Source organism: Paenibacillus sp. LBL (genome assembly GCF_029893715.1).
GTDB lineage: Bacteria > Bacillota > Bacilli > Paenibacillales > Paenibacillaceae > Paenibacillus_AQ > Paenibacillus_AQ glucanolyticus.
Genome location: NZ_JARXYU010000003.1, coordinates 288,357 through 403,699, shown reverse-complemented (window position 1 = coordinate 403,699; position 115,343 = coordinate 288,357). Strand labels below are relative to the sequence as shown.

General features: G+C 51.1%; 95 protein-coding genes, 2 pseudogenes and 2 riboswitches. Of the genes and pseudogenes, 46 read left to right on the top strand and 51 right to left on the bottom strand.

All coding sequences use genetic code 11. The features are described from left to right. Nucleotides 1-437 precede the first annotated feature (437 nt). Both M2277_RS10140 and M2277_RS10135 read right to left on the bottom strand, forming a co-directional pair. Nucleotides 438-1,427 carry a hypothetical protein gene (locus tag M2277_RS10140; protein WP_280754697.1) on the bottom strand — a complete coding sequence of 330 codons (990 nt, stop codon included), beginning with the start codon at nt 1,425-1,427 and terminating at the stop codon, nt 438-440. Nucleotides 1,428-1,738: 311 nt separating this feature from the next. Beyond that, nucleotides 1,739-2,605 (bottom strand): helix-turn-helix domain-containing protein, encoded by an 867-nt coding sequence (locus M2277_RS10135; protein WP_280754696.1) that lies wholly within the window; start codon nt 2,603-2,605, stop codon nt 1,739-1,741. Nucleotides 2,606-2,731: 126 nt separating this feature from the next. Between M2277_RS10135 and M2277_RS10130 the strand changes: the two genes are divergently transcribed. From M2277_RS10130 to M2277_RS10095, 8 genes are all read left to right on the top strand, one after another. Next, nucleotides 2,732-4,021, top strand: a complete 1,290-nt coding sequence (locus tag M2277_RS10130; protein WP_006207834.1) for a Gfo/Idh/MocA family oxidoreductase — start codon at nt 2,732-2,734, stop codon at nt 4,019-4,021. Between the two features lie 115 nt (nt 4,022-4,136). After that, complete coding sequence (locus M2277_RS10125) at nt 4,137-5,951, top strand: cache domain-containing sensor histidine kinase (RefSeq protein ID WP_348537775.1); 1,815 nt, start codon at nt 4,137-4,139, stop codon at nt 5,949-5,951. Next, the gene (locus tag M2277_RS10120; protein ID WP_063478420.1) at nt 5,929-7,527 is read left to right on the top strand and encodes a response regulator; all 1,599 of its coding nucleotides are present in this window, start codon (nt 5,929-5,931) and stop codon (nt 7,525-7,527) included. Before M2277_RS10125 ends, M2277_RS10120 begins: the two co-directional genes overlap by 23 nt. Before the next feature lie 122 nt (nt 7,528-7,649). After that, nucleotides 7,650-8,564, top strand: a complete 915-nt coding sequence (locus M2277_RS10115) for a carbohydrate ABC transporter permease (RefSeq protein ID WP_152824923.1) — start codon at nt 7,650-7,652, stop codon at nt 8,562-8,564. Between the two features lie 5 nt (nt 8,565-8,569). After that, nucleotides 8,570-9,409, top strand: a complete 840-nt coding sequence (locus M2277_RS10110; RefSeq protein ID WP_280754694.1) for a carbohydrate ABC transporter permease — start codon at nt 8,570-8,572, stop codon at nt 9,407-9,409. A 71-nt stretch (nt 9,410-9,480) separates the two neighbouring features. Continuing rightward, nucleotides 9,481-10,797, top strand: coding sequence for an ABC transporter substrate-binding protein (locus M2277_RS10105; RefSeq protein WP_076151227.1), 1,317 nt, complete (start codon nt 9,481-9,483; stop codon nt 10,795-10,797). Between the two features lie 24 nt (nt 10,798-10,821). Then, complete coding sequence (locus M2277_RS10100) at nt 10,822-12,468, top strand: MGH1-like glycoside hydrolase domain-containing protein (RefSeq protein WP_280754693.1); 1,647 nt, start codon at nt 10,822-10,824, stop codon at nt 12,466-12,468. A gap of 25 nt (nt 12,469-12,493) precedes the next feature. Then, nucleotides 12,494-13,396, top strand: coding sequence for a glycoside hydrolase family 43 protein (locus M2277_RS10095; protein ID WP_152824925.1), 903 nt, complete (start codon nt 12,494-12,496; stop codon nt 13,394-13,396). 144 nt (nt 13,397-13,540) lie between these two features. On the opposite strand, the gene M2277_RS10090 is transcribed toward M2277_RS10095, so the two are convergent. Both M2277_RS10090 and M2277_RS10085 read right to left on the bottom strand, forming a co-directional pair. Continuing rightward, a complete protein-coding gene (locus M2277_RS10090; protein ID WP_152824927.1) occupies nt 13,541-14,560 on the bottom strand; it encodes a Gfo/Idh/MocA family protein in 1,020 nt (339 codons plus the stop codon). Nucleotides 14,561-14,585: 25 nt separating this feature from the next. Then, complete coding sequence (locus M2277_RS10085; RefSeq protein WP_006207825.1) at nt 14,586-15,359, bottom strand: sugar phosphate isomerase/epimerase family protein; 774 nt, start codon at nt 15,357-15,359, stop codon at nt 14,586-14,588. Nucleotides 15,360-15,498: 139 nt separating this feature from the next. Here M2277_RS10085 and M2277_RS10080 point away from each other — a divergent pair, with 139 nt between their 5' ends. Further along, on the top strand, nt 15,499-16,326 hold the full coding sequence (locus tag M2277_RS10080) for a helix-turn-helix domain-containing protein (RefSeq protein WP_036644140.1): 828 nt from the start codon (nt 15,499-15,501) through the stop codon (nt 16,324-16,326). A 220-nt stretch (nt 16,327-16,546) separates the two neighbouring features. Here M2277_RS10080 and M2277_RS10075 read toward each other — a convergent pair whose 3' ends face one another. From M2277_RS10075 to M2277_RS10025, 11 genes are all read right to left on the bottom strand, one after another. After that, a complete protein-coding gene (locus M2277_RS10075) occupies nt 16,547-17,392 on the bottom strand; it encodes an arylamine N-acetyltransferase (RefSeq protein WP_076151230.1) in 846 nt (281 codons plus the stop codon). A gap of 143 nt (nt 17,393-17,535) precedes the next feature. After that, the gene (locus tag M2277_RS10070; RefSeq protein ID WP_006207822.1) at nt 17,536-18,603 is read right to left on the bottom strand and encodes a bifunctional transcriptional activator/DNA repair enzyme AdaA; all 1,068 of its coding nucleotides are present in this window, start codon (nt 18,601-18,603) and stop codon (nt 17,536-17,538) included. Between the two features lie 301 nt (nt 18,604-18,904). Beyond that, nucleotides 18,905-19,774, bottom strand: a complete 870-nt coding sequence (locus M2277_RS10065) for a carbohydrate ABC transporter permease (protein ID WP_063478415.1) — start codon at nt 19,772-19,774, stop codon at nt 18,905-18,907. Nucleotides 19,775-19,792: 18 nt separating this feature from the next. After that, a complete protein-coding gene (locus tag M2277_RS10060; RefSeq protein ID WP_006207820.1) occupies nt 19,793-20,668 on the bottom strand; it encodes a carbohydrate ABC transporter permease in 876 nt (291 codons plus the stop codon). A 45-nt stretch (nt 20,669-20,713) separates the two neighbouring features. Then, a complete protein-coding gene (locus M2277_RS10055) occupies nt 20,714-22,039 on the bottom strand; it encodes an extracellular solute-binding protein (RefSeq protein WP_006207819.1) in 1,326 nt (441 codons plus the stop codon). Between the two features lie 98 nt (nt 22,040-22,137). Then, complete coding sequence (locus M2277_RS10050) at nt 22,138-23,718, bottom strand: response regulator transcription factor (RefSeq protein ID WP_280754690.1); 1,581 nt, start codon at nt 23,716-23,718, stop codon at nt 22,138-22,140. After that, entirely contained in the window at nt 23,690-25,510 is a 1,821-nt protein-coding gene (locus M2277_RS10045) for a cache domain-containing sensor histidine kinase (protein WP_063478414.1), read from the bottom strand. Before M2277_RS10045 ends, M2277_RS10050 begins: the two co-directional genes overlap by 29 nt. Before the next feature lie 400 nt (nt 25,511-25,910). Next, nucleotides 25,911-26,993, bottom strand: coding sequence for a copper amine oxidase N-terminal domain-containing protein (locus tag M2277_RS10040; protein WP_063478413.1), 1,083 nt, complete (start codon nt 26,991-26,993; stop codon nt 25,911-25,913). 183 nt (nt 26,994-27,176) lie between these two features. Further along, a complete protein-coding gene (locus M2277_RS10035) occupies nt 27,177-29,471 on the bottom strand; it encodes a glycoside hydrolase family 3 protein (protein WP_280754689.1) in 2,295 nt (764 codons plus the stop codon). 62 nt (nt 29,472-29,533) lie between these two features. Continuing rightward, the gene (locus M2277_RS10030) at nt 29,534-30,865 is read right to left on the bottom strand and encodes an MFS transporter (protein WP_063478411.1); all 1,332 of its coding nucleotides are present in this window, start codon (nt 30,863-30,865) and stop codon (nt 29,534-29,536) included. Between the two features lie 164 nt (nt 30,866-31,029). Further along, complete coding sequence (locus tag M2277_RS10025; protein ID WP_280754688.1) at nt 31,030-33,567, bottom strand: GH39 family glycosyl hydrolase; 2,538 nt, start codon at nt 33,565-33,567, stop codon at nt 31,030-31,032. 198 nt (nt 33,568-33,765) lie between these two features. Between M2277_RS10025 and M2277_RS10020 the strand changes: the two genes are divergently transcribed. From M2277_RS10020 to M2277_RS10000, 5 genes are all read left to right on the top strand, one after another. Continuing rightward, complete coding sequence (locus tag M2277_RS10020) at nt 33,766-34,653, top strand: hypothetical protein (protein ID WP_280754687.1); 888 nt, start codon at nt 33,766-33,768, stop codon at nt 34,651-34,653. 26 nt (nt 34,654-34,679) lie between these two features. Further along, complete coding sequence (locus M2277_RS10015) at nt 34,680-34,853, top strand: hypothetical protein (RefSeq protein WP_164481469.1); 174 nt, start codon at nt 34,680-34,682, stop codon at nt 34,851-34,853. Between the two features lie 254 nt (nt 34,854-35,107). Beyond that, nucleotides 35,108-35,284, top strand: a complete 177-nt coding sequence (locus M2277_RS10010; protein ID WP_280754686.1) for a hypothetical protein — start codon at nt 35,108-35,110, stop codon at nt 35,282-35,284. A gap of 146 nt (nt 35,285-35,430) precedes the next feature. Continuing rightward, nucleotides 35,431-37,080, top strand: a complete 1,650-nt coding sequence (locus M2277_RS10005; RefSeq protein ID WP_481857769.1) for an SWIM zinc finger family protein — start codon at nt 35,431-35,433, stop codon at nt 37,078-37,080. Further along, nucleotides 37,077-40,037, top strand: coding sequence for a DEAD/DEAH box helicase (locus tag M2277_RS10000; RefSeq protein WP_280754683.1), 2,961 nt, complete (start codon nt 37,077-37,079; stop codon nt 40,035-40,037). The genes M2277_RS10005 and M2277_RS10000 overlap by 4 nt, the downstream gene beginning before the upstream one ends. A gap of 1,213 nt (nt 40,038-41,250) precedes the next feature. On the opposite strand, the gene M2277_RS09995 is transcribed toward M2277_RS10000, so the two are convergent. After that, complete coding sequence (locus tag M2277_RS09995; protein ID WP_006207808.1) at nt 41,251-42,090, bottom strand: helix-turn-helix transcriptional regulator; 840 nt, start codon at nt 42,088-42,090, stop codon at nt 41,251-41,253. A gap of 154 nt (nt 42,091-42,244) precedes the next feature. On the opposite strand from M2277_RS09995, the gene fabF reads away from it, so the two are divergent. The 4 genes from fabF to M2277_RS09975 all read left to right on the top strand — a co-directional run bounded on the left by fabF (nt 42,245) and on the right by M2277_RS09975 (nt 46,324). Then, a complete protein-coding gene (fabF, locus tag M2277_RS09990; RefSeq protein ID WP_280754682.1) occupies nt 42,245-43,486 on the top strand; it encodes a beta-ketoacyl-ACP synthase II in 1,242 nt (413 codons plus the stop codon). Nucleotides 43,487-43,760: 274 nt separating this feature from the next. Beyond that, complete coding sequence (locus tag M2277_RS09985) at nt 43,761-44,273, top strand: sigma-70 family RNA polymerase sigma factor (RefSeq protein ID WP_148248369.1); 513 nt, start codon at nt 43,761-43,763, stop codon at nt 44,271-44,273. Beyond that, entirely contained in the window at nt 44,273-45,154 is an 882-nt protein-coding gene (rsiV, locus tag M2277_RS09980) for an anti-sigma-V factor RsiV (RefSeq protein ID WP_148248370.1), read from the top strand. The genes M2277_RS09985 and rsiV overlap by 1 nt, the downstream gene beginning before the upstream one ends. A gap of 45 nt (nt 45,155-45,199) precedes the next feature. Next, nucleotides 45,200-46,324, top strand: coding sequence for a stalk domain-containing protein (locus M2277_RS09975; RefSeq protein ID WP_280754681.1), 1,125 nt, complete (start codon nt 45,200-45,202; stop codon nt 46,322-46,324). A gap of 4 nt (nt 46,325-46,328) precedes the next feature. Here M2277_RS09975 and M2277_RS09970 read toward each other — a convergent pair whose 3' ends face one another. Further along, on the bottom strand, nt 46,329-46,562 hold the full coding sequence (locus tag M2277_RS09970; protein ID WP_280754680.1) for a hypothetical protein: 234 nt from the start codon (nt 46,560-46,562) through the stop codon (nt 46,329-46,331). 103 nt (nt 46,563-46,665) lie between these two features. Here M2277_RS09970 and M2277_RS09965 point away from each other — a divergent pair, with 103 nt between their 5' ends. Next, complete coding sequence (locus tag M2277_RS09965) at nt 46,666-47,661, top strand: aldo/keto reductase (protein ID WP_280754679.1); 996 nt, start codon at nt 46,666-46,668, stop codon at nt 47,659-47,661. Between the two features lie 93 nt (nt 47,662-47,754). Here the strand turns inward: M2277_RS09965 and M2277_RS09960 are convergent, their stop codons facing one another. After that, nucleotides 47,755-48,390, bottom strand: coding sequence for a carbohydrate-binding family 9-like protein (locus tag M2277_RS09960; protein ID WP_280754678.1), 636 nt, complete (start codon nt 48,388-48,390; stop codon nt 47,755-47,757). Nucleotides 48,391-48,585: 195 nt separating this feature from the next. Here M2277_RS09960 and udk point away from each other — a divergent pair, with 195 nt between their 5' ends. Next, on the top strand, nt 48,586-49,221 hold the full coding sequence (gene udk / locus M2277_RS09955) for a uridine kinase (protein ID WP_006207800.1): 636 nt from the start codon (nt 48,586-48,588) through the stop codon (nt 49,219-49,221). A gap of 112 nt (nt 49,222-49,333) precedes the next feature. On the opposite strand, the gene M2277_RS09950 is transcribed toward udk, so the two are convergent. The 6 genes from M2277_RS09950 to M2277_RS09930 form a co-directional block, all read right to left on the bottom strand. Then, on the bottom strand, nt 49,334-51,679 hold the full coding sequence (locus M2277_RS09950) for a histidine kinase (protein ID WP_280754677.1): 2,346 nt from the start codon (nt 51,677-51,679) through the stop codon (nt 49,334-49,336). Between the two features lie 2 nt (nt 51,680-51,681). Beyond that, nucleotides 51,682-52,311: a potassium-transporting ATPase subunit KdpC gene (gene kdpC, locus M2277_RS09945; protein ID WP_006207799.1), complete on the bottom strand. Its 630-nt coding sequence runs from the start codon at nt 52,309-52,311 to the stop codon at nt 51,682-51,684. An 82-nt stretch (nt 52,312-52,393) separates the two neighbouring features. Further along, nucleotides 52,394-54,427 carry a potassium-transporting ATPase subunit KdpB gene (gene kdpB, locus M2277_RS09940; protein WP_036644050.1) on the bottom strand — a complete coding sequence of 678 codons (2,034 nt, stop codon included), beginning with the start codon at nt 54,425-54,427 and terminating at the stop codon, nt 52,394-52,396. A 22-nt stretch (nt 54,428-54,449) separates the two neighbouring features. Beyond that, entirely contained in the window at nt 54,450-56,129 is a 1,680-nt protein-coding gene (gene kdpA, locus M2277_RS09935) for a potassium-transporting ATPase subunit KdpA (RefSeq protein ID WP_006207797.1), read from the bottom strand. A 30-nt stretch (nt 56,130-56,159) separates the two neighbouring features. Beyond that, nucleotides 56,160-56,237, bottom strand: a complete 78-nt coding sequence (locus M2277_RS31730) for a potassium-transporting ATPase subunit F (RefSeq protein ID WP_076151255.1) — start codon at nt 56,235-56,237, stop codon at nt 56,160-56,162. Nucleotides 56,238-56,386: 149 nt separating this feature from the next. Continuing rightward, nucleotides 56,387-56,797 carry a hypothetical protein gene (locus M2277_RS09930; RefSeq protein WP_280754676.1) on the bottom strand — a complete coding sequence of 137 codons (411 nt, stop codon included), beginning with the start codon at nt 56,795-56,797 and terminating at the stop codon, nt 56,387-56,389. A 128-nt stretch (nt 56,798-56,925) separates the two neighbouring features. Beyond that, nucleotides 56,926-57,094, bottom strand: a riboswitch (cyclic di-AMP (ydaO/yuaA leader). Nucleotides 57,095-57,645: 551 nt separating this feature from the next. Further along, a riboswitch (cyclic di-AMP (ydaO/yuaA leader) is annotated at nt 57,646-57,817 on the top strand. Between the two features lie 125 nt (nt 57,818-57,942). Here M2277_RS09930 and M2277_RS09925 point away from each other — a divergent pair. After that, the gene (locus M2277_RS09925; RefSeq protein WP_006207794.1) at nt 57,943-58,407 is read left to right on the top strand and encodes a hypothetical protein; all 465 of its coding nucleotides are present in this window, start codon (nt 57,943-57,945) and stop codon (nt 58,405-58,407) included. A gap of 23 nt (nt 58,408-58,430) precedes the next feature. Here the strand turns inward: M2277_RS09925 and M2277_RS09920 are convergent, their stop codons facing one another. Continuing rightward, nucleotides 58,431-59,351: a proline dehydrogenase family protein gene (locus M2277_RS09920; RefSeq protein ID WP_076151248.1), complete on the bottom strand. Its 921-nt coding sequence runs from the start codon at nt 59,349-59,351 to the stop codon at nt 58,431-58,433. 444 nt (nt 59,352-59,795) lie between these two features. On the opposite strand from M2277_RS09920, the gene M2277_RS09915 reads away from it, so the two are divergent. Together M2277_RS09915 and M2277_RS09910 are read left to right on the top strand one after the other, a co-directional pair. Next, nucleotides 59,796-60,554, top strand: a complete 759-nt coding sequence (locus M2277_RS09915; protein WP_280754675.1) for a YpjP family protein — start codon at nt 59,796-59,798, stop codon at nt 60,552-60,554. 221 nt (nt 60,555-60,775) lie between these two features. Further along, nucleotides 60,776-61,105 carry a hypothetical protein gene (locus M2277_RS09910; RefSeq protein ID WP_228029893.1) on the top strand — a complete coding sequence of 110 codons (330 nt, stop codon included), beginning with the start codon at nt 60,776-60,778 and terminating at the stop codon, nt 61,103-61,105. 190 nt (nt 61,106-61,295) lie between these two features. On the opposite strand, the gene M2277_RS09905 is transcribed toward M2277_RS09910, so the two are convergent. The 8 genes and pseudogenes from M2277_RS09905 to M2277_RS09870 all read right to left on the bottom strand — a co-directional run bounded on the left by M2277_RS09905 (nt 61,296) and on the right by M2277_RS09870 (nt 69,944). Next, nucleotides 61,296-62,726: a serine hydrolase domain-containing protein gene (locus tag M2277_RS09905; RefSeq protein WP_280754674.1), complete on the bottom strand. Its 1,431-nt coding sequence runs from the start codon at nt 62,724-62,726 to the stop codon at nt 61,296-61,298. Between the two features lie 53 nt (nt 62,727-62,779). Next, nucleotides 62,780-63,541, bottom strand: coding sequence for a polysaccharide deacetylase family protein (locus M2277_RS09900; protein WP_063478394.1), 762 nt, complete (start codon nt 63,539-63,541; stop codon nt 62,780-62,782). Next, nucleotides 63,538-64,374 (bottom strand): carbohydrate ABC transporter permease, encoded by an 837-nt coding sequence (locus tag M2277_RS09895; protein ID WP_006207789.1) that lies wholly within the window; start codon nt 64,372-64,374, stop codon nt 63,538-63,540. Before M2277_RS09895 ends, M2277_RS09900 begins: the two co-directional genes overlap by 4 nt. Beyond that, nucleotides 64,374-65,249, bottom strand: coding sequence for a carbohydrate ABC transporter permease (locus tag M2277_RS09890; RefSeq protein WP_006207788.1), 876 nt, complete (start codon nt 65,247-65,249; stop codon nt 64,374-64,376). The genes M2277_RS09895 and M2277_RS09890 overlap by 1 nt, the downstream gene beginning before the upstream one ends. 171 nt (nt 65,250-65,420) lie before the next feature. After that, entirely contained in the window at nt 65,421-66,674 is a 1,254-nt protein-coding gene (locus M2277_RS09885; RefSeq protein WP_280754673.1) for an ABC transporter substrate-binding protein, read from the bottom strand. 164 nt (nt 66,675-66,838) lie between these two features. Further along, on the bottom strand, nt 66,839-67,798 hold the full coding sequence (locus M2277_RS09880; protein WP_006207786.1) for a LacI family DNA-binding transcriptional regulator: 960 nt from the start codon (nt 67,796-67,798) through the stop codon (nt 66,839-66,841). A 191-nt stretch (nt 67,799-67,989) separates the two neighbouring features. Further along, nucleotides 67,990-68,118, bottom strand: a pseudogene (locus M2277_RS09875) (ArsR family transcriptional regulator); the annotation flags it as partial. A 176-nt stretch (nt 68,119-68,294) separates the two neighbouring features. Beyond that, nucleotides 68,295-69,944 carry a glutathione ABC transporter substrate-binding protein gene (locus M2277_RS09870; protein WP_036644067.1) on the bottom strand — a complete coding sequence of 550 codons (1,650 nt, stop codon included), beginning with the start codon at nt 69,942-69,944 and terminating at the stop codon, nt 68,295-68,297. A 160-nt stretch (nt 69,945-70,104) separates the two neighbouring features. On the opposite strand from M2277_RS09870, the gene nikC reads away from it, so the two are divergent. The 4 genes from nikC to M2277_RS09850 all read left to right on the top strand — a co-directional run bounded on the left by nikC (nt 70,105) and on the right by M2277_RS09850 (nt 75,028). After that, entirely contained in the window at nt 70,105-71,001 is an 897-nt protein-coding gene (nikC, locus tag M2277_RS09865) for a nickel transporter permease (RefSeq protein ID WP_036644070.1), read from the top strand. Between the two features lie 19 nt (nt 71,002-71,020). Next, nucleotides 71,021-71,944 carry an ABC transporter permease gene (locus M2277_RS09860; protein ID WP_076151253.1) on the top strand — a complete coding sequence of 308 codons (924 nt, stop codon included), beginning with the start codon at nt 71,021-71,023 and terminating at the stop codon, nt 71,942-71,944. A 1,039-nt stretch (nt 71,945-72,983) separates the two neighbouring features. Then, nucleotides 72,984-73,997: an ABC transporter ATP-binding protein gene (locus M2277_RS09855; RefSeq protein ID WP_036644147.1), complete on the top strand. Its 1,014-nt coding sequence runs from the start codon at nt 72,984-72,986 to the stop codon at nt 73,995-73,997. Next, nucleotides 73,994-75,028, top strand: coding sequence for an ABC transporter ATP-binding protein (locus M2277_RS09850; protein ID WP_148248383.1), 1,035 nt, complete (start codon nt 73,994-73,996; stop codon nt 75,026-75,028). Before M2277_RS09855 ends, M2277_RS09850 begins: the two co-directional genes overlap by 4 nt. Nucleotides 75,029-75,145: 117 nt before the next feature. On the opposite strand, the gene M2277_RS09845 is transcribed toward M2277_RS09850, so the two are convergent. The 9 genes and pseudogenes from M2277_RS09845 to M2277_RS09805 all read right to left on the bottom strand — a co-directional run bounded on the left by M2277_RS09845 (nt 75,146) and on the right by M2277_RS09805 (nt 85,120). After that, the gene (locus M2277_RS09845) at nt 75,146-76,069 is read right to left on the bottom strand and encodes a metallophosphoesterase (protein WP_234972769.1); all 924 of its coding nucleotides are present in this window, start codon (nt 76,067-76,069) and stop codon (nt 75,146-75,148) included. A gap of 234 nt (nt 76,070-76,303) precedes the next feature. Next, nucleotides 76,304-77,725, bottom strand: coding sequence for a sensor histidine kinase (locus M2277_RS09840; RefSeq protein ID WP_280754672.1), 1,422 nt, complete (start codon nt 77,723-77,725; stop codon nt 76,304-76,306). Continuing rightward, a pseudogene (locus tag M2277_RS09835) lies at nt 77,722-78,195 on the bottom strand (response regulator transcription factor); the annotation flags it as partial. The pseudogene M2277_RS09835 and the gene M2277_RS09840, both read right to left, overlap by 4 nt. A gap of 155 nt (nt 78,196-78,350) precedes the next feature. Beyond that, nucleotides 78,351-78,707 carry a hypothetical protein gene (locus tag M2277_RS09830; protein WP_280754671.1) on the bottom strand — a complete coding sequence of 119 codons (357 nt, stop codon included), beginning with the start codon at nt 78,705-78,707 and terminating at the stop codon, nt 78,351-78,353. A 17-nt stretch (nt 78,708-78,724) separates the two neighbouring features. Beyond that, nucleotides 78,725-82,021: an RHS repeat-associated core domain-containing protein gene (locus M2277_RS09825; RefSeq protein WP_280754670.1), complete on the bottom strand. Its 3,297-nt coding sequence runs from the start codon at nt 82,019-82,021 to the stop codon at nt 78,725-78,727. Nucleotides 82,022-82,046: 25 nt separating this feature from the next. Continuing rightward, nucleotides 82,047-82,220 (bottom strand): permease prefix domain 1-containing protein, encoded by a 174-nt coding sequence (locus tag M2277_RS09820; protein ID WP_280754669.1) that lies wholly within the window; start codon nt 82,218-82,220, stop codon nt 82,047-82,049. A 253-nt stretch (nt 82,221-82,473) separates the two neighbouring features. Then, nucleotides 82,474-83,796 (bottom strand): FtsW/RodA/SpoVE family cell cycle protein, encoded by a 1,323-nt coding sequence (locus tag M2277_RS09815; protein ID WP_006207778.1) that lies wholly within the window; start codon nt 83,794-83,796, stop codon nt 82,474-82,476. 1 nt (nt 83,797) lies between these two features. Beyond that, nucleotides 83,798-84,127: a PadR family transcriptional regulator gene (locus M2277_RS09810; RefSeq protein WP_006207777.1), complete on the bottom strand. Its 330-nt coding sequence runs from the start codon at nt 84,125-84,127 to the stop codon at nt 83,798-83,800. 456 nt (nt 84,128-84,583) lie between these two features. Then, nucleotides 84,584-85,120, bottom strand: coding sequence for an NAD(P)H-dependent oxidoreductase (locus tag M2277_RS09805; RefSeq protein ID WP_006207776.1), 537 nt, complete (start codon nt 85,118-85,120; stop codon nt 84,584-84,586). A gap of 168 nt (nt 85,121-85,288) precedes the next feature. Between M2277_RS09805 and M2277_RS09800 the strand changes: the two genes are divergently transcribed. The 8 genes from M2277_RS09800 (at nt 85,289) to M2277_RS09765 (ending at nt 94,026) form a co-directional block, all read left to right on the top strand. Then, the gene (locus tag M2277_RS09800) at nt 85,289-85,990 is read left to right on the top strand and encodes a dihydroorotate dehydrogenase electron transfer subunit (RefSeq protein WP_006207775.1); all 702 of its coding nucleotides are present in this window, start codon (nt 85,289-85,291) and stop codon (nt 85,988-85,990) included. Next, nucleotides 85,971-86,903 carry a dihydroorotate dehydrogenase gene (locus M2277_RS09795; RefSeq protein WP_006207774.1) on the top strand — a complete coding sequence of 311 codons (933 nt, stop codon included), beginning with the start codon at nt 85,971-85,973 and terminating at the stop codon, nt 86,901-86,903. The genes M2277_RS09800 and M2277_RS09795 overlap by 20 nt, the downstream gene beginning before the upstream one ends. A gap of 158 nt (nt 86,904-87,061) precedes the next feature. Then, a complete protein-coding gene (locus M2277_RS09790; protein WP_006207773.1) occupies nt 87,062-87,970 on the top strand; it encodes an FMN-binding protein in 909 nt (302 codons plus the stop codon). A 53-nt stretch (nt 87,971-88,023) separates the two neighbouring features. Beyond that, nucleotides 88,024-89,898 (top strand): FAD-dependent oxidoreductase, encoded by a 1,875-nt coding sequence (locus M2277_RS09785; RefSeq protein ID WP_280754668.1) that lies wholly within the window; start codon nt 88,024-88,026, stop codon nt 89,896-89,898. A gap of 252 nt (nt 89,899-90,150) precedes the next feature. Then, nucleotides 90,151-90,591, top strand: a complete 441-nt coding sequence (locus tag M2277_RS09780; protein ID WP_006207770.1) for a hypothetical protein — start codon at nt 90,151-90,153, stop codon at nt 90,589-90,591. A 34-nt stretch (nt 90,592-90,625) separates the two neighbouring features. Continuing rightward, nucleotides 90,626-91,630: a polyprenyl synthetase family protein gene (locus M2277_RS09775; protein WP_006207769.1), complete on the top strand. Its 1,005-nt coding sequence runs from the start codon at nt 90,626-90,628 to the stop codon at nt 91,628-91,630. Nucleotides 91,631-91,715: 85 nt separating this feature from the next. After that, a complete protein-coding gene (locus M2277_RS09770; protein ID WP_006207767.1) occupies nt 91,716-92,900 on the top strand; it encodes a PCYCGC motif-containing (lipo)protein in 1,185 nt (394 codons plus the stop codon). Nucleotides 92,901-93,093: 193 nt separating this feature from the next. Further along, on the top strand, nt 93,094-94,026 hold the full coding sequence (locus M2277_RS09765; RefSeq protein ID WP_006207766.1) for an MORN repeat-containing protein: 933 nt from the start codon (nt 93,094-93,096) through the stop codon (nt 94,024-94,026). 50 nt (nt 94,027-94,076) lie between these two features. On the opposite strand, the gene M2277_RS09760 is transcribed toward M2277_RS09765, so the two are convergent. The 5 genes from M2277_RS09760 to M2277_RS09740 are packed head-to-tail and all read right to left on the bottom strand — an operon-like array spanning nt 94,077 to nt 97,504. Beyond that, complete coding sequence (locus M2277_RS09760; protein WP_280754667.1) at nt 94,077-94,868, bottom strand: energy-coupling factor transporter transmembrane component T family protein; 792 nt, start codon at nt 94,866-94,868, stop codon at nt 94,077-94,079. Nucleotides 94,869-94,893: 25 nt separating this feature from the next. Then, on the bottom strand, nt 94,894-95,757 hold the full coding sequence (locus M2277_RS09755) for an ATP-binding cassette domain-containing protein (RefSeq protein WP_006207764.1): 864 nt from the start codon (nt 95,755-95,757) through the stop codon (nt 94,894-94,896). Continuing rightward, entirely contained in the window at nt 95,706-96,578 is an 873-nt protein-coding gene (locus M2277_RS09750) for an ATP-binding cassette domain-containing protein (RefSeq protein WP_006207763.1), read from the bottom strand. Before M2277_RS09750 ends, M2277_RS09755 begins: the two co-directional genes overlap by 52 nt. A gap of 16 nt (nt 96,579-96,594) precedes the next feature. Continuing rightward, on the bottom strand, nt 96,595-97,140 hold the full coding sequence (locus M2277_RS09745; protein ID WP_006207762.1) for a Gx transporter family protein: 546 nt from the start codon (nt 97,138-97,140) through the stop codon (nt 96,595-96,597). Beyond that, entirely contained in the window at nt 97,124-97,504 is a 381-nt protein-coding gene (locus tag M2277_RS09740; protein ID WP_006207761.1) for a NusG domain II-containing protein, read from the bottom strand. Before M2277_RS09740 ends, M2277_RS09745 begins: the two co-directional genes overlap by 17 nt. A 137-nt stretch (nt 97,505-97,641) precedes the next feature. On the opposite strand from M2277_RS09740, the gene M2277_RS09735 reads away from it, so the two are divergent. The 8 genes from M2277_RS09735 to M2277_RS09700 all read left to right on the top strand — a co-directional run bounded on the left by M2277_RS09735 (nt 97,642) and on the right by M2277_RS09700 (nt 107,769). Then, the gene (locus tag M2277_RS09735) at nt 97,642-98,709 is read left to right on the top strand and encodes an FAD:protein FMN transferase (protein ID WP_006207760.1); all 1,068 of its coding nucleotides are present in this window, start codon (nt 97,642-97,644) and stop codon (nt 98,707-98,709) included. Nucleotides 98,710-98,731: 22 nt separating this feature from the next. Beyond that, nucleotides 98,732-99,481 carry a Crp/Fnr family transcriptional regulator gene (locus M2277_RS09730; protein WP_006207759.1) on the top strand — a complete coding sequence of 250 codons (750 nt, stop codon included), beginning with the start codon at nt 98,732-98,734 and terminating at the stop codon, nt 99,479-99,481. Between the two features lie 1,978 nt (nt 99,482-101,459). Continuing rightward, nucleotides 101,460-103,352: a hypothetical protein gene (locus M2277_RS09725; protein WP_348537774.1), complete on the top strand. Its 1,893-nt coding sequence runs from the start codon at nt 101,460-101,462 to the stop codon at nt 103,350-103,352. A 36-nt stretch (nt 103,353-103,388) separates the two neighbouring features. Then, a complete protein-coding gene (locus M2277_RS09720) occupies nt 103,389-104,201 on the top strand; it encodes a glycoside hydrolase family 3 C-terminal domain-containing protein (RefSeq protein ID WP_234972767.1) in 813 nt (270 codons plus the stop codon). Further along, a complete protein-coding gene (locus M2277_RS09715) occupies nt 104,155-104,682 on the top strand; it encodes a carbohydrate-binding protein (protein ID WP_231887979.1) in 528 nt (175 codons plus the stop codon). The genes M2277_RS09720 and M2277_RS09715 overlap by 47 nt, the downstream gene beginning before the upstream one ends. A gap of 237 nt (nt 104,683-104,919) precedes the next feature. Continuing rightward, nucleotides 104,920-105,453 (top strand): RNA polymerase sigma factor, encoded by a 534-nt coding sequence (locus M2277_RS09710; RefSeq protein WP_006207756.1) that lies wholly within the window; start codon nt 104,920-104,922, stop codon nt 105,451-105,453. Next, on the top strand, nt 105,440-107,089 hold the full coding sequence (locus tag M2277_RS09705) for a DUF4179 domain-containing protein (RefSeq protein WP_006207755.1): 1,650 nt from the start codon (nt 105,440-105,442) through the stop codon (nt 107,087-107,089). The genes M2277_RS09710 and M2277_RS09705 overlap by 14 nt, the downstream gene beginning before the upstream one ends. 233 nt (nt 107,090-107,322) lie before the next feature. Further along, the gene (locus tag M2277_RS09700; RefSeq protein ID WP_006207754.1) at nt 107,323-107,769 is read left to right on the top strand and encodes a carboxymuconolactone decarboxylase family protein; all 447 of its coding nucleotides are present in this window, start codon (nt 107,323-107,325) and stop codon (nt 107,767-107,769) included. Here M2277_RS09700 and M2277_RS09695 read toward each other — a convergent pair. Continuing rightward, on the bottom strand, nt 107,738-108,637 hold the full coding sequence (locus M2277_RS09695) for a sigma-70 family RNA polymerase sigma factor (protein ID WP_006207753.1): 900 nt from the start codon (nt 108,635-108,637) through the stop codon (nt 107,738-107,740). The two genes, M2277_RS09700 and M2277_RS09695, sit on opposite strands and share 32 nt — an antisense overlap. A gap of 452 nt (nt 108,638-109,089) precedes the next feature. Between M2277_RS09695 and M2277_RS09690 the strand changes: the two genes are divergently transcribed. Beyond that, nucleotides 109,090-109,965, top strand: coding sequence for a GGDEF domain-containing protein (locus M2277_RS09690; protein WP_006207752.1), 876 nt, complete (start codon nt 109,090-109,092; stop codon nt 109,963-109,965). A gap of 174 nt (nt 109,966-110,139) precedes the next feature. After that, the gene (locus M2277_RS09685) at nt 110,140-111,435 is read left to right on the top strand and encodes a glycosyltransferase family 2 protein (protein ID WP_006207750.1); all 1,296 of its coding nucleotides are present in this window, start codon (nt 110,140-110,142) and stop codon (nt 111,433-111,435) included. Nucleotides 111,436-111,533: 98 nt separating this feature from the next. Here M2277_RS09685 and M2277_RS09680 read toward each other — a convergent pair whose 3' ends face one another. From M2277_RS09680 to M2277_RS09670, 3 genes are all read right to left on the bottom strand, one after another. Then, a complete protein-coding gene (locus M2277_RS09680; protein ID WP_006207749.1) occupies nt 111,534-112,616 on the bottom strand; it encodes a DUF4179 domain-containing protein in 1,083 nt (360 codons plus the stop codon). Then, nucleotides 112,613-113,146: a sigma-70 family RNA polymerase sigma factor gene (locus tag M2277_RS09675; protein ID WP_006207748.1), complete on the bottom strand. Its 534-nt coding sequence runs from the start codon at nt 113,144-113,146 to the stop codon at nt 112,613-112,615. The genes M2277_RS09680 and M2277_RS09675 overlap by 4 nt, the downstream gene beginning before the upstream one ends. 267 nt (nt 113,147-113,413) lie before the next feature. Next, nucleotides 113,414-113,641, bottom strand: coding sequence for a DUF896 domain-containing protein (locus M2277_RS09670; protein WP_006207747.1), 228 nt, complete (start codon nt 113,639-113,641; stop codon nt 113,414-113,416). Between the two features lie 325 nt (nt 113,642-113,966). Between M2277_RS09670 and M2277_RS09665 the strand changes: the two genes are divergently transcribed. Further along, nucleotides 113,967-115,319 (top strand): sodium-dependent transporter, encoded by a 1,353-nt coding sequence (locus M2277_RS09665; protein ID WP_006207746.1) that lies wholly within the window; start codon nt 113,967-113,969, stop codon nt 115,317-115,319. Nucleotides 115,320-115,343 lie beyond the last annotated feature (24 nt).

Sequence of the window (115,343 nt, the reverse complement as noted above, 5' to 3'; positions counted from 1 at the left end):
TACGCGAGTCGGAAAGACGAACAGCAGGGCAACTTGCTCTCCATCGCCTCCTAACCAAAAAGCCCTTTTCAAAAATGACGGCATGCTCGGTTTGTTTGCCGTCCCCATTTTTGAAAGAGGATTTCAAATCCCGTTTTCCCAGCGGTCTATAGCGCACTTTGTGCTCCATTTGGTTCAAACTTCCGCTCTTACTTTGAGAGGCTATTTAAAGATTTTATTCTATTACTTTACCAGACTAGTCAGCGATTTCAATCCCAAGATGTACCATTACCTAAAAACAAAATCAACTATAGGTTATTTATTTCTTAATCAGAAATGAACATCACAAAAAAATCTAATCGAATTAGTGTGCATAACGTTAGTAATCCATACACATTTGGATCAAAAAAGAACTTCTCCCAATTCATTGGGAGAAGCTCTTTCATACAGCTCACCGATTACATATCAGAAGGAACACTCGTAATAGTAAAGGTATTTTCCCAAAACCATTCATCCCCAACATAACCACTGTAAGATATTGAGGCAGGACCTATAGCTATACTTGGTTGAACAACAGTCCATGGATGAGCATATCTAGCAATGAATTTTCCAGTAGTCCCCTTATAAGAGATGGGAATTCTAACTTCATTTGCGATATAGCCGGACATTGTTTCAAACAATTTGTTAGAAAGTGATATTTTAGTTGATGAACCATAAATACTTTCGGGATTAATAGTTAAATTATTATAGTAGTTACTTCCGTTAATAACTGATGTTAACCTACCTTCACTACTTACACTCGTAGAATGAGATTGCCAAGCATGTGCAAAAGTATCCGTATATGTAATTTTAGGATATCCGGACCAATCAAATGTATCAGTATATCTAAATTGAAACTCTGTTGCATTTGGGGATTTCCCTTGGTAAGATACGTGTCCTCTACCACTAAAAATACCATCCCTAGTACTTCCCATATTCGACAAAGGGGCTACTTCTATCTTTTTATTTAGTTCTTTACTAAGTCTTTCTGCTTCTTGTTGTCTTAAAGCTTCTATCTCTTCTCTGTTTTCATCTGTTACCAAATATCTTTTACCATCTGAAGAATTAAAATATTGAACAATATTAGTCTCAACTTCAACTTTTCGACCACCTGAAATAGCCATGTCCTGTTTCACAGAAGGATTCATTGTTTCGATCTCATCTAGAGTGTATCCCATTTCCTTGAGAATAACCTCTTGTTCTACCGATGTAAGTGCAGAATCCTTTGAACTGATAACAGGGTATACTCTTCCGTCTGCCTTTTTCTCTATAGATAGGTTTGAGTTAATATTAAGTACTTTAAGCGTTCTATCACTGTCGTCAGTAGTACTTTCCTCTGCGTTTACAACGGGAACCATAAGAAAGATAGTTGCAGTTAATATGCATAGAGTACTAGCAATTTTCTTCATGATCACATCTCCTCTATTTTTTATTTCACTCTAAGGAGTAATCTTGAGATTAATATTCCAGTAAATATTATATCTACCAAATATAGAGTGTATTAACATTATATAACAATATTTTATGTAAGGCAAGTATATTAATAAATTGATACTGGTGAAGTCTAATAAAAGTCTCAAGCTCGCTCGCTCTATTATAATTAACACCCGAAACCAACTAAAGTTATGGATATCCCCAAAATATTTATTCGGAGCTATCTCCCCTACCCAATCATATATTTTCTTTAATATTGTTTCAGAAACCTAAAAACAGCGCGCCATTAACTTCGCATTCGATACTGTTGACGATACTGCCTCGGTGAAGCATTCACCGTCCGCTTGAACACCTTCCCAAAATGGGAGAAGTTGCTAAATCCTGCACGCATGGCGATATCCGTAATGGAATCATCGCTTTCGCGCAGCAAGCGCTGCGCCTCCTTAACCCGAAGCAGATTCAGATAATCGCTGAAGGTAAAGCCCGTCGTTTGCTTAAACAGCCGGCTGAGATAGTGCGGGCTGATTCGGAACGCCTCCGCTACCTCGGGCAACGTAAAACCTTTCTGATAGTTGTCGTTCAGATAACGGACCACCGCTTGGGTCTTGGGATGAAGAATGGGCTCGGTATCGGCGGAACGCACCGTGCCCAGCTGCTGATTACGGTACGCGTACAGCAGCAATTCAACCGATCGGTGCCGCAGCAGCAAGCAGCTTCCGGCTTGGGGATGAACCATCTCGTCCACCATTTCGCTGACCATTCGCGCCATGGCTTCGCTTGCCGGTGAAGGAAGCCTCAGAATCGGAATATCCCAACCGAACGGCTCCTTCAATCCTTCGGCCAATTCAGGCGAAATGGCCAGCTCCGTGAACAGCTCCGGCCTGATATAGAGGACAACCCGATCATGATCCGGCCTGCCGCTGTCCAGCGTCTTGTGAACGGCATTCCGGTCAACGAATACGAGATCCCCGGCTCTGACCCGATAGGAGCGGTCCTTAATGAAGTATATGCGCTCGCCCGACAACAGGTAGTACAGCTCGTAATGATCATGAAGATGGTCAACCGTCATGGAGAAGTACCCGATGCGGCGGTCATATTCGATATCCAGATATCCGGCAGGATCATGGTAATCCGCTCGAAATGGCTTCGTCACATGGCTGTCCCCCTTTCCTTGGATTATAGCAAAATATGCGGCATTTGAAAGCGATTACGCATAAAATGCGGCGAAAGAAGTGTTCCCTTGTTATAGGCTAGAGCTATATTCAAGGAGGCGATAGAGATGAGTGACAAGAAACGCTATGTATTGGTCGGAACCGGCGGCCGCGCCGAGTTCTTTTACGGAGCCCTGGCCCAGAACTTCCGCGACAAATCCGAGCTTGCTGCCTTTTGCGATATAAACCAGACCCGCATGAATTACGCGAATCAGCTGCTGAGAGACAAATATGGATATGCCGAGGTTCCTACCTATCCTGCGGATCAGTTCGATCAGATGATTGAGAACGAGAAGCCGGACTTCGTCATTGTGACCAGCATCGACCGCACCCATCACAAGTACATCATTCGCGCGATGGAGCTTGGCTGCGACGTCGTGACCGAGAAGCCGATGACCGTCGATGAGGAGAAATGTCAAGCGATCCTGGATGCCGCCAAGCGGACCGGACAAAATATACGGGTAACCTTCAACTACCGTTATGCTCCGCACCATACCAAGGTTCGGGAGCTGATTATGAATGACGCCATCGGACAGGTGACTTCCGTCCACTTCGAATGGCTGCTGAACACCCGTCACGGCGCGGATTACTTCCGCCGCTGGCACCGGGACAAGCGAAACAGCGGGGGACTGCTCGTTCATAAATCGACCCATCACTTTGATTTAGTCAATTTCTGGATCGGCTCCCATCCTGAAACCGTTTTCGCATTCGGGGATCTCATGTATTATGGTAGAGAGAACGCGGAAGAACGGGGCGTAACCCAATTTTACAATCGGGCAACCGGCAATCCGATCGCCAAGGAAGACCCTTTTGCGCTCCATCTGGATTCCGATGACCACCTCAAAGCCATGTATTTGGATGCCGAGCCGGAGGATGGCTATCAGCGGGATCAAAGCGTATTCGGGGACGGCATCAACATCGAGGATACGATGGGCGTTCTTGTACGGTACCAGAACAAGGCCATTTTGACCTATTCCCTTGTCGCCTACCAGCCATGGGAAGGTTATCGCATCGCCATCAACGGCACCAAAGGCCGGATCGAGATGACTATTGTGGAGCAATCCTACGTGAACTCGCTGGGTGACAAGAATCTGGAAGGCGCGTTAATCGGTAAAACGCTGCGGGTGCTCCCGACGTTTGATGCCCCGTACGAGGTTCATGTAGAAGAGCAAGAAGGCGGGCATGGGGGAGGCGACCCGGTTCTCCTGAACGATCTGTTCGGGGAGCCCGTGGAGGATCCATACGCCCGCGCTGCGAACCATATTGATGGAGCAAGATCCATACTAACAGGAATTGCAGCCAACCGCGCCATCGCTACCGGCATGCCTGTACGAATCAGCAACCTGGTTCGTTTCTAAGCAGTACAAGGCTGCTTCAAGCAAATTCTCTTAAGCAAAGGCTGCGTCATTCACGCAGTCTTTTTTTCTATTTCCAAGGGCAGCCTTGAAGTCCATTCGGTAAGGAGGGAAAATGATGTTCTTCTCATTAAAAAGCCGTCTGATCGCCTTTATCGTTGTCCTGTTCGTCCTCTCTTTCGGCACGCTCTCCTTCCTGCTCTTTAGAGAATCGCGAACCGTAATCCGCTCCTACATTGAATCCTCGGCCCTGGAGAAGATGGAGGAATACGGCTCGTACGTGGACATGGTCCAAATGCAGATTTACGATGTCGCCTCCCTGGTCTTCAACAGCGACATGGCCAAGAACTGGGATAACGCCATACGCGACCCGAGCCTTCCCGAAGGGGAGAAAATGCTTGCTAATCTCGCGATGAGCCGATTCCTGACCCAGGCCACCAACAGCTATACCAGCATCTCCGACGTTTCCGTCTACCGGCGGAACGGGCTTCGCATCGGCAGCGAGAACCAAGTCGCGAATGACCCCGCCTTTATGCAAGAATCGTGGTACAGAAACTTCTTCACGTCCGGGGACCACTGGCTGGCTGCCCATACGGATCAGCATGAACGCGTAAGGGATCACGGCAATCCGGTTGTCAGCCTGCTGATGCCTCTCGGTACCTTCCATCATGCGACGGCACAGAACGTGATGAAGGTGAACGTCAGCGAATCCTATTTTCTGGAGCCGCTCAGCCGCATCCATTTGGCCAAGAATAGCACGATTTTTCTGCTTAATGAACAGGGAAGCCCTATTCTCTCCCAGCAGGCGCATGAGCTTGGTGCTCGGGCTATAGCGGAAATCGACCGTATTCGAAACGGCCCGATCAAATCAGGAGTTGTCTATCTGACCAACGATGAGGGGCAGCGAGACATTCTGGTACACAAAAAGCTGGGGCGTACCGGCTGGATGCTGGCAGGTCTGGCACCGGAAAAGGAGTTATATTCCTCTCTTCACAAACTTCAGAGCACGATCTTGGTAGTTACGGTTGTCCTGATTCTGGTCTCCCTGTTTGCCGCAGCATGGCTCTCCTATGGCGTCACCAAGCCTTTAACGCGACTGGTTCTGGCCATGAGGCAGGTGCAGCGGGGCGCTTTCGATCAGGCGGATTCCCTTCTGCCTCCCGACAAAAACGTAAAAAGCGAGGTCAGTTACGTCATCTCGACCTTCCGCTACATGGTCAGCCGCCTGCGGCAGCATATCCAGAATGAATTCGAGCTGAAGCTGCTCCGCCAGCAAGCGGAATACAAAGCCCTGCTCATGCAGATTAATCCCCACTTCATGTTCAATACCTTGGAGCTGGTAAGCAGTCTGGCCATGCAGCGCCGGACGGAGGATACCGTCCAGGTCATCGAGGACCTTGGCAAAATGATGCGATTCTCCATGAATACGAGCGACGATCGGGTCCCGCTTGAGGAAGAGCTGGCTTATGTCCGGCACTATATCTCCATTCTGCAAACCCGCTTCGGTCATAAACTCGGCATCTCCATCACGGAGGAGGGCAAGCTGGATTCACTGGTCATGATCAAGTTCATTCTTCAACCGCTGATCGAGAATGCCGTCAAATACAGCTTCCAGCATCAGACCACGGCACAGGTGGATATCCGGATCAGCAGAGTGGATAACCGCCTGCATTTCAGCATTGCGGACAATGGCCCCGGCATGCCGTCCGAGATCATCCGCAAGCTGCAGGACCCCATGGCAGCTTCTCAGCTAGAGCCGATCCTGCGGAGCGAGAGCTGGCACATCGGACTCGGCAACGTGATTGCACGCTGCCGCCTGCATTACGGTGCCTTGTTTGCCGTCCATATCCGGAATGGAGTTCAAGCGGGCACATGCATCGAACTGATTCTACCGGTACAGGAGGAATATCATGTACAACGTATTGATCGCTGACGATGAGATCGAAGTCCGGGAAGGGCTGAAGCTGAAGGTGGATTGGGAGGGCATGGGCTTTGCCATTTCGGGGGAGGCCGCAAACGGCGTAGAAGCCGAAGCGCTCTTGCGAGCAGAACGCTTTGACCTGCTCATAACCGACATGAATATGCCCGTTATGGACGGAGTCCGTCTGCTGGATACTTGCCGAAGCCACAATCCTTCCATCCAGATCATCATCATAACCGGATACGAGGATTTCCAATACGCCAGAGCCGGCGTCCGCAGCCAAGCCATGGATTATTTGCTGAAGCCCGTAACCCGGGAGGATCTGAGAACAGCACTGACCAAAATCAAAGCGGAATTGGATAAGAACCGCAAGGTACGGGACGATTCGGAAATGATGCAGTGGCGTCTCTCCCAGTATTACAAGGAAATGAAGGAACGCTTCCTGCTGGATCTCGTGCGAGGCAACCGGCTTCCGGCTTCCTCGCTGCCGGAACGGATTCGGCTGTTCCACCTGGAATCATGGCAGGATCACAGGGTCTGCTTCGTAGCCGCAGGCATGAGGGAGTCCAGCATACAGCATACTCCCAAAGGGCGCGCGCCAGAGCAGCTTCACCTGCCGTTCGAGATGGTCTGCCATGAAATCGCCCAGTCTTATCCCGGCAGCATCCAGGTATTTCATGACGCAGCCCATCCCGGAATCATGTTCTTCATTACGCTTGACGGCGTTCAGCACGAATTCACACGCAAGCTCGCGGAAGATGCGGCTTCCTATTTAACCATGGATGTGCAGGTCGGGCTGGGACTTCCCGTATCGGGACTTGAACGCTGGAAAGAAGGGTATATTCATTCGCTCTTGGCGTGGAATCTGGCAGAGCGTCAAAAGGAACAGGACCGCACGCCCGTAACAGACCACAGTCCATTACTCCCGGAGGAAACCAATCGAACACTGCACCGCTGTCTGATTCGGGGCGAGCTGGATTCCTTTCGCAGCGTCATCCGGAAGGAGCTTGCCGAGGCATACCAGCTCTCTCCTTCCCGCTTGGTCCGGAGCCTTTTTCAAATTTCGCTGCTGATGGAGTCCGCCGCCGCTGACTTCATGGGGTATTCTCAGGGAAGGGAGCCTCACTGGATTTCGCCGGAATGGGTGCTGTGGATGGAGACTCCCGAGCAGGCAGAGCGTTTGCTGATGCAGTGGGCGCAAGATTTTGTGGATCAGCAGCAGGTCTCTGAGGGCGGGGAAGCTACTCTGATCGAGTCAGCCAAACGGTATATCGAGGAGAATTATATGCAGGAATTAACGCTGACCTCGTTAGCTGAACAATACAACTACCACCCTACCTACTTCTCGGAAATGTTCAAGGAAGGTGCAGGCATATCCTTTATTCACTATGTTACGGAAGTCCGTATGAAACACGCCGTACGCCTGTTGAAGGAAACCACCTTAACCGTATGGGATATTGCAGAGCTCGCCGGCTTCTCATCTCCCGGCTATTTCAGCTCCAAGTTCAAAAAAATGTTCAACATAAGCCCATCCGAGTTCCGATTATCGCAATCCGAAAAAATCGAACATGATGATCCGAAGAAATGAGATTCCGGCCCCTCCCCTTCCCCGGTATGATGAGTTTACCAGAAGTAACGCCGCCTCAATTGTAAGCGGCTTCACATCTCAGGGTAACCGCCCATTCTCATCCATCTGAAGGGAGGCATAACATGAGAAAGCTGTCCAAGCCCTTATACGGCCAGCAGAATAAGACAGCCTACTTGTTTCTTCTGCCTTGGCTCATCGGCTTCTTCTGTCTGACGCTGGGGCCGATGATTGCATCACTGTACTTATCCATGACGAAATTCAACCTGTTGTCATCGCCGACTTGGACGGGACTCAGCAACTATGTCCAGATCTTTACCGAAGACGATACCTTCCTAAGATCCTTGTGGCTAACGTTCTACTATGTGTTCTTGTCCGTGCCGCTGAGGCTTGCATTCGCGCTGCTGGTGGCGATGGCGCTGAACAAGGGCATTCGCGGACTCGGCATTTACCGAACCGTGTATTACATCCCTTCCCTATTGGGGGGAAGCGTGGCCATTGCCATTGTCTGGCGTCAAATCTTCGATGGCAGCGGACTGGTCAATCAGTTCCTGAGCTGCTTCGGCATCACGGGGCCATCCTGGATTGCCCATCCCGACTATGTAGTCTATACGATCATCACCCTGTCCGTCTGGCAGTTCGGGTCGGCCATGGTCATCTTCCTTGCCGGTCTGAAACAGATTCCTGCCGATTTATACGAAGCCTCGGGCGTAGATGGTGCAGGAAAGCTCCGTCAGTTCTTCGGCATCACACTCCCGATGCTGTCACCGGTCATCTTTTTCAACCTGATCATGAGCATGATCAATTCCTTCCAAGCCTTCACGCCAGCTTATGTTATCGGGGACGGCCGGGGAGGACCGCTCGACGCCACGATGTTCTACACCTTGTATCTGTATCTGAAGGGCTTCTCGTTCTTTGATATGGGATACGCCTCAGCCTTGGCATGGATCATGCTGGTCATCATCGGGGTGTTCACCGCAATTGTCTTTCTCACATCGAAGTTCTGGGTGTTCTACGGGGACAACCAGGAAGGGAGGTAATGGATATGCCACTCAAGAGACAACTGGTTCAAGCCGGCAGGCATGCTGCCATTATCCCCCTCGGACTGGCGATGCTCTATCCGGTGTTATGGCTAATTCTGAGCTCGTTCAAACCAAATCAACTCATCTTTACCGACAGCAGCCTTATCCCGACAGCCTTTACGCTGGATCATTATGTGAACGGCTGGAAAGGGCTGCAGGGCATCTCCTTCGGCAGGTTCTTCAGCAACTCCCTGCTGATCTCGGCACTGAGCGTCATCGGAAATGTCATCTCCTGCTCACTCGCGGCCTACGCGTTCTCCAGGCTGAAATTCAAGTTTAAGAGCCTGTGGTTCAGCATCATGCTGGTGACGATTATGCTACCTTACCATGTGACACTGGTGCCCCAGTACATTCTGTATAACGAGCTGCAGTGGATTAATACGTATTTCCCGCTCATTCTGCCCAAGTGGCTGGCGCAGGACTCCTTCTTCATTCTGCTGATGGTTCAGTTTATCCGGGGAATTCCGCGGGAATTGGACGAGAGTGCCACCATCGACGGCTGCGGACAGCCGCAGATCTTTTTTAGAATCGTAGTGCCGCTGCTTGTTCCCGCGCTCATTACAACAGCCATCTTCACGTTTATCTGGAGCTGGGATGATTTCTTCAGCCAGATGATTTATCTGAGCAAAATTGATCTGTTCACCGTACAGCTGGGAATTCGGTCCCTGTTCGATCCATCGGGACAATCGGATTGGGGGGCGCTGCTCGCCATGTCCACGCTGTCGCTGCTGCCTGTGACCATCATCTTTCTTGTGTTTCAGCGGTATTTTCTCGAGGGCATTGCCACAACGGGCCTGAAGTAGTCACGCGCTGTCTGTTCTGTTCGTGAGCATGAAGCACATTTCAAATTATATTTAAACCGGGGGGATTAACTATGTTAAAACGATTTATGGTGGGTATGCTGGCAGGACTCATGTTGTTCGTAACAGCCTGTTCCGGAACGGATCATACCGGTGCTGGCGGAGATACGGATAACGGAGCCGCGGAGAGCGGCCAGGTTGAACTGCGCATGATGTGGTGGGGCGACCAGAAACGGGCAGATATTACGAACGAAGCGCTTAAGGTGTTTCAGGAGAAACATCCGAATATTAAAATTATGGGTGAATTCTCACCCTCCTCAGGATATTTTGACAAGCTGAATACGCAGCTGGCATCCGGCACGGCACCGGATATCTTCTTCTTAGGCGGGAATGTGGTCGACTATGCCAAAAAGAATGTCCTTCTGGATCTGGATCCGTATGTTGGCAGTGAATTGAATCTGGACGGAATGGATCCCACCATGGTTGAGTATGGCCGTCTCGACGGGAAGCTGCAGCATATTTCAGCCGGTGCGAATGCCCGGGGCATTGTCATCAATCAGGCACTGTTCGAGAAGGCCGGAATCCCTTTGCCGGAGCCGAATTGGAACTGGGAGGATTACGCAGCTGTCAGCAAGGAGCTGTCTGACAAGCTGGGTGATGGCATTTTTGGAACGTACAACTTCACCGTCGATGGCATGGACATCTATCTGAAGCAGCGCGGCAAACAGCTGTATAATATGGAAAATGGAACTCTGGGCTTTGCCAAAGAAGACATCCAGGAATGGTTCCAATATTGGGAGGAGACGTCTTCAGCAGGTGGTGTGGTCACACCTGAAATGCAGGTATCCAATCCGCATGACGACACTAGTAAATCGCTGCTGATTACAGGCAAGGCCGCCATGAGCCTCCTTCCTTCCAACCAGCTGGCTGCTTTCCAGAGCCTGACGGAGGACCCGCTGATCCTCCATCCGGTACCGCGGGGTCCCAAGGGTACGGGTGTTGTATTCGAATCCAGCCAGGGATTGTCCGGTTATGCGAATACCAAGCATCCCAAGGAAGTCGCTATCCTGATGGATTTCTGGATCAATGATCCACAAGCCGCCAAAATTCTCGGCAGCGACCGGGGCGTTCCAGTAACGGAAGCCAACCGCAATCTACTGCAGGAGGAAGCCGGTCCGGTGGAGGAAATTGTATACCAATACACAAGTCTCGTATCTGAGGCTACAAAATCAGAACCTTTTGACGTGAGTTACAATCCTCCGGGATTTGCTGAATTCTCCAAGCTGGCGCAAACGACAAGCCAGGAAATCGGCTTCGGCCGGAAGAGCGTCGAGCAAGCCGTTGCGGACTTCTACAATGGCACCGTTCGAATCTTTGAATCGAATCAATAAACAAGGCTCTACAAGGAGGCGGACATGACCGAAGTTATGCTGGACCGTCTGCGCGGGATCTCGATACAGGATCAGGTGCAGACGGTTAAACCGGAAGATCAGAATTTGTTGCGAGAATGGCAGGAGTCAGGCGTACGATTTGCCGCATCGGGCGGACGGCTGGAGGCTTCATATTATACGGCGCTGGAGAAGCTGCTTCCCTGCATCGTGCCGATGGCTGGCAGCGAGCCTATTCTGCAGGAAGGCGGGATTTATCTTGGCTGCTGGCTGGAGAGCACCGGCACCATCAATGCGGAGCTGCTCTCGCGCTTGATTCCTTCTGTCTCGAAATCGACCTATCTCGCCTTTGCGGCTCACCAAAGAGAGGACGGTTTGCTGCCTTACAAATTAACGGAGAACGGTCCCTCCTTCCGGCAGATTCAGCTGGTTACACCGCTGGCACGCAGTGTATGGAACCATTACCAGCTCCACGGCAAGGACCGCGACTTTCTGAAGACCATGTACAAAGCCATGGCGCATTATGACGAATGGATTGCAAGCTTCCGCAATACCCGGGAGACCGGCTGCGTAGAGGCCTTCAGCACCTTCGACACCGGACATGATTTATCACCCAGGTTCTGGCTTGTTCCGGATACACCCTATATGAATGATGCCGCAGCCTATCACCCGGATTCTCCGGTCCTGCCTTTCCTGGCACCGGATTTGACCGCCAACATCTACTGCCAGCGCATATATTTGGCCCGCATGGCCGAAGAGCTTGGTGGATCCGGAGCTGATTGGAGAGCGAAAGCCGAGTCCAGCCTCGAGAGTCTCTTCCGTTACTGTTACGACGAAGAAGATATGTTCTTCTACGACCGGGACCGGAATGACGAGCTGGTCAGAGTCCAGTCCGATGTGCTGCTGCGCGTGATGGCCTGCGAGGTTGGGGACCGTGAATGGTTCGACAAGCTGCTGCGCCGGTATTTGCTGAATACGAGCAAATTTTTCGCCAAATATCCGTTTACATCTATGGCGATGGACGATCCCAGATTCGATCCGTTCTCCTCCTACAACAGCTGGGGCGGGTCGTCCAACTTCCTGAGCCTGATTCGCGCTCCGCATGCGTTTGAATATCACCACCGCTATGTCGAATTGACGTGGGTACTGCATCCGATCCTGTCTGCGCTGTCCAAGGCAAAGCGCTTTGCACAAGCGTTAAGTCCCTGGACCGGAGAGGAAGGTTTTACCGAGACGTATTCCCCTTCCATCCTGTGTCTGCTTGATTATGTGGAACGGTTGTGCGGGATTATGCCGGTCGGGTCGGACCAATTATGGTTTACCGGTCTTCTCCCCGTCGACATGGATCATGGCGAGGAAGTTGCAGGCAACACGGCCTACAGCCGCACGGTGAATGGGCTGCATTACGAATTGGTAAATACAGCAGATCGTATAACGATATACCGGGAAGGCAGCGTTCATATTGAAGGACCGGCCGGAATTCGGCTGGTTACCGATCGAAGCGGACACCTGGAAGGCGTCATTGGAATGAGTGTGCGCACCATCGAGGGCGAGCTCATCTATCAAGGCAATTCCCTTCCGATCCGGATCAAAGGAAATGAAATGCAGCGATATCGAGGCGGAGGCTTGAAAACAGAGAGGGATATCGGCATTATCTGTCCCTCCTATCGTTAATGATTTCAGGAGGTGCCTGAACAGCATGAACACTCAGGATATTCAGCTGCGGGATCCTTATATCCTGCCTGATTCCAAGCACAAGAAATACTACATGTACGGCAGTACCGACAAAAATATATGGAGGGAAGGAAACGGCTTCGATGCCTATATAAGCGAAGATCTTCGGCATTGGGAAGGCCCTTGTACGCTCTTCCACAAGCCCGATAATTTCTTCGCGGAGGTGAACTTCTGGGCACCCGAGGTGTACGAATATCATGGCCGTTATATCATGTTTGCCACCTTTCGCAGGAAGGATAATGATCTGCTGGGCACTGCGGTGCTGTCAGCGGAGCAGCCGACAGGGCCCTTTGCTCTCCATAGCAGCGGTCCTGTGACACCGGCGGATTGGAGTTCTTTGGACGGCACGCTGTATATCGATGAGGAGAACCAGCCGTGGATGGTGTTCTGCCATGAATGGCAGCAGGTTGGCGACGGCGAGGTCTGTGCCATGCGCCTAAGCCCGGATTTATCCGAATCCGTATCGGAACCGGTGATCTTATTCCGTGCCTCTGAGGCGGCGTGGACCACACCGTTTCATTCGCAGCGCTTTCCCGGGACCGGAAACTATGTGACGGACGGTCCCTTTCTATTCCGGACAGCACCCGGCAGCCTGCTGATGCTGTGGGCCAGCTTTGTCGACGGCCGCTACGCGCTCGGCATTGCCAAATCCCCATCCGGCAGCTTGACGGGTCCCTGGCTTCAAGAGCCGGAACCCTTATATTCCAGCGACGGCGGGCACGGGATGGTGTTTCGCACGTGGGAGGGGCAGCTGATGCTGGCGGTACATACCCCGAATCGGACGCCGGAGGAACGTCCGATCTTTATCCCTGTAGTTGAAGACGGAGACAGCCTTAAGGTAAGTCCGATGGATCGGCAAACCGGTTAAAGCACTGGAGTGAATAAAAAAACAAGAGCCGCTCTTATTTTTATGAAAAAGTTGTTGCTGCCCTGCTTATCATGATCATCGCTTTACTATCGGATATGACAAAAAGAGAAGCCGCACTTCCACGGCTTCCCTCTGTTCATCCTATTACAGCTTCACAATCTTACCCGTCTCTTGCGATTCGAATGCGCCCAGGATGACGTTCAAGGAACGCAGCCCTTCCTCACCGGAAATGCTAGGAGGCGTGTTTGTTAGAATGGATTCCACGAACGCGTCGATGACGCCGCTCGGCACCTGCTTCTCATTCGTTGCCATGGCACCAACCTTGTAAGTCTCGATCGTACCATCTGTCAGCTCGACGTTAACCTCGTCACCATGAACGGCACCGATCTTCATCACGCCTTTCTCGCACCAGAGGACCGTTCCGTTATCACCGGATCTGTAATGCGTCCAGCTTGCCATCAGCGTGCCGACTGCGCCACTCTTCATGCGAACGATGCAGGTTGCATTGTCGTCCACGTCCGTTCCCTCTTTGTGGACTGTTCCAATAAAGCCGGCAACTTCTGCGATTTCATCGTTCAGCAAGTAACGGATAAAGTCGGATTTGTGAACGCCAAGGTCACCCATAGCACCCATAACGGCTTCTTCCTTACGGAAGAACCAGCTGTCGCGACCGTCCAGGCTCCAGCTCTCTGGACCCCCATGGCCAAAGGAAGTACGGAACGTAAGCACCTTACCGAGCTTGCCGGAATCCAGGATTTCCTTAGCTTTTACGTGTGGAGGCATTAAACGTTGATTGTGGCCTACCATCAGGTAAACCCCATTCTTGCGTGCTGCCTCGATCATTTGCTCTCCTTCTTCCGTTGTTGTAGCCATCGGCTTCTCAACCAGTACATGAAGGCCAGCATTCGCTGCTGCAATACTCATTGGAGCATGCAGATAGTTCGGCGTACATACGCTAACGGCATCAAGCTTCTCATTCTTAAGCAGTTCTTGGTAGTCGGTATAAGCTTTGCCGCCATACTGGGCAGCCATCTCTTCGGCACGTTCCTTTACCGGATCGGCAAAAGCAACCAGCTCCACATTAGCATTGTTCGCGTATTCAGGAATATGTCTGCGCTGGGCGATGGCGCCGCAGCCAAACACAGCCACTTTAATTTTGCTCATTGAAAGTCTCCTTTTTGCACATAGATTAAAATTGGTTCAGGTAGTTCTGCTTCAACCAGTTCATACTGTTCTCCACGCTTTGCAGCGGTGGATTCTGACACACGTCCTGCTCCACGATCAGCCATTCCGTGCCTGCATCCGATGCAGCTTGAATGACACCCGGCAGGTTCACAGAGCCTTGGCTCAGCTCCAGCGTCTTCATGTTGCCCTCAGCGTCTTTGCTGAAATCCTTCAGGTGAAGCAGTGGCAGGCGTCCCGCATATTTCGGAATGTAAGCCAGCGGATCTTGTCCGGCAAACTGTACCCAGCATACGTCCATCTCCACTTGTACGGCTTCCGGTGTTGTCGCGGAATACATCGCATCAAATACGAATTCGCCGTCAACCTCCGCTTCGAATTCAAACGCATGGTTATGGTAACCAAAGATCAGTCCTTGCTTGCGTGCTTCAGCTCCTACTTCTTCCAGGAAGGAGAAGAGGTTCTTCCAATCCTCAGCATCTTTACGATCTTCTTCAGCTACATAAGGGCACATCATATATTTAGCGCCAATGGTTTTCAGGTAATCTATTTCCTTCTGCAGGTCTGCACGAAGAAGATGCAGGCCCACGTGGCTCCCAATCGCCTTAAGGCCGAGCTCTTGAAGAAGCGTTTTCATTTCCTCGGCCGGAATGTCTCCGTAACCTGCGAACTCCACGCCTTCATAACCCAATTCAGCCACTTTGCGAAGCGTACCGCGGAAATCCTGAGCCGTTTCATCGCGCAGCGTATACAATTGCAAACCAATGTTCATTCTTCTCATTATAGCGCACCTCGATTCCAAAAATGAGTTACTGCTCTATCTGCTACTATCATACATGCAAATAGGCTAAAATGAACATAAACAATATTGCTGCAACATGAACTATCTGCTTGCATTTTTACTGGGGGTTTTAACCATGATGGAGGCAAGACTGCTAATCTGCGACTATTCCTACCACTTCCAGCAGTTCAGCAACAGCCACCGGGGCGGCTTGACGACCTATCTGTTTCGTCTCCAAACCGAGGGGTCCTGTGAAATATACTGCAACGGCATCGAGCACCACGTGCAAGGGGGCGATCTGCTGCTGCTGAAACCCGGCGATGAATACGAGCTGCGGATCAACGATGACGGCGAGGATGGCCGCGTATCCAGCGGAGATTATTATATATTTTGCGATGGGTCATGGATCGATGATTGGTGGAACCGGATCCATCGGCCAGTTGTCAGCCATGTCGGGCTCGACGATCAGCTGCTGGGTCTGTGGAGACAGATGCTGCTGGAGAAGCGGCGCGGACTTGAGGGGGAGACCGGGGAGCTGACGGATTATTTGCTGCGCAGCCTCTGCCTGTGTCTGGACCGTGCCATTACCGAGATCAAGCCAACGGATCGGCTTGCCTTCACCGCTCTTCGGCTGAAGCGATTCGTGGAGGAACATGCCACGATCACCTTCAAGCTGGAGGAAGCCGCTTCTCATGTCGGGCTCAGCTTATCCCGGGCCGTTAAACTGTTCAAGGAGTATTACGGAAAAACAATGATTCAGTACGCCTTGGAGATCAGGCTGAACGCAGCCGTCGAGCGCATGAAATACAGCACCATGACGCTGGAGGAGATCGCGGAAACCTGCGGCTTCGCAAGCTATTCCTATTTTCACAGAGTATTCCGTGCCACATACGGCATGTCCCCGGTCAAATACCGGGAAACGGCAACCGTACCGGCAAGGCCGGGGCAAGAGAAAGCCCCGCGGTAATTTTTTCTCTACATTATAAGAAGCAGCCTGCGCGTACCCGGAAAGGTGGAGCAGGCTGCTCCAGACTACAGATGCTATTAATAACTCGATATACTCTCCAGTACCCCACATTATAAAAGTAGAGATAAGGGATATTATACCATGCTTCGACAGGTTGAATAGGTAATTTGAACTAATTGGTGCTGCCGTTCTACTCGGGGAAATCCGGTATAGCGCTGGCTTAAAAAATATCAACACCGAGACTCTGTAGAACCGTTACGGCATCTTCGACAGGCAGCTTCGGAAGCTTAAACTCATGATCGATCACCTCTCGAAGCTCGCTGAGGTCCGATAAAACGCGCTTTTCAACCCTCCCGTCTTCATGCCGGATACTCAGTATATTATTGATTAGGGACAGCGACCGTTCTTGCTCCAATTGCCAGAGCTGACAGCGTAATATAGAGGTGAAGAGATCGTTAGGCTTAAAGTACTCCCTAATAGCAGGCTGAAAATCATCGAATTGATAGGTTTTTCGGGTATCGAAGGACCATACCAGATCTGTAAGCAGCTGGCCGTCCACATACCTGTAGTACGTGTACGTTCCCGGCTCGTCTCCCGGACGCAATCTCACTTCAATTCCAGCATATTGGGAAACCTGATCAGGATAAGTCTCCAACCGAACGGGTTCGAAAAACGGAGCAGCGTTCCCGCAGTCCACATACACTTCTTCTTGCCCATCAGGGTTCCGAACAAGCAGTCCGACATGCCCCTCGCCCAGCAGCGTATAACGAGTTGGAAATCCGAGCTGGTTCAGCAGCTGATGGAGACTGCTGTTGATCATATAACAAGTGCCTCCCGCATTCAGCTGCATCAGCTGATCGACAAACCTCTTCTCGTCTTGCTCCAGTCTGCCTTGCTGGTGATACTCATGATACCGCAGCAGCGTGCTAATATTCTCGAAAGGAATCCTATTATGATGCGCAGTGCAAATCTCGGTTAAATACGCCAGCGAAGCCTCCTTGAATGGAACCCGAATATACTGCAAATAATTGGCGGCCCATTCAGGTAAGTGTACTTGTTCCGTCACTATCGTTCACTCTCCCTTATCGAATGCTGTTGGTATACTCTTTATTTTAAACGATTCGGCATATGAATACTTCGTACGAACGATAGTGGAACTATGCAAAAATAGTCTTACCCCAAGGTAAGACCATTCTCTATGACCCAGGTCTAATATTCCTCTTTTCTTGCGGCACTCATGGATTTCTCATGATTCAACAGCCATTGCTTGCGCGACAGCCCTCCCCCGTATCCGCCCAATTCACCGCTCGTATTGATGACGCGATGGCATGGAATGACAATCGCAAGCTGGTTGGCCCCATTCGCCTGGGCGACGGCGCGGTAAGCGGTAGGTCTTCCCATCGCCGCTGCGATCTCGCCATAGGAAGAGGTTCGACCGGGTGGAATCCGCAATAATTGGTCCCACACCTCCTGTTGGAATGGTGATCCTAACAGGAACAAGGGGGTTTTAAATTCCGTTAACTTCCCGTCAAAATACGCACCCAACTCTCTCTCAATCGAACGGATGGGAGCTGTGTAACCCGGAATAATCGCTGACTTGGTTCTCAGTCTGAGACGTTCTACCTCCCGCTCCAAGCCCCGGCGATCCACGAATTCGAGCAAATACAGCGCTTCGTCATCTGCAATAGCCATCATCGGTCCCAGACGCGTGTCGAGCCACGATGCTTTTAGAATATGATGATGCCCGGACCTTGTAGGGGCTGCGCCCATAATCCGCGAAAAAGCATCCCGAAATCCGCTGCTGGACTCGTAGCCGGTTGACAGCTGCGCATCGATGACAGCATCTCCTTCCCGGATCTGCTTCAGGGCAAGGCCCATCCGCCTAGCTCGTGCATATTCAACAAAGGTCATCCCGAACCGCTTCTTGAATTGGCGTCTTGCCGTTGAGGCATCCACGGACAGCTTCTGGAAGTCCTGGTTGGTCCATCTCTTCTCCGGGTTATCCTCCACAGCGTCTACAAGCAGCCGCACAAGATCCGAAACTTGATTGGGATGCGAGAGCGGCCGGCATCGTTTACAGGGTCGGAAGGATGCCAGCAGTGCTTCTTCGGCCGTCTCATAAAACTCGCAGTTCTCGATCTTCGGTTTCCTCGCCGGGCATGTTGGGCGACAGAATACACCGGTTGTCTTAACGCCCACGTAAAAGACGCCTTCATATTCCGATTTCTTATCCAGCAGCGCCTGATAATATTCCTGTTGATTTGCGGCCGATATCATGTAACGTTCCTCCCTGTGACTATGTTCATTCTATATGGTACATCTGGTATAAGCTGTGTTTCTCCAGGAAAATCATGTACCCTGTCTTGGTGTACCTATTATATTTCTTTTGCACACATGGCGCAGCCGAAAATCGTGCATGAATGTTTCCCGGTTGGAAACAGAGAATGATCATTACTGGCACGAACCAAAACAGCCCCTTCCGAATGAATCGGAAAGGGCTGTTCATGGTAAATATGTGCGAAGCCTCGGAACAGGCTATCTGCCTCCGTTGTAAACTAAATGGACCTTGCTGGCAGCCTTAACCTTTGATCGAGCCTGCCACCATGCCCTTCATGATCTGCTCCTGCAGAATCAGGTAGGCTACAATGGTAGGAATGACCGCGATTGCCATCGCACCCATGGTCAGGGCGTAGTCCGTGCCGAAGCCGTCCGAGAACAGGGACAGGCTGAGCGGCAGCGTCTTTAGCGCTTGCGTATTGATAAATACGAGTGCGAAGGAGAAGTCATTCCAGAATCGGAGGAATGCCAGAATGGATATCGTTGCAACGATAGGCGTGCAGAGCGGCAGAATCATTCTACTGAATATTCCCCACCAACCGCTGCCGTCAATCATGGCCGCTTCTTCAATTTCCCTTGGAATGGATGACATGTAAGCCATCGCCAGGAAAATCGCAATCGGCAGCTCAAACGCCGTATAAGGCAGAATGAGCGCTCCGTACGTATCGAGCAGGCCGATGTTTTTCATCATGATAAACAGGGGCACCAGCGTACTGTGGATCGGAATGAGCAGCCCGGTCGTAAATAACACAACCACCAGCTTTTTGAACCGAAACTCGAATCTGGACAGCACATATGCCGCAAGTACGCTGAGCAGAATGGTCAATGCAACGGCTGTAATGGTCACAACCGTTGAATTGATCATCGCCCTGCCCATATTTCCAAGCTCCCATGCCCGAAATATATTCTCGGTCATCCACTCCTTCGGCAAGCCGTAGGGGTTCGTGAAGAAATCCTGATTCGATTTAAACGCGCTTGTAAAAAGCCAGTACAAGGGATAGAGCGTAAGAATCGCATACACCATCAGCAGCAATTTTACGAACCCGGATAAACCCTTCATGATGACTCGTTTCCCTGAAGCATTTTCGGTCCCGGTCGTCTGTAAATTCACATCGCTCCCTCCTTCATGTTAACTTGACTTTCTGCGCGTTGCGAAGTAATTAAGCGCGATTAGGATGGCGCTGACAATCATAATCATCGTGGAGACGGCAGAACCGTAACCATAACGATACACACTGAAGGTGCTGTTATACATGTATGTGGCAAGCAGCTCGGTCGATTGCGCCGGTCCGCCGCCCGTCATGACAATGACGTGGTCAAAGGCCTTCAGACTTCCGGAGATACAGAGCACGATAGTCACGACAACCGTACTCCAGATCATCGGCAGCGTGATTTGCATCAGCTTGTTCCAGCCCGTGGATCCATCAATTTTGGCAGCATCATGGATCTCGGGAGAAATATTTTGCAGTGCTGCAATAAAGATAACCAGATACGGACCGACGTTCGCCCAGTTAATCGGAATCGATATCGCGAGCATGTTGACTTTCGGATCAGACAGCCAAGCGCGGGTCCATGAATCCAGACCGAGCATTTCCAGCACATAATTCGCAATCCCGAACTGCGGATGGTAAATGTAACCCCAGATCAGGCCGACTACAACCGTCGACAGCACCATCGGCATAAATACGGCGGAGCGTATGAATCTGGAGAAAAACGAATTTTTGAACAGTACAATGGCCAGAATCAATGCAATCGGAACCTGACCGACAATGGATGAGACAACCAGAATCAGGTTGTTTCGAAGCGCCCGCCAAAAAATCGGATCCTTGAACATCTCTATATAATTATCAAGACCGATAAAGGTGGCATCCCCGAACCCTTTCCAGCTGAAAAACCCGTAGTAAGCTGACCAGAAAACCGGAATAATGACAAATATCAGAAACAACAGAAGCGCTGGAAGAAGAGCTATGGCTATAAATCCTTTGCTTCTCATCGCTGTAGGCATGGCAGCCTCCTCCCTCCTAATCCTTGTGCAGTGGTGAATGGTTTCTTATGGAGTAGCGGATCTGGCTTGCGCATCCTGAAGCTTCTGGGCCACACCTTCAACGGGACCGCCCATCATGATTTCCTGCAGACCGTTGTTGATGACTTCAGCCGCTTCTGCAGACAGATAAGCATCATATACTGGCGTAATTCCAGTGGTTTTCACCAGATTAAAGGCTTTGTAGTACAGGGAAGTAACTTTGGACTCATCAATCTCGGTATCGTACATTACCATGGAGTTGCTCTCGGCAATCGCTTTTTGCGCTTCCGGTCCGCTCACGGCATAGATCAGTTCAAGGGCCAATTCTTTCGCTTTCCCTTCGGTTCTGCTGCTAAGGGCCAGACCGCCGCCAGCTCCGCCGGAGATCGTGCCTGCCTCACCTTTTCCACCAGGAATCGTTGGCAAAGTAGTAACCTCGATATCCTTCATTTGCTCCTCAGAGGAAGAAGCCGCAAGATTCGTAAGGGTCCATGCGCCGCTGATCATCATCGCTGCATTTCCTTGAATGAAATACTGCTCAGCTTGCGTGTTGTCGATGCTGTTCGCCCCTTCTTGGAACGCTTTGTTGTCAACCAGCTCTTTGAAATAGCCGAGCGCTTCGATAAACTCAGGATCGGTAAACTTCGCGCCTTGCTGTGCTGCTGCATTCTTGAACCATTCGGTGCCTGTCACACGGTCGGCAATAGAGCCGATAATGGTGGATTGAGCAACCCACGGAGCTTTGTTTCCGAGGGCGATTGGCGTTATGCCGTTATCGTTGAAGGTCTTAACCGCCGCCATCATTTCTTCCCAAGTCGTTGGGACTTTTACGTTATGTTTGTCAAACAAGGCTTTGTTGTAGTACAGAATCGAGGTTGCCGACATACCCAGTGGAGCAGAGTAGATCTGGCCTTCCTCGAACTCGTATGGATCAAACGCTCCCGGCAGGAATTTATCCTTCCAATCCGAATGCGCATCTAACACTTCCGTAATCGGTTGAAGCAGCTTCGCTTGATGAAGCTCGGAAGACTGACTTCCTGCATAAACGAAGAACACGTCCGGCATCTCATTCGCAGCCGCAACGGTACTCAGACGTTGACGGTAGCCATCCGGTGGAATCGCTTGTGCATCGAGTGTAACTTCAGGATGGTCCTGAGCAAACTGATCGATAAAACTTCGGACTGATTTCGCACGCAGGTCATCACCGGCAAAGTTATGCCAGATGGTCAGCTTGACCTTTTCTTGATCGCCTTCATTCCCTCCGGCCTGCTCTTTGCTTTGCCCGCCGCCGCATGCTGCAAGAACCAGTGTCATCATCAGCAGTACAAGACCTATTTTGCGTTTTGGTCTCATGGTCAATCCCCCTTTAATTTATACGAAAATGATGAAGCATCCTAAGATGATTAGTCCAAGTATAAAAGAGGATGTAACGCTTACATAGGGGATATAATTCAGTCCATAGAGGGACAAAATTCAGGATTTGCCCGATACTCCGACGGCGTCTGTCCCGTCCATTTCTTGAACAGGCGGTTAAAATATTTAATATCCTCATAGCCGATTTCATTTGCGATTTCACTGATTTTGGCCGGCGTTTCCCTCAGCAGAGTCATTGCTTTCCGCAGCTTCGCCTGGGTCACGAATTCAATGTAATTCTGCCCGGTCTCCTTCTTGAACATCTCGCTGAAATAATTGGGATTCATATGAACATGCTTGGCCACTTGCTGAAGCGACAGGCTCTGCCCCAGATGCTCATGAATGAAGGAGATCGCCCTGTGAACAGGACTGGTTGTCGACACCATGTCCCGGTACTGCTTCATGATGAGTCCAAGGGAATCGATCAGCACCTTCTCCGGCTTCTTCGTTAAATCGCGGATATCAAAGTTGTCCTCAATCTTCACCGGACTGGTGTAGCCGATGGACGTTGCAGCGCGTATCAGCCAGCGCTGTCCCGAGACGAGCAGGGAATGCAGATAAGCCTGAACCGAGCCGGGTGTCGCCTGGCTCTGACTTTGGATGCGTTCCAGCACATCCGCAACCCATGCCTCCAAATCGGCGGATTGCCCTGAGCGCAGAAGGGAGGAGAGCTCGGTTTCTTCTTCCATCGAACAGACCGTCTCAATGCCTTTCCGCCCTTCGATGTCCTCATAACGGATATGCCGTTCCGAATGGAGAAGCCACTCGTAGGAGCTGGCCTCCACCGCCGTCTTCAGCGCGCGATCCAGCTCGCGAACACTGGACACCGGTCGGCCGCTGGCTGCCTTAATGCGGCAGGCGTGAGTCGATTCCAGCTTTCGCAGCGCGGAATCCACGCGCCCCCAGCCATCGCCTGGCTCTGTGCGCACCAGCAGAAGCAGGGAACCATTCCACTCCAGCCAGGCACCATGCAGCCCTTCTGCCAGCTCCGTCCCGAGTAAGCTGTGTCGTTCGCCAAGGGTCAAGTGCTCCAACTCATCCTGATGTAATGGATGAACCGACAGCATCCATATCTGCAGAACGGAGCCGGGCGTTGTCAACCTCAATTCAGGATATCTCTCCCATAATTCATTCTCGGCATGCTCATCCAGTGAAACTCCCGATGCAAGCAGCCTCCTCAGGAACCCCCGGTTGACCACCATTTCCTGGGCCTTTCCCTTCGCTTGATGGAGTCTGTGCTGCAGGATTCGCTCTCTCGCTTGAACTGCAGCTTCGATAATTTCCCCGGGTCTGCTCGTCTTCAGCAAGTAGTCACTCACGCCTTCACGCATCGCCTGCTGTGCATACGTAAATTCATCAAAGCCCGATATGACAATGATTTCGATCTCGGGAAACCGCTGCTTAACTTGATGAGCCATGTCCAAACCGCTCAGGCCGGTCATGCGAATATCAGTAAATATAATTTCGGGCATATCGACGGGAATACGCTGAAGGGCTTCCTCTGCCGAAGCCGCGGGCGCCAGCACCGTAAAGCCGTTATCCGCCCAATTGATCACTGTACTCAGCCCATTTCGAATGATTACTTCATCATCAACGATCAGTACCTTCAAGGTCGTCATCCCCTTTGCTGGATATTTCAGTTTGTTGAATATCAGTTAGGTCCGGTATCGTAAACATAACCCGTGTTCCGGCCCCTTCCGTGCTGTCCACACGCAATCCTGCATCCTTGCCGTAATGGAGGAGCAGCCGCTTATGGACATTTCGCAGCCCGTAGCTTCCGCCCGGGGTTTGTCCCTTCTCGTATTGCAATGGATTCTCTACCAGCTGATCCTGAAGCCATTTCAGACGATCGGGCGTCATCCCGATTCCATCATCCTCCACCACGAAGTGAATCCCCTCGCTGCCATGCCGACCTTGTATCGTTATCGTCCCCATTCCGTCACGGCTCAATATGCCGTGCAGCATGGAATTTTCGACGAGCGGCTGCAGCAGCAGCTTCAACATGGTGTGCTGATGAAGTGTCTCCTCGACATGAACCTCAAACGAGAATTTCTCCGGATACCGAATGGTTTGGATGTTCACATAGTGACGGACATGCATAATCTCCTGCTGGATCGTGCAGTATTCCTGGCCATTGTTCAAGCTGAACCGCAGGAAATCACTGAGTGATCCGACCATCTCGGCTATCTTCACATCCTGGTTCATCAGCGCCAGCCAATGAATCGAAGACAGCGTATTGTATAGGAAGTGCGGATTAATCTGCACCTGCAGTGCATGCATATCCGCCTCCTTTTTCAGCGACTCATTGAGTTTCACTTCATCGGTAAGTTTCACGATCCGGGAACTTAACCGGTTGTAACTGATAATAAGCTGTCCAACCTCATCAATTGTCTTCACCGGCAGCGCAGGCAGCGGCTCCTCCGGGCTCGAATTCTTGAGAAACTTCGTTAACACAGACAACGGATTCGTAATCTTCTGAATCAAGAAGAGAACCAGTATAATGGCGAGCAGGATGGCCACGGTTACGGCAACCGCCGTCAATTTGATGAAATACTGGTTCTGGGAACGGTATTCCTCTGAGGGAATGATGCCGACCAGCTTCCAGTTCACACTCGACATTTTCTTATAGAGAATGGTCTTCTTATTGCCGCCCTCTCCATAGTCCATATTCCCGCTAAGCCCCTCGAACTCTTCAATCGAAGGATAATAGTCTGCCAGGGTAAGATTCGTCTCCATATCCGGCGGACCGGCAATAATCCGGTTGTTCTCATCAAGCAGGAGGACAAAGCCGGTTTTCTCCAAGACGGCCTGCCTGAATTGATTGGCAATGACGCCTTGATCCAGGTTGATCTGCAGATTCCCGATCGGCTTGTATTTATCCGTGCTGCGAATCGGCCTGGCCAGCGTGATGACCTTTCTCATGCCTTCAAATGTCCACTGTCGGTGAACAAAAGACCACCATTTGGGATGATGCTCATAATAATCCGGGATCTCCTCGGTAATATTCCGGAACTCGGAACGCACTAATGACTTATGCGAGATCGGATCCTTGCTGCCGAGCGGTTCGACAATGATATTGGCGATATAATCCTTGGAGAAGGCCAGATTCGTCAGGAAGTTAATGACCGTTGTCTGCTGGACATAGTTGCTCTCCTCTGTCTTAAGGTAGGATTGGACCCCGGTGTGCCCGATGAGGAATAGCGAGATATTCTCGACGTCCTTCACCATCGTGTCCAAGTAAGCTTCCAGTTGGCGGAGCGTATTCATCCCCGTAATCTTGGCTTTCTCTTCCGTCAGGCTCTTGGCCATGTTAAAAGAGAAAATACCAAGAAATAACAGCGGCACCAGCGTAGCTATAATAATAAGCAACGATAATTTATGCTTTAGCGATTTCCCAAGCCATTGCTGCATAAATACACCCCGTTCGAGTCCATATGGTATGGGCTTGTTATATTACTTAACATTGAAGGCGTTTACTTCAAAAACATTCTCTTTCCGTTGCAAAAAGGTGTCAGGTTTATTAACTATCTTAGAGGAATCTTAAGACTCAAGTAAATGGTAATAAAGACCTATGAATAGAGATAAAACCATCTTTCATATAGGGTATACTCCCCATGGTCGCCGACCCGCTTCGGTGATGCAAACCGCGTTTACTCTTTATAAGCACAGCAAAAAAAGGGCGCTGCAGCGCCCTTTTAAATAGAAAAGCACATCACCCGATCCAAATTCCAACCTTCCAGTTCATGCTTATATCCTTCTGCTGGTATGCATATATATGTAGTTCTAAAGTTCTGCATCGATAAACGGTAATTTACCTCTGCTCTTCCAAACGATCATATTCCATGCGATCCACCACAAATCGATTCGACTCTTCATCATACCGGTAGGTTATTTGGAGATCACCCGCAAAACCGGCTGGACTTATGCTCCCAGCTGCGAGCGTAACAAGCCGCCCTTCTTCGATGCTGTGTCTGACTACAGCTCCAAAACCCAACTTGTCATTCAGATAGCTTTTATCCTCGGAGTCATCCTCAATTCTCTGAACAGTTTCCTTCCCGTCGATCACAATCTTCACGGCGATGTAATCCGCAAACTTCTCGATGCTGGACTCCACATGACCCGCTACCGCCTGATCCAACGATTCCATAGGAATTTCCTTCAGGGTTTCAGCGTCCACCACATGTGTCTTGCCAATATAAATACCCGTCCCAGTCCCATCCACATAGAACACAACCACTTCCGGCTTGCCATCACCCGTCATATCCCGATATTGAATGATCGGTTTACGCGTACCATCACCACCGTACCAATCCGCAAAAACTTGCCTTCTCCCTTCTACCTCTACCACCATTCCTTCATATCTTCCGTATTTCGTAGCGCTTACCGGGTACAACTTCACATCAGGGTTCTCCTCTGCTGTCGAAACGTCCACCTCCGGCGTATAGACGTAAATCATTCTTTCCTTCGAATCCCAGCCTACCTCTGCATTGTGCAGCTCCGCTATGAATCGAACCGGAACCATAATTCGGCCATCCTTTAAATACGCGGGAACGGACAGCGAATACGCCTTCCCTTGCCCCTTGGCCTCCCGGCTTCCCATCTTCAGCGTGACTTGATCTGTGCTTGTGCTGACGGTTACCGTCTTGGTCTTGTTGTTCCATTGAAGCTGCGTGGGCTTCAAGTATTCCTTAATCACGCGCAAGGGAACCAGCGCCGTCTGATTCACGATAACAGGATTGACATCGAGCGTAACCATCCAATGATTAATGTTCAATTCCATTTCCTTCTGCGGTGCGGCTTTGGCCTGTACCTGTGCCTGTACCATCGTACTCATCAGCATCGTGGACGCCATAGCGCCGATCACCGCCATTTTCGCCCATTTCCGGGTTGTCATGTTCTCTAATCTCCTTGGCTAATAATATATGAAATAATTCGTATATAACTAAGACGCAAGTTGACCGGTATTGGTTGTCCATGTCACGCAAAAAATAAGCCGCTCAAGCATACCATCACTTGAGCGGCTCACCCGGATTGGTCGGAGGAAATCTATGCGATCATGATCGAATAACTGTCAGGCCTACGGACGCGGCTTCCGATATTTCTCCGTGCGTTCATCCTCGATGACACCCTTCCAGTTTAAACCGAAGGCAAAATCATAGGTGTGATTCTCGGAGTCGGTATGGCATTCCATATCAAACGCCACATCCTCAAGCTGTTCCTCCACGGTCTTCATATTGGCCGGCATCTGCATGGGCAGCAGGCCTGACGGCTCCACTTCACCCGCAAGCACCTCCATGATGGCTTGATCCAGAACGCCGAAATTCACAAGAATCGCATCCACTTCGGCTTCAAACTCCTCAACCACAGTCGGATTGGACAACAGCATGGATACGATGACCGGTTTGCCGTTCAGCGCTTTCTTCGTTTCCAGTACCATGTCGAGATCGGCCGCATTCTGAGGCGTAACGGATTTGCCCCGATAGGAACGGTTCAGCACATCCGTTGTCCGTGTATCACCGGCCAGACTCACTTCACGGGCATGCTCTGCCGTATACGTCTTGTACTGCAGGCTCATCGGCACGTAGCCGTTGCCTCCCTGATCCTCATCTTCTTGGCTATACCCGGTTCCGGATTTCGGCGTACTGATAAAGACAAGCCCGAAATCCGCCTCGTCCGGATGCTCCGCGAGTTCGAAGTATTTGGTCACGATGTCCAGATTAACCGGATACTCCAGGCTTTCCGGCGTGGGGTTGCCAAACCAATCCTGTCCTGCAGCCATAAAGCGCTTCGGAATGTAGACCTTGCTCTTCCGCTCGACGGGAAGCACGCCATTTTTATTTTTCAGCATGACGATCGATTTTAGCTGGGCTTCATAACCTTCACGCATAAACTCCGGATTTCCGACCATACGGGAGCTCTCCAACGGATCAACATAAGGGTTCTCAAACAGCCCCAGTCGAAACATATTGCTCAGCAGGCGCACGGCCGATTGTTCGAAGCGTTCACGCATATACGTCTCGCCATGCTCCCGGACACCCATGTGATAGGCAGCCAGCACCGGTTCCATCTCATTGTTGCCGCCAAATTGGTCAACGCCTGCCATCAACAGCTTGTAATGCCGCTCTGCTACCGTCAATCCTTCGACACCCCACGGCTTCCCGCTTAGGAAAGAGTCACGGGGACCGGACTCATCGGCCGTAATCGCCCAGTCCGTGCAGACAACACCGTCGTAGCCGTATTTTTCCCGGAGCAGGTCCTTGATCAGATAGGAGTTATATGAATTGCCAACGTTCTCCCCGTTGACGGTATCCTGGTTCATCGAAATGGTGTAATACGGCATCACAGCGGAAGCCATTCCCGTCTTGCCCTCCAGCTTAAAAGCCCCGTCTACAAACGGAATGAAGTGCTCGTGAAAATTATTACCCGGATAAACCGCATATTTCCCGCTGCTGTAATGCGCGTCCCTGCCTGCCTCGCCGGAACCGCCGCCCGGCCAGTGCTTCACCATGGCGTTGACACTGTCGTACCCCCAGCCTTCGGATATCTCCCGGTCCCCCTCCGATGTCTGAAAGCAATCCACGTAGGCGCGGGCCATATCGGTTGTCAAACGTGAATCCTCGCCGAAGGTGCCGTTAAAGCGGAACCAGCGCGGCTCTGTTGCGATATCGATCTGTGGGGAGAGCGCCGTTGCAAGGCCCATGGCACGATATTCTTTGGAAGCCATCTCGCCAAATTTCTTCGTGATGTCCGGATCAAACGTAGCGGCCAGGCCCAGCGTCTCCGGCCACATGGAGATCCGTCCTCCCGAGCCGGCGTTAAACTCCGAGCTGGCATCCGTGCTGTGCCTTGGGTCCGAGCTGTTATTGGCAGGAATGCCAAGTCCCGTGCCTTCCGCGTATGCCTGCACCTTATTGTTCCAGCGTGCCGCCACTTCCGGACTCTCGACCGTGGTCACCAGCACATGACGCACATGGTCCTGGGCCAGAAAGGCCAGCTGCTCATCCGTCAGCTCCCATGGCTTTACGCCGCTCTCCTCGTAGGATTTACCGCCATAGGTAGCCGAGAACCAGCCCCCGCTGGCAGCCGGAATCGACTGATGCCTGCTGTACAGCATCAGGCCGGCGATTTGCTCTATGGTCATTTTGGAAGCCAAGTCCTTGGCACGCTCCTTAGGCGTCAACCGCCAATCCTCATATCGGTCCAGCCTACCGTCACGGCTCAAATCCTTGAAATACAGTCCATCCATCTCGATAATTGCCACACCTGATTCGGACGAGTATCCCAGCTTAGGACCTCCCGAATTGTCGATATAGCGAATGTTGTCTCCATTTCCCGGGATCGTTTGGGTTGTCTGATTGATCTGATGGTTCATTGTGATTCCCTCCACTCCAAGTTTGTCTGCTCTTTCGCTCTGCGCCAGCTATGGACTTTCCGTTATACGTTCTGTACGCTCGGTGCCGTGAGGTCCGGGGAAGGATTCATATCTCCTTCCGTTGCAACCGGCTCCCCGATTTCAGGCAGCGGCTTAATGGATATCATCCCGATCATCATGAATACGGAGAGGGCGATATAGAAGAAGGTCCAGTCCCCGATACCCATCATGGTGCCTGCACCCAGCAGGAACGGCGCGATCGCAGGCACGATGGATTGCGGCAGCGCATTCGCCACGTTCATGATGCCAAAGTCTTTTGCAGAATCCTCCTTGCGGGGCAGAATCCGCGCAACCAGCGCCATATCCACAGCTGAGAAGCATCCATAACCGAGACCCAGAACTGCGGAAGCGATAACATAGGCAAGATAATTCGGAACAAAAGCAAAGACCAGCGTGGCCAAAATCATAATGAAAGCCGACATGTACAGAAATGGTTTTTGCTTACGGAACTTATCCGACAGCATCCCACCAAATATGCTGGTAACCGCCATTGCCACCATGGAGATGATGTTCACGGTTGCCACACTGGCTGTCGCCTGAGCTTCGGTATAGCCCATCCGGTTGACCAGCATAACGGTAAAATAAAGACTGCTGCAGTAACCCATCATCAGGAGAAACTTCGAAATAACCGCCCAGGTGAAAGCCGGATACCGGCGCGGGCTTGGGTAGACTTTGCTGAGCTTTTCGCCAAACGGGATTTTCTCTTGCTGCTTATGGACGATATCCACTTTGCCTTCCTGGATCAGGAACAGACTGAGGACTGGACCAACCACTCCGATCACCGCGAGCAAAGTCCACTTCGCTGCGGAAGAAACATCCGTCAGGAAGGTCATCATGACCATGCCGACCGCAATCGCTACCGGCAGCACCAATCCCAGAAGCCCGGATACCGTGCCTTGTTTCTCCTGCTTGACCTGATCCGGGATGAGCGCGGTGTACGCCGCCATTCCGAAGTTAAAGAACAATTGCGCAATTGCCCAGCCGATAATAATGAGCCACAACGAGGACGTCATGCCGATCATGAGAAGAGACGCGCAGCCGAACAAGGGACCGATCAGAATCCATGTACGTCGCCGTCCAAACGACAGGTTCGTACGGTCACTGATGGCGCCGCCGAGCGGATTGCCGATAAGAGCGAAGAATGCCCCGATGCCTGCCACCAGACCATAGGAGGATGTATATCCGTTCGGGTCGATTTCAATCATTTTGAAAGTCAGCAACAAGGTTGCAGGTGTCATTAATGCCAGCATCATGCAGCCATAACCTAGCATAATACCGAAAGTCAGTCTGCCAAACGATGTTTGCACCTGCCCTTTCACCTTAGCTTCAGCCATTGATATAACCCCCTAATTATTATGAAAACGATTACAATTCTATTATAAAAGAAACCGCCTTCATCAAGACAGGCGGCTGCTTACAGAGTTCTACGCTTATTTTTAACATCTTTTTGTAAACGTTTTCCTAACTTCAATAGAAGGAGATTAAGAATTGACACAATTCAATCATACGTAGGTATCAGCTCTATGAGCGCGACCCCGTGAGGCTCAAGATTGAAGCAGACGGTTAGTGCTGCCCCAGGCTCTGCATCTACATATGACACGTGCCGGCGGGGACAGGAACTCGCCTTAAGATACTGCACGTCCTCCTTCGTTAGGGATTCCGGGGCTCCCATCGCGACCCAGGCATCATAACTGCTTCCTTGGTTGCGGTCGATCGTATGCTTCACCATTTTGAACCGGCCATCCGGAACGTTCATGAGGGCTATGTCTATTTTTAATGTCCGCTCATGCTTGAAGCCGTTATAACGATGCGTATGATCAATAAAAGAGATATCGCCCATGGCGTACAGGTCGTCGAAGTGGCAGTAATTATACGTGAGAATCTGATACCCGCCGTCTCCGGCACTCACGATATATCCCTCACCCTGAGCCAGTACGGTGTGACCCAGCTTCGATAACAGCTCATAGGCATGCATCGCAGCCTTCGGGATCCCATATTGCGCAATCAGGCCGAGGCCTCCATGGAACAACTCCCGGGACGGAAAGGTCTCCTCAATGTTGTCGCTGAGGACCCAGTACCCGAATCCATGGATAACATCCAGATTATCGAGCAGATTCTTCACGATATAAGCGGCCTTGTACACCGTATCGTTCGTGAGCTCGCGGTGGTATGCCGTCGAATTCCATTCGGTAAGATAAATCTCGCAGCCCGACAATCCGTACGCTGCAAGCAGCTCAAGCTCAGCGTTCAGTCTCTCCTTCAAGAAATCAGGATTTGGCGATATCCCGCCAAATTCCTCAAGCAGCTGGTAATAGGGGTCGGTATCGAGCATTTGTCCGATAAACTCCGCGTTCACCATATCCTCGATGCGCTCGTGCGGATAGAAGTGAAGCGGAATAAAATCCGGCTGGCAGGCGTGATGTCGGCAAAACTCGAAAAAATCCTTAACGATGGAGACGGAATCCACCGTAATGATCCTTCCCGGAGCGCCGATCTGGAGCGACTGTGATATTCTTTTCACCGTCTGATAGGTCCTTAAATACAGCGCCCTGTATTCATCCTGTGAGGCAGGCCAGAATATATGGAACTCGGGCTCATTCCAGAATTCAAACTTCCAGCTCTCCACCTCCGCCGCTCCGTAACGGTTCATGCAGTGCCTAATCAACCGCTCCACAAGCTCACACCATCTATCCACGGATTTGGGAGGACTGGTGTAACTGGCCCGGTAGAATACCGTTTGGTCCGGATCGGAGGCCAGAGCGGAGGGCATGAATCCCAGCTCGATAAAAGGCTTCAGTCCAATGGACAGCAAGAAGTCAAACAGCTGGTCCACATAACGAAAATTATAACGGGGCTGCCCTGCCTCGTCCTCATGATAGACCATCATCCCGTCATCAAAGATGCCGTGGAACCGCAAATACTGAAAAGGACTTCGCCGCTGCACATACTTCAGATGCTGCTGTACATCGGCATGCAGCCCCTCCTTGGCTTTTCCAATGGTAATCAGGCTCTTCCAGGTATGCTTAACGGTTGTTCCAACCCGTGCCGCATCGATTTCATAAGCTCTTGTTTCCAGGGTCTCCACCTTCCGGACCTCTCTGGACTTGCTTCGCTCCAGAAACTGGTGGATGATGCCCAGCGCACTCGAATGATTAAAATTCAGATAATGGGAGGAAATGTCCTCCTTCTTCCGGGGGGCCATCTCCGGACGATACTGCTTTCGGTACTCATGCGGCGTCATATGGTATCGGTTCTTAAAGGCGGTATAGAATGACTTGGCATTCGGAAAACCGTGATTCAAGGCCAGGTCCGCAATCGGAAGCTCCTCGCGTAACAGCAGGTCTTCGACCGCATGCTTCAGACGGATGCTGGTCAGATAGGATTGAAAATTCAATCCGATGTTCTCACTGAAAAATTTGGACAGATATGGCACCGAGAGAAATTCACGCTCCGCTAGGGACTGAAGCGATATGGCGTCTCTGTAGTGCTCATCGATATAAGTGATAATGCGCAGCATGCGCTCCATATACTTCTCGTTCATCGCGCCGCTGGAGCCGCTTGTCCGAAATTGCTTCATGAGGATGGAGAATACGGCCAGCATCCGAATGCCCATGTCCAGTTCGTAAGCTTCCCCCTTCTTATTGCTCAGCTGCACCATCTCGGCCAGCAATTGCAGAATTTGATCAAGCGCGCTGCGCTGCTCAGGTCGTACCGTTCCGGATTCGCATTGGAACGAAATACGCTCAATCCCCTTAATGTTCTCTTTGAGATAAGACAAGGGAATCAGAAACGTAGCGATAATGTTTTGATCGAGACCCATCACTTCATGAACGTGACACGGATTGATCAGGAACACATCGCCCTCTGCCAGCTTGTGCTGCTGACTCCCTACTGTGACCTCAAGATTCCCGCTCAGCACAAAAATAATCTCCACACTGTTATGCCAGTGGCTCGGTACATAATTCACCCTGTGCAGGGACACGTCAAAAGGCAGCTCGTCTCCCGTCTCCACCAATTCATAGATGGATGTCTTCAATTCATTTTCCTCCTTTTCTTTGCTTTAGCGGAAGTTATGTATTTTGGCTTCATATGCTAAATTTCATTACAACGTCCCCTGCATTATGTTAAAGTTAGATCGTATTGTTATATTCTGGAATGCGAAGCATGCTGAAGTTGCCCTCTCTTCTAATCTTATAGGTATGTAGACCTATGATGCAAATACCAGGAGGATCCTATGAAAAAAATGTTTAGCCTTTACCGGAAAGTATTCACGATGAACCGAATGGGTTCCTCCTTAAGGCAGGCCTATGGCTCTTACCCGATACCTCCGGTGATCCATCGTTTGCTTGAGCTTAGCCAAGAATACACCGCAAAGGGCTTTGACATGAGCTGGATCGGCTTCCGGATGACCGGTTCCTATGCGCCGTATTCCATTACTCCTCCTGACTTGATTCCATTCGCAGAAACCGGCGGGGGTGGCATTCATTTCGGCTTCTTGACCGATTTCGGTAAGGTAAAGAATCTTGAGTCTGCCGCCATCGTCTGCGTTACCCCAACCAACGATCCCCCGATTCGTTTGATTGCGCGCAATATGGCGGAATTTCTGGATCTGGTGGTCTCGGTTCCGCATGCAGAACATCTGGAATCGTGGTGGGCGTGTACGGATGAAGAAATGAAGCGTCAGGAAGAAGTACAATTCGAGGCGGAATCTCCCGTTCCAATTACCCAAACCCGGAAGGAGATTTTCGAGCGTCTGAGATCTGAATTCGGGGCCAAACCCAGAGCCGTTCTCCCTTATTTACGGGAGGTCCTTCGGGAAAGAGAATCGAGCTGTTCCCTGTTAACGCTGGATGGATTAGGCGTTATGGGCGAAGATGCGCCATCGGAACGCTTCGACTTCGATGCAAGCAGAGCCGAGACGAAGAGGGAGCTAAGCCGGATGCGCACCTACCTGTCGAATGCATCCAGCACGGCAGCGAAATTGGCGTTCATCCGTGACGCCAACTATTGGTATGTCCTGGACCGCGATCAACCGTCGCCTGTATTCAAGCTGCTTCGGGAGACCATGCTGTCGCTTGATCTTCAGGATGAGGCAGCAAGACTGTTTGATATCGACTTGTAAAAAACACCTTGAGGGGAGGTGAATTTATGGAATTTGGCGGGATGTCCATGTTTGGCATATGGTCGATGTTGATCATTATCGTTTACGGACTTTTTATACTCCTTGGATTATGCGCGTTGTATCTGCTCATCAAGCTGATGATGCGGGCCATAACCGCACTTGAACTCTACATCGATGAGAAAAGAAACCGACGGCTGTAAAGGTGGAGCTTCGGAGTATGCTGTCATAAAGTCCAGGAAACCAGAAATGAAAGGATAAGCCAAAAAGCCAATGCTCTATGCATTCTGTCCCTGCACTAGGTAATACTTCGATATGGGGTGCTTCGGGATAGGGTTTCTGCGGTTTTTTATATGTGGCACGGATGCTTGATTTTTTTTGATTCCTTAGGCCGCCAAATTCTGCTTCTGCCCACACCAGCCTCCTATTCCGATAATCTCGGAGAGGGGGCTTTTTTATGCCGCTTTTTTACATGGATGGATCATCCATGACAGGGCCTAATCCAAGGCAACCTTACCTGCTTCCAGGGAACCGGAACGTACATTTCATCAATAACACAATGGCACAGCCTAGCATTATTGTGGACTACTCCTGCTGCGATGCCATCACGAACGAATCCTTGGAGGAGCAGTAACTTCACAACATCAGTGCCCTTGAGAAGCCCGTACAGCTGTTACCGGGCTTCTCAGCAAGAAGCAATTCCCCGCTGGTTTCTTCATCTATAGGAATGTGATAGATTTAATGGATAACTTAGAATGATTTCTCTTAGGAGACCGCCTTATTATGAACCCAAACCTAACGTTAGATGATATACAGTGGCAGACGCTCATTCAGCAGACAGCCGGTTATTTCAGCGACCTGACCCTCAAACGGGGATTTCAATACTACAAGCAGGGCCGTGTCCATGCAAGCGAGCTGACAGACTCTTCCGGGATTATAGAAGCCGCTGTGGACGGGACGGAAACCTACCGTACCCGGCTTCATATTCATTCCCTGAATGACAGCGAGTGCAGCTGTCCCGTTAAGGAAGGCTGCAAGCATATGGTGGCCGTTCTCCTTGACTATGCCCAGCTTCAGGGGAGGTCTGTTCATGCTCTGGTAAACGCGCATTCCACCTCGTATGCCCCCGCCGCTTCTTATGCTCAGAACGAAGCTCGCTCCGGTCACATACAAGGACGCCCTGCGGCCGGTACCTCGAAATGGCGAGTGCAGGCAGACCATTTGCCCGAGCTGCCGATCTCCGCATGGCATGAGCTGTTTGAATTGTGCACGGCATCCCTGGGAGCTAACACGCAGAATTCGTTTTACGCCAAAAATGCGCTGGCCTCCCTGCACCACATCAAACCGCCGATGCCGCCGGATATGGATCCATTATACGAGCTCCATGCCCATCTCTTTATTCTGGAGAAGCTGGTCAAGCAGCCCGCCAGTGCCTGGAATGCCTCAGGCTCTTACATTGGCTATCATACGCAGATCGCTGCAGATCATATTCAGGCTCGAATGGAACACATCTTCAAGGAAGGTCTTGAGGGCATCGAGCCCAAAGAGGCGTTCGGACAGCGATTGACCGAGACCAATGCCTATGTCCGGCAGAGCATGCTGAGCGAACCGAGAAACCGTAAATTTTATGCCCAGGTCTACATGCAGCTCTGGATTCACTGGATCTATCCGCTTGCGAAACATAATGCCAACTTGATCCAAGCGGAGCTGGAGCAGCTTCAGACAGCCGAAGCGGAATTCGGCAGCACGCTCTCACGGGCCTCATGGTTTACGGCGCAGGGCTTAATGTCCTTCTATCTTAGAGAAGATGAAACGTCCTGGAATCTGCTCCGGGAAGCAGACAAGATCAGCAGCCTTCCCCCGGCTGCAGTCCTCGGCTTCTTTGACATGCTGCACGCCGCCCAGGAATGGGACAGGCTGGCCCAGTGGCTCCCCGAGATCGGCCCCCTGCTCGGCAGTCACCGAAACGAGCACCTCAGCAGTTATCAATATTACTGGGATGCCGTCATTCAGCATCTGCCCGAGGAGGCTGAGCAGATGTGGAACAGTCTCGCGGCTATGCTGCCTTACTCGAAGGACATCTACCAGAATGCCTTAATCACGCATGGCAGATGGCGGGAATGGATCGACTACCAAATAAGCACAGGCCGGGAACCGCTGGAACTTCGGGTCAGCGAGCTTGCCCCGATTGAGAAGAATGCGCCCGAGCTGCTGCTGCCTTTTTACCATCAGGCGGTCGAACGGTACATCCTTCACAAGAACCGCGCCGGCTATAAAGCAGCCGTCAAGCTGCTCAAGCGATTAGCCAAGCTATATAAGAAGCTCAAGCAGCAGGAGCGCTGGGATCTGTTCATTGTCGCCTTGTCGGTGCGTAACAGCAGGCTGCGCGCATTTCAGGAAGAGCTTCGGAGAGGAAAGCTGATATCATGAGCAGACACACGGAAACCATCACAGTCCATATGGCATTAAGCGAATACGGAGATGCCGTGATATACGGCTCTACCGTCATGCGTGGTTACGTGTCCGGGACATATTTGAAGCATCGATTATTCGCATGGCATGAAGTCTCCTTCTATGGTACAGAGCTTACCGTTCAAGCCGTTCAGGATATGGAAGTGGTCATTCTGCCTTCCGAGCAGGTAATCCCCTTCTTCGCGGACGGGCGGCTGCTCGAACATATTGAATGGGTATGGGATGAGGCGTGCCTCCCCTTCGTTGAGCTTGCGCCTTCGCTTGCGAATTGCATCCAAGACAAGAAATACGCGCCAAGCTTGAGCGCCTTCAAGTCAGGCAAGCTGCAATGGGTGTGGGATGCGGAGGCTTTTACACCGGAAGAACTGAACCGTATCTCCCTGCTCCACGAGGACGAGATGTGGGATGAGGGCTTGCGAGCCACGTTCTCTGCCACTGTTCAAGATCAATGTTATGGCAGCGAAGAGGCGGCGGCTGACCTGCGCAGGGAATATCCCCTCCTCTTCTCGCAAAACCGCACAGCAGCCGAAGGCATGGATGACAAGCAATGGCTGATTGCAATCGGTTGGCGACCGGATACCGCTCCATTCCGACCGCTTCTTCAACTGTTGGAGCCGGACGAAGAAGCCCCCGAGTGGCGGCTTAAGCTTGTACTGCAAGATAAGCAGGACGCCGCAGGGCTTGCAGCCGTTCGCCTGGTTGAAGACGGCCAGGCATTCGGCTCCTGGCCGGAGACATGGACGGCGCATATCAAGGAGCGATCCCCCGGCTGGCTCCAAGGTCTGCAAGCAGCACTTCCGGCAAGGGTGCTTCATGCACCGGAAGATGATGTGCTCGGAAAGCCTCTGTCCGACGAAGCCGCCTGGCAGTTCCTGACTGTAGACAGTCAGCGGCTGCTGCAGTCGGGCTGGCTTGTGCTGCTGCCTGCCTGGTGGGAAGCAGCGAGCCGGAAGAAGCCCAAGCTGCGGGCAAAGGTACGCTCCGGCGAAGGCGAGAACGCGGAGCGAAGCAGCGGCGGCTCCCTGTTCGGTCTGGATGCACTAGTGAATTTCGATTGGCGCATCGCCATCGGGGAAGCAACCCTGTCCGAGGACGAATTCGCGGAGCTGGTTGCCCGGAACGAACGACTTGTCCGGTTCCGGGGCCAATGGATTCCGCTGGACCCGGCTCTGGTCGCTCAGATCCGCCAGATGATGGCAGGGGTGGACCGCGAGGATGGTCTGTCCTTTCAGGATATTCTGCATCTCCATCTGCTTGGCAACAGCGATGAGACGGAGCCGCCCCCGCAGAGCGGGGAGGAAGCGCAGGACCCGGAACGGATCAAGCTCGAGGTTGAGCTGAACGAGCATCTCGTGAAGCTCATCGGCCAGCTCGGCCGGCAAAACGAATGGCCGAGCCTGCCCGTCCCGGATGGGCTGAAGGCTGAGCTTCGGACTTACCAGCATGACGGCTTCGCTTGGCTTGCCTTCTTGCGGCGATACGGCCTTGGAGCCTGTCTTGCCGATGACATGGGCCTTGGTAAAACGGTACAGTTTATTGCCTACCTGCTGCATGTAAAAGAGATGACGATGCAGCGGGAAGAGAGACGGCTCCCTTCCCTGCTGATCTGTCCTACCTCGGTGCTCGGCAACTGGCAGAAGGAGCTGGAACGGTTTGCACCTTCACTTCAGGTCATGCTCCACTATGGCGGCAAAAGAAGCACCAGCGAGGATTTCTATAAGGAGGCCTACCAGGCCGACATTATCCTGACTTCATATGCTACAGCGACGCTCGACCAAGAAATGTTACGGGATATGAAATGGGAAACAATCGGCATCGACGAAGCGCAAAACATCAAGAATGCAGACACCAAACAATCCGCCGCCGTGCGAAGCCTCCCGGCAAGACACCGTGTTGCCTTAACCGGCACGCCGATTGAGAACCGGCTGTCGGAGCTGTGGTCCATCTATGACTTCATCAATCCCGGCTATCTTGGAAGCCTGCGCGCGTTCAACGCCCGGTTCATTCAAGCAATCGAGAAGGACAGGAACGAACAACGCACGGCGGATCTTCAGAAGCTGATCAAACCGTTCATGCTTCGCCGCAAGAAAAAAGATCCCGCAATCCAGCTCGATCTGCCGGACAAAAACGAGATGAAGACCTATATCCATCTGACCGCCGAGCAAGGAGCGCTCTACGATCAGACGGTGAACAGCCTTCTGGAGCGCATGCAGAAGCTCGAGGGCATCGAGCGCAAAGGCGCCATCCTGGCTGCCCTGACGCAGTTCAAGCAGCTCTGCGATCATCCCGCTCTGCTTACAAAGGAACCGCTCCCGGAGGTGCCCGGGGGCGGCGGCTTGCTGGATACCGAAGCCGTTGTTGGCCGTTCGGCCAAGCTGGAGCGGCTTCTGTCCATGGTCAAGGAGCTGCGCGACGAAGGGGAGCGCTGCCTGATCTTCACCCAGTATATCGGCATGGGCGAGATGATGCGGCAGGTGCTGCATCAAGAGCTTGGAGAGCCTGTACTGTACTTGAACGGCAGCACGCCCAAGCGGACGCGCGACCGCATGATCGAGCAGTTCCAGTCCCAGACGCTTCCGGCCGATGAGCAGCCTAATGTTATGATTCTCTCGATCAAAGCCGGCGGAGTCGGCCTGAATCTGACCGCCGCGAATCACGTGTTCCACTTCGACCGCTGGTGGAACCCGGCGGTCGAGAATCAGGCAACGGACCGCGCCTATCGGATGGGTCAGACCAAGGATGTCCAGGTGTACAAATTCATCTCCATGGGCACGCTCGAAGAGCGGATCGATGAGATGCTGGAGAGCAAGCAGCATCTCAGCGATCAGGTCATCGCAAGCAGCGAGGGCTGGATCACCGAGCTGTCCACCGATGAGCTGAAAGACCTGTTCACGCTGCGGCGTGACTGGGCGTAATCTCAGCTGTTAAGGCGAACCCATATACAGCAAAGAGATAGCCAAAAAGCCCCGTGTGCTAACACGGGGCTTTTTGTCCTTGCTTGTTTGCTTCATGACTTTGGTGGGTGTGGGCACTTAACTAACGGACTGAGCAGACGTTATTTAGCATGAACTCGGCAATTTTGAAATCTAACGGACATGAAATACGCTAATTACGGTAAAAGACAGTAAACTCATCAGATACTGGCCCCTTAACGTCTCTCCTGTCCGTTACGTTTAAAATAATGCCGTTATTGTCAGAATAACGGCGTTGAGGTCCGTTGCACGGTAGTAATGTGGAGTTGCCAGAATACCGGGAGTTACGGGGTTCTGGGGTTCTGGGGGTCTGGGGTTACTGGGGTTACTGGGGTTACTGAGCTAACGGGTTATTGGAGTTATTGGAGTTACCGTAGCCCAGGATTACTGAGCTAACGGGGCTATCAGAGATACCGGAGCTTTTTTGCCTTACGTGTGACTTTTGGTGGGTGTTGACACTAAACTAACGGACTGAGCAGACGTTATTTTGCATAAACTCGGCAATTTTGAAATCTAACGGACATGAAATACGCTAATTACGGTAAAAGACAGTAAACTCATCAGATACTGGCCCCTTAACGTCTCTCCTGTCCGTTACGTTTAAAATAATGCCGTTATTGTCAGAATAACGGCGTTGAGGTCCGTTGCACGGTAGTTTGTGGAGTTGCCAGAGTACCGGGAGTAGCAGAGTAATAGAGTGCTTAGGTGTTACCGGAGAAACAGAGACCGGGAGTTACGGGGTTACCATGGTTACCATGGTTTCCAGAGTTACTGGAGTTACTGGGTTTCCGGAGTTACTGAGTTACTGAGTTACTGAGTTACCGGAGTTAAATGAGTATTGGGAGCTACCAGAGTTACTGGAGCTGCCGGAGCTTCCAAAGTTACCGATGTTACTGGCGTTACCAAAGTTACTTGGAGTTACTGGAGTTACAGGATTCCCAGGGTACGGGGGTGCGGGGTTACGGAGCTATTCGAGTTGCCCGGGTTTCCAAAGCCACCAGAGTTACCGAGGTTAGGGGGTACCGGAGCTACTGGTGCTACTGGTGCTACCGGAGCCACCAGATCTACCGAAGTTACCGGCGTTACCACAGCAACCTCACACCAACAATGGCCCCGCTGGACAATCACCAGCCAGCCAGACCACCACCCCCTCCGCTCACTTCTCCTCCATCAGCTGCCGCAGCTTCGCTTCCGTGGTCGTATCCGGCGCGGGTGTGTAGATGCTGCATCGCAGATCATCATTGCCGTACACCTTCAGCGACGTGAGTTCGTATACCATCTTCCCGGCTTTGGCATGCCGGAATTCCAGATGCACCTCCGGAGCGTAGCTGACTTGGCTCTGCTCCCACATCCGGTTGAAGTCCGGGTGCCCCTTCTTCATCTCCTCCAGAAAACGGTCATACCACTCATCCTCCACGTACTGCCCGTAATAGGTTCGGAACATGGAGAGGAAGCCGCTGGCGAACTGCTCCCAGTTCACCGCCAGCCGCTGGAACTCCCTGCGGGTGAAGAGCAGCCGGATCATGTTCCGCTCCTCGGGAGGAATGCGGTCAAAATCCAGGAATACATACGCGGCCGCCCGGTTCCAGCCCACGATGTTGCACATGCGATCCGATATCATGACCGGGCAGTACTTCAGCTCGGTGATGATTTTTTGCAGGGACGGGCTGATATGCACGGCCTCCTGCTTGACGGAGTAGGGCTCCGCCCCGCTCTCGAACGCAAGCGAATACAGGTATCTCCGCTCATCAGCATTCAGCAACAGCGCACTGGCAACACAGTCCAGCACAGACGAGGATACCTGAATATCGCGCCCTTGCTCCAGCCAGGTATACCATGTCGTGCTGACACCTGCCAGCTGGGCAACCTCCTCCCGGCGCAGGCCCGGTGTTCTCCTTCGGGTGCCGGAGGGCAATCCAACGGACTCGGGGGAGATTTTGGCACGCTGACCTTTCAGAAAAGCCGACAAGGCTTGAAGCCTGACTTGGGAATTCATAGGGTACGCCTCCTTCATCCAACTCAGGATAGCAGTATTTATACTAGGATAAACGATATCTTGTAATAGGATACTCTACGTGACATTATAACCTTAAGATTGACAAGTTATAAAGGCTTGCCGTTAGTAAAGTCTTAAAGGAGGCTGTTATTCCATGGAAAGAGTCGTTATTACCGGCATGGGTGTCATCTCACCGCTGGGAAATGATGTTGAGACGTTCTGGTCCCGGCTTGTTCGGGGAGAATCCGGTATTACACATATAGATGCATTTGACACATCGAGGCAAAAAGTAAAAATAGCAGGTGTCGTAAAGGAGTTTGATCCAAACTCGCTGTTCGGTGTAAAAGAAGCACGGCGTATGGACCGCTTCTGCCAGTTTGCACTGGCTGCGGCAGATCAGGCCTTGCATAACGCCGGACTTGATCTTGACCAGATCAACCGGGAGCGCATGGGGGTATACGTCGGCTCCGGCATCGGCGGTATCCAAACCTTGATGAATCAGAGCGAAACGCTGGCTTCACGAGGACCTGAGCGAGTCAGTCCTACTCTGGTGCCGATGATGATTCCCAATATGGCGGCTGCCCTCATCAGTATTAAATACGGTGCGCTGGGCTCTACGCTGGCTCCGGTTACAGCATGCTCGATCGGCAATACGGCGATTGGCGAAGCTTTCTTTAATATCCAGGCGGGACGGTCCGATGTCATTATCGCGGGAGGCTCCGAAGCGGCCGTGACCGATATCTCGCTGGCCAGCTTCTCGAATGCAACCGCCCTCTCCACCCGCAATGATGATCCCGGCCGAGCCAGCCGGCCGTTTGATGCGGCCCGGGACGGATTCGTGATGGCGGAAGGGGCCGGTATCCTCGTGCTGGAGTCGCTCTCCCATGCCCTGCGCAGAGGGGCCGGCATTTTGGGTGAAGTAATCGGGTATGGGGCCGGCTCGGATGCCTACCATATGGTGGCAACCCCGGAAGACGGCAACGGTGCAGCCCGGGCGATGAAGCTGGCACTGACGGAAGCGAACCTCTCACCTTCCGATATCGATGTCATCAGTGCCCATGCCACAAGCACAGTGATTGGCGACCGGTCCGAGACGGCTGCAATCAAGTCTGTATTCGGTGAAGCTGCTTACCGTATCCCCGTGACCGCCAACAAATCGATGACCGGACATATGCTGGGCGCATCGGGCGGCGTCGAGGCGATTGCCCTCATGAAATCGTTGCAGGAAGACGTCATACCGCCAACCATCAATCTGGATGCAGCCGATCCCGGATGCGATCTGGATTATGTGCCTAACGAGGCGAGATCAGCTGCGCTTCGGATCGGCATGTCCAACTCCTTCGGCTTCGGTGGACACAACTCGGCGATTGTTATCAGAAAATATGAGCATGAATAACAGCAAAAACCGAAGACCCCCGTATTGGGGATATTCGATCTCATCTTAAACTCCCTGCAGAAAACGGGGAGTTTCGCGAAACTCTGAGGCCCCAGTGAAACTGGGGTCTTTTTCTTGTTGCGACGGCTGAAGGGTTCGCTGAATAATGAGGCAGACGCTGTTTTTAAATTTTTTATGGAAAATCAAACTTTTTGAAGGACTTGCACGTCATGCATCCGTAAGTCAATTGCAATTGATGGTTACCCGCGCGGGCCCAAAGGAGTGTCATATTTACATGAGAGGCGGACGGAAGCTGGAGAAGCTTCTTATACAGTGCATAACCGAAAATCAGGATAGCGCCTATCGACTGGCATACAGCTACGTTAGAAACAAAGAGGATGCCCTCGATATCGTTCAGGACGCCATCCACAAAGCATTTTTATCCATAGAAAAACTGAAGCAAACGGGTTCATTAAAAAGCTGGTTTTTCCGGATTATTGTAACAACCTCCCTGGATCTCATAAGAAAACAGAAAAAAGTCCGCGTCATGGACGACGAGAACCTGGAGTTTGTATTACCCAGCAGCCATGATCATTATCCCAATCTGGATCTGGCCCAGTCCCTGGAGGAACTTCCCGACAAATATCGGGTCGTGATCATTCTCCGGTATTTTGAAGATATGAAAATCGAAGAAATCGCCGAAGTGCTTCATGAGAATGTCAGCACGGTGAAAACACGGTTATACCAAGGACTGCAGAAGCTGCGCGTGAATTTAAGTGAGGAAGATCAAGAGGAGGAAAAACGATAATGCATGACAAGCTGAATAGGATGAAAGAACAGTACGAGAGCACTCCTATTCCTGATGAATTGAGCTCGCTGGTTAACAGGACCATTGCAGCCAGGCGAAAAAAAAATAAAACCCTGCCCTGGCTCGCCAGCGCGGCGGCAGCATGCATTCTGCTGTTTGCCGGTGTGAACACCAGCCCAGTCCTCGCCCAAGCCATGTCGGATGTGCCGGTTCTAGGCAATATCATCAAGGTCATCACCATAAGGGAATATACCGAGCAGGATGACCAGACGAACCTGCATATGGAAACGCCGGGCATAACCAATCTGGGTAATGCGGAGCTGGAGCAAACGTTGAATAACAAATACCTGGAAGAGAACAAAAAGCTGTATGACAACTTCAAAGACGAAGTGGCCCAGCTTCATAAGGAAGGCGGCGCGCATCTGGGACTCGACAGCGGCTATGAGGTTATCACTGACAATGAACAGCTGTTGATCCTTTCGCGCTATGTCGTCGAAACGGCCGGCAGTTCGGCCGAATCCAGACAATACGATACGATCGACAAAATCAATCAGATGGTGATCACGCTGCCAAGCCTGTTCAAGGATGATCGTTATATCCAAACCATCAGCGACAATATCAAGGAACAGATGCGCCAGCAGATGCAGGATAACCCGGATATCGTCTACTGGGTAGAGCAGCCGGGCGTGGAGCCTGAAATACCGGAGGATATTTTCCAGTCCATCGCTAAAGACCAAAACTTCTACATTAATCAGGACGGAAAACTGGTTATCAGCTTCAATGAATACGATGTCGCACCCGGCTATCTGGGCGTTGTGGAATTTACGATTCCAACGGAAGCCATCGCAGCCGAGCTTGTCAGCAACGAGTACATCCGGTAGATCACACATGGTAGATATCCATTCATAAAACTGGAGGTAATAACGATGAAAACAATGAAACATACAACGACCCCGTTGACCAGAACCTTGGCAGCTGCCGGATTAGCAGGCATTCTCATGATATCCGCTTCAGGGCTGCCGTCCAGCCACGTCCATGCCGAAACCCGGACTGCAGCGAGTACGGATCAAGCAGAAACGCCGGCCATAACCCCACCACTCGTGACATCCAAAACGCTGCAATCCAAGGAAAAGTGGCTGGAAACCGACATCAAAATCCCTGTATTCCAGGGTCTGGCCGACACCAAATATCAGGAGCAGCTGAACGACATCATCGAATCCCACGCTTCCAAGGATATGGCCAACTGGGAGAAGGAAGCGGCAGAAACAGCCGCCAGTGCTCAGAAGAACGGCTATACCATGCGCCCTTATCAGCTGACAATCACCTATGAGCTGACTTCGGATGGCACGGATGGCGACTTGATCTCCCTCAAAGTCATTACAGAGGGCATGGGAATGAACAATGGCGACCCCCGCGTGGATACGTACAACTTCCGAAACGAAGCCGAAGCACAGCGCGTGACGCTGGAAGACCTGTTCGGAAGGGATTATAAAGCCATTGTGGATCAAGCGGTCAAAACAGCAATTGTGGCAGATCAAGAGAATTACTTCCAGCATGAGGACGGGTTCCAGGGCATCGATGCCGGGCAAGCCTTCTATGTTTCAGGCGGAACCGCCTATATCGTGTTCCAGAAATACAGCATCGCACCCGGGGCTGCAGGCATGCCGGAATTTGCCGTGAAGCTGCCTGGTCAAGGTCAAGCAACGGAGGAACAAGCAGCTGCAGCTGTGATGAAATCAGGCGTTTATTATAAGGATAACAACGGCAAAATCATGGTTCCGGCAGCTCAAGTGCTGCGCCAGCTGCACTTCGACGTCAAGTGGAACGGCAAGAACAAAACCGCCGAGATTTCCAAGGGAGCCGTCTGGAGTGCGGTGACTCTGAACAAGGATGCTTACTCTGTTGGCAAAATGGCCCCGCGCCCGCTCGGCTCGGCTCCTGAAATGAAAGGCGGCCATGTGTATGTTCCGCTGGCCTTCCTGACGGATATTTTGCATCTACAAGCCAAGCAAGACAAGCACGGCGACATTACGGTGACAGCAGCGCAATAACTTTTTATGCTGATCTTATGTCATTAATTTCCATCCAACTGCACGGCTGCTCCTCAGCCAGAACACCATGCCACAGCACATACAGAGGCCCTCTCAATCCCTTGAGGTGGGCCTCTTTTCGCGCTGTGCGATGGGCGGATGGGCGGGTAGCCCTGCGACCTGCCAGCATGACATCATGGTGATTGTGCAGAAGCTCAACCATGCGTTTTTTTACGAAAGCGTCATAAGCAATAAGCATTCAGAGGTATTCCTTCACCTGTATACCGGCTTGTCATCTCTGCATAAAAGGTCGATAATGGAAGCAGATTTCTATCGTACTATGGGATTGAGGAGGGTATGGGATGGAATATGTCTATTTGGGAAGAACTGGACTTGAGGTATCCCGCTTCTGCCTGGGAACCATGACTTACGGAGACTGGGATTTGGACGAGAAAACCTCGCTTGGCATCATCAACCGTGTGCTGGATTCCGGCATTAATTTTATCGATACTGCGGATACCTATGGCAAAGGTACGAGTGAAGAAATTATAGGCAAAGCCATTCAAGGACGCAGAGACGATGTTATCATCGCGACCAAATTCAAGGTACGGACCGCCGAAGGACCGAACGGAGAAGGCGCAAGCCGCTACCGTATCATGAAACAGGTTGAGGCAAGCCTGAAGCGGCTGAATACGGACTATATTGACCTGTATCAAGTACATCGGCCCGATCCGCATACCCCGCTGGACGAGACGCTGCGTGCGCTCGATGATCTGGTTACCCAAGGGAAGGTAAGATATATCGGCTGCTCGAATTTCGAGGCTTGGCGAATCGTTGAATCCCTATGGACCAGCGAAAAAATGAACCTGGAGCGTTTTGTCACCAATCAGCCTTCGTACAGTATCTTCAACCGCTACATCGAGCAGGAAATCCTGCCGGCTTCACAGCGTCACGGGTTGGCTACACTGGCCTATTCCCCGCTGGATGGCGGCTGGCTCTCCGGTAAATACCGGGCCGGGCAGCCGCTCCCGGACAACTCGCGCGGCGAGCGCATGGACATGGATTCACCTGATAACCGCGCCAAGTTAGAGAAGGTCGAGCTGCTTGCCCAGCGGGCGGAGGAGAAGGGAGTCAAGCTGGGACAGTTTGCACTGGCATGGCTTCTGCAGCGCAACATTGTTCCTGTTGTCGGTATCCGTAACGAGCAGCAGCTTGCAGATAACCTCGGTGCGCTGAAGGTGCAGCTGACCGAAGAGGATTTGAAGCTGGTCGACCAGGTATCACCAAGTCCATACCGTGACTTCTCCCAGGACGGCAGCTTCTGGTTTACCGAGCCTCGGGCCTACCGGTTCAAGTAAGCCTGTCCATCCAACAGTCGGCAAACATATGAAAAGCCGCAATCGCAGATACCATATATCTGCGATTGCGGCTTTTTGAGTTACAGCCTCATGCTATAGATCATCAACAAACTCCAGCTTCCCGAACCGGGCAGGAATATGGTAATTCACCTCTCCAGTTGGACTCCATGCCTGATATTCCCGGATGCCTTGAGGGTCTTCGTCGATCCGGTAAAAATTCACGTTCCAGCTCCGCCCCCTCTGTGGAGGATTACCGAAGTTCACGGCAGGGATTGTAATCTCACAAACCCAATTCCCCTGCTCGTCATGATCGACCGAGGTCACAAGACCGGTTAGATCCCACTTGATATCGCTGGTCGTAATCGACTTCCCGCCGTCGTTGCGGATAAGGGCATCAAATACAACATTGTTCGGGCTAACCTCAAGCTCTATGTATTCCTTTCCACTCCCGGCATCATCCACGAACAATTCCACAACATCCTGTTCATATAGCGGCTCATCCCTGTGAAGATACTCGGATACCATGTAGGAATCCTGACAAACAAATTGCACATGAAAATATTCAGGACTCCAGCAGGCACGGACCTCGGTCGCTTCTTTTACGGCCTGCCCGGTCACCGTATCGCGGAGAACAACCGCTTCATAGCGACTCCAATCGATCTGTTCCCGTTCCTCTCCCTGCCTGGTGAATGAAGCCGGCCTGCATGGATAAACGGCGGCATTGTGCATGATAACCCCTCCACAAAATTCAATTGCAACTCATCTCTCTATGATAATTCATACCCGTTGGGTTCACCATGCCATGCCAGGAATAAAAATTTTCGGAAAATCCCAGCTTTTGCTCTATATCCCCATAGTGAAAAAAAGCGCATGCTGTGCTACAATATTAAAATTGCAAACTCTAGGGAGGGTTATGGATTCGCCATGCTCATAATTGGTATTGCCGGCGGCACCGGATCGGGCAAAACGACGGTTGCCCGCTCTGTCATTGACCGTCTTGGTTCAGATAAAGTGACTTTCATTTCGCAAGATAACTATTACAAGGATCATAAAGAGCTCAGCTTTGCGGAACGCGAAGCGATCAACTATGATCACCCGTTCGCCTTCGACAACGAGCTGCTTATCGAGCATCTCGGCATCTTGAAGGGCGGGGAGCCCGCTTATGCACCGGTCTATGATTTTACTGCACATGCCCGCTTCACGGATCAGACCCTTGAGCTCAAGCCAAACAACATCGTTATCATTGAAGGACTTCATGTGCTGTCCGACGAGAATCTGCGCAAGCTGCTTCACATTAAGGTGTTTGTGGATACCGATCCCGATGTGCGCCTGCTTCGCCGGGTCGTTCGTGATATTGAGGACCGCGGCCGGACCATCCAGTCGATTCACAATCAATATCTGACAACGGTCAAGCCTATGCACGAGGCGTTTATCGAACCCTCGAAGAAATACGCCGACCTGATCATTCCGGAAGGTGGAGAGAATGAGGTTGGCATTCGCCTGCTCTCCATACTGACCGAGAAATATTTGACCGGCGATCACACATTGTCAGGAGAATAGCCCCGGCACGCGCGCCCTATAAATCTCCCCATAGGGAGACGTCAATAACGCCCGCATTCCTGTTGCTTACAGGTCTGTGGGCGTTTTGGCGTTTATCTTTTTCCCTAAGCGATTAATTCCCTGACGGTTTGGGCTCGTTCGTGCACGGATCATAATCGGCAACCACCAGCACATCCATATGCCTTGCATATCTCAGCAGGCTTCGGATCGATTTCCGCTCGGCGTACAGCTTCCATCCCGTGATCTTCGGCTGACCGATGATCAATTGGGTAGCCTTCGCCTCATCAGCCGCCGCGACCCATTGGGATGCAACTTCACGCGCCTTCCCTCTTCTTACAGGCAGCACGCAGAATGTTCCTCCAAGTCGTTCTGTCAGCGTTTGAAGAGCCGTTAAGCGTTTGGAGTCAGCACGGGATGAATGCGCACGCCCCTCCTGAAGGAGCGTCACATACCAGGCCGCCTTCAGCCGATGGGCAATCCGGAAGCCGCGGCGGATGAGCCGCTCCCCCTGAGGTCCGCTGCCAACCATAACATAGATAACCTCCTCGCGCCGCCACGGTCCCCGAAGCGAGCTGCTTCGCTGCCATGACTCCAGCCTCTCATCCACATCATCTGCAATTTCCCTCAGGGCCAGTTCCCTTAGAGCAATCAGATTTCCCGTCTTGAAAAAATGGCTGAGCGCCTGGTGGATCTTCTCCGGCGCATAGATTTTGCCATCCTTCATCCGCTGCTGCAGTGACTCCGGCGTGACATCGATGAGCTGAACCTCGTCCGCCAATTGCAGAATATGGTCCGGAACCGTCTCGCGGACACGCACACCGGTAATTTGCTCCACCGCGTCATTCAAGCTCTCCAGATGCTGCACATTCACGGTCGTAATAACAGAGATGCCAGCCGACAGTATATCCAGCACATCCTCATATCGCTTCCTGTGCTTGCTTCCGGGAACGTTTGTATGCGCCAGTTCATCCACCAAAACCACATCGGGCCTTTGGCGGATGATCTCATCGGTATCCATCTCTTCAAGGCGTGAGCCCCGGTAATCCATCACTCTTCGTGGAAGAACTTCCAGTTCACCGACCTGTAAAAGCGTATCCTTCCGCCCGTGCGTTTCCAGCAGTCCGGTAAGAACCGTCAGTCCCTTTTTCAGCAGATCATTGCCCTCCCGCAGCATCGTATACGTCTTGCCTACACCCGGGGCTGCACCGATATAGACTTTGAACCGCCCCCGCTTGACCTGCTCGATCTTCTGATCCAGCTCCTGTTCATTCAAGCGATGAAACGATTCGGACGAACGCTGCGGTGGATGAATCTGAGCCGGGATGATTCGTTCTCCGTCATGCGCTGCCCGGTCCGCTACGATAAAAATATCAATCCCGCGCGTTTTCTTAAGCAGCTCCTGAATCATCGATCCCTGCCGCAGCTCCTGCCAGGGGGTCTGCTTCGAGTGTCCCAGCACAATACGGGTGACATGATGCTCAAGTGCATATTGAACGAGTTCACCTGGCAGCTCCCTTCGTGAATGAAGGGGCAGTTCTTCCAGCTTGGCGCCAATCCGTTCCGCAAGCTTCAGCATGGAGCGCTTAAAAGCCGCCTGTTCCTTCGTAAGCTCCTGCTTCTGATTCACAAACGTTACCGCCAACAGCTCGCCGTTCAGTCTCTTCGCAATCTGCTGACCGCGGCGCATATAGATGGACCCGTTCCAATGGTACTGGGTGGACACCAGTATCCGCTCATCGGCCCCCGATGGGCCGATGAGTCCCTGTTCCTTGCGGTACCGCGCAAGCGAGTTGTTCACGCCCTCTGCAACAAGACGGAGGGTAAGCTCCCGAAGCACGGCCAGATTGCCCTGCTTCCATATGCCTCCCCCCGCAAGCAGGCCTTCCTGTGCCCGATCCAGCATCGTTTCAGGTGTTACATCAATGAGCACCACCTCATCGGCGGTCTCAAGGGTATCAGCGGGCACCGTATAACTGACCTTGATGCCCGTCAGCTTGGTGGCAATGCCGTGCACATCCTCAAGCTCATACACATTCACCGTCGTGATGACACTGATCCCCCGGCTTAACAGGCACTTTATGTCCTCCAGCCGTGTGGCATGCCTTGCCCCTCTCCGGTTCCGGTGGGCAAGGCCATCCACAAGCACGACCTCCGGATTGCGCTTCAGCAGCAGATCCAGATCGAGATCCTTCTTCTCTACGCCGTTCTGAACCCAATGAATGCTCGGCACCCGTTCCAGATCCTGTGCCTGCTCCACCGTCTCCGGACGCTGCATTGTGGATACGGCACTGATGACAACATCAATGCCTTGCTGTCTCAAGGTCTGCCCCTCGCGAAGCATATGATAGGTTTTTCCCGAGCCGCTCACGGCCCCGATATACACTTTGAGCCGCCCCTGGTGGAGCTTCGAGATGGACCTTAAAATTTCCTCCGGCGATTTTCTCCGAAAGTGATCCATCGTCAGCTAAGAAGCTCTCTGAGAGCCAAGTTCAGCTTCAACACATTCACGCGCGGTTCACCGAATACACCTAAATCCCGTCCTTCCGTATGCTTCTCCACCAGCTGCTGAAGCTCCGCTTCCGGAATTTCGGTCAGCTTGCTGATCCGTGGAATTTGAATATCCGCTGCTTGCGGCGAAATGTGAGGATCCAGTCCAGAGCCGGAATTCGTTACCAGGTCCATCGGGAGCTCGCTTACCGGAACGTCCGGATTATTCTCCTTCCATGCCTCAATCGACGCCTTTGTTCGATCGATCATCTCGGGATTGGAAGGTGCATAGTTATTGCTGCCTGAGCCGGCTGCGTTGTATTCGATGCTGGACACCCTCCCATGGAAAAATTGCGGGTCCGTAAAGTTCTGGCCGATCAGTTCCGAGCCTACCACCTTGCCGCTCTCATCCGTAATCAGGCTGCCGCCGGCTTGCTTCGGCATCAGCAGCTGCGCTGCACCTGTAGTGACCAGAGGATACAGAACTCCGCACAGCACAATGAATACAAGACTTGCTCTAAGCGCAATGCCTACGGAGACGCGAGCGTTGCCCGCCTCAGCATGAGGCGTGGACGTTGACGATGTTTGCACAGGATTATTCATTATTCTTCGACCCTTTCTTTCATATCTACCTTGTATAATCAACCTTTGGTTTATCTCTATATACCCGGTTTAACCAACACGCCTAAATCCATAGGTGGACAATCATGTCAATCAGCTTAATCCCGATGAACGGCACGATCACGCCGCCTAATCCGTAGACAAGTACATTACGCTGCAGCAGCTTCGATGAGCTCATCGGCTTATAGGCGACACCCTTCATCGCAAGCGGAATGAGCAGCGGAATAATGATCGCATTGAAGATCAGCGCGGACAGGATGGCCGACATAGGGGAACCGAGTCCCATGACATTCAATACGTTCATGCTTGGAATAGCAGCTGCAAACATGGCGGGAATGATGGCAAAATATTTGGCGACATCGTTCGCAACGCTGAACGTGGTCAGCGCGCCTCTTGTCATCAGCAATTGCTTCCCGATGGCAACGACCTCGATAATCTTGGATGGATCTGAATCCAGGTCCACCATATTGGCCGCCTCCTTCGCGGCGGTGGTACCGCTGTTCATCGCAAGCCCGACATCGGCCTGTGCAAGGGCCGGCGCATCGTTCGTTCCGTCACCGGTCATGGCCACCAGCTTGCCTTCGGCCTGTTCTTTTCGAATGACGGCGATCTTATCCTCCGGCTTGCTCTCTGCGATGAAATCATCCACTCCCGCTTCGCGGGCAATCGTCGCTGCAGTCAGCGGATTATCGCCTGTACACATAATGGTCTTAATGCCCATCCGGCGCAGCTGTTCAAACCGTTCCTTCATTCCCGGTTTCACAGTGTCCTTCAGGTAGATCAATCCATAGATGCGGTGATCCACAGCCACAGCCAGCGGGGTTCCTCCCTCCGTAGCAATTGCATCACTGTTTGGCGTCAAGTCCGGAGGTATGGAGCCTCCTTGAGACAGCACCCAAGCCTTGACGGCATCCACTGCACCCTTGCGAACTTTTCGGCCATCCTTCAGGTCCATGCCGCTCATTCGGGTCTCTGCCTTAAATTCGATGAATTCGGCTCCCGCCGTCATACTCTCATCCACCTCAAGGCCTTCCTTCTTCAACAGCTCCAGAACGGAGCGGCCTTCCGGCGTTTCGTCCAGCAGCGAGCTGACCGCTGCCCACTGGGCAACCGATGCCAGCGTTTCGCCACGGGCCGGGATTAGTTGACTTGCCATCCGGTTGCCAAACGTAATGGTTCCGGTCTTATCCAGGATCATTGTATTAATATCTCCGGCCGCTTCCACCGCTTTACCCGACATCGCCAACACATTGAACTGGGTCACCCGGTCCATGCCTGCAATCCCGATGGCCGACAGCAGCCCGCCAATCGTGGTCGGGATCAAACATACCAGCAGCGAGATCAATACCGGGACAGACAGCTCGATGCCAAGATACTTGGCAATCGGAGCGAGTGTAACCACAACGATCAGGAAGATCAGGGTCAACACAATCAGCAGTGTGTTCAGCGCTATTTCATTCGGCGTCTTCTGCCGCGAAGCTCCTTCAACCAGTGAGATCATTCGGTCAATAAACGATTCGCCGGGATCGCTGGTAATCCGAATTTTGATTGTATCGCTGACCACCCGGGTTCCCCCGGTGACCGAGCTGAAATCGCCGCCTGCTTCTTTGATCACCGGCGCGGATTCTCCCGTAATGGCAGATTCGTCGACAGATGCCAGACCGGCGATGACCTCTCCGTCACCAGGGATCATCTCGCCCTGCGTAACCACCACGATATCCCCTTTGCGAAGATCGGTAGATGGCACGGACTGAACCCCTCCGCCTTCCATCACTTTATGGGCGGTCATTTCTTTCTTGGATTGCTTAAGAGAATCGGCCTGAGCTTTACCCCTGCCCTCGGCAAGGGCCTCGGCAAAGTTCGCGAACAGCAGCGTAAACAGCAGAATCACAAACACCGTCAGATTGAATCCGGTACTGCCTTCTGTACCGAAATAGGATGGAAACAGTGTCATGAGCAGAACCACCAAGGTTCCGGCCTCCACAACAAACATCACGGGATTTCTCATCATGAAAGCTGGATTCAGCTTGATGAAGCTGTCCTTCAGCGCTTGATTGACCATTTCTTTGGACATCACTTTGGTTCTCGTATTATTCATGGTAATAGGCCACCTTTTCTAATTAACGGATCGTCAGATGCTCAGCAATCGGGCCGAGCACCAGCACAGGCAGGAAAGTCAATGCGCCGATGATCAGAACCACCGCGAGGAGAATGCCGGCAAACAGCTTATTGTCTGTTCGGAACGTCCCGAGTGTCTCCGGTACCCATTGCTTCCGCATCAGTGAACCGCCGACCGCCAGCAGAGCGATCATCGAGATATAACGGCCGAACAGCATGACGAGCCCGGTTGTGATGTTCCAGAACGGCGTGTTATCTGCAAGTCCTTCAAACCCGGAACCGTTATTGGCTGCGGATGACGTGTATTCGTACAACACCTGTGAGATGCCATGGAAGCCGGCATTGGTAATGCCCGCCTGCCCGGCATCCGTCATCAGGGCAAGCGCCGTCGGAGCCAAAATGATAAATGGGTGCACCAGAATGACGATGGCGATCAGCTTCATTTCCCGCGCTTCTATTTTTCTGCCCAGAAATTCAGGCGTTCGCCCAACCATAAGCCCGGCCAGGAACACAGCCAGTATCGCATACATGAGCATATTCATCAGTCCGACGCCTTTTCCGCCAAAAACAGAGTTCAGCATCATCAGGGACAGCGGCGTAATTCCGCCAAGCGGCGTGAGTGTATCATGCATGTTGTTAACTGAACCGGTCGTAGCCGCCGTCGTCACTGTAGTAAACAGCGAGGACTGGGCGATCCCGAACCGGACTTCCTTACCTTCCATGCTGCCTTGAGATGCATCAATCCCCAGTCGGTTCAGTGCCGGATTGCCGTTTGATTCAGCGGCATAGTTCAGAGACAAGAAGCCGATGAACAAGGTCATCATCACAGAGAATATAATCCAGCCCTGCTTGCGGCTCTTGGCAAACAAACCAAATGTATACGGAAGCGCAGCACCGAGGCTCCACATGCACAGGATCTCAATCACATTGGTCAGAGGGGACGGATTCTCAAACGGATGGGACGAATTGACCCCCATATATCCGCCGCCGTTGGTGCCCAGATGCTTGATCGATTCAAGAGCAGCCACCGGACCTACCGCAATTTGCTGCTCGCTTCCTTCCATCGTGGTCACGCTGAGCGCAGGCTTCAGGGTCTGAGGCACCTGCAGGGCGACCAGCACCATTGCAATGATGAAGGCCGCCGGAATGAATACCCGGATATGAGCCTTCACAAAGTCCTCGAAGAAGTTGCCGACGGTTGTCCCCTTACTGGTCACTGCCCGGATAAAAGCGATGGCCACGCACAGCCCGGTCGCCGCCGATGTAAACATCATCATCGTAATGACAGCCATCTGCGCAAAATAGGATAGCCCCGACTCTCCGCTGTAATGCTGCAGATTCGTATTGGTCATAAAGCTGATGATCGTATTGAATGACAAGGTTGATTCCATATTATCGATTCCGTTCGGGTTGAACGGCAGTACCTTTTGCAGCCGCAGAATCAGGTAGCCTGAAGCTACCAGTATGATATTCGTAATGACAAAGCTGAGAGCATACCCTTTCCAGGTCATCCCCTTGCGGTCTTTCAAGCCAATCAGTGCAAATATCGGCTTCTCTGCCCAGGAGAACCATTTATCGGTTCGGTTATCTTCATTGCGAAATACCTGATATAGATAGGTTCCGAGCGGCTTAACCAGCAGCACCAGAACCAGAATAACGATGGCAATTTGTATAATGCCCATGACGAGTGCCTTCCTCCTTCAGCGGTTCCCCTAGAATTTTTCAGGGTGAACCAGCGCATAAATCAAATACAGAAAAATAAAGAGCGTACATACCAATAATATGATCACGGCTGATCAGCCTCCGGTTCTGAAACCACGCGTCCACACCAGGACATAAACAGCATGAACAGTCCGTAGGTCCCTCCTAATATGAGCACCATATAAAAATCCTGCATAATCCAATCCTCCACGAACCGTATTTGGCATTAAATCTGCAACTAGCTGACAATGGACGAAATCAGGAAAGATACCTGATGATGGTTCGTATGAAGCACCACATCGGCGCCCAGTCCCTTATATATCAACCGCGGATTGTTGGAGTGGGTAATGACGTAAATCGACTTTGTTGTCCATGTCCGGCAAATCCGCAAATAGCGGCAGCACAGATTCAAGCTGCTTTCGAACAGAAACACCTTGCTGACGGGAAACTCGGGAATGATCCAGGTTGACTCGTCTCTGGTATCAATCAGAATAATGTCTTTGCAGCCCAGTTCCATCATCCTCTCCTGCTCGGCCCGATTGTTGGCTATAGCTGCAAACGAAATATGTTTGTACATCAGCTGGCGGATAAATTCCTCCCCGGCCTTATTCGGGGCGGATACCAAGATGAAATCCTGCGGTTTCTCCATGTGTTTCTCCTCCTAAGTTTCAGAAAGAGAAGGCAACAAAAAGAAGCCTGCGGGAGGAGAAGAACTCTTCCCGCAGGCTTCTTATTCATCCACGGTGAAATACACCGTGGCTAAAGTCCACGACAATCGTTGCCTCTCTCGATACGCTTACGAGGTTAGCTGACGGATTCGGGCGTGAGAGTCGCCCTACCCATAGACCGTTATCTTGTCTATGGGATTCACCCCTGAGAGATCAAGTTCATCTCCCGACTGGTTCCCCCGTTCCTTTTCCATTCAAGGACTCAGCGAAAATTGAAAACGAGTAGCATGTTATTCAATTAGCTATTGACTTATATTCCAAGCCTGGCAGAACTGTACAGCCGTCAGAGTCAAGCCGTGAGAGTCGCTTGACCCTGAGCCTCTGGAAGACCCATGGTGCCTTCGCCGAGGTTCTCATTCATAAAGGAGCACCGCAGCTCTCACACTGCCTTGTATCCTTATGAATCTTATCGACCGGCTGCCGCTGTGCCCTGCTCTTGGAATCATCCGTCAATTCATAGTTCGTATCATACGTCCGGCCGTGCGGGATGTAAATGAGCTCAGAAACACGTGTGGCTGAATGTGGAACAAGATCTAACCAGTATGTCTTCATTATCTCTCGAATACTGCTTTATACTATGTATTTCTCTTGTTTTCTCGAATTTATCGCAATCCATCGAGATACTGAGATTTTGCCATGATAATAGATGACAATACCAAATGTACACGTTTTCTTTTACGGATTTCATCGATTTTCGGAATGTATGCGTCAAATACGGTCATTTACTTTTGGCTGCCTCCGGCGTATGATTCATCCATCTATTCGAAACACACGTTATACGCTGAGCTCCCGACAGATCGGGAGACGGGGGAACCAATATCACCGATAGGACTTCTGTTGGTGAATGGGGTGAATCCGCGATGCCTGACCAGGCATTGTGGTAGGGCGCTCTCAAGCCCGAATCCGACAGCTAACCTCGTAGGCGTATTGAGAGAGAACACGATCCAGCCAAGCTAAAGCGGCCGCTTCATCGGCTGCTAACCGGAAAAAGGCCTGGAGAGCGGGGTTTCTCTGCTCACCAGGCCTTTTTGTCTTGCATATAACATCTTATAAGGGAGCGTAGATCATGACGAAACTCATCGAATTCGAAGCACAGGCAACAGCCATCCAAACAGCGCCAACAATATGTGAAGAGCCCATCCGCTATATGGAGATGTTCCGTTTCGACTGGGGCTCGGCTGAACGCTTTATCCCCTGGAGTGATCGAAGCTGGAACTGCGGCTTGTTCAAAATCAGCTGCGGAGAAGCAGCCGGTTATGCGGAATATGCCCTGCCGAGCACGAGAGAATTCGCAGATCTGGTCCGCTGGGCATCTGTATTTGCAAGGCTGCGGGGCATGCCCGTGACTGAGGCCATACGCTATGCTCAGCAGCAGCAGCAATGGGGATCCACTCGGATGCTGCTCGCCGTATCGGCGTTAGCCGATCTGGAGAAGAACCTGCACCAGCATGTAACTCGCGAACGCCTAGGCAGCCTCCCGCTGGAGCGGTCCTTCCTGATGGATTGCTCGCAAGCTTATTATTTCTTTTAAGGTAAGGGCGGTGTTCACACCCCTCACTTGAACATATTTTTCAGCACCATCATGAGGTTAGCCGGCTTCTCCGCCAGCCGCCGGGTGAAGTACGGGTACCACATCGTCCCGTAGGGCATATAACAACGGATGCGATAGCCATCCTCTGCAAGCGCAGCCTGATCGTTCATTCGCAGCCCGTACAGCATCTGAAATTCGAAATCCTCTTTCTCTATGCGGCTCTGCTCGGCAAACACCTTGACCCAGTCGATGATATTGTCATCGTGCGTGGCAATCGCAGTGTACGCTCCCTGATCGAAATGCATTTTGATCAATTTTTTATAGTTATCGATCACTTCGCGTTTCTGCTGAAAGGCGATGGTTCCGGGCTCTTTATATGCCCCCTTTACCAGGCGCAGATTGACCCCCGCCTCCATCAGGCTTCGCACGTCTTCCTCCGTGCGGAACAAGTAGGCCTGCATCACGGTGCCCACATTGGGCAGCCCCTCCTTATGGAGCCGCAGCGTCATATCGATTGTCGCCTGGGTATATGGCGAATCCTCCATATCCAGACGCACGAAATTGCGAAACTCTTTCGCCTTTTTCACCACCGACCTGATATTCTCGTAAGCCTTCTCAAGGTCCAGTGCCATGCCCATCTGCGTCGGTTTCAATGACACATTTGACTGCACTCCCCGCTGTGCGATTCCCTCCACAAGCTTCAAATATTCCTCGCGGTATTCGGCCGCTTCGTCCAGCGTCGTAATGCCCTCCCCCAGATGATCCAGCGTGACGAGAATGCCCTTCGCATTGAGCCTCTCGATTTCATCCAAGGCCTCATCCAGCGTATTGCCGGCAATGAATCGGCCTGCCAATTTCCTTCCGTATTTGATCGACAGCCACTTCACGAGTTTATTGCCGGACACCGTCAGGATCACTTTACGGTAAAACTCGGTTCCGTCCATGCATGCGCCCCCTTTGTAAGGTAAACCAAATGCACCCTCTACCTTAACTCATATGCAAAAATCATGACGGCATGCAGGAAGACATACATATCACGCAGGCAATGGCCGTGTCGGAGCGATTCTGGCTTTCCGGCATTGCAAAGAAACCTCTCCATTACGATAGTGGAGAGGTTTCTTTGCAATGCCGAAGATTCTTTTATTGAGCATTTTAAAATCATTATAGTTCCGATTGATTTTTCGATTTGCAGACAATTGAAGTAGAAAAGTTCGCCATATGTAAAAGAGATAACTGTAAATATTATAATATACCATTTTTACTATTATAAATTCATAATCACACTATTTTTTTAGAGAAAACACAACTTTTTTCATTTGTTAAATTTTAGGATTTTAATATATATTATTCATGTTAATTACAAAAAATAACAGTAAGGGGTTGATTTTTTGAGTTTTTGGGGAGTAATTAAAAAAGTAGCCGCTTTTTTGGCTTTGGTAATGTTATTAAATACGGTATTTGCAGCAATTACTGTATCCGCGCTTCCTGCACATAGCGAACTGCAAAAGACTCAAGAGGAATTAAAACTATCAGAAAGCGAGATTCAAGAACTTCTATTATTTATTCAAGAACATTCTACAAGCATAGAGGAAGCAATCCAAACAGACAACAATTTAAAATTAAAAATGGAGGAATACGACGAGTACAGCAAAGAATTTGCCTTGATACTTGCTTTTGCAGATATAGCAAATAGTCAGACCTCAACGATTAGTCACTTGTCAGATCCCAGTATTCAGAGTGAAATTTCACCGGCGATTTGGCCTATTGTTTGGGCGGTTGTTGCTGCTATAATAAAAGCAGCTGTAAAAAAGAAGATGGGAAAGAAAATCCAGCAGCAACTCGGTGATCGTTTCGATAGAGAAGTTTGGCCTCAAATAGAGCCAGGAATTAAAGCGCAATATGAAAGATATGGTTATACTAGAAACAAAGGACCTGAGTTACCTTCCGCACCGAACGGGATTAATCAGGGCGAGCAAATTATTTCTTTATTTGGTCAAGATGGTACAGAATATTTGAGACTAGATGTCTTTACTTCCCAATCAAGAAATCATACTCGGTGGCACTATCATACAAAAGATGATTGGCCTGATCATAAAGGAAATATTGATTTATACCATAATTCACTTCCAAAGTGGGGTTCAGAGTAAAGTTGCATAAGAGACGATTTCTATTAACGTTTGGTCGAAATTTAGACCATAGTAATATCGACTACTTGGTAAAAAGCCGATTATCCAGGTATAAGGGCGGAATCCAGAAAGATTATTTTAATACCGTTCTTAAAAAGGGCGCCGAAGTTATTCTAAACTACCAGATTATCGATACGAATTTTGATCGAATATCGTCCAGGTATTATTTGGACGACTTTCATTTGACGGAAGCTCAAAAGAACGGCTTCCTGCTTTCATTAAGCAAGCTGAAAGGCACCCATGTCTGGTGCGATCCTAGGATTCAAGGTCATGCGTTCTGTGTAGTGGGTGATATTGAGTTCAGTTTTTATGTGTATCGGTCACTTGAAGGCCAGGAATACCGCTTTCCTCAATACTACAATCATGACGGTAACGCTGATATTATTGTACATTCTCAGTTGCCTAAAATGCCCGAAGAAGAACAATATTTGTGCTTTCCGACTGATTGGAGCCTAGAGGTCAAAGATGAAATAACGATCAAATGGATACAGAAGCTGATTAATTGTAGTTAACGATACTCTAAACCCAGCCGACTCGAACCAAGAAGGTATAAGAATATACTGAAAAAGCTGAACTAGCATCATCTAGTTCAGCTTTTTACATAATTTCAGTCTGTAAAAGGCCAGGTTGATTAAACTTTAGCCCATTGGTCTGATGACGACCACATCATATCCGTTTGGAGAAAAGCAAAAATCACATGTTCTACGCCTTGGCCTTGCCGTTAATCTCCCGGACCACTTTGCCCTGAAACGATTGGTTCATCCAGTAAGCGAGATGAATCCCCTCCTCATTGAAGGTACAATCCGTGGTTAAATAGAACGGCGTCTCCGTCAACCGGATCGTCAGTCTCAGCGTCTGGTCGTTCCAGGTCATGGAGGCGGCATAGTCGTTATCCTCGAGCATAATCAACTTCGTGGTTCCTGACTTCCACTCATTGCGGCCAAAGGCAATCGAATTCGTGCCGTCTTCCCCCGCAAGCTCCATTACAGCGCCATCTTCTTCGAACCGAATGGAGATCGAATGCAGCTTATCCTCATTCTCCTCCAGCTCATACACAATTCCGGTAATGTCCTGCTCGATCGGGGAACGCGCTTCTTCCCTTGGGGGATCCAGCTTGAGCTCTTGCAGCACTCCAGCAAGAGAGGACTCGGCCCCCGTGTCAGCCGGCAGCTTATCAGGTCCCATGGCAGGCAGCAGATGCTCCCATACCACGTCCAGCACTTCCTGCATGTCCCCAAGGCCGGAGGTAATGGCGATGACCGCATCCTGCTCCGGCAGCATGACGCAGAACTGGCCGAATGCGCCATCACCTCGATATCCTCCATGACGGCACATCCAGAATTGATAACCGTAGCCTTCGGTCCAATCCGATGTGGAGTCCGCAGGTCCGTTGGATATCTGCTTCGAGGTTGCCTCTTCGATCCAGTCTTCCGGAATCAGGCGGCGGCCTTCCCACACCCCCTTCTGAAGGTAGAGCTGGCCAAACTTGGCGATGTCCTCGGTCTTCACCTTAAGCCCCCATCCACCGGTATTGATTCCCTTCGGACAGCTTTCCCAGGTGGCTCCATGTATGCCAAGCGGTTCGAACAGACGGGGCTGCAGATAATCCAGCAGCGTGATGCCGGTTACCTTCTGCAGAATAGCCGAGAGCATGTAAGTCGCTGCGCTGTTATAGACAAAATGAGTTCCAGGTTCATGCTCGACTTCTTGTTTGAAAAAATCATCTACCCAGATATCGGACTGCATGGCAGGCTCCTGGGCATGCCCCGTTCCCATAATAAGCAAATCGCGTATCGTCATGGCGGACAGATTTGAAGAAGGTTCCTCCGGCGTATTTTCCGGAAAGAATCCGATCACCTGATCCTCCAGCGTGACCCGGCCTTCCTGGGCCAGAAGTCCAATCGCGGTAGAGGTGAAACTTTTGCTTAACGAGAAGAGCATGTGCGGCTTGTCCGCCTGATACGGCTTCCACCAGCCTTCCGCTGCGACATGCCCGTGCCGCACCAGCATGAAGCTGTGCAGCTCAAGCTCCTTCTCCTGAATCGATGCGATAAAACGTTCAATAGACTGTGATGAGATTCCTTGGTTTTCGGGGGTACTTCTTGGCAATAACGGAACCGTATTCATATTCATCTTCCTTTCGCCTCTCCCTGTATTAACAAGATACATTCATCCGTACGCTTCCATTATACACCGGATAATGGAACCGCTTCATCATATCGAATCGCACGAAAGCCCCGTCGTTCGCTAATCTCATTCAAGTCCTCCCGTGCAAGAAAGGAAGCCTCCTCATTACGCCCGCGCGCCAGTTCCTCCCCATCCACTTGAGCATTGCCGCACTGCACCATTTCCTCCGAATACAGTGCCGGATGGGACAGGAAGAAGTACTGGTCTTCCGTCAGACCGCTAAGCACCCTTTCAAACGAATCGGCGCCGTCCGGGACACCACCCGGGAAGAAGTTGTAGTAATCGCGATGGTTGATAAGCCCCTTCGCTTCAATCCAGCGGTCCAGCTCTTCCTGCAGCCCGGGTATAAAGCGTTCCGGCAGCATATGAGAGTCCGCGTAAGAAATCTTGAACCCTGCTGCGGTCAGTTTATCAAGCTGTGCTTCGCATTCCACGATAATCTCCTGCAGTGAAGGCGGATGATCCCGGAACAAGATCGGGTCCTGATAGAAATATCCGGCCCGATCGACAAGCGAAGGAACCTGTTCCTTCGCGGCAACAGGTCCCCAGCGTACGTTATCCCACTCCGCATTCAGCGTCATATGAAACCCGAAGCAGATATCCTTGCGATGTGCCAGCAGCTGCGCGGCCTCGGCTAGATAGGGGCCGGGCGCCATAATGGACACATTTTTAATAAAACCGGCATCCACACTTCGGGCAATCGCAGCATTGGCTGAACGGCTGGAAGCGTAATCGTCCGCTCTCGTGATGATCCGCCTCATTTTACCGCACCTGCCGCAATCCCCTTGATGATGTATTTCTGCGCGAAAATATAGAATATAACCACCGGGATAATGGTCAGTGTCAGACCTGCCATCGCCTGGTTCCACACAATCGTGAATTCCCCGAAGAAGTAGAAGGTGGAGAGCGGAATGGTCCGCAGCCCTTTGTCGGACAATGTCAGCGATGGAAGCAGATAGTCATTCCACAGGGCAATGACATTCAGGATGGCAATCGTCACACTGATGTTCTTCAGCAGCGGAAACACAATTCTCCAGAATACACCCAGTTTGGAGCAGCCATCGAGCGTTGCCGCTTCCTCCAGCGCCACCGGCACGGATTTAATGAAGCCGTGGTAGAGAAAGACCGCCATGCTCGAAGTAAAACCGATATTCATATAAATCAGACCCTCATGGGTATTAAGCATCGGAATGTGAAGATTGCTGCGAATCCAGTCCATGACCTGCATCAGCGGCATCATCAGCGTCTGGAACGGAATCAGCATCGTTGCCACAAATGTGAAGAAAATGACTTTGCTCAGCTTGTTATCCGTACGCACCAGCATCCAGGCCGTCATGGAGGCGAGCACGATGACAATGACAACCGAGATGATGGTGACATAGAGCGAGTTGCCCAAAGCAGTGAAGAAATTCATCTTCTCCATCGCCGATTTATAATACTCGAAGCTGAAGGAGGAAGGCAGCGCAAGCGCATTCTCATACAGCTCTGCACGATCCTTGAACGAGTTAATCAGCATGAGGAAGACCGGGGACAAGAAGACCAGCGCAAAGAGGAACAGCAGAATGTCGAGCAGCCATTTACCTGATTTCTTCATTACATCTGCACCTCTTTTCTCTTCGTGATGATGACTTGCGTCAGCGTGAGTCCAGCAACAATCAGGAAGAAGATGATCGCTTTTGCCTGACCTAAGCCATAATTGCCGTAAGCAAAGATCTCATTGAAGATATTCATCGCAAACATCTCTGTCGCATTGCTCGGTCCGCCCTTGGTCAGGGACAGATTGACATCATAGATTTTGAACGCACCCGACAAGGTCAGGAACAGACAGATCGTGAAGGAAGGCATCAACAGCGGGAACACAATGCTCTTCAGACGCTGCCACAGACTGGCGCCATCCACCTTGGCCGCTTCCATCAGCTCATCCGGAATCCCCTGGATTCCCGCGATATAGATGATCATCGTATAACCTGCCAGCTGCCAGGTGAACACCGCAACGATGGCATACAACGCAAACTGCGGATGCAGCAGCCAGTTAAAGAACACACTGCCGAGCCCTGTTTTCTCTCCCAAGAAACTGAAGGCATCCGTAAAAATAAACTGCCAGATGTAACCCAGGATCAGACCGCCGATCAGGTTCGGCATGAAAAACATCGTCCGCGCCGCGTTTCTTGAGCGGAGTTTTGTCGTAACGAGCAGTGCAAACCCAAGCCCCAAAATATTGACGCAGACCAGCGCAAGCAGCGTGAATTGAACCGTATGCCAAGCCGATGACAGGAATCGGTCGTCCTGGAACAGCTGAACGTAATTGTCAAACCCTACGAATACTTTCGGATTGGCCGGAATACCGTCCCAATTCACAAAAGAGTACACAATACCGATAATGAACGGGATGATGACGACCGTCGTGAAAATAAACAGAAGCGGCACCGTAAACAGGGCAAACCAGGCTTTGTCCTTTCTTTTGCTCATAATCCATACCTTCTTTCCGTTCCGGATGATTCCCGCGCGGGCGGCATCAAACCTTGAATTCGTGTTAGAAAAAAAAACAAAAGCCTAACGCTCTTGGATCATCAGAACGTCGGAGGCTAGGCTTTCGTTTTCATGGAATTGTTATTTCACTTCATCGGCTTTGCCTGCTTCTTACTTGGATGCTTTCGCCCATACCTCATCAAGTTTCTGCAGGAACTGTTCACCTGTCATGCCCGGATTCATGAAGTACTCCTGCGTCGCCGGAGCCAGGTCATTCGTGATGATGCCCGACGGGAAGTAGTTCAGTGCCCAAGTAATCGTCTCGCCTTTCGTTGTTGCCTCATGCACCGCTTGGGACAATGGATCCAGGTCGCCTGCTTCAATATTCGTTAAAGCCGGAATGAATTTGAAATCGTCCACGATGGCTTTCTTGCCTGTGTCGCTGGTAAACAGCCAATTCAGGAAAGCGTTCGCAGCTTTGACTTCATCAGCATCAGCCTGATTGTTGACGACCCAGTAGCTCGCCACGCCAACGGCGATTTTATCGTTGCCCGCAAGCGGGAACGGCATCATGCCGACCTTGGAGCCGAAATCACCGAAGTCCGCAAGCATGGAGTAGCTCCAGTTGCCTTGATGCACCATAGCCGTTTTTTCTGTTGCAAAGTCACCCATCTGGCTGTCGTATTTTACTTCCAGCGGATTCTTGGCATTGGCTTTGATCACATCCATGAATTTGGCCCACTCCTGGAACTCTTTCGTGTCGGCCATCTTCACTTCGCCTTTATTCAGCTGTTCAATATAAGCCAGCGGATCCGCTTGAAGCGCAAATGGTGTATTGAGAATGTGTCCGATCAGGAAGTATGCCTCCTGGGACAAGCTCAAACCGTTCTTGCCATCAGCCTTCAATTGCTCCATCGTCTTGGTGAAGGAGTCCAGGTCTTTCACATTCGCCGGATCTACCAGGTCCTTGTTGTATACAAGTCCGAAGCCCTCTACACCGTATGGAACGCCAACGGTTTTATCGTCGACCTTCAATTCCATGTCAGGCGCAATGTTCTTAACATACTCTTCGCCGCTCAAGTCGGAGAAATAGGATTTCAGCTTCTCGGACTCGGGTCCCTGTGCTACGCTGAATATCGTCGGTCCCTGATTGCTGCCGAGCTTTGCTACCAGCTGCTGCGAATAGGCATCGCCCGCTGCACCCCATACTTCAACCTCGTTGCCGGTTTCTTCTTTATAAGTTTTAACCAAGGCTTCAAGTGGTTCTGTAATTTCAACTTTAGATTGGAAGAGCGTAATTTTCTTTAGCTTATCTCCCCCGGATGCTGCTCCAGACTCTTTGTCAGATGTACCGCCACAGGCCGCAAGTGCCGCAACCAAAGCGGTTGCCGTCAGTATGCTTAATACCTTTTTTACTTTTTTCAAGTGACACGCCTCCCCCTAAGGACTCTATAAAGTAAAACGTTTACAAACCCATCATATGGCGGTTTATCTAGATTGTCAATAAAAATTGTACGCGTTTTCATAAAAATATTAAGTAAAAAAACTAGTAAAATATTAGATATTTTACTAGTTAAATTCCCTGCGTTTTATTTTACTGTTTTCCGCCACTGGATGGTGGCATTCAGTTTAAAGGGTTCCCTGCCCGTGGTGCCCTTGATCATTTCCAACAGTTCCTTCGCCGCTAAATAACCGCTTTCATAACGGGGGATGGCAATCGTGGTCAATCCGGCCATGGCCGCCGCATCCGAATTGTCGAATCCGGTGATCGAGATATCCTCCGGTACCCGCAATCCATTCTCCTCCAGCGCTTTAATCGCGCCCAGAGCCATGTTGTCATTCGCGCAGACCAGCACTTCTGGCAAGACGTTACTCAGTACCAGGATTTTGGCAGCCTGATATCCGCTTTCCTCACTGTAGTCGCCATGAAAGTAATTGCGGCGATCAAAGACGATCCCGTTCTTCGCAAGCGTATCTATAAATCCGGCGTACCGCTCCTTATGGTCCAAAGTAAACTCCAGCCCGCCGATGTATCCAAATGTTTTGAACCCCTTATCCACCAAAGCCTGAACCATCTCACACATCACAGGGTAATTGTCAACGATCACGCTCTTGGTGTTGGCATACTCGTTATCGATAATCCGGTCCATGAGAACAACGGGAAATTGAGGCGTAGCTACAGAGACCAAATATTCGTCCGTCATATTCCGGTCCAGACTTATGGTACCGCTTGCAAATTTGCTGCGCATGAAATTCGTGCTGGATTTATTCGTGCAGATGATGAGGTCATACCCGTTCTCCGTCAGGCAATGGCTGATGCCCTTGATGATTTTTAAATAATAATCGCGATCAAAGTCGCTGAATACGAATATAATCGTGTTGCTTTTATCGGATTTGGTCCCCTTATGTGGAAAATAGCCATGTTCCGAGCATAATCTCAGCACCCGCTCCCTCGTATCCTGGCCCACGTTCTTGCGTCCGTTAAGTACATTGGACACTGTAGACACCGAGACATCCGCGAGCCTTGCAATTTCCTTCAAACCACTCATGCGTCCTATCCCCTCTCCAAAGGCGTTAGTGAATTTAATATAACATGGTTTTATTTTTAATAAAATTTACTTATTTTGTTTGGACGAGTTTTGGCATGGAAAATAATTGATGGGGATCATCGCTTAAGCAGGAAATTCTTTGCTTATACAAGCCAAGAAGCAGGCCATACGATGACATCGCCGTGACCTGCTTATCCGTATGTACCGGGAATCAGAGCTGGCTTAAGGACAATCACCGGCCCTGCCTCACTCAATATCCGCAGATGGCAACGCACTTGCGGCTGGCCATTTCCCAAAATTTCTACGATGTCGCTGACCGATCTCGATTCTTGCTTTTAGAGTTCAACAATGTTAGATCGGTTCGGTTACCCGTTCCCTTTGCTTATGCTGGTTCTCTTAGAGAACCAACAAAGAGGCCGCCCAATGGCGGCCTCTCTCACTATAAACTCCTCTGTAGATCAAATCCGGTCAAAACTATGAAAATTTCATAAAATCACTATGGTTGAATTGACACATTATGCAGCTGCATAATACCGTTTGGATGTCTCCAAAAGCCCTCGACCTTGCTGCTGACTCCGTTTAAATACTCCTGGTGGTGGATATACAACATCGGGGCCAGCTCAACCAGCTTCTCTTGCGCCTGTTTGTAGATTGCCTTGCGCTGTTCAGGATCGTTCTCCTTACGACCTGCATCCAGCAGTTTATCCAGTTCAGGATTCTTCGTAAAGGTGCGGTTACCCGGCTCCCCTACATTTTTGGAATGGAACAGCTCATACATGCCGTAGTCGGCATCAGCCGTTACCGTAGACCAGCCCAAGATGAACATATCATGCTTGCCTTCTGCTGTCTGGGCCAGATAAGCGCCCCACTCCACCACTTCGATTTTGACATCGACATTCAATTCCTTCAACTTGGACTGTACATACTCGGCAACCTTGATGCGCTCCGGATTATCGTTGGTCCAGATGGTTGTGGAGAAACCTCCCTCGTACCCGGCCTCCTTCAGCAGTTCCTTCGCTTTGTCTATGTTATATTCGATCGGCTTTACGGTGGCATCATAGCCGTTTACGTCCGGTGCCAGCGGACCCACGGCAGGAATTCCCGTACCTTCATAAATACCCGAAATGATCTCATCCTTGTTGATGGCCATGGACAAGGCTTGCCTTACCTTCACATCATTAAACGGCTTCTTATCGTTATTAAATCCGATATAAGACAAGCTCAGCGAGGCTTGACGGTTCAACGACATGCCGTCTGTGCTTTCAACCCGGCTGATGCTGCTTGGCGACACCGGATCTATAATGTGCGCATATCCCGTTTCGATCTCGGCGATTCGCGTCCCTTCTTCACTTACGACCTTGAACGTCACCCGGTCCACCTTCGCTTTATCCCCCCAGTAATCGGCATTTGCGACAAGTTTCACTTCCTGCCCGGGGTTCCAGCTCTCTAACTTGAAGACGCCCGTACCTACTGGATTCTGTGCAAGGTACGTGCCGGCTTTCTCACCTGCCTTCAGCTTGTCATAATCCAGCTTGATGGCCTCTGCACTCACCATGCTGACCGCGGAATGGGCAAGATGCGCAAGCAGCGGCGAGAAGGCATACTCGGTCACGAACTGCACCGTATACTCGTCAATAACCTTGACCTCTTTAATCATGGCGACAAGCGAGGCTCGCGGAGAGGCTACGTCCGGATCCTGCATGCGCTCTATGTTCGCTTTTACGACCTCGGCATTGAATGGGGAGCCGTCCGTATACTTTACGCCCTGTCTCAGCTTGAACTCCCATGTCAGCTCATCGATTGCTTTCCAGCTCTCGGCCAGCCCGGGCTGAATGTTCAGGTCCTTATCATGAATCACCAGCGTGTTATAGATATGTGTTGTCATTACACTCGTTTGCTGGTCCGTCGACATATGAGGGTCCATGGATGGCGGATCAGAAAGCCAGGCAATCACAAGCTCATTCGCACCGGCTTCGGTCGTCCCCTCGGCGGGATCTTTGCTGCCTGTCTCCGGAGCCGGTGTATTGCTGTTATTTGACGGCGTTTCGGGATTACTGCTCTTGCTTGAACTATTGCACGCTGAGAGCACTACGGTAAGTATGACCAAGATACAGACAAGCCACCTTAATCTTCTATTACCTGCCATGTGAAACAAACTCCCCCTTCTCAATCAAAATAGGAAAATATTTTATACACAGTTAACATATATTTTACTATTTGATATTTATACCAGAAGAAGCCAGATTTACTTGCCGTTTCTACGACACCAATTCTGATATCCATACTCTGAGAAAGGATGATTTCACGTGCATAACATGACCGCTGATGCCAGACCACAAGAATCCGGTAATCATGGAACCCGCCTCGTACAATGGAAATCTTTCTACCACCGTCTGAGGAAAAACAAAGCGGCCTTATGGGGGGGTTATTTTCTCCTGCTGATGATTATTGTCGCTGTCATCGGCCCCCTGCTCACCCAGTATGATCCGACCAAAGTAGACTATTCTACGAAACTGCTCAAACCCTCTGCTGCCCATTGGTTCGGTACGGATCACAACGGAAGAGATATATTCACACGAATTATCCACGGCATGCGCCTCACACTCTCGGTCGGTTTTATCTCCGTCATCATCGGAGCTGCTTTTGGTGTCGTACTCGGAATCATATCAGGCTATTACGGCGGCAAATGGGATACTCTCATTATGAGAATTACTGATGTCATGCTGGCATTTCCAGGCATTCTGCTAGCATTGGCGGTTGTAAGCGTTCTTGGAAAAAACCTGTTTAACGTGATCATTGCAGTCAGCATCTTCTCGATTCCCACTTTTGCCAGAGTCGTCCGAGGCTCCACGCTTGCCGTCCGCAAGCTCGAATATATCGATGCCATGCGTTCGCTTGGCGCGAGCGACGGCCGCATCATCTTCGGACATATTCTGCCGAATATTACATCCCCCATCATCGTGCAGGCTACGCTGCGGATTGCGGTTGCCATCCTGACCGCCAGCGGTCTCTCCTTCCTCGGTCTTGGCGCCCAGCCTCCGACACCGGAATGGGGAGCCATGCTGAATGATGGGCGCAACTATATTATGGATCACCCTCATGTCGCCCTGTTCCCCGGCCTATCGATCGTTGTCGTGGTCATCGCATTTAATCTGCTGGGTGACGGCTTGCGAGATGTCCTTGACCCGAAAATGAAAAAATAATGAAGGGAGCTGCCGGGCCATGCTCATCTATTCCATTCGAAGGCTTATTCAGACGATACCTGTCGTCATTGGCGTCACCATTGTTGTCTTTCTGCTGATGCACCTCATCCCGGGGGATGCGGCGCAGGTCATTATTGGGGAAGGGGCACCTAAAGAGCAGGTTGAGAAAATCCGCGAAAATCTGGGATTGAACGAACCGCTGCCACTGCAGTATTGGAACTATGTCAGCGGTTTGCTGCAAGGAGATCTCGGCGATTCAATCCGCAGCAACCGTCCCATCGCCGATGAAATATTCAAAAGCCGGTTCTGGGTCACCGTCGAGCTGGCCATCTACAGTACGATCCTGGCCGTATTTCTTGGCATTCTGGCAGGCATCATCTCCGCCGTTAAAAAAAGCTCGCCTGCCGACATCGGCGTCATGTTCATCGCCCTGTTCGGGCTGTCGATGCCGAACTTCTGGCTGGGGCTCATGTTGATTCAGTATTTTGCCGTAGATTTGGGCTGGTTCCGCCCTTCCGGCTGGGGCACCTGGTCGCAGACGGTCCTTCCCGTGATCACGCTCGGGACAGGCGGCGCTGCGATTATCGCCAGAATGACCCGCTCCAGCATGCTGGAGGTTATCGGTCAGGATTACATCCGCACCGCCCGTGCCAAGGGTGTCCGGGAGCGCATCATTGTCTACCGGCATGCCTTGAAAAATGCCATGATTCCCGTCATTACGGTCATCGGCCTCGAATTTGGAGGCCTGCTCGGCGGGGCGGTGCTGACCGAGTCCGTCTTTGCCGTGAACGGCATGGGACGCTATGTGATCGACTCGATCAGGGCGAGGGATTTCCCCGTTGTGCAGGCCACGGTACTGGTGCTCTCGGTCATGTTCGTGCTTGTCAATCTGCTCGTGGACATATCCTACCGATACTTCAACAAGCGCATCGATTTCGATTGATTGATCTGGTTAGGATTCCAATTGACCCCCTACTCACTGTCTGCCGGACTTGATCTATTTCCAGGTGCTGTGCGGACATAGTATCCGCTGTTTGCTGAGGAATGGCCTGTTTCTGGGGTGCTGCGCAGACGCATGATCTGCTATTTGCTCTGAATCGACCTATTCTCAAGCCCTTGCGGACACACGATCCGTTATTTGCCGAGAATCGACCTATTCTCAAGCCCTTGCGGACACACGATCCGTTAATCTACTCAAAACCACGGATTAATCCCGGAATATCTCGCAATAGCGGATCTGGTGTCCTCGTACTGCTACTAAATGGCTAAAAACCAACAAATAGCGGAACCACGGTCCACAGCTACCCCTAATTGAGACAAACTGAGCTATTGGGAAGACTTTTGCACACCAACATTAGATACCAAATCCTCATTAACCTAACGAAGGAGCCGCATTTACTGAAATTACTTTGTTTCGGGACTTCGGGACATATACTCATGAGTAGCCCAACATCGTACTGTTTCGGGACTTTGGAACATACACCCCTGGTTAGTTGAATTAGTTGTTTTGGAACTTTGGGGCATTTAATCCAACACCGGACACACGATCCGAGGAGCGAGCCTGTTCTTGATTTCCTGCGGACACACGATCCGCTATTTGCTCAGAATCGACCTATTCTCGAGCCCTTGCGGACACACGATCCGTTAATCTACTCAAAACCGTGGATTAATCCCGGAATATTTTGCAATAGCGGATCTGGTGTCCTCGTACTGCTACTAAATGGCTAAAAACCAACAATAGCGGAACCACGGTCCGAAAGCTACCCCTAATTGAGACAATCTGAGCTATTTGGGAGCTTTTTGCACACCTACATTAGATACCAAACCCTCATTAGCCTAATGGAGCACATTTACTGAAATTATTTTGTTTCGGGACTTTGGGACATATGCTCATGAGTAGCCCAACATCGTGCCGCTCCGAGCCAACATCGCAAATACCGTTAGATCAATTAAAAGCGAAGGGAGCTTAGCCCATGATGAAGATGGAACAGCACGCATCAAATCTGCTTACGATCAAGAACCTGCAGACCTCTTTTTTCACCGACCTGGGAGAAGTAAAAGCGGTGGATGATATCAGCCTGAGCGTACGTAAGGGGAAGACACTCGGGATCGTTGGCGAATCCGGCTCAGGCAAAAGCATATTGTCCTTGTCCATCCTGCGGCTGATCCTTCATCCGGGACGAATCGTTGGAGGACAAATCCTATATAACGGAGAGAATCTGCTCGATAAATCGGACCGGCAGATGCGCAAATTAAGGGGCAACCAAATCTCGATGATCTTCCAGGAGCCGATGACCTCGCTCAATCCGGTCTTCACCGTTGGCGATCAGATTGCAGAGGCGTATCAGATTCATGAGAATCTGAGCAAAAAACAAGCCATGGACAAAGCCGTCGACATGTTACGGCTGGTGGGCATTCCCTCCCCGGAAAAAAGAGTGCGCCAGTATCCCTTCCAGCTGTCCGGCGGTATGCGCCAACGTGTCATGATTGCCATGGCGCTGGCCTGCAACCCCGATCTGCTGATCGCAGACGAGCCGACCACGGCGCTTGACGTGACCATCCAGGCTCAAATACTGGAGCTGATGAAGGAACTGCAGCAGAAGCTGCAAATGTCGATTATTTTTATCACACATGATCTGGGCATTGTAGCCGAAACCTGTGATGACGTAGCGGTCATGTACTGCGGAAAAGTAGTGGAATATACCGATGTGCGGACCCTGTTCAAGCACCCGAAGCACCCCTACACCGTCGGCCTGATGAACTCGCTGCCGCGGCATGATGTCGATAAAGAAACGCTTGAGCCGATTAAAGGCTCCGTCCCAAGCCCTTATGATCCGCAGGATGGCTGCCGGTTTGCGCCGCGCTGTCCGCACGCCGCCCAGCTGTGCTATGACAAGCTGCCTGACCTCCAGGCACTGGATGACCATCAGCAGGTAAGGTGCTGGATATACACGGATCAATGGCAGACCGAAAGCGAGGTGAACGTTCTCCCATGAGCAAAGAGCTGTTAACCGTCAAGAATCTCAAGCAGTATTTCCCGATCAAGGGCGGCGTCCTTGGCCGCACCGTCAATGTCGTAAAGGCCGTGGATGACATTTCGTTCTCTGTGCATGAGGGGGAAACCGTCAGTATCGTGGGCGAATCCGGCTGCGGCAAATCCACCACAGGCCGGGCCATCCTAAGGCTGGATGAACCGACCTCCGGCGAGGTGCTGTTCGAAGGGACGGATCTGCTCTCCCTGAATAAAACGCAGATGACCCGAAGGCGCAAAGACTTGCAGATGATTTTTCAAGATCCCTACGCGTCGCTGAATCCCAGAAAAACCGCGCTGCAGGTACTGGAAGAAGCGATGGACATTCAGAATGTCGTGCCGAAGAAGGACCGCCGGTCCCGTTCCATCGAACTTCTGGAGACCGTCGGGCTGGCTTCTTATCAAGCCAATCGTTATCCCCATGAATTCAGCGGCGGGCAGCGACAGCGGATCGGGATCGCCCGTGCCCTGTCCGTGAATCCCAGGCTGATCATCAGCGATGAAGCAGTCTCAGCGCTCGACGTCTCGATCCAGGCACAGGTACTCAATCTGATGAAATCGCTGCAAACCGAGTTCAAGCTCACCTACCTGTTCATCTCCCATGATCTCGGGGTTGTACGCCATATCTCCGACCGGATCATCGTGATGTACCTGGGAAAAATTGTGGAAATCGCGGATAAGCGCGCGCTCTTCCAGCAGCCGCAGCACCCCTACACCCGCGCCCTGCTATCCGCCATCCCGACGCTGGATCCCGAGCGCAAGAAGGAACGAATCATCCTGAAAGGGGATGTTCCATCCCCAATCAATCCGCCTGACGGCTGCCGGTTCCACACTCGCTGCATGTATGCCAGGGACCTATGCAGATCCGAAGCCCCAGCGCTTCGGGAGGTGATTCAGCAGAACGGCGGCCATCAAGCAGCCTGCCACTATATCGAGGAGATTGCCGCCGGTACGCTGGGAATGGCGCAGCCCTGTTCACCACTTCGGACCGAATGACGGAAGTGTACAGGATGCGCGTGGCCCAGGGCATACTTGCAATGGCTTCCGAGACAACCACACGATAAATGCGCCACGAAAAAAGCGAGAGAACCATCATCTCGCTTTTTTTAGCTATTAACCGGCCCCGGAATGAAGCGTAAATACCGAAATTTCCGGCGGATTGCCCAGCCTGATTTTAAAGCGTGTTGTGCCGATGCCCCGGTTCACATATAACCGTGCTTCCCGCTCTGAGCCGGGTATGTCATACATCCCGCTTATATACTTGTCCGCCAGCGAAGTCCTGATCCATGCTCCCAGCACAGGCACATTCACTTGACCGCCATGGCTGTGACCAGACAGAATCAGGTCAATCGGATACCCAAGCAAGCGATCCGCTACGTCAGGCTCATGCACAAGCAGCATATTGAAGTGATCTTCGCTCAGGTCGGATAGTGTACCTTCAGCGTCCGGCCGACCCAGAAGATAATCGTCCAGGCCCGCAACGGTCATCGTCTCTCCGCTGCCGAGCGTTAAGTTTGCCGTATCGTTGACAAGCACGCGGAACCCTGCCTTTTTCATATATTCCTGGTACACGCGGCTCCCCCCGCCACCGCGGTCGTGATTGCCATAAACGGCGAATTTGCCTAGCGGCGCCTCGATCTCGGACAGAATATCCGGTACTTCCTTGATGCTCGCCGGACTTCGCCATACCGAATCAAATAAGTCGCCCGTAAATACGACCAAATCCGGCTTCTCCCGATTCAATCGCTGAACGAGTTGGCGCAGCTGGCGGTTCGAATAGCTTTCGCCAAGATGAGTATCACTGAACTGGGCGATTTTGATCCCATGAAAAGATTGCGACAGGTTCGGCGATTCCACCGTATGATGGGTCACCGTCAGTCGGCTCGGTTCTATTTGCGTAGCATAATAATAAGTCCCGGCAGTCAGCAGGAGCATTCCGATTACAATCCAAACGATGACACGGAGTGGGCGAGGTGATTTGCCCATTCCCGCTGCAGCAGCTTTTGCCTGCACTCCGTCGTGATCCAGCATTCTCATATCAGCCTCTTCCTCTCTTTATCCCAGAACTCGGTGCCCCACATACAGCAGCAGCACCACTAGCAGGAAAAACAGGCTCAGCAGCAGACTCGGCAGTTTATGAATCATGGGTGTCATCCCTTTCTCTCGGTGATGACTACATCTTAGGTCCCCTGTGTTACATCAATGTGACAGCAGCAAAAAAAGCCAATACAACAGCCTCACGGCTGATGCATTGGCTCTAATCGATCCTCCTCACGAACGAACGATTTCAGGATCGCTATGATGATCCATGAACGGCAGGGAAAAATAGAAGGTCACCTCATCTGCGTCAGGACGGACCCCATAGATGGCATGATGCTTCTCCAGAATCGTCCGTACAATCGACAGGCCTAGGCCCGTGCCGCTGTATAACTTGCTGCGCGAGGATTCCATCACATAAAACGGCTCCCATACGTGATCCCAATCGACTGGAGATCTTGCAGACGGTCCTACTGCGTTGGTAATTTCGAAATGAAAAACACCCGCCCTGCGCTCTGCCCTAACCCGGATGGTTTCATCCGCGGTATACTTCATGGCATTTGTCAGCAGATTGTGAAACACCGAGGCCAGCTTGGCCTCGTCGGCCATCACCATGCCGCCCTCTGGCGGCAGCAAATCCTCGAACTGCACGCTTAAACCCTGCTGTTCAAAGGATAAGCGGTACGTATCCAATATCCCGGTTAGCAGCTGACGAATCTCAACAGGAGCATGCGTATACGGCTCGACCTGCAGCTTGGAGAATAACAGGAGACGATCAACCATCTCCGTCATGTCATCGGTTTTTTTTCGTATAATTTCGGTATAGGTTCCGTCGTCAAGTCCATCCTGAATGCCTGTCGCATACGCCTTGATCAAGGCTAACGGTGTCCTCAGCTCATGTGAAATATCGGCAATAAACCTGCGCAGCTCCTCATTCTTCCCCTCAAGTGTCACATGGGCACTCTCCAGCTTGGTACTCATTGAGTTAATCCGCTCGGCCAGCTCCTCCACCTCATCACCAGTGCGAATGTCCGCTTTTGTAAAGGTCAGGTTGGAAATCGATTCGGCGGTTTCATTCAGCTTCGCCAGCGGCTTGACGATTCGCGTCGTAAACAGCACGGACAGCAGGATCAGCACCACCAGGGCCCCGCTCCAAATATACACATTAAACTGATTAACCATCGAGATGGTGTCAGACGTATACGGAATGGACTCTCCAACGGCAACAACATTCCCTTCCATTGGCAAAAAATTGACGAGGAAGTTCGATTTTAATTTGGGTTGGTCGTATATTTTGTTAACCCTTCCGCCTTCCCGCAAGGTATCGATGTTGTCCGTAGTCAGCCAAAAGCGGCTGAGCGTAATCCGCTTCTCATTCAGCCGCGTCTTGAGGCGGTCATTCAACTGATCTTCGCTCTCCGCCAGATCCGCATAAACGATCGTAACCCGGTAGGTCTGCTCCAGCTCCGCTATTTCCTCCAAGAGCCGCTTCTTTTCCATCGACAGCACATGGGAGCTCACTTCCGCGAGCTTCTGCTTCTGTTGGTATAACACGTATTTCGGGAGAAAATACGTATTTAAGGCAAGAGACACGATGAATACGGCGGAGAGCACCAGCGTAATGCGGATGATCAGCTTTTTGCTTAATTTGCTCATAGGCTATCATCCAGACTGTATCCCATCCCGCGGTGGGTCTGAATGCATGACTCGCCGATCTTTTCCCTAAGCCGCCGGATGTGGGTATCCACGGTGCGCTCATCGCCAAAATAATCAAAGCCCCATACGTGATCCAGCAGCATTTTTCTCGACAGAATCCGGCCTTTGTTCGCCAGAAAATATTTCATGAGTTCGAACTCTTTATGCGTAGCCATCACGTCCTGTTCCCCGCGGTAAATCCGCTGCTCCTCCAAATCCACGGTCACGTTCCCGATCACGACCTTGGCGTTCAAATGCAGCAGTTTCTTGGCGCGCAGCAGCAAAATACGAGGATCAAACGGCTTCCGTACATAATCATCCGCACCGGACTGCAAAGCCGCAAACTCATCGTCCGCCTCGCCTTTAGCGGTTAACAGCAGAACTTTCGTATGGCCAAGCTGTTTAATGGTTCTGCATACTTCAATCCCGCTCCGCGTCAGGTACCTCCGCTTTTCTTGTCACCTAGAGGGGGTATTTTATTAGGAAATCTTACACCATTAAGATGAAAAGAAAAAAATGGAGCCTTCCCAAATTGATAAGGAAAACTCCCGCTGTCTTCTCTACTTATTAGGAGGTGCACTCCTGATTATTCAAATATCCATCGTTCCCCGAAACCATTGCCGTATGGTCCAGGGCTCTGGTCATGAATGTTGTTAACTGTTTTGACCCCTCTATACCACGCTACTTTCGAGTTTCCCTCTACTTCATAAGTCACCTTATAAATAATATTATTTCTATTGCTTTCATTCTTAAAAGGTGACAAGTCACTATCTACTTTCTCAATTTCAGTTATCACTCCTTTTTTTTCATTTATTACTCTTGTAATTTCTGCTTTATGTTTGTTATCCAAAACCAACAAAGATGCTATTAAGGTTATTGATACAAAAACAACAAATCCTATTACGATTATTATAAAAACTTTAATTTTTTTATTTATGTTCATCACCTCTTACTAAGCAATTACCACCCATTGCCATTCAACATATTCATCCACTCTTCTGCGTTAGGTGCTCCAACGTAATGAGGATATAATAGAACCTCTTTACCTAAGTTAAATGGAACATCAAATTCAACATAATATTCTTTTTCTAACGAGGCATCAATCGGGATTAACATAACTTGAGCTGAAACTCCAGCACCTCCTCCAACACTCATCTCAATGTACTTAGAATCCGACTTCAGAGATGCTTCACCGACAAAAATAACTCCTCCTGATGCTCCAACATTAGTAGTTTTCGAAGACATCCTATTATTAGTATCAGATGTGACAGATAAACCTGCTGTAACAGCTCCAGAAGCACCTATTTGTCCATTTGGTCCTACTGCAGCATAGATTTTTATAACATTGCCTTTAAGTTCAATGCCTATCTTACCACCTGCAAGCAGCGAAGCTGATGCTTCCCCTTTAATATATGAGCTTACACCTATTGAAACAGTTCCTCTAATTCTATTTGCATAAGCCTCCATGCTCTTCTGGTAATCTTTCCACGTCGAAACTTTATTACAATCCTTACATAATAAGCCTGTACTTTTGCCTGAACGAATTAAATCTATATTATTTTGAGCCACCCACCAGTTATTTTGAGCGTAAGATAATAGCTTAGTAGCTTCCTGAGGATTTTTTGGCATCGTTAATGCAGCGCCAAAACTATCCTTTGTATTTCCACTAGGATCAATATAAATTAAAGGATTATTATGAACATAGGTATATAAATTCTGACTTAGAGGATTGGCTATATCTCCTTTGTAGGGATCCTCATTCAGAAACCGACCTACACTTGGATCATACCACCGGGCTCTTAAATACTGCAATTTAGTAGTGTCATCCCAGTACTCCCCAGAATACCTGAAAGGATTGTGCACTTGCTCTTGCTGCGAAAGAATGTTGCCCCACAGATCATAAGAGTATCTGTTGAGCGTTTGGCCAGATCCATTCTGCAGCTCGGTAATATCTCCGTGTCCGTTAGATAATACATACGCTCTTGAACCATCTGCATAATCAATTGCTTCCAGCTCGTTTCCTCGGATATAGGTTGCTTTATGAATAGGCTGTCCATTCACTATCTCTGCTTCCGCTATGATCTGACTGCCGTCATAATAGTAGCGGCTTCGAACTCCATTCTCGACTCGTTCGACCAAAAGCCCGTCACCGTTATACATATATTGCACGGACTTATCTTCGGTGGTCACCTGGACCAACCGATCTTGAGCGTCAAATGTATTATTCATTGGCGGCGTATCAAGCGATTGTTCCGAACGCAGGGTTAGACGGTTTCCTAGCTTATCATAGGTATATGCCTCGTTAAATACACTGGATTCCTTTATCCGATCTAACGGATCATAAGCAAATGTATCTACAACATCATTTTGAGTACGATTCTGGATGTTATTATTGGCATCATACTCATATTGATAGCGACTGATCAGTTGCTGACCTCGAACTTGTTCCTTCTCGGTCAGCTTTGTACCATTGAACCGATGTTTCGTTGTCACATTGCCATTTGCGGTATATTCATTATGCAAACCGTTGGCGTAGTATGTGTACTTGAATTCCTCAACTCCATTGGATGTGCCCATAGAGGTTAGACGATCCATCGCATCGTATCTAAGAAATCTCTTACCACCAAAAGGACCAATGGCTTCCGTTCGATTACCGTTAGCATCATATGCTATGCGGAGTTCCTGCCCATCTGGATACTGCAGTCGTGTCAAGAAGCCTTGGGCTGGATCATATTCATAACGGGTAACTCCTGTTGGATCGGACATGGAAATACGTTTACCGGCCGCATCATAGGTATACTGAATGGTTTCATCCTGGCTGACTCGCTCAATTAACCGATCTCGGTCATCATACCGATAACTCATGGTATGTCCGCTACGATCGACCTTTCGGACCAGATTACCATTTCCATCATAGTACAACCTTTCTTGTTGACCGGCCTTATCACGGGTAAGTGTGACCCGGTTGAGTTCATCATAGCCCTTATGTGTCTCTCTACCATTTGAATCTATTACGGTAACCAAGTTCCCATTGAGATCGTACTTATACTCCGTCGTATTATTTAGTGCATCCCGCACGTATTTCAGTTGTCCCAAGGAAGTGTAGCCGAATTGAGTGACATTTCCTTTCGCATCCGTTTGCTTCAAAACTTGGCCGCTGATTGGATCCATACTTTGCTGTACGATCAAACGACCCGTTTGATCCTTAACCGTCTGTTCCTCCGACTTTACCATCTGGCCGTAAATATCGTAGTATTCTCGATGCACATTACCTTCTGCATCCCGAGTCGATTGGATCCGATTCGCATCATCATACTGGGTCAGCGTTTGGGTTGCATTAGCAGAAACCGTTATAGTCTGACGCCCCCAACTGTCGTAGTTGGTTTGCGTACGTTGCCCGAGAGCATCTTCGGACCATACCGTTCGGCCATAAGGGTCATAACCGGTTCTGGACTTTGTCTCGACTCCCTTATCGGTGAGAATCCCTTCCTCCAACTTCCATCCGAGTGCATTCCATTGTGTTCTCGTCTTCTGTCCAAGTTCATTTGTTACGGTCACTGTGTTATTGATGTCATCATATTTCGCTACAAGTGTGTGATGGTCTGGGTAGGTGACGCCTATCACGCGGCCAAGCACATCATAGCGGTAAACCGTCGTTTGTTGTCGTGCATCCGTAGATGACGTTATGTTTCCCGTCGTTTGATCATACGTGGACGACACGGAAACTTCTGAAACGTTCCCATCCGCATCTTTAACAGGTATCCTCTGCCGTGTCGGGAAGGAAAATTGGTGGTCAGCAGGATAATCCGTGGTGACGGTACTCCTCTTATCGCCTTGAATTATCGTTTCGGTAGTTACGTTCCCGTAGCTGTCATAACCAAATTGGATATGTCTCACAACTTGCCCGGTTCCATGACCTTGGCGAACAATGAGTTCTGTAATATCACCTTGTGAATTTCGGGTATACGTTGTATGCAGATCTACGCCTGACGCAACACGTTCTATTGATTGCATCAACCAATGACGAGAACTATCATACGTGTTAGTTATCGTTGCCCCCCGTTCGTTCGTAGCCTGCAAGACGTTCCCATAGTCATCATACTGTTTTGTAACCGTTAATGTGTCGTTATTTCGGTTGTTTGTCGTTACCTCGGAGGTTGGCATTGATACGGGATAACTGCGACTGCCAACATTTTTGGAATAACTGTAACTGGTCTTATTTTCAGTCCCTTCCGCACTTGTCGTCAATTGATCCAAATAAAACTGTGGACTTGTATTGTGATCAATATGTCGCTTGTTCTTCCGTATTCCCCTCCCGCATCAAAAACTCGACCCGATCTTCGATATGACTGAGCAGTTCCTCCCGAATCTCTATATGCATTTGTCTTGTGCGAACTTGTTTGCACACACGGTCCAAAAATTGCCGAACAATCTGATACTCCTCCATTTGCCGCATGTGGTTCCTCCTTGACAGAATATAATTCAGCATTAGCTTCCAGAAGTTTAATGACATCACGCCATAATAATCTTGCATATATAGGCAGGTTACATTAGCTAAATGATGAATATTTTTACAATAGTTAATTAAAAAAAAGATAACTCTCCCTAAACTTCGAAAAGAGTTATCTAATCATGATGGGTTAAAACAGTAGAAGTTGTACGATAAACCTGTTCGATATAACATAAGTTTTGCTACATCAGCATTGCAATTACGCCGCCTTCACAGAAGGCGCATCCCCCGCTTCGCTTGGAATCATGTTCTTCCGTCTGTAGATGGAGAGAAGCATACCGACCGCAGCGAGGTCCAGGATGTTGTTTGTGCCGCCATAAGAGATGAATGGAAAATCCAGACTCACAACCGGTACCACGCCAAGTCCCATAATGATCGGCATGAGCAGGCGCAGGCCCAACACGACAATGACACCGGTCACGATATTTTTCCCGTAGGAATCGTGAAGTACATTGGATATGCTCCACATTCTGGCGAGGAACAAAAGAACGACCATCCCGACCACAATGCCAAACATCCAGCCGAAGCAATAGATCAGATAGGGATATATGGAGTCGCTATAAACGTACGGGATCCCCGGATTCGGCGTTGCAAAACCTTGACCAAACCAGCCGGCAGAAGAAACGGCATCGGCGATGGTCCGCATGAAGTAGTCCCCGGCTCCTTCTCGATCTGCAACCCCCTCCAGTCTCCACATGAGATAATTCCTTTTTGTAAACAGGACAACCGCCAATCCAGCAAACGGCAGCAGGGTCAATACTGCAAATTGTTTACTATTCTTTTTGGTAGTCCAAGTCAGTACCAGGAACGCCAGCAAGTAGATGAACATATACACCATGGATCCACTCAGACTGTACAGCACGATAGGCAGCACACCCCGATACAGGATGTGAAATACCCCCTCCCATGGTCCCCATTGGCTAGCAGGCTTCATGCCTGCCGCAGCAAATAGGAGAAGGAAGACGGAAACCGTTCCCAGCATGGGAATCACAATAGGCCCGAAGTGAAGATATAGGTTTGCCCCATTCACATTTGAGCCGAAAAATTCCGTCATCGCCATGAGGCACAGCGTGATGAAAAATAAAAACCCTGAATATTTTTTAAGCTTTCTGTAATCCAGGAAATAGAGGGCGATGAGAAGGATGAATCCTATACTCAGAAACACGGCTTTTCTTGCGAATATATCTGTGACGTGTTCCGTACCGGCATAGTCCACGCTCAGCGCGCCGAACAGTCCAATAATCGAGAGCAGGGCCAGCAGGACCAGCAGCTTCCAATCCATCTGAGGCCGATGGGCCAGATGCAGGCTCTTGCCGATATCCTCCGGGACCCCCATCTGTTTTACCGCATCCTCCACCGCAGGCCCTTCGGCATTCCCCTCCAGCATCAGCAGCTCCGTACGCTCCTCAATATGCCCGAGCAGCTCTTCGCGGATTTCCGGATGCATGGCTCTGGCACGCACCTGCCTGCACACGCGGCCCAGAAAATCTTGCACCACCTTGTATTCTTCGATCGGTCGCATGCTAACCGCCCTCCCCGATCACGGTGTCCACCGCCGTGCGGAACCTGACCCATTCCTTGGTCTTCTCACGGAGCTGGTCCTTCCCAAGCTCGGTAAGCCGGTAATATTTACGCTTTCGGCCATCATGCTGACTCCAAGAGGATTCAAGCCACCCTTCCGCTTCAAGCGTGTGCAGAATCGGATATAACGTGCCTTCCTTCATCAGGAATACCCCGTCCGAGCTTTGCTCGATCTCCTTGATCAGCTCATAACCGTACATTTCCCGCTTGTTCAGCACGGTAAGCAATAAAATGACGGTGCTGCCCTTAAGCAGCTCTTTGTTAATGCTCATTCTCTTATCACTCCAATACCTAGATAATCTATGTATCGTAAATCTATGTATACGAGTATAAAATAAGCTTCCCCATATTGCAACGGTAACTTCTCAAGTAATTAGATGCTCCATGTCCTTGCCGATCACAAATGATTCGTGCCTGCGCATCTGTGCCCTACGCTAAAATAGAATCACAGCAGCTCCAGTAAAGCCTCTCCTTCCGCACGCTGTATGACTCCACAGCGAATAGCCCGGAAGCTTCAGCTGTCCGGCTATTCCAACAGTTTTCAATTATTCAAACAGCTATTCCATCGATTAATTAAACAGCTCTTCATTTCTTCCTATCCAAACGGCCACGGAACCTCAATAGGCCGTAGTTTCGAGTATGGGAAACGACGATTTGGCCTTCTTCGCTCTTCGTAAAACCGTAAAGATCCGCTACGCAGGAATCCGCACGCTTTTTGTGTACCTTCCTTATCGGGACCGCACCACATTTGTTACATGCTGGGCAAAATCCTCCGTATGACGTCGCAGCTCTTCATCCGTCAGCTGCATGGCATTATGGACGGTAAATACCGGCAAGTACGCCGCGCCTACCAGACTGGCCGTCACTTCATACGGCCGTGTCAGCTCCTCCACCGTATAACGGTTGTATCCCCCGCTGCTGTACGCCTCAGCGGCTCCGCCGGTCGTAACGGCCATGCCCCACTCTTTCCCCCGAAGCTTGTCGCCGCCCGGACCATACGCCCATCCGAAAGTCAGCACCTGGTCGAACCAATGCTTCAGAAGGGGCGGTGAGCTGTACCACCAGAAGGGAAATTGAAACACGATTCGGTCATGCCGAAGCAGCAATTGCTGCTCTGCCGCGATATCGATGCATCCATCCGGATACTGTTGATACAGGTCATGCACCGTCACATTTTCCATAGATCTCACCGTCTCGGTTAGTTCCCGATTGATCCGTGATCCCGTTTGCAGACTCGGATGCGCAACGATTACCAGTGTTCTCATGTAGGATCCCCACCCTTTTCTAGGTCTAGTGTTATGTATACAAAAGGTATCAATCCCGACCGACGCCCGAATATGAGAAATGTCACAGGTAGCGTTATCCGTCTGTGATACTGTAGCAAGGAACATTGCGGGCGAAAATAAAGTACGCCAAGGGAGGAGAATGAGAACGTGGCCCTTGTTATTCAAAATGTCAAACTGGCTCATCGCATCCATCGACTAACCGTTCAAGGCAGCTATTCGGCACGAATGGGACAGTTCTTCATGCTTCGATGCTGGGATACGTATCCCGTATTGTCACGCCCGATCAGCGTTCATAACCTGACGGAGGACTCCGTTTCCTTCTTGTATCGCGTGCATGGAACAGGCACATGGCTGCTATCGGCGCTTCAAGCGGGTGACAAGATTCAACTGGAGGGGCCTTTCGGGCAAGGATTTCCTGAGCCCCAAGGCCGGACGGCACTGGTAGGAGGCGGCATTGGCGTTGCCCCACTGCTGCTGGCAGCTAAGGAAATACCTGATGCCAGCGTATATCTGGGATACACCAGCGTCCCTTTCGGAGTCACCGGATTCCACGAGATCAGCCGCAATGTCACCGTCAAATCCGGAGGCACCATTGTTGATGCAGTGGACCCAAGCCGCTATGACAAGATATTCGCATGCGGACCGGTTGCCATGCTGCAAGCTCTGGCCAAAAAAGTGGAGGGCACCCACGCCGAGCTTCACGTCTCCATCGAGAAGCGAATGGGCTGCGGCATCGGGGCATGCAACAGCTGCACGTTAACCTCCGCTGGCGCAAGCCGCAAAGTATGCACCGATGGTCCTGTCTTCCCGGCGAAGGAGGTGAATTGGAATGATCTCCATCGATTGTGAACTGGCAGGCGTGCCGCTGTCGAATCCGATACTGGCGGCATCAGGCACCTTCGGATTTGGCAAACCGTATGCGGATCTGTATCCGCTTCGCAAGCTCGGAGGCATCGTTTCCAAGGGACTGACCTTGAATCCTCGCCCCGGCAATACAGGTACGCGGCTCTATGAAACGCCATCCGGCATCATGAACAGCATTGGCCTTGAGAATCCGGGGATCCGGGCTTTTCTGGATTCGGAATTATCCGAAATGGCCTCGCATGGGACCGCGGTCATCGTCAATCTTGGCGGCGGTACCTTACGTGAATATACGGAGGGCGCCGAGCTGCTTACGGAAGCCAGCCTCAAGCTACAGGCAGCAGGCAAGCGTGCCATCGATATGATCGAGCTTAACATCTCCTGCCCCAACATCAAGGAAGGCGGACTTGCCTTCGGCGTTGAGAACGAACAGGCACAAGAGGTGGTCCGGGCTGTCCGCAGAGCTACTGCGCTGCCTCTGCTCGTCAAGCTCTCTCCCGGAGCACGGGATTTGAAGGAAATGGCACGAATGTGCGAAGCCGAAGGCGCTGACGGGCTTTCCCTTATCAATACGATTCAAGCGATGGCGATTGATATCCGGGAACGGCGAAGCGTATTTGACAGGGCTTATGCCGGATTATCGGGGCCGGCGATTAAACCGATTGCACTTCGCATGGTTCATCAGGTAGCCCGATCCGTATCCATCCCCCTCGTTGGGATCGGCGGAATCAGCTGTGCCGAGGACATCCTCGAATTCATCATGGCAGGTGCGGCAGCCGTGCAGATCGGCACCTTCAACTTCATCAACCTGCGAGCCGGCGATACCCTGGCTGAAGAGCTGATTCAGCTGATGGATCGTGAAGGGATCCCTTCGCTGGATGATATTCGAGGCATCATCTAGTCTAATAGCCCTCATCTGGAGTCATTCAAGTGGTCCCACACCCGGAGCATCATTGCTATTTGTGATTTTTTTCACCGATAACTATTCTTTTTAAGAATAAAATGAACTCAAGAACAACAATTGTGAAGTAATTCACAAAATTATAGGAGGAAACCAGAATGAAAAGGACACTCTCTCTATCCCTCTCCATTATGTTAATGTTTGCGCTGCTCGTTGGCTGCGGGGGCAACGGAGACCAAGAGCCTGCCACCACGGACAAACCGGCAGAGAGCCAAAACACGGATAATGGCGGAACTACGGAGCAACCGGCACAAGAAGGAACAGCCCTGCAAGACGGCTTGTATTACGCTGAAGGCGAGTTTGCCGAAGATTCCGGCTGGAAGGAGCTCGTAGCCATTCAAGTCGAAGACGGAAAAATCGTCAGCGCCAACTGGAACGGACTTCACAAGGACGGCGGCTTGGACAAAAAGACTTTTTCCGAGAAGGGTTTCTATGGCATGAAGGAAAAAGGCGGCGCTCAAGCGGAATGGCATGAGCAGGCAGCCAAAATGGAGGAATACCTCGTGGCTCAGCAGTCTGTCGATGGCTTGACCTTGAACGATGAAGGCCGCACGGATGCCGTTTCCGGGGTATCCATCCACGTCAACGGATTTACCGAACTGGCAGCAAAAGCCCTCGCGGCAGGACCTGTCGAAGCAGGACCATACAAAGACGGCAGCTACCATGCGGAAGCGGCTGACTTCGATGCCAACTCCGGCTGGAAGGAAACCGTTGACGTAACTGTCATCAATGGCAAGATCGCAGCCGTTAGCTGGAATGGTATTCACAAAGACGGCGGTACCGACAAAGTGACCCGTTCCAAATCCGGGGAGTACGGCATGAAGAAAGGCGGCGCTCAGTCTGAATGGCATGAGCAGGCTTATCAAGCCGAGCAGTACTTGATCGAAAAACAAGATCCGCAAGCAATCGTTACGGCCGAAGACGGCAAAACCGATGCCATTTCCGGTGTATCCATCCACGTCAACGGATTCGTAGAACTGGCAGCCAAAGCACTCGAAGGCGCTTAATAAGCAGCAAGAGCGATAGAAACAAGACAACTATTCCTTGAGGGGAGATTCGCATGAAACAGATTATCGTGCTGGGCGGCGGATATGGCGGCATACTCACGGCTAAGAAGCTGGCTAAACGACTGCGTAAACAGAAGGATTTGCGGATAACACTCATCGACCGCAAGCCGTATCATACACTGCTGACCGAACTGCATGAAGTAGCCGCTAACCGGGTAGAGGAAGATTCCATTAAGGTGGATCTCAAAAAAGTGTTTGCCGGATTCCGTAACGTGGATGTCGTGCTTGATGAGATCGGCGATATCGATTTTGACAACCAGAGACTCCGCGGTGAGAAACAAACCTATAACTACGACTATCTCGTCATCGGAACAGGCAGCAAGCCGACCTTCTTCGGCATACCGGGCGCGGATCAACACGCCTTTACCCTGTGGTCCTATGATGATGCGGTTCGCTTGAAGGAACACACCCTGAACATGTTCCGCAAAGCGGTACTTGAGCGCGACCCGCAGGTTCGCAAAGAAATGCTGACCTTCGTTGTGGTCGGCGGCGGGTTTACCGGCGTTGAGATGATCGGTGAGCTGGCTGAGTTTACTAAAGAACTCTGCAAGGAGTTCCATGTCGAGCCAAGCGAGGTAACTCTTCATGTTGCCGATATGGTCGACAAGATCCTCCCGATCCTGCCCGAGCCGCTAATACGCAAAGCCGAAAAACGGCTGCGCAAAATGGACGTCAACATCATTACAGGCTCCAAGATTACAGAGGTTAAGGCGGACGGCGTTACCGTCGGCGGCAGCGACATTAAATCCCGTACGGTGATCTGGACCGCAGGAGTCGAAGGCTCGGACGTGGTTGGCAGCATGGATGTTGAGCAAAAAGGCCGCAAGCGGATTTTGACCAACGACAAGCTGCAAATCCCTGCCCATCCTAACGTGTACGTTGTAGGCGACAATATATTCTACATTCCTGAGGGTGCAGCTGCACCTGTCCCGCAGATGGTAGAAAACGCGGAGCTGGCAGCCCCGGTCATCGCATTTAACATCGTGGCCGAGCTGTTGAACAAACCGATGAAGTCCTACAAACCGACGTTCCACGGCACGATGGTCTGTATCGGCAGCCGTTACGGGGTAGCCAATGTGGGGGTTCCAGGCCACATGTTCAAGCTCAGCGGCTTCCTGGCTATGGCAGTCAAACATCTGATCAACATGGTGTATTTGTTCCAGGTGTGCGGCTTCAACAAGGTATACCATTACCTGCTGCATGAGTTCTTCCATGTCCGGAACAACCGCAGCTTCCTGGGGGGACATTTTGCGAAACGTTCGCCGAATTTCTGGCTCGTTCCGCTGCGGATTTTTGCCGGATGGATGTGGCTCTCCCAAGGCTGGGATAAGATTCACAAAATTATCGACGATCCGGATAAAGTGTTTCTGATTCCGGCCAAAGCAGCCGACGGCGTAAGCGCAGCCTCTGCTGCAGGCGCTGACGCCGCCGGAGCCGGAGCGGCAGATGCGGTGTCCGCCGCCTCCGCTTACACGGCTGAAGCGGTCTCGGCACTGCCGGTGCCGGATTTCATAAAATCGATGGTGGACTGGTCGATGGACCTCATGTTCTATACCGGCGACGGCGGTTATACTTCGCTTGCTTATGTGTTTCAGACCTCGATGGTACTGGCTGAGCTGATCGTTGGCATCCTGCTGATTGTCGGTTTGTTCACGGCTCCTGCAGCCATAGCCAGTGTTGCTATGGGCGCCATGGTCTGGGTATCGGGCATGGCACCTAACGAAATGCTGTGGTACCTCGCAGCAGGGATCGCCTTGATCGGCGGATCGGGCAGCACGCTGGGTCTGGACTATTACGTGTACCCTTGGCTCAAAAAGGTATGGAAACGAATACCGCTGGTAAGGCGATGGTACGTGTACACGGACTAATCCCTTTCACTGTTATGAGAATAACCGTCACCATGCACGGCTGATTCATCTCATAAGCCGCTTCTGCGTCGATATTTGGAACCCCATGATCAGACCTCAGAGCCGCGCATGTGTCCAGAGCGTAAGTTGCGTTCCCTTGTCGTTGCGATGCCGCCGCGGATTCTGCCCTGGTCCCCGGCGGTTACGGACGATTAACATGAACGTCCTGCGCTCTCTAATCAACACGAGCCTTCCGGAAGGAGTCAATCAACGATGGATATGAAGCTTTTACAAGATACAATCGACATGCTTCGGTCGCATATCGATTCCGGAACGGATATCGATTGGACAGATATGGATAACAGGCCGGTGAGGGACATTGCCGATATGCTTGACGCTTATGAACTGGCCCATTCCCGCAAAATGACGGTACTGGCATGCTGCATCCTGATTCAATCCGCGCTCAGCAAGCACGGCAAGCTGCAAACACAGGATAACGAGAGATTGACGAGGATGCTGCTCGACGGCGATTATTTGACCGGACTCATGTACCGGATTGCCGTCAAACGGAAGGAGTGGAAGCTGCTGTCCCGGCTCCTGCCTTTTCACAAACGCATGCAGCTGACCCTGCTGAAGAAGAATGCATCACCTGAAGTCCTGCTGAGCGAGCTGAAACGTGAAATCCGCAGCTACCTGGAACAACGGAGCGCATAAGGAGCCCTTAAGGGAAAAAGGAGCGATTATTCAGATGAATATTCATAAACAAATAGGAGTGGATCTCGCTTCCTTCGACCGCCTGCTCCGGGAGGTGGTCATTTCAGACCGTGACCTCTCCCCTCCATCCGTTGTGCTGGAGAGCGTCGTGAATCTCATCAACTCCGGTGGCAAGCGGCTGCGGCCGCTGATGGTCATGCTCGGCAGCCGTTTCGGGGTAAGCGGGCATGAGTCCGCCGTCATGAAAACCGCCGTGCTGCTTGAATATCTACACATGGCTTCACTGGTGCATGATGACATCATCGATCAATCCGATATGCGGCGCGGCATGCCAACCCTGCATGAAACAACGGATGTTCAGACGGCCGTGCACATTGGCAACTACATGATCGCCCGTGCGATCGAGTGGGCTGCTGGCCATCCGGGCGAGGAATCAGACGGGGCCAGCGAAGCTGTCTCCGAGGAGGATGCTTACCGTTTGGCAGAGCTTGCCGCTCTCGTGACGGAGCTCTGTATGGGGGAGTACGACCAGCTGCATCACCGCTTTAACTATGATCTGACGATGGAGCAGTACTTGGAGAAGACACGCTGCAAAACCGCCCTGCTCATGGCTCACTGCCTGAAAGCGGGCGCTGAGGCGGCCAAAGCAGATGCCAGAACCGCTGAATTGCTCTTTCAATTCGGCGAAGCGCTGGGGATGGCGTTTCAGATCCGGGATGACCTGCTCGATTTCACGCAGTCCAAGGAGACCATCGGCAAACCCGCAGGCGCCGATCTGCGTAACGGCAACATTACGCTGCCCGTGATCTATGCCCTGAACGAACCTGCCCTTGCAGCGAAGATCAGGCAGCTCGGCCCAGGCTCAGCGGATGCTGACATGGATGAAGTGATACTCCGCATCGCGGGAAGCAGCGCAACCGAGCAGAGCGAAGAACTTGCACGCTCCTACGCGGAGCAAGCTCAGCTCATGATCGGTGAATTGGCCGATCATCCGGCCCGGTGTGATTTACAGGCTTTGCTCCATTATTTTCTGCCCTAAAGACATGAACTCATATATTCCAACTTGAACAGGGATCGTCCAATACGGGCGCATCCCTGTTCGGTATGAAAGGATGTTCAAGCACATGAATCACAAACAAATATGGAGGTGGAGAGCAGCGCTGATCACCTTCCTGATCCTGCTTGTCGCCGGAGGTTTCATGCTGTTCAAGTCCTCTCCCCTTGCCGATGGGGCTGCAGGCGACACACAGGTGAAATCCATTGCTGTTTTTGCTCTTAAGGGCTGCGGCAGCTGTTCCATAGCACTGGATGCCATGGAACAGCTGGAAGCAGAAACCCCTGCCTACCGCTTCCAGTACTTCAGCATTTCGGAGGATACGGAAGCCGTTAACCGGTACGGGATCATCCAGCATCCCACCATCCTGTTTCTGAACGCTCAGGACGAGGAAGTCGGCAGATTGACGGCAGATATTTCGAGCGAACGGATTATGCGCGAGCTGGAGACCCTCGCCGAAGACCCGGAGCGCGTGAGCCCGGCTCAAAGCACGATTATATCCGCCGTTCCCAGCACCATGCCCAGCGTAACTCTCCATGCCTATGACCCGCACAGCGGTTTATTCACGCCCGTGTCCCAGTATGTTCAGGCGGATACCGCTGTCCGTTATGCCAAGGTCAGTGCCATGACGATGCTGACCCAGCTTGGGGATCTGCTTCCACCTGAACTTGAGAGCGCCATTCCAGCAGGCGTAACCTTCGTGGAGATCCGAACCGAGAATGGGACAACCGTGGTTGAATTATCCACCTCCTTCCGTGATTTTGCCGCCTCGGAGGAAGGACAACGGGCAGAGCAGGCTATCGCTTTGACACTGCATACGTTCGAAGGTGTACATGGCGTTCAAGTGGTAAGCGGTTCGTATCGGGGGAGCGTGCTGCAGGCGGAGGATCTGGTCGGCCGATCGGACGGAAAAAGCGACTATCTGCTGAACCCGGCTTCGCCCCTTCCCCATATAACCAGTGTAAAGGAATACAATACGGCGATTCTTCACGCCAGCCACTTAGCCTTTATGCCCTGCTTCTGCGGGTGCGGTGATGCCGGCCACAGCAGCAATCTCAATTGCTATTATGCCAGGGGAGACGATGGCCGGCTCACGCCAACCACCCACGCAAAATTCTGCCAAACCTGCCTCGACATCACGAATATGTATCTGGACGGCAGGCAGCAGGGCCTTGACCTGAAGGACATCCGGCAGTCCGTTGATCAGGCCTATCAGGGGATCGAACCGACGGACACCCCTTTGCCGTTAGATTAATAGGGAGCACAGGGCTGCAAGATGATCTCACCAAAATAATCGTTCAGTCTTCCAATTCATACGTATTATTACCATTTTATAACTTTACGCCTAATATGAATCTAGTCTATGATTTGACTGGGTAAATCATCCATGGATCGTATACATCGGGCAGTGAAAATCGACGGATTCAGAAGAGGGGACTTATTGAAGAGTGCGCAAAAAATACCTGAGTTTTATGACAGTAGCCTTACTATTTCTCTTGTTTGCCCATGAAGAGATCAGGGCTTCAAGCCAGAAAATGAATTTGACTATTTCTAACGGAGTAACCTATTACGGGGAATTGAAGAATAACAAGCCCCACGGGAAAGGCACCATGAGATGGGGACCCTACAAAGTGTACAGCGGGGATTGGTACAATGGTCAAAGATCCGGCTTTGGCAAGTACATATCGGATAGAGTCTCTGATCATACGATCATCGTCTATGAAGGTGAATGGAAAAACGATCGTCCGAATGGAAGCGGGATTCGCAAAGAAAGCAACCCCGAACTAGAATTCTATAGCATCTCAAAGGGTCTGTTTCAAGATGATGTCTTTACATCAGGTCATTCCATTGTGCAATCGATCGGCGAGATTTGGTTTGAATATCAAAATGGGAACACCTACTTGGAATTTTCCGTAATGGATAACGAGGATGCTGCTGTAATGCATTCCGAACTGACAGACGGTACCATTGAAATTCTGAAATATTACAAAAGAATAAAGTCAACGCCTGATTTCAGAGGATTCGAATATGCAAGGAGCGTAGAGGATTTCGGCAGTTCCTCCAGCGAAGGCATATACAGGCCCGGTGATTATGATCTGATGGAAATCTATACGGGGGTCCATCAATATTACGCTGGCGGGAAGTACTATAGAGCAGAGAATTATAAGAGCGGGAAACTGCTTTCAGCCAAAGACATACTGGAGAAGGGACAGTTCGATGGGAGCCTCCAAAAGAAAATCAAAGATCATAAACATGTCTTGCTACCCTATCTGAGCGAATTCTCAACACTATTGAAGGAGATTGAAAATGTCCCGGAGTCAACAGGCTGTCGCAATACCTCCACAAGCATATGCGGTTCCTTTCCGATTAAATTCGAGTAACCAACCGCAGTCCCTTAGGGACTGCGGTTATCTCCATGTTCATGACATACCTACAGCAGTTCAGCAGCGGCCACAGGCAGCAGGAACGCCCCAACAAACAGCGTGTCTGCCCGTTTCCATACGAAGGCCCTGAATCGGCTTCTCGGCGCCCCCAGACGGTATCCTCGCGCTTCCATGGAATCGGCTAGCCCGATAGCGCGGCGGAATGCGCCTGTCGTTACAGGCACCAGCAGGGCAATGATCAGCCGCGCCTTCTCTCTCAGCGGCCGGGACGACAGGTCGAGTCCCCGGGATTGCTGCGCCTTCCACAGACGTTCCGCCTCCTCGAAGATAGTCGGAATGAACCGAAGCGCAATGCCAAGCATCAGTACCAGGCGATCAGTCGGCAGACCGATATAGGTCAGCGGCTTCAGCAAGCTGCCGAGCCCCTGGGCCAGCTGCTCCGGTTGTGTCGTAAAGGTCAGCACCGCAGCCAGCATGATGAAGAGCGCCATCCGCGATGCGGATACGATGCCTTTTTCCAGTCCGCCCGCATACACCTTGAACGCACCCGCATCCAGCAGCTTGCTGCCCCCTGCATCATACAAGAGATGAAATACCAGAATGAACAACATCAGGAACATAAGCGGCTTCATGGCTCGTATGAAGTAGCGGTACGGAATTCCGGTACCTCGGATCACCGCGAGAGTAAACAGCAGCAGCGCGAGTGCACCCATGTACCCGTCCACCATAAACACGGCCACCATAAACAGCGGCATGGCCGCCATCTTGGCACGGGGATCCAGCCGATGGACCCAGGAATCGCCTTCCATGTATCGCCCCAGAATGATTTTTCGTTTCATGACTGCCCCTCCCTTCGCTTATGCCCTATGATTGTGATTCGAGAAGCCCCGCATACCAGGCCGCCAGGGCTGCTGCATCCGGCAGCATCTCCGGTGTCTCTATTCCCAGCTGCGCTGCAAGAGTACCTGCTATCCGTACCGAAGACGGAGCCATCAGACCCGCCTCCTCCAGTACCTCCTGCTTGTGCACCAGTTCCCGGGCCGTGCCTTGAAAAATAACCCGTCCGCCCTTGATTACCACGAAATCATCCGCATAGGATACAAGCTCCTCCAACCTGTGAGTAACAACGATCACCGTCTTCCCCTCCGCCTTGGTCAACCCATGCAGCCGCTGCATCAGATCCTCGCGGCTCGCAGGATCAAGGGATGCCGTAGGCTCATCCAGGGCCAGGATATCAGGATCAGCCGCCAATACAGCCGCCACGGCCGCCTTCCGCATCTGCCCGGAGCTTAACTTGAAGGGACTCTGTGCCAGCAGTGCCTCATCCAGCCCGACGAAGAAGGCTGCCCGGCGGACCGCTTCGGCGGCTTCCGCTTCACTCCATCCGAAATTAAGCGGCCCGAACAGCAAATCCTTCTCCACCGTATCCTCAAACAGCTGCTGCTCCGGATATTGAAACACCAGCCCCACTCTTTGCCGAAGCTTGGGAGGGATCTTCCTGCTGTCGCCTGATTCAAGGTTGAAATCCAGAATGCGAACCAGCCCCTCATCTGCCCGCATCAATCCGTTCATATGCTGAAGCATCGTGGATTTTCCCGAACCCGGTGCGCCGAGGACAGCAATCATTCGTCCTTCTTCCAGCTCCAGATTCAGCCCGTCCAGTCCAAGAATCGGGGTCATCCCCCGGTCCCGGTAGTGGTAAGATACCTCTTCGAATGATATAACCATAACGCCTCCTGCACCTCCTTCTCCCTGACAAGCTCACCGATATCGATCCCACGCTCTTTCAGCTCCCTGCACAGCTGAAGAGCAAACGGAGCCTTCAGCCTGCACCGCTGGAGCAGGTCCTCTCGCAGAAGCAGCTCCCTCGGACTGCCGTCTGCTGTCACCATTCCGCCATCCAATACGATCAACCGGTCGGCTTCAGCCATCTCCTCCACATCATGGGTGATGGAGATCAGGGTATACCGGCCATCTGCATGCATCGCTCTCATGGAATCCAGCAACTCGTTCTTGGACTTCTCATCCAGCATGGAAGCCGCCTCGTCCAGGACCAGTATGGAAGGCTCCATGGCCAGTACAGCAGCAATGGCGGACCGCTGCTTCTGTCCGCCGGACAGGGTTGCCGGATGGCGTTTTAACAGATGGACGATATCCAGCCGTTCCGCATAGGTCTGAATTCGATGCTGCATCTCTTCCCGGCTCAGACACAGATTTTCCAGGCCGAACGCGATATCGTCTTCCACGGTCAGGCCGACAAATTGATCGTCGGGATTGGCGAATACCATGCCGATATGGCGCCGAATGTCGCCCAGCGTACGGCCGCTTTGCTCCAGACCATCGATGAGAATGCGCCCGCGGCTCATGAGAAGCAGGCCGTTTAACAGCCGGATGAGCGTGGACTTCCCGGCCCCGTTCCTTCCGGCGATACAAACCCACTGCCCATGTGGAATAGCCAGCGAGACGTCCTTGAGCACATTCGTGCAGCCTTGTCCGTAGTACACATGCTCCAACAGGACGGCATGCTTTGATTTATCGATTGTGCCCATGCCCTTCGCCCCCTCCTTAGCTTTCCGCATGAAACATGCCAAACGGATCAATCCGTCTCAGGGATTCAATCAGATGTTTAGCAGCCCATCCGACAAAAATCCCCGTTACCACCCCTGCCCCGAGCAGGAACGGCAGGTAAAAGTATATTTTCGTTGTACCCAGTACGAGCGAGGCTGCCGTCAATTGGCCGATATTATGAGCTACGCCTCCCGCGATGCTCACGCCGGTCAGACTGAAATTGCTTCCGCCGAGCCGGAGCATGACATACATCACCAGGAAACTGCCCAGAGCCCCAAACATGCTGAACATAAAAGTCGAGAAACTTCCGAGTATAAAGGCGGTCAACAAGGTTTTTAGAACAATGAGCCACAGGGCATCCTTCCCCCCCAGACAGACCAGACAAGTCAGTACGAGAATATTGCCAAGTCCCAGCTTGGCACCGGGTATCGTAACCGCGAACGGAATCAATGCTTCCACGATGCCAAGCACCACCGATAATGAAGCACAAATGGCGATCACGATCAGTTTGCGCAGCGCATAGGGATCAGGAGACAACGGCATCGGGCTCACTTCCTTCAACTTGATCTCCGGTTACTTCTACAAACACGCGATTGGGCAAGCAGACAATGGTGTCATGGACATCATGGACGTGACCGAAGCCAACGCAGAGCTGGTCCGGACAATCCGACTCAACCATCTCGATTCCCTCGCGCGATATTCTCAGTAGGTTATGCCCCCGCTCTGTGCGGATTTCTATATCCTGCGGTTCCTCCGTAAGTGCCACCGTATCATAATGCTTGCCGTTCACCTCGATCATGGCATAGGTTCCTTTCGCCGTTCCGTCCTCTCCCATAAACCTGGACAATCCAAACCAGGCGACAACGGCTATCAGTACGAGCGCTATTCCAATATCTCCGCGTTTCATCAGCATCTCTCCACTCCGCTTTGCTTATCTTCATTATCAGGCCAACACCAAGTGCCAGAAATGATTTTTCTCACATTCAGCACGATAAGGGTCTGATACGCTGGAATCATCAGAATCGAAGAGGAGGAGGCCCTGCCATGTACCGCACGTTTTTTTCCTTCGGCAGTAAACTGGTCATGTCCGCCATCCTGTTAATAGGTTTAATAGGATGTGCGTCCACAACGGATCGGAAGGAAGCAGCCGTAAGCACTGCACCGGCAACCGAACGTTATTTTATATTCGACACGATTGTAAGCCTGCGTGTTTATGACGAACGGATGACATCCCAGCATTTCGATGAGGTGCGCGGACTGCTGGAGCAAATCGACCAACGAATGAACCGGCTGCTTGCAGGCAGCGAGATTGATCAGGTCAATCAGGAAGCGGGGGCTTCTGCTGTTAGCGTCTCAGAGGAAACCTTCAAGGTTGTTCAGACAGCCGTTGATTACGCAGCAGCTTCTGGCGGACATTTCGACCCGACCATCGGACCGATCGTCGATCTATGGGGGATAGACAGCGAGCATGCGGACGTGCCAGAGGATCGTAAATTGACTGCGGCAATGCAGAAAATTGACTACAAGAATGTGACCTTGGACCCGTCCTCACACGCCATCATGCTGAAGAAAAAAGGCATGTCGCTTGATCTCGGCGCAATCGCCAAGGGCTATGCCGCCGATGTGATCGCGGATTATTTGCAGCAGCAGGATTTCAAATCCGCCATTATCGATCTAGGGGGCAATGTCCTCGCGATGGGTGCAAAACCGAACGGTTCCCCCTGGAATATCGGTATTCAGGACCCCGGGGAACAACGCGGACAGCACCTGGGCACCCTTGAGGTCGTGAATAAAACCATTGTCACCTCCGGTGTATATGAACGGTTCTTCGAATCTGAGGGAAACGTGTATCACCATATTCTGAGCCCCTTCACCGGCTATCCGGTTGATAATGACCTGCTCAGTGTAACGATTGTGACCGAGACGTCCATGGACGCGGACGCCATGTCAACTTCCGTCTTCTCGCTCGGTCTTGCGGAAGGACGGCGGTTCATTGAGAGCCGGGACGATGCTGAGGCTATTTTTGTCACCAAGGACCATCAAATCTATCTCACCTCAGGCCTTACCGAAACATTCAATCGGACCAACGACGATTATCAGCTTGCCGAATAAGCTTACGGAAGGAGAAGATCGTATGAAACAGAATAGGGGCACCAGGTCCGATTCAAGGGATGGAGGGTTGTTTCCCGCGGGCACTTCCCTCGTCTACTCACCGCCGCATCTCGCTTTAATCCGAGAGATTGCGGAGCCTGTCCGATTGTTGGCCGGCGATTATTTATATCAGGAGAACGATCCTGCTGACCAGCTGTATTTTGTTCATCGGGGAAGCTTGAAAGTGTCCAAGCTGCTTGAAGGAGGACTGTCAGCGACATTGTCCCTTCATATCCCCGGCGATCTGTTCGGTGAACCCGACCCGTTCGGGCGAGCCGTCCATCAATTCGAAGCCAAGGCGCTGGAGGATAGCGAGGTTGGGGTAGTACCGCAGACGGAGCTGGATAAAATCATCCGCACCAACGGCGACTTTGCCCTGGAATTCATGGGCTGGATGGCGCTTATGCACCGCACGACACAGAGCAAATTGCGTGATCTGCTGCTGCATGGTAAATCCGGCGCATTATGCTCTCTGCTGCTCCGTCTGTACAATATGTACGGCACGAATGGAGCAGGCAAGGACAGCAGAGCCATAATCAGCAAGCGGATAACGAATCTGGAAATGGCGGAGATGATCGGTTCAACCCGTGAAAGCGTCAATCGCATATTGAACGAGCTCAAGGAACTGGGCGTAATTTCAACCGAACGGGGACGCATTGTTCTGAATGATCCCGAGTATTTGCGAAATATTTGCCACTGCGAGGAATGCCCCAAGGAAATATGCCGAATGTAACGAATAGCCTGAATGCCAGATTGGCAGCGATACCACCAACAAACCGGCGCTTCCTCGTGAAGCTGCCGGTTTGTTGTCATTGTCATGATAGCGGAATGAAATTTCCACATGAAAACAACGCTAATTAGTGATGTATTCTGACTCTTCCCTCGCACGCTATGATAGAGTGGGTCCACAACAGCAGCTAGCAGATCAGAACCTGCCCTGTGTATTTCTGATAGCGTTTCCAATTCAATTATGCATAGAAATGAGGTTTTGCCCCATGACGTATCCATTTCAAAATCCGGACCTTCCGCTGGAAGAGAGGGTGAATAGGATCAACCTGAACTGCATAGCAAGAATTCATCAGATGTGCTTATTTCCCGGCTCAATCACCAGATTATTTTGGAAGTATAAGACTTCTAATCATTCGTATGGTTATGAAAGATAAAAGCCGTCATCAATGGCCTGCCTATGAGCGCCAGATACAATCTGGTGGTCTTTTTAGTTTTTGCACTAGGAAGGTTTACATATTTACAAAATACAAAAAACACATTAGATTTCTTCCATCAGTATTTTATTAAAAATAACCCGTTGGAATTGATCATCAGCGGGTTTTCAAAATTCAATTTTTTAACATATAGATCAACCGATTTGACATACCAGGAAGATGACCGTCATTTGCTAAAACAGTCTTACATAAAATAAGACCCACCCACGCATTCACGTGACAGTAGGTCTTATTTCGAGTTTAGAGGAATTTCATCTATTAGTTCCGACCCCGTATTCTTAACGTTTCCTACTGCAGCAGAAACGGGGTAGGAACGCATTTAAGCTGCAGGGAAAGGAGATAACAGTTCTTGCCCTTACCCTTATGCTGCAGAATATTAAAAGCGACATAGATTAGTCCTGGTGTTCGATCCATTTTTAGGATTTGATAAAAATCTGGCCATCGTTGCATCAAAGTCTGGTTTACCGGTAGTTATATCACACGCCACAAATTCTCTGTCCAGAGTCGTTCCTTTACCAGTTGCTCTGGCGGCTGCTTGAGTAATTTGCTGGTATCGGATAACTCACATCATTTTGATGCCGTGTATATAATAACTTGCTCCTCTATATCTAAGATTCCCCTAATACCATCTATTTTCAATTCGGCAATGTGATCCTTTGCAGGTTCATTTAAAATAAGTCCGTGTTAAGAAAGATGAACTGCCTCAATAATACGTGTGGGGAAGTTCTGAATTTGTTGTTCTAGGATGCCAAGCGTCGTATTCGTCACTGGAGAAAATTGCACTCCCTTTTTTATTCAATATGAGGTTGTACAAATATAGAATTTATCAAATGTCGATGAGTCACCTCATACATATTACAAGTAAGATGTTAAAAGCGTGGAGGTGAGAAAAGTCTGAAAAAAATCAAAGCAATCCGGCGCACATGGCCGAATATCAGGCTGATTCAGAAAAAAATCAAACTTAATCGTAGGTTGATTCGGAATTTGAAGCGTGCGTTGTATCAAAACCGAAGGCATGCAGTTTTTAAAAGAAATAGGGATAAAGCAATAAGAAAAAGGAGGTTTTCAAATAAAAGAAAACAATGCAATCTTGTTCGCAATAAAAAATACATTAGAGGACCAATCGGTTTTCCTGGAGCCATCGGAGCAACGGGACCTACAGGTATAAGCGGTCAGCAGGAGGGAATAGGTTCAACTGGGGCACAAGGTACTAGAGGTGCGACAGGTGCGACAGGCATTGGACTCAGCGGGATTGTTCTCTTTGATCCTGCTACAAGTGGACTGTATTCCCAAGGACAAGTGGTCACTTATAACGGAAGCACCTATATTGCAAACGTTTCTTCACCTATAGGGATACCATCAGAATCGCCAGATTATTCCTTGATTGCAGAAGCAGGTGTCGGACTCAATGGAGTAATTCCATTTGATCCTGCATTAAGTAATAGTTATCCAGCGGACCAGGTGATTACCTTTAATGGAAGTACTTATTTGACGAATGTTGCCGATCCCGAAGGTTTACCCGGAATGTCTCCAGATTATATGCTACTCGCAGCAAGAGGAGATACGGGCATAACCGGGGCCACTGGTGCAACCGGGGTCACTGGAGTAACCGGAGCCACAGGCGCAACCGGCGCGACTGGCGTTACCGGAGCCGCGGGCGTTACCGGAGCTACGGGTATAACCGGGCCTACAGGTGCAACGGGAGCTACGGGCACAATTGGGGCCACGGGCGTAACGGGAGCTACGGGCACAACCGGAGCCACAGGTGCTACTGGAGCGACTGGCGTTACCGGGGCCACGGGCGTTACCGGAGCCACGGGCGTTACCGGAGCCACGGGCGTTACCGGGGCCACGGGCGTTACCGGCGCTACTGGCGTTACCGGAGCCACGGGCGTTACCGGAGCCACGGGCGTTACCGGAGCTGCGGGCACAATTGGGGCCACGGGCGTAACGGGAGCTACGGGCACAACCGGAGCCACAGGTGCTACTGGAGCCACGGGCGTTACCGGAGCTACGGGCACAACCGGAGCCACGGGCGTTACCGGAGTCACAGGTACAACCGGCGCCACGGGCATAACCGGAGCCACGGGCGTTACCGGAGTCACAGGTGCAACTGGAGTGACTGGCGTAACTGGAGCTACGGGCATATCGGGAGCCACAGGTGCAACTGGAGCGACTGGCGTTACCGGGGCCACAGGTGCTACTGGAGCCACAGGCGTAACGGGAGCTACGGGCACATCCGGAGCCACGGGCGTTACCGGAGCCACGGGCGTTACCGGAGCCACGGGCGTTACCGGAGTCACGGGCGTAACGGGAGCTACGGGCGTAACGGGAGCCACGGGCGTTACCGGAGTCACAGGTGCAACTGGAGCGACTGGCGTAACCGGGGCCACGGGCATAACCGGAGCCACGGGCGTTACCGGAGCTACGGGCACAACCGGCGCCACGGGTACAACCGGAGCCACGGGCATAACCGGCGCCACGGGCGCAACCGGGGCTACGGGCACAATCGGGGCCACGGGCGTTACCGGAGCCACTGGTGCAACGGGAGCGACTGGCGTTACCGGAGTCACAGGTGCAACCGGCGCCACGGGCGTAACGGGAGCTACGGGCGTAACCGGAGCCACGGGCGTTACCGGAGCCACTGGTGCAACGGGAGCCACGGGCGTTACCGGAGCCACTGGTGCAACTGGAGTCACTGGCGTAACGGGAGCCACGGGCGTTACCGGAGTGACTGGCGTAACAGGAGCCACGGGCATATCGGGAGCCACTGGTGCAACTGGAGCGACTGGCGTTACCGGGGCCACGGGCGTTACCGGGGCCACGGGCGTTACCGGGGCCACGGGCGTTACCGGAGCCACGGGCGTTACCGGGGTCACTGGTGCAACGGGAGCGACTGGCGTTACCGGAGCTACGGGCACAACCGGCGCCACGGGCGTTACCGGGGCGACTGGCGTAACCGGAGCCACAGGTGCAACGGGAGCTACAGGAGTATTCCAGCAATTTCAAGTATCCGTGAATACTCCTAACACCTCTGGGAGCTCTGCAATTTTGCTAACTGCAGCACCGACAACGCTTAAAACAATTACCGTTACGTCCATTCCTGCAGGGAGCAGGGTATGGTTAACAGGAATAGTTGGTTGGGAGGCGACTGCAGGAACCTCTTCTATTCAGTTACAGATTCTTCGTGGAGCAACTGTTATCTTCAGTACGAATGCCCATGCTGCAGCCAATAGTGCGTTTGCAACAACAAACGTTAACCACGTAGATACAACACCAGGGACTGGAAATGTCACGTATTCATTAATTGCTGTAATGTTAGTGGGAACCGGTACGGCAGTAGGCGGAATAACTTTTACAGGCTCTTTAATCAATCCTTAACAAAGTGAACAAGGAGATTGTTTTGGGCATTGAGTGATGGTTTATAAAATTGCTTGTGAAACAGCTTACGCTTCAGCGGTAACAGCAGCAGTGGCAACAGCTCTGCAAGAGATGAATGCAATTATAGATGCAAAGACAGATGTTAACCATTTTGAGTTTAATCGTTTTATCGTTCAAGAAGGTCGTCTGACAGAAGCATTCCGCTTCGAAACTCAGCCTGGCGGTACTGCCATCATGAAGTCCTGGGAAGTAAATCAGCAAGCTTTAATTCGGGCGGTGCATGCAGCCAATCCGAATACGGTAGTCGTCATCGTCGGCGGGTACCCGTTTGCCGTGAACTGGGAGCAGGAGCATGTGCCGTCCATCGTCTTTACGTCCCATGCCGGTCAGGAGCTGGGGTATGCGGTCGCCGACGTGCTGTACGGGGATTACAATCCGGGTGGACGCTTGAATATGACGTGGTACCAATCCAGCGAGCAGCTTCCGGATATAATGGATTACGACATCATCAAAGGAAAACGGACCTATCAATATTTCGAGGGGAATGTGTTGTACCCGTTCGGTCACGGTCTCAGCTACTCCCACTTCAGCTATAGCGGCCTGGCGTTAAGCCAATCGAACATCCGGGCCGATGGCCAAGTGACCGTCACGCTGGTTGTGAAGAATGAAGGTCATCTGCCCGGCGATGAGGTCGTTCAGCTGTACGTAAAGGCTGATTCCTCTCGTGTCATCCGACCTCTCAAAACCCTGAAAGGCTTCCGCCGCATTCACCTCCAGCCAAACGCTTCGGAAACGGTAAGCTTTGAGCTTAAAGCGGGGGGACCTGGCCTTCTGGGATGTCACCCGTGATCGCTACTGTGTGGAGAGCGGCAGCTACACCCTCATGGTCGGACCGTCCTCCGGTCAAGTAGCTGAGACGGCCGTTCTTCAAATCGCAGGTGAAACCATTCCACCACGTTCCCTGCTGGAGCCCGTTCGAGCCGTGAATTATGATGACTATCAAAATGTCTTCATAGACGAATGCCGTGAAGGCGGCGAAAGCATACGTATGGCTGGTGATTCGGGATGGATCGCTTTCCATGACGTGAGCTTCGATGAAGCCTTCACCGCATTTGAGGCCAGGGTGAGCGGACACATCAAGGGCGGCGAAGTCATCGTAAGAACAGGCAGCCCCGACGGTCCCGAGGCCGGGAGCTGCAGGGTCCCTCCTACCGGAGGACGCCAAGCCTGGACAACCGTCAAGGCTCCTCTGACAGGATTAGCGGGAAGGCACAACGTATTTCTTGCCTTCACCGGCGAGGTACAGATCAGTTGGTTCCGTATAACATAGACTGTAAAAAATGGTAGCGGTAATTCACCCAGCATGCATATAACCAGTCCTGCTAACATGACATAGTTATCGGCTGATATCTAAAGAACATCTGATCCTCTTTTTTATAAGGGGGCAGGTGTTCTTTTTTGTTAGAATGAAATAATTCTGTATCCATAGAAGCAATTCAAAAAATATGAACCCTTTGCAACGGTCATTTGTTTATATAACATAACGCGAAGAAAGGAGTGCCTTGGATTGACGGAACGCGAGTTATTCGATGCTTATAACAAGGACGTGTACCGCACCTGCTACTACATGCTGCGGAACGCACAGGATGCGGAAGATCTCTGCCACGACGTGTTTGTCACCGTATTTCGTCAGGAATGGAGAAACGTTGAGCATACACGCGCCTGGATCATGCGTATCACGATGAACCACTGCCTGAATTTACTTAGAAGGAATCAGACACAGCGGGAAAAACAAAGCCAGGTTCAATGGCTTCACGAGCAGACCACCGCATCGGTTAAATCCGTAGACACCATCGTATTGGAAAAAGCGGCAACAGCCGAATGGGAGAAACTGCTGAATCAGCTTCCGGACAAGCTGATGGCTGTCATTACGCTCCGCTACATCGGCGAGCTGTCGATGACGGAAATCGCCGAAACGCTGAGGATTCCTGTAGGAACAGTTAAATCAAGGCTTCACAAAGCACTGAAAATCATGCGTAAAAAACTCGAACAAAATCACAGCATTTGGTTGAAGGGAGAGAAACAATATGGAACGCATTGAGAACAATCTGAAAGAACAAATGAAGGCAGAGAAGACCGCGCCCTACCCGGATTTTGACCGGATGTGGAGCAGTATTCAACAGGATGAGCTGCGGGTCGCAGCCCGTGATGCGGCTGCACTTCGCCCTCGAAAGCGAAAGCAAATCGCCATCGTGGCAGGGATATCCGTTGCATTGATGGCTACGCCGGTATATGCAGCCCTGTCCTACGATTGGTCCAGCCTGCTCTCCTACCGAGCAGGTATCACAAACGCCCTGGAGCAGGGCCTTGGTCAGACGATTGAGCAATCCGTTACGAAGGATGGCGTAACCTTAACCGTGCACACGGCGTTTATCGATGACAACCGGACTTTCCTGCTCTACAGTCTGGATCCCGGATCATCACGGATGGGAGAGCAAGCAGGATTTGATCATATCGGGATGAAGGATCACATGGGCAACCCCATTGAAGGTAATTATTCCCACCAGTGGAATGAGGAGCTTGGTGTATTCCAGGGTTATTTTGAGACCGATTGGGTTGCGGATGGGAAGACGGCTGACGTTGAATTTTCACTGGATAATATCCGCTTTACGGGTGACGGGATGCATTCCATCAGCTTCGACCCGAACAACCCCAATACGCAGGAGTTCCAGGTTCAGAAGGACGGTATTGGCAGTATGACCCTGCAGTCTTTCGATCAATCCGGTGGAAATATGCTCCTGAAATCAGCCATTACGTTCACGGATCCTGAGATGAGGCACCGAAGCTGGGTGCGGATTCAAGCCCTTAATGACAAGAACGAGCCTATTAAGGAAGCCGAGACCCCTGTCTTCGGGACACCTGGTGCTTCTGGAGAATACTTGAGTCAACAAATATTCAAGTCGAACTCCATACGCGCTCAGGGTGTCCAGTTCCAGCTGGCTTACGACCGCACGCTAGGAACCGCTGAAGGCACATGGAGCTTGAATTTGGCCCTGTCCAAAAAACAATTAGAAAACGGATCATTTAAGGAGACTCTGAATATCCCGCTGGATCAGGTGCCTGGCGGAACGAAGATTCATGAAATGATTGTCACGCCAACGCAAGTGCGATTGATCTTGACCCACAAAGAGAAGTACACCCGCGTTCCTTATATGGATTATCAGCTGGATGTTGGCGGGACACTGCTCAACGGAGGTATATGGTATAAGTCCGGTTCATCCAACCAAACGGAGCTGCGGTTTGAAATGACCGGACTGGATGCAGCCTCTCTTACTAAACAACCTGTGTCCTTGATCGCCAAGCACCGTGTCGACGAATTTGCCGGCGACAAGAATCCGATCAAACTGACCGGCATCTCAGCGGAACATCAAAGCTTGACCACCACTATCGCGGGGTATCCGATCACATGGACCTACTACATGAAGGAGAATCATCTCTATGTGGAATCCTTGAGCTCCGATCCGGCGTTTGGCGGTATCAATCAAACCTATTATTTGGATGGTAAAGACCGGAGCTATGGGATGCCGGCCATGATCGGGATGCTTGGCAATGAGAACAATAAACATATGGACGTGTATGAGAATTTCGATCAGACTGAGCTCGATATTTACATTTCGAACTACACAACCCACAATCGAAACGACGCGCTGCGCGTTCCACTTAAGGCTGGGCAATAACCTATATAGCACACGTTATCGCTGAGAAAATAACAAGACAAAGAAACCCGCTTAGATGGACTTGAGCCGTGCCCCGCAGCGAAAGGCGCTTCTGTGAAGAAGTGCTTTGCCCCGGGGGCTCGTTCTCGACTCCAAAGGGGTTTCTTTTTTTTCTTATAATCCACGTCACAATCCTGCCCGGTGAACTGTCATATGGTTGAACATCAAATTTATACCGTAAAGGGGAACTGAACATGGAACTGCGAATGAATTACCGAACGGCTAATCCCGATGCCTTCAAGACGCTGCTAGCCCTTGAACAAGCCGTGCAAAAGAACGGGCTGGATCACAAACTGTACGAGATCATTAAACTCCGCGCATCCCAGATCAACGGCTGCTCCTTCTGTGCAGATATGCATTCCAAGGATCTGCTGGCCATGGGTGAGAGCGTGGATCGGCTGCTTCTGCTGCCGATGTGGCGAGAGGTTCCGATTTACTCCGAAGCGGAGCGTGCGGTCATCGAATTGACGGAATATGTGACCAAGCTGTCTGAGGCAGGGGTTCCCGCCGAGGTGTACGAACGTGTGCGGAAGCATTTTGACGAGAAGCAATACGTCGATTTAATTATGGCGATCACAACGATTAATGCCTGGAACCGGATCGGCGTTGCTACGGGCCTGTTCCCGGGCTGTTTTGATTAAAAAGCCGCAATTTGTCGGGATTGACCACCAGAAAAATCTGGCGGATCCGGGATAGGTCGGGCTCCCAATCGACTGTAAGCACCATGGAAACCCTGCCATCCCGTCTCAGCAGCAAACCGGGCTCTCCGTTGACGGAAACGGGTTCAAACCCCTCCCGGAATGAGCCCTTGGCGTACAATCCCTCGAAAAAAGCACATACCCGTTTCACACCCAATATCGGATTGAGGGCTGCCCTGGTCTTGCCACCTCCATCCGAGAGCAGGGTAACCTCTTCTTTCAGCAATGATAGCAGCGGCTTAAATTGGCCCATATCGGACGCTCGCAGGAACGCTTCAACGAAGCGTTCCTGCATTTCTGTCCGGGGTCCAGCGCCGGCTGGATCCTCGCGGGCAGGCCCCATCTTCTGCCGCGCCCGGCTGAAGGTCTTGCGGCAGCTTACCTCCGTCTTTCCCAGCATTTCCGCTATGACCTCATATTCGAGGCCCAACGTTTCCTTGGCGATATAAATGGCTCGCTCCAGCGGCGTTAATCGCTGAAGCAGCACAAGGTACGCATACCCAATATTCTCGCGGCGTTCCGCAGGATCGGCGCGTGTCAGCATATCATAGTCAGGCATCGGCTCCGGCAGCCAGGGACCTGTATACGTTTCGCGCTGCCGTCTGGAGGATTTCAGCAGATTGATACAGCGGTTGGTTGTCATTTTAGCCAAATAGGCCTTCTCGTTCACAATGTCTCCCCGGTCCAGCCCCATAAAATGTGAAAAAACATCCTGCACGATGTCCTCCGCATCCGCTGCATTTCCCAGCATCCGGTAAGCAAGGCCAAACATCATCGGCTTGTACTGCGCATAGATCTGATCCAATAACATAAGGCACACCTTCTCACTCTGTATATTATGGCATGAACACCAATACCAACATGACAGATGAACGCCGCGATCTGTGACATCTTGACGTTCTTCATCGGAGTAGTTTGGCTCACATGTGGATGCAAACCTTATCTGTAATAATCCGCCGCGATCGAGTGAACACAAGATGATCTTCGGATAATATCGCAGTCAGTCCCCTCTTTTTGCATATAACGTCACCTTTTCTATATAGTATACGAAAACTTAAACCCTACTCTATGCGTATTCCCTGATCCATGAAAGGGGCCAGTTTGTCAGAGAATTTCAAGGTCAGTGGAGGCGAGGGACCATTATCCAATATGTACATTGTGACAACCATCGATAAATCTATCGACATTTGGGTAATTTTTAAATAACATATGTGATGACTCATCACAGCGTACAGGTTTATGAGCTTAGAAAGTAGGTTAGATATGAAAAACTCCACCCCCTTACGCCGCGTTGAACTCGGATATTTCCTGCTGATTGCTCTTGCCATGGTCCAGCAACTGATGATTTACTGGAACATTTACGTAAACCAAACGTTTACTTTCACGGAATTCATGTTCAGCATTGGCACCCTTGCCGCCCTGTTGATCGGTTTTTTTCTTCCGGTAGGGGTTTCGACGGTTACGGTCTTTGTGTTTCTTGTCACTTATTTTGTATGGCTATCCACCTTGGCACCCGTCAATGCACTCACGCTGTCCTGGATTCTGCTCCTGCCCGCCAATACCGCTGTTGCGATTCTCATCAAGCTGGCCCTTGTCCGAAGCCGGAGGTTTATTAAACGTCTGGAGCAATTAAGAAAAACCAACCCGGATATCGATATTGACACTTCCCTAGGAAGTAAAGATGCATTCGAGGACACACTAATGAAACAAGCCAATTTGGCCAATCGGTATTCGGATCAATACGGATTTTGCATCGTGATGTTCAAACTCGATTTTCTCCCCTTAACCAGGGAATCCGTCGGCTCACACCGCTTTGCCAAACTGATTATGGAGTTATCCCGCACCATTCAGAAGCAGATTCGCTACGAGGACTATAAATTCTCCATTGGTGAAGGGCGTTTTATCATCCTGTGCCCCCTCACCAAGCCAGAGTACCTCAAAAGCTTGATGGAACGCATCAAAATCGCCATGATGAACGTGCCCTTCCGCGATAAAAAAGGAATGTCGCTTAAGCTGGTGGTTCGCGCCGGTGGCCTCGTATTCCAGAAGGAACAATTCAGCAGGTACGAAAACATCGATGACATTATCTCCGCATTAGAACGAAATACGGAAACCGACCTGATCGGGGAGTATATTTAACCCGTGTACAACATGATTATAAGGAGGCCTACGATCCGATGGCGTACACCAGCTGGTTTATCCCTCTATGCATCGGGGTCAGTATTGTTTTCTTCATTTCCATCCTTCTTCTTACGGTGGCGACCTTAAGCTTCCGGTCAAAAATCAAACGAAAGTACGATCGGGGGAGGTTCAGTGACTGACTTTTTGCTGGTCATCTCGATCATCAGTATATGGGTTGCCGTTCTGGAATCCATCATTATTATGGCCGGCGCGATTCTGTTCATCCATAAACAAAGCCGTCAGAAGCTGGTCAACCCCAGCAATCTGGAGGATTTCCCAACCGTAACGGTTATGGTGCCCGCGCATAACGAGGAGCTGGTCATCCAAGCAACGGTCGAGCATATTCTGCAGATGAATTACCCTCATCACAAAATGCAGCTGATTGTCATTGCCGACAATTGCAAAGATCATACGGCCGAGCGCTTACGCGCATTAAAAGCCAATGAGCGCTACCGGGACCGCAACTTTATCATCTTAGAGAGAACCGGAACCGGCGGCAAGTCGGGGGCCTTGAACGATGCGCTCAAGCAGGCCACAGGCGAATGGATCTGTGTCTATGATGCGGATGCCGCGCCTGAGAAGAATGCGCTGCTGTTCCTGACGCAGAAGGCGATGGAGGAGCCTGAACGCTATGGTGCGGTCTTCGGACGCAACAAAGCCCGAAATCGCGGACAGAATTTTCTGTCCCGCTGCATCAATCTGGAGCTGGTTACCATTCAGCGCGTGCACCATACCGGTCTATGGCAGCTTTTTAAGCTGGGTACCATTCCAGGCACGAACTTTATCGTGAAGACTGGGCTGATCCGGGAAATCGGCGGATGGGACGAACATGCGATTACAGAGGATACCGCTATATCGTTCGAGATTCTGACACGAGGACAGCTGATTGCGCTGGCTCCGCAAGCTGAGGCTTATCAGCAGGAGCCCGAGGATCTGAAGGTCTACATGAAGCAGCGCGAACGCTGGGCCAAAGGAAACTACAGCGTGGTTACCGATAATATTCATCACCTGTTTGACCGGACAAGCTGGCGGATCAAGCTGCACGTGCTGTATTACGCGGCCAGCTACTTCTGGTTCATGATTGCCATCATCATCTCGGATATCATCTTCGTCGCAAACATCGTGTACCAGATCATCGCGCTGTTTAACCCGGCTGTGGTCTCTCCCTTCCGGTTTGAGGGGGACGTGTACATGTACCTGATCATTGCATGGGCGTTAATGTATTATATCTACGTCCTCCAGATCAACCTGGCGCTCGCCACGGACATTGGTCAGAGCAACACACGCAACTTCATTCTATCCTGCGTATCGTATTTCACCTACGCCCAGCTGTTTCTGGTTATATCCATCAAAGCCTTTGTCTCCATGATGAGGGACAAGATCACGGGCAGAGAGTCCAAATGGTATAAAACCGAGCGGTTTGGATGATTAGGCGTATGCTGATCATGAAGAAGAGCGAGTTAGTGGGGCATTCCCCTCCTGACTCGCTCTTTTTTTCGTGCATTTTAACTCCGTATTAGACATGTTTATTCTTCAACAGGCAGGTGGAATTCCAGTTCAGGTATATATGTTTTTTTATGCTCTGAACTATACACATAAGGTCTGACCGTGATGGATTTCGGTTTGGTTGGGAACGGTTCGTACATGAACGTGAATGTAAGATGGCTGCCGGAGCCGCTGCCCATGGCACCAAGGGATTTGGCTATTTCCCCCTTCTCGTTCATCACCTCATAATCAATATTTATGAAATCTTCCACTTTATATTGATCAGGAACAGATTCAATGAACTCCTTAAGATGCTGGCCTGGCTTACCCGTGATGCTAACTATCATTTGCATTGTGGCAGGGGTAATTTTAAAGCTGCTGATCTCCATATGGATATTGTCATGTATATTAGGCTCCTCCGATTTAAGGACCGCACGATCTGCAGCGCTATTTTTGACCGGAATGCTGAATCTAAACGGCTCCGATACGCTGATGTCTCGAATAACGACCTCTAATGTGAACTCGTCGGGCAGTCCCTCTGGCGACAAGTTCACGATATCCGAATTCGGCGCGCCATCCCCTACTCCCGTAATGCTGTAACCGTAATTCCCCAGTTCCTCCCCATCCACGTAAAATTGGACCCCATTCACGTCCCCGCGCTGACTGGCCTTACTGCCTAATTGACCAAACGATTCATTCTTGCCATCGATGGTCTGCCGGGTCAATACCATTGAAATACGACTTCCGTCATACATCAATTCTGATATGCTTATCGTAATCCCATCATGGGCAACACTCTGTTGAACTTCCGTTATCATGCCCTGTCGGCTAGCTGTTTTTAACCCTTCATCCCCGTCATTCAGAAAAATGCTACCTAAAACCGGTATGTTTTTTAGAGCTTCGGCCATGACCGGGGAGATGAAACCCGATCCGATAATCAGTAACCCCGACGCCGCCACAGCCACCAACAAACCAGTCCAATATCGCTTTTTTCGAACAGGAGGACTATTCTCTATAATCCGATAAGTATGGTCTAAACGCATACGGATCGTATCCGGCAACTGCTGAACTTCCCCTGCTTCATCCTTCGCCTGTTCAAGTTCGTGATTAAGGTCATGGTTCATACGTTAACCTCCCCTTCTTTATGATTGGTAAGCCATTCTGATAATGTAACCCGAGCCCGGTGAAGACGCGTCTTAACAGCACCTTCGTTCAAATCAAGCATTTCCGCAATCTGTCGTAAAGGTAAATCCCGAAAATAATGCAGGATAATGATGGTGCGAGACACCTCCTTCAGTCTGTACACGGCTTCGCGCAGATCGATCCTAACCTCCGGGTTTGGTGCATCATATTGGGCTTCATCCAGGTTTAACAAGGGAATCATGCTGCTTCTTCTTCGGATGATAGTGTTGCATTCATTGATCAGGATGCGAAACAGCCATGTTTTGAAGAAGGACGGTTGCCTTAAACTCGGGAGCGATTTATAAGCTTTCAATATGGCTTCCTGCATGGCATCTGCACAATCCTCATCGTGTCGGAGAATGGCCTTCGCTATGCTGTACATTTGCAATTCTAACGGTTTAATCAGATTAATAAATGCCTCATGATTTCCATTCTTGGCGAGTTTAATCTCTGAATCTTGCTCCAATTCCAAAGCATAACCTCCCTTCAGAGCATCTTCGTTAACCAGATTTATGTTGGATGATTTCAATGATTAGATGTCCGGGGCTTTCAAAAGGTTACACCCATACTGTATGTATTATATCGGAGCCACACCAAAAGCTCCCGCAAGTTCAGTGAACCTGCGGGAGCTGTTATCTTAGGATATAAAAGTCTTTAAGGGGCTAAAAGTACGCAATAACACTTCGGATTGATAACTCACAGCCAGTAGTCCTTCTTTCAAAAAACCAGCTGCCGCAGTTCAATTATCTTTTAACTGCTTCTGCTTATCACGAAGCTTCTCGGGCGTTACATCGTTTCCGGCGGGATCCACGATGCTTAATCCCGAGAAGGTGCTGAGTACTTGTCCGCGAATTTCAAGCAAATATTCTTGGCGCAGGACCTGTTGCTCGTCTTTTTCCGCTGACGTGAGTGTGCCCTCCCGCTGTTTTTGGGCCAATTGATTAATCCGGGTTAAGCTTTGAATCATGAATATCGCCTCTTTTCCGTTGAATTCATTTCGTATTTTATCTTAATATAAAGATATAATATTTCAAGACATTTGTCAATACTCCCCTTTCCCACTTCCACCTCATAGTCGCCCAATTCCTTGATCGACAGCGCTGTCCTGGCTCAAACTTTATATTTCGGGTTTATTCATTTGCCATTCGTGGTTAATGTTAGTAGTGAAAACTTGGTTTTCGCAGCATACTAACAAACAGGTCCTTTATCCCTTAGGAAAAATTACTTATTCCTTTCTGGTGAACTTGCAATATAATAGAAGAACTTAACTCTAAACTACTGGGGGACCGTCTATGAAATCTACGCAAAACATCCCGGCAACGGGGAAAAACGACCGTTTTTCTTCGGCTGGTTTTATTCTGGCCGCGATCGGGAGCTCTGTCGGTCTCGGTAATATGTGGAAGTTCCCCTATATTACGGGCGAAAATGGCGGGGCAGCTTTCTTCCTGCTCTTCATCATCTGTCTCATCGTCGTTGGTTTGCCTGTTCTGCTGGCAGAGCTCGCCATCGGACGAGCCGGACGGGGAAGTGCAGCCACTTCCTTCGTGAAAGCCGGCGGTCCCAAAGCTTTCGGGCGTCTGGGACTGCTCCAGGTTATTGCTCCGTTTCTCATTCTGACTTTCTACGTTATCGTGGCTGGCTGGACGCTTCATTACGCAGTGATGTCCTTTAGCGGCAGCCTGTACAGCAATACGGACTTCGGTGGTCAGTTCAGCTCATTTACGGAGGGCTACATGCCGATTGTATGGCAGGTGGTTGCTATTGCAATCACAGCATGGGTCGTGGCAAAAGGCATCTCCGGAGGCATTGAGAAATTCAACAAGGTGCTGATCCCTGGCCTGATCATTCTGCTGGTTGTGTTGATGATTCGGGCGGTGACCTTGCCGGGAGCCGGGGAAGGCGTGTCCTTCTTCCTGAATCCTGACTTCTCGAAGCTGAGTCCGGAAGCGGCACTGGTCGCGTTAGGACATGCCTTCTTCTCGCTATCGCTGGGTATGGGGATTCTGCTGACGTATGGAGCTTACGTGGATAAGCGGCAATCGCTAGGTCCGGCAACCCTTGCCATCGGTGCAGGTGACCTGATCTATGCGTTTATTGCGGGTCTCATTATTTTCCCGACTACCGCTTCCTTCGGTATCGAGCCGGATTCCGGACCTTCGCTTGTCTTTATTGCACTGCCGGCTGCCTTCTCGGCCATGCCATTGGGTGCTTTTTTCGGAGGGTTATTCTTTGTCCTTCTAGCTATTGCCGCACTGACCTCCTCTGTATCCCTGCTGGAGGTGCCTACCTCTTACGTCATGGACCGCTGGGGTTGGGGACGGACCAAATCCGTCATGATCATCGGTGCGTTGGTTATGCTGGTTGGTCTTCCCTCCGCGCTATCATTCGGCATCTTACCAGGACTAACCAATATAGGCGGCAAAAGCTTCTTTGATTGGCTGGATTTCATCACAGCTAATATCCTGCTTCCTGTCGGGGGATTAATTACGACGATCTTCGCGGGTTATTTCTGGAAGAGGGCTGCCGATGCCGCTGGTCTGAAGGCTGGCTGGTTCCGGGTATGGCTGTTCATGCTCCGTTATATTGCGCCAGTGCTTGTACTTCTGGTGCTGCTCCATACAACGGGTCTTATCAAGTTTGAATAGGTTGACCACAAGGCAATCTCTTAG

Coding starts and splice junctions, on each gene's coding strand:
- M2277_RS10090 (WP_152824927.1), bottom strand. CDS start 14,560: ATGAGCAAAATTAAAGTGGCTGTGTTTGGCTGCGGCGCCATCGCCCAG.
- M2277_RS09890 (WP_006207788.1), bottom strand. CDS start 65,249: ATGAGCAAAAGAAAGGACAAAGCCTGGTTTGCCCTGTTTACGGTGCCG.
- M2277_RS09690 (WP_006207752.1), top strand. CDS start 109,090: ATGAAAAACTCCACCCCCTTACGCCGCGTTGAACTCGGATATTTCCTG.
- M2277_RS09920 (WP_076151248.1), bottom strand. CDS start 59,351: ATGGACGGAACCGAGTTTTACCGTAAAGTGATCCTGACGGTGTCCGGC.
- M2277_RS10125 (WP_348537775.1), top strand. CDS start 4,137: ATGTTCTTCTCATTAAAAAGCCGTCTGATCGCCTTTATCGTTGTCCTG.
- M2277_RS09720 (WP_234972767.1), top strand. CDS start 103,389: ATGGTTTATAAAATTGCTTGTGAAACAGCTTACGCTTCAGCGGTAACA.
- M2277_RS09860 (WP_076151253.1), top strand. CDS start 71,021: ATGCTCATCTATTCCATTCGAAGGCTTATTCAGACGATACCTGTCGTC.
- M2277_RS10060 (WP_006207820.1), bottom strand. CDS start 20,668: ATGCCTACAGCGATGAGAAGCAAAGGATTTATAGCCATAGCTCTTCTT.
- M2277_RS09880 (WP_006207786.1), bottom strand. CDS start 67,798: ATGAGTGGTTTGAAGGAAATTGCAAGGCTCGCGGATGTCTCGGTGTCT.
- M2277_RS09730 (WP_006207759.1), top strand. CDS start 98,732: ATGAAACAGAATAGGGGCACCAGGTCCGATTCAAGGGATGGAGGGTTG.
- M2277_RS09895 (WP_006207789.1), bottom strand. CDS start 64,374: ATGAAGAAATCAGGTAAATGGCTGCTCGACATTCTGCTGTTCCTCTTT.
- M2277_RS09680 (WP_006207749.1), bottom strand. CDS start 112,616: ATGAACCATGACCTTAATCACGAACTTGAACAGGCGAAGGATGAAGCA.
- M2277_RS09850 (WP_148248383.1), top strand. CDS start 73,994: ATGAGCAAAGAGCTGTTAACCGTCAAGAATCTCAAGCAGTATTTCCCG.
- M2277_RS09970 (WP_280754680.1), bottom strand. CDS start 46,562: ATGCTTATTGCTTATGACGCTTTCGTAAAAAAACGCATGGTTGAGCTT.
- M2277_RS09805 (WP_006207776.1), bottom strand. CDS start 85,120: ATGAGAACACTGGTAATCGTTGCGCATCCGAGTCTGCAAACGGGATCA.
- M2277_RS09770 (WP_006207767.1), top strand. CDS start 91,716: ATGAATCACAAACAAATATGGAGGTGGAGAGCAGCGCTGATCACCTTC.
- M2277_RS09960 (WP_280754678.1), bottom strand. CDS start 48,390: ATGCACAATGCCGCCGTTTATCCATGCAGGCCGGCTTCATTCACCAGG.
- M2277_RS09900 (WP_063478394.1), bottom strand. CDS start 63,541: ATGAGGCGGATCATCACGAGAGCGGACGATTACGCTTCCAGCCGTTCA.
- M2277_RS10015 (WP_164481469.1), top strand. CDS start 34,680: ATGGAATTTGGCGGGATGTCCATGTTTGGCATATGGTCGATGTTGATC.
- M2277_RS10105 (WP_076151227.1), top strand. CDS start 9,481: ATGTTAAAACGATTTATGGTGGGTATGCTGGCAGGACTCATGTTGTTC.
- M2277_RS09665 (WP_006207746.1), top strand. CDS start 113,967: ATGAAATCTACGCAAAACATCCCGGCAACGGGGAAAAACGACCGTTTT.
- fabF (WP_280754682.1), top strand. CDS start 42,245: ATGGAAAGAGTCGTTATTACCGGCATGGGTGTCATCTCACCGCTGGGA.
- M2277_RS10130 (WP_006207834.1), top strand. CDS start 2,732: ATGAGTGACAAGAAACGCTATGTATTGGTCGGAACCGGCGGCCGCGCC.
- M2277_RS09830 (WP_280754671.1), bottom strand. CDS start 78,707: ATGAACATAAATAAAAAAATTAAAGTTTTTATAATAATCGTAATAGGA.
- M2277_RS09965 (WP_280754679.1), top strand. CDS start 46,666: ATGGAATATGTCTATTTGGGAAGAACTGGACTTGAGGTATCCCGCTTC.
- M2277_RS09750 (WP_006207763.1), bottom strand. CDS start 96,578: ATGGGCACAATCGATAAATCAAAGCATGCCGTCCTGTTGGAGCATGTG.
- M2277_RS10040 (WP_063478413.1), bottom strand. CDS start 26,993: ATGACAACCCGGAAATGGGCGAAAATGGCGGTGATCGGCGCTATGGCG.
- udk (WP_006207800.1), top strand. CDS start 48,586: ATGCTCATAATTGGTATTGCCGGCGGCACCGGATCGGGCAAAACGACG.
- M2277_RS09775 (WP_006207769.1), top strand. CDS start 90,626: ATGAATATTCATAAACAAATAGGAGTGGATCTCGCTTCCTTCGACCGC.
- M2277_RS09745 (WP_006207762.1), bottom strand. CDS start 97,140: ATGCCGTTGTCTCCTGATCCCTATGCGCTGCGCAAACTGATCGTGATC.
- M2277_RS09855 (WP_036644147.1), top strand. CDS start 72,984: ATGGAACAGCACGCATCAAATCTGCTTACGATCAAGAACCTGCAGACC.
- M2277_RS10020 (WP_280754687.1), top strand. CDS start 33,766: ATGAAAAAAATGTTTAGCCTTTACCGGAAAGTATTCACGATGAACCGA.
- M2277_RS09790 (WP_006207773.1), top strand. CDS start 87,062: ATGAAAAGGACACTCTCTCTATCCCTCTCCATTATGTTAATGTTTGCG.
- M2277_RS10110 (WP_280754694.1), top strand. CDS start 8,570: ATGCCACTCAAGAGACAACTGGTTCAAGCCGGCAGGCATGCTGCCATT.
- M2277_RS09925 (WP_006207794.1), top strand. CDS start 57,943: ATGACGAAACTCATCGAATTCGAAGCACAGGCAACAGCCATCCAAACA.
- M2277_RS09755 (WP_006207764.1), bottom strand. CDS start 95,757: ATGGTTATATCATTCGAAGAGGTATCTTACCACTACCGGGACCGGGGG.
- M2277_RS09820 (WP_280754669.1), bottom strand. CDS start 82,220: ATGCGGCAAATGGAGGAGTATCAGATTGTTCGGCAATTTTTGGACCGT.
- M2277_RS09785 (WP_280754668.1), top strand. CDS start 88,024: ATGAAACAGATTATCGTGCTGGGCGGCGGATATGGCGGCATACTCACG.
- M2277_RS10000 (WP_280754683.1), top strand. CDS start 37,077: ATGAGCAGACACACGGAAACCATCACAGTCCATATGGCATTAAGCGAA.
- M2277_RS09975 (WP_280754681.1), top strand. CDS start 45,200: ATGAAAACAATGAAACATACAACGACCCCGTTGACCAGAACCTTGGCA.
- kdpA (WP_006207797.1), bottom strand. CDS start 56,129: ATGGGCATTATACAAATTGCCATCGTTATTCTGGTTCTGGTGCTGCTG.
- M2277_RS10140 (WP_280754697.1), bottom strand. CDS start 1,427: ATGAAGAAAATTGCTAGTACTCTATGCATATTAACTGCAACTATCTTT.
- M2277_RS09705 (WP_006207755.1), top strand. CDS start 105,440: ATGGAACGCATTGAGAACAATCTGAAAGAACAAATGAAGGCAGAGAAG.
- M2277_RS09760 (WP_280754667.1), bottom strand. CDS start 94,868: ATGAAACGAAAAATCATTCTGGGGCGATACATGGAAGGCGATTCCTGG.
- M2277_RS09870 (WP_036644067.1), bottom strand. CDS start 69,944: ATGGCAGGTAATAGAAGATTAAGGTGGCTTGTCTGTATCTTGGTCATA.
- M2277_RS09845 (WP_234972769.1), bottom strand. CDS start 76,069: ATGAGAATGCTGGATCACGACGGAGTGCAGGCAAAAGCTGCTGCAGCG.
- rsiV (WP_148248370.1), top strand. CDS start 44,273: ATGCATGACAAGCTGAATAGGATGAAAGAACAGTACGAGAGCACTCCT.
- M2277_RS09740 (WP_006207761.1), bottom strand. CDS start 97,504: ATGAAACGCGGAGATATTGGAATAGCGCTCGTACTGATAGCCGTTGTC.
- M2277_RS10010 (WP_280754686.1), top strand. CDS start 35,108: ATGCCGCTTTTTTACATGGATGGATCATCCATGACAGGGCCTAATCCA.
- M2277_RS10055 (WP_006207819.1), bottom strand. CDS start 22,039: ATGAGACCAAAACGCAAAATAGGTCTTGTACTGCTGATGATGACACTG.
- M2277_RS10120 (WP_063478420.1), top strand. CDS start 5,929: ATGTACAACGTATTGATCGCTGACGATGAGATCGAAGTCCGGGAAGGG.
- M2277_RS09795 (WP_006207774.1), top strand. CDS start 85,971: ATGATCTCCATCGATTGTGAACTGGCAGGCGTGCCGCTGTCGAATCCG.
- kdpB (WP_036644050.1), bottom strand. CDS start 54,427: ATGAATAATACGAGAACCAAAGTGATGTCCAAAGAAATGGTCAATCAA.
- M2277_RS09810 (WP_006207777.1), bottom strand. CDS start 84,127: ATGAGCATTAACAAAGAGCTGCTTAAGGGCAGCACCGTCATTTTATTG.
- M2277_RS10085 (WP_006207825.1), bottom strand. CDS start 15,359: ATGAGAAGAATGAACATTGGTTTGCAATTGTATACGCTGCGCGATGAA.
- M2277_RS10050 (WP_280754690.1), bottom strand. CDS start 23,718: ATGACGACCTTGAAGGTACTGATCGTTGATGATGAAGTAATCATTCGA.
- M2277_RS09840 (WP_280754672.1), bottom strand. CDS start 77,725: ATGAGCAAATTAAGCAAAAAGCTGATCATCCGCATTACGCTGGTGCTC.
- M2277_RS09995 (WP_006207808.1), bottom strand. CDS start 42,090: ATGAATTCCCAAGTCAGGCTTCAAGCCTTGTCGGCTTTTCTGAAAGGT.
- M2277_RS10035 (WP_280754689.1), bottom strand. CDS start 29,471: ATGAACCATCAGATCAATCAGACAACCCAAACGATCCCGGGAAATGGA.
- M2277_RS09930 (WP_280754676.1), bottom strand. CDS start 56,797: ATGGAGAAACCGCAGGATTTCATCTTGGTATCCGCCCCGAATAAGGCC.
- M2277_RS09815 (WP_006207778.1), bottom strand. CDS start 83,796: ATGCGACCGATCGAAGAATACAAGGTGGTGCAAGATTTTCTGGGCCGC.
- kdpC (WP_006207799.1), bottom strand. CDS start 52,311: ATGAATAATCCTGTGCAAACATCGTCAACGTCCACGCCTCATGCTGAG.
- M2277_RS09700 (WP_006207754.1), top strand. CDS start 107,323: ATGGAACTGCGAATGAATTACCGAACGGCTAATCCCGATGCCTTCAAG.
- M2277_RS10030 (WP_063478411.1), bottom strand. CDS start 30,865: ATGGCTGAAGCTAAGGTGAAAGGGCAGGTGCAAACATCGTTTGGCAGA.
- M2277_RS09905 (WP_280754674.1), bottom strand. CDS start 62,726: ATGAATATGAATACGGTTCCGTTATTGCCAAGAAGTACCCCCGAAAAC.
- M2277_RS10095 (WP_152824925.1), top strand. CDS start 12,494: ATGAACACTCAGGATATTCAGCTGCGGGATCCTTATATCCTGCCTGAT.
- M2277_RS10070 (WP_006207822.1), bottom strand. CDS start 18,603: ATGATATCGGCCGCAAATCAACAGGAATATTATCAGGCGCTGCTGGAT.
- M2277_RS09780 (WP_006207770.1), top strand. CDS start 90,151: ATGGATATGAAGCTTTTACAAGATACAATCGACATGCTTCGGTCGCAT.
- M2277_RS10045 (WP_063478414.1), bottom strand. CDS start 25,510: ATGCAGCAATGGCTTGGGAAATCGCTAAAGCATAAATTATCGTTGCTT.
- M2277_RS10100 (WP_280754693.1), top strand. CDS start 10,822: ATGACCGAAGTTATGCTGGACCGTCTGCGCGGGATCTCGATACAGGAT.
- M2277_RS09985 (WP_148248369.1), top strand. CDS start 43,761: ATGAGAGGCGGACGGAAGCTGGAGAAGCTTCTTATACAGTGCATAACC.
- M2277_RS10115 (WP_152824923.1), top strand. CDS start 7,650: ATGAGAAAGCTGTCCAAGCCCTTATACGGCCAGCAGAATAAGACAGCC.
- M2277_RS10080 (WP_036644140.1), top strand. CDS start 15,499: ATGGAGGCAAGACTGCTAATCTGCGACTATTCCTACCACTTCCAGCAG.
- M2277_RS09950 (WP_280754677.1), bottom strand. CDS start 51,679: ATGGATCACTTTCGGAGAAAATCGCCGGAGGAAATTTTAAGGTCCATC.
- M2277_RS09670 (WP_006207747.1), bottom strand. CDS start 113,641: ATGATTCAAAGCTTAACCCGGATTAATCAATTGGCCCAAAAACAGCGG.
- M2277_RS09735 (WP_006207760.1), top strand. CDS start 97,642: ATGTACCGCACGTTTTTTTCCTTCGGCAGTAAACTGGTCATGTCCGCC.
- M2277_RS09695 (WP_006207753.1), bottom strand. CDS start 108,637: ATGTTATTGGATCAGATCTATGCGCAGTACAAGCCGATGATGTTTGGC.